The sequence below is a fragment of the Mesorhizobium sp. WSM4822 genome, assembly GCF_055811155.1.
On sequence record NZ_JBVVQM010000015.1, the window covers coordinates 114,677 to 216,438 of the forward strand.

General features: G+C 60.7%; 96 protein-coding genes and 5 pseudogenes (1 of these 101 cut by a window edge). 61 read left to right on the forward strand and 40 right to left on the reverse strand.

Annotated features, from left to right (window positions below; all coding sequences use genetic code 11):
• The 8 genes from AC0L3E_RS28860 to AC0L3E_RS28895 all read right to left on the reverse strand — a co-directional run.
• Nucleotides 1-679, reverse strand: partial view of a trimethylamine methyltransferase family protein gene (locus AC0L3E_RS28860; RefSeq protein WP_473606195.1) — the beginning only. It extends 863 nt beyond the left edge of the window; only the first 679 of its 1,542 coding nucleotides appear in the window; it begins with the start codon at nt 677-679; its stop codon lies beyond the left edge, outside the window.
• A gap of 73 nt (nt 680-752) precedes the next feature.
• Nucleotides 753-1,721 carry a D-2-hydroxyacid dehydrogenase gene (locus AC0L3E_RS28865; RefSeq protein ID WP_473606196.1) on the reverse strand — a complete coding sequence of 323 codons (969 nt, stop codon included), beginning with the start codon at nt 1,719-1,721 and terminating at the stop codon, nt 753-755.
• A 10-nt stretch (nt 1,722-1,731) separates the two neighbouring features.
• Nucleotides 1,732-2,640: a dihydrodipicolinate synthase family protein gene (locus tag AC0L3E_RS28870; protein WP_473606197.1), complete on the reverse strand. Its 909-nt coding sequence runs from the start codon at nt 2,638-2,640 to the stop codon at nt 1,732-1,734.
• 9 nt (nt 2,641-2,649) lie between these two features.
• Nucleotides 2,650-3,228: a hypothetical protein gene (locus tag AC0L3E_RS28875; protein WP_473606199.1), complete on the reverse strand. Its 579-nt coding sequence runs from the start codon at nt 3,226-3,228 to the stop codon at nt 2,650-2,652.
• A complete protein-coding gene (locus AC0L3E_RS28880; protein WP_473606200.1) occupies nt 3,229-6,081 on the reverse strand; it encodes a 2Fe-2S iron-sulfur cluster-binding protein in 2,853 nt (950 codons plus the stop codon).
• The gene (locus AC0L3E_RS28885) at nt 6,078-6,344 is read right to left on the reverse strand and encodes a sarcosine oxidase subunit delta (RefSeq protein ID WP_473606201.1); all 267 of its coding nucleotides are present in this window, start codon (nt 6,342-6,344) and stop codon (nt 6,078-6,080) included. The genes AC0L3E_RS28880 and AC0L3E_RS28885 overlap by 4 nt, the downstream gene beginning before the upstream one ends.
• A 2-nt stretch (nt 6,345-6,346) precedes the next feature.
• The gene (locus AC0L3E_RS28890; protein WP_473606202.1) at nt 6,347-7,588 is read right to left on the reverse strand and encodes an FAD-dependent oxidoreductase; all 1,242 of its coding nucleotides are present in this window, start codon (nt 7,586-7,588) and stop codon (nt 6,347-6,349) included.
• Between the two features lie 6 nt (nt 7,589-7,594).
• Nucleotides 7,595-8,959 carry an MmgE/PrpD family protein gene (locus tag AC0L3E_RS28895; protein ID WP_473606204.1) on the reverse strand — a complete coding sequence of 455 codons (1,365 nt, stop codon included), beginning with the start codon at nt 8,957-8,959 and terminating at the stop codon, nt 7,595-7,597.
• 222 nt (nt 8,960-9,181) lie between these two features.
• Between AC0L3E_RS28895 and AC0L3E_RS28900 the strand changes: the two genes are divergently transcribed.
• The 4 genes from AC0L3E_RS28900 (at nt 9,182) to AC0L3E_RS28915 (ending at nt 15,422) form a co-directional block, all read left to right on the forward strand.
• Entirely contained in the window at nt 9,182-10,069 is an 888-nt protein-coding gene (locus AC0L3E_RS28900) for a LysR substrate-binding domain-containing protein (RefSeq protein WP_473606205.1), read from the forward strand.
• Nucleotides 10,070-10,264: 195 nt separating this feature from the next.
• Nucleotides 10,265-11,923: an ABC transporter substrate-binding protein gene (locus AC0L3E_RS28905; RefSeq protein WP_473606206.1), complete on the forward strand. Its 1,659-nt coding sequence runs from the start codon at nt 10,265-10,267 to the stop codon at nt 11,921-11,923.
• 117 nt (nt 11,924-12,040) lie between these two features.
• Nucleotides 12,041-14,461, forward strand: coding sequence for a GcvT family protein (locus AC0L3E_RS28910; RefSeq protein ID WP_473606208.1), 2,421 nt, complete (start codon nt 12,041-12,043; stop codon nt 14,459-14,461).
• A 58-nt stretch (nt 14,462-14,519) separates the two neighbouring features.
• On the forward strand, nt 14,520-15,422 hold the full coding sequence (locus tag AC0L3E_RS28915; RefSeq protein WP_473606209.1) for an SMP-30/gluconolactonase/LRE family protein: 903 nt from the start codon (nt 14,520-14,522) through the stop codon (nt 15,420-15,422).
• A gap of 21 nt (nt 15,423-15,443) precedes the next feature.
• On the opposite strand, the gene AC0L3E_RS28920 is transcribed toward AC0L3E_RS28915, so the two are convergent.
• On the reverse strand, nt 15,444-16,349 hold the full coding sequence (locus AC0L3E_RS28920; RefSeq protein WP_473606211.1) for an allantoinase PuuE: 906 nt from the start codon (nt 16,347-16,349) through the stop codon (nt 15,444-15,446).
• A gap of 29 nt (nt 16,350-16,378) precedes the next feature.
• Complete coding sequence (locus AC0L3E_RS28925) at nt 16,379-17,446, reverse strand: pyridoxal phosphate-dependent aminotransferase (RefSeq protein ID WP_473606212.1); 1,068 nt, start codon at nt 17,444-17,446, stop codon at nt 16,379-16,381.
• A 441-nt stretch (nt 17,447-17,887) separates the two neighbouring features.
• Here AC0L3E_RS28925 and AC0L3E_RS28930 point away from each other — a divergent pair, with 441 nt between their 5' ends.
• The 9 genes and pseudogenes from AC0L3E_RS28930 (at nt 17,888) to AC0L3E_RS28970 (ending at nt 26,975) form a co-directional block, all read left to right on the forward strand.
• Complete coding sequence (locus AC0L3E_RS28930) at nt 17,888-18,034, forward strand: hypothetical protein (RefSeq protein ID WP_473606213.1); 147 nt, start codon at nt 17,888-17,890, stop codon at nt 18,032-18,034.
• Between the two features lie 164 nt (nt 18,035-18,198).
• A pseudogene (locus AC0L3E_RS28935) lies at nt 18,199-18,908 on the forward strand (HAD-IC family P-type ATPase); the annotation flags it as partial.
• On the forward strand, nt 18,905-19,327 hold the full coding sequence (locus AC0L3E_RS28940) for a hypothetical protein (protein ID WP_473606215.1): 423 nt from the start codon (nt 18,905-18,907) through the stop codon (nt 19,325-19,327). The pseudogene AC0L3E_RS28935 and the gene AC0L3E_RS28940, both read left to right, overlap by 4 nt.
• A 125-nt stretch (nt 19,328-19,452) precedes the next feature.
• On the forward strand, nt 19,453-19,854 hold the full coding sequence (locus AC0L3E_RS28945; RefSeq protein WP_473606216.1) for a FixH family protein: 402 nt from the start codon (nt 19,453-19,455) through the stop codon (nt 19,852-19,854).
• The gene (locus AC0L3E_RS28950) at nt 19,851-21,320 is read left to right on the forward strand and encodes an efflux RND transporter periplasmic adaptor subunit (protein WP_473606217.1); all 1,470 of its coding nucleotides are present in this window, start codon (nt 19,851-19,853) and stop codon (nt 21,318-21,320) included. Before AC0L3E_RS28945 ends, AC0L3E_RS28950 begins: the two co-directional genes overlap by 4 nt.
• Nucleotides 21,317-24,484: an efflux RND transporter permease subunit gene (locus AC0L3E_RS28955; RefSeq protein WP_473606218.1), complete on the forward strand. Its 3,168-nt coding sequence runs from the start codon at nt 21,317-21,319 to the stop codon at nt 24,482-24,484. The genes AC0L3E_RS28950 and AC0L3E_RS28955 overlap by 4 nt, the downstream gene beginning before the upstream one ends.
• A 614-nt stretch (nt 24,485-25,098) precedes the next feature.
• The gene (locus tag AC0L3E_RS28960) at nt 25,099-25,824 is read left to right on the forward strand and encodes a TerD family protein (RefSeq protein WP_473606219.1); all 726 of its coding nucleotides are present in this window, start codon (nt 25,099-25,101) and stop codon (nt 25,822-25,824) included.
• 41 nt (nt 25,825-25,865) lie between these two features.
• Entirely contained in the window at nt 25,866-26,612 is a 747-nt protein-coding gene (locus AC0L3E_RS28965; protein ID WP_473606220.1) for a VWA domain-containing protein, read from the forward strand.
• Between the two features lie 66 nt (nt 26,613-26,678).
• Nucleotides 26,679-26,975 carry a PRC-barrel domain containing protein gene (locus tag AC0L3E_RS28970; RefSeq protein ID WP_473606221.1) on the forward strand — a complete coding sequence of 99 codons (297 nt, stop codon included), beginning with the start codon at nt 26,679-26,681 and terminating at the stop codon, nt 26,973-26,975.
• Nucleotides 26,976-27,129: 154 nt separating this feature from the next.
• Here the strand turns inward: AC0L3E_RS28970 and AC0L3E_RS28975 are convergent, their stop codons facing one another.
• Entirely contained in the window at nt 27,130-27,303 is a 174-nt protein-coding gene (locus AC0L3E_RS28975; RefSeq protein WP_473606222.1) for a hypothetical protein, read from the reverse strand.
• 411 nt (nt 27,304-27,714) lie between these two features.
• Here AC0L3E_RS28975 and AC0L3E_RS28980 point away from each other — a divergent pair, with 411 nt between their 5' ends.
• From AC0L3E_RS28980 to AC0L3E_RS29000, 5 genes are all read left to right on the forward strand, one after another.
• Nucleotides 27,715-28,686 carry a cytochrome c oxidase assembly protein gene (locus AC0L3E_RS28980; RefSeq protein WP_473606223.1) on the forward strand — a complete coding sequence of 324 codons (972 nt, stop codon included), beginning with the start codon at nt 27,715-27,717 and terminating at the stop codon, nt 28,684-28,686.
• 269 nt (nt 28,687-28,955) lie between these two features.
• Complete coding sequence (locus AC0L3E_RS28985) at nt 28,956-29,177, forward strand: hypothetical protein (RefSeq protein ID WP_473606224.1); 222 nt, start codon at nt 28,956-28,958, stop codon at nt 29,175-29,177.
• 290 nt (nt 29,178-29,467) lie between these two features.
• A complete protein-coding gene (locus tag AC0L3E_RS28990) occupies nt 29,468-30,394 on the forward strand; it encodes a YihY/virulence factor BrkB family protein (RefSeq protein ID WP_473606225.1) in 927 nt (308 codons plus the stop codon).
• Nucleotides 30,395-30,530: 136 nt separating this feature from the next.
• On the forward strand, nt 30,531-31,862 hold the full coding sequence (locus tag AC0L3E_RS28995; RefSeq protein ID WP_473606226.1) for an NRAMP family divalent metal transporter: 1,332 nt from the start codon (nt 30,531-30,533) through the stop codon (nt 31,860-31,862).
• 241 nt (nt 31,863-32,103) lie between these two features.
• Nucleotides 32,104-32,463 carry a DUF922 domain-containing protein gene (locus AC0L3E_RS29000; protein ID WP_473606227.1) on the forward strand — a complete coding sequence of 120 codons (360 nt, stop codon included), beginning with the start codon at nt 32,104-32,106 and terminating at the stop codon, nt 32,461-32,463.
• Nucleotides 32,464-32,628: 165 nt separating this feature from the next.
• On the opposite strand, the gene AC0L3E_RS29005 is transcribed toward AC0L3E_RS29000, so the two are convergent.
• Entirely contained in the window at nt 32,629-33,429 is an 801-nt protein-coding gene (locus AC0L3E_RS29005) for a heparan-alpha-glucosaminide N-acetyltransferase (protein WP_473606228.1), read from the reverse strand.
• Nucleotides 33,419-33,739: pseudogene (locus AC0L3E_RS29010) on the reverse strand (hypothetical protein); the annotation flags it as partial. The pseudogene AC0L3E_RS29010 and the gene AC0L3E_RS29005, both read right to left, overlap by 11 nt.
• Before the next feature lie 1,049 nt (nt 33,740-34,788).
• Here AC0L3E_RS29010 and AC0L3E_RS29015 point away from each other — a divergent pair.
• The 3 genes from AC0L3E_RS29015 (at nt 34,789) to AC0L3E_RS29025 (ending at nt 37,914) form a co-directional block, all read left to right on the forward strand.
• Complete coding sequence (locus tag AC0L3E_RS29015) at nt 34,789-34,944, forward strand: hypothetical protein (protein WP_473606229.1); 156 nt, start codon at nt 34,789-34,791, stop codon at nt 34,942-34,944.
• A gap of 23 nt (nt 34,945-34,967) precedes the next feature.
• The gene (locus AC0L3E_RS29020; RefSeq protein ID WP_473606230.1) at nt 34,968-35,552 is read left to right on the forward strand and encodes a DUF922 domain-containing protein; all 585 of its coding nucleotides are present in this window, start codon (nt 34,968-34,970) and stop codon (nt 35,550-35,552) included.
• An 82-nt stretch (nt 35,553-35,634) separates the two neighbouring features.
• A complete protein-coding gene (locus tag AC0L3E_RS29025) occupies nt 35,635-37,914 on the forward strand; it encodes a heavy metal translocating P-type ATPase (RefSeq protein WP_473606231.1) in 2,280 nt (759 codons plus the stop codon).
• 36 nt (nt 37,915-37,950) lie between these two features.
• Here AC0L3E_RS29025 and AC0L3E_RS29030 read toward each other — a convergent pair whose 3' ends face one another.
• Complete coding sequence (locus AC0L3E_RS29030; RefSeq protein ID WP_473606232.1) at nt 37,951-38,859, reverse strand: LysR family transcriptional regulator; 909 nt, start codon at nt 38,857-38,859, stop codon at nt 37,951-37,953.
• Nucleotides 38,860-38,958: 99 nt separating this feature from the next.
• On the opposite strand from AC0L3E_RS29030, the gene AC0L3E_RS29035 reads away from it, so the two are divergent.
• Genes AC0L3E_RS29035 through AC0L3E_RS29050 form a run of 4 tightly spaced genes read left to right on the forward strand, consistent with a single transcriptional unit; the run spans nt 38,959 to nt 43,493 of the window.
• Nucleotides 38,959-40,194, forward strand: coding sequence for a trans-sulfuration enzyme family protein (locus tag AC0L3E_RS29035; RefSeq protein ID WP_473606233.1), 1,236 nt, complete (start codon nt 38,959-38,961; stop codon nt 40,192-40,194).
• Nucleotides 40,191-41,213, forward strand: a complete 1,023-nt coding sequence (locus AC0L3E_RS29040) for an amino acid ABC transporter substrate-binding protein (RefSeq protein WP_473606234.1) — start codon at nt 40,191-40,193, stop codon at nt 41,211-41,213. Before AC0L3E_RS29035 ends, AC0L3E_RS29040 begins: the two co-directional genes overlap by 4 nt.
• Before the next feature lie 25 nt (nt 41,214-41,238).
• A complete protein-coding gene (locus AC0L3E_RS29045; protein WP_473606235.1) occupies nt 41,239-42,384 on the forward strand; it encodes an amino acid ABC transporter permease in 1,146 nt (381 codons plus the stop codon).
• On the forward strand, nt 42,381-43,493 hold the full coding sequence (locus tag AC0L3E_RS29050) for an amino acid ABC transporter permease (protein ID WP_473606236.1): 1,113 nt from the start codon (nt 42,381-42,383) through the stop codon (nt 43,491-43,493). The genes AC0L3E_RS29045 and AC0L3E_RS29050 overlap by 4 nt, the downstream gene beginning before the upstream one ends.
• 142 nt (nt 43,494-43,635) lie before the next feature.
• Here AC0L3E_RS29050 and AC0L3E_RS29055 read toward each other — a convergent pair whose 3' ends face one another.
• From AC0L3E_RS29055 to AC0L3E_RS29065, 3 genes are all read right to left on the reverse strand, one after another.
• Nucleotides 43,636-44,568, reverse strand: a complete 933-nt coding sequence (locus AC0L3E_RS29055) for a transglutaminase-like cysteine peptidase (protein WP_473606237.1) — start codon at nt 44,566-44,568, stop codon at nt 43,636-43,638.
• Between the two features lie 328 nt (nt 44,569-44,896).
• Nucleotides 44,897-45,760: a CopD family protein gene (locus AC0L3E_RS29060; RefSeq protein ID WP_473606238.1), complete on the reverse strand. Its 864-nt coding sequence runs from the start codon at nt 45,758-45,760 to the stop codon at nt 44,897-44,899.
• A gap of 2 nt (nt 45,761-45,762) precedes the next feature.
• Complete coding sequence (locus tag AC0L3E_RS29065; protein ID WP_473606239.1) at nt 45,763-46,122, reverse strand: copper resistance CopC family protein; 360 nt, start codon at nt 46,120-46,122, stop codon at nt 45,763-45,765.
• A gap of 271 nt (nt 46,123-46,393) precedes the next feature.
• On the opposite strand from AC0L3E_RS29065, the gene AC0L3E_RS29070 reads away from it, so the two are divergent.
• The 3 genes from AC0L3E_RS29070 to AC0L3E_RS29080 all read left to right on the forward strand — a co-directional run bounded on the left by AC0L3E_RS29070 (nt 46,394) and on the right by AC0L3E_RS29080 (nt 49,766).
• Nucleotides 46,394-48,091 carry a peptidoglycan D,D-transpeptidase FtsI family protein gene (locus AC0L3E_RS29070; protein WP_473606240.1) on the forward strand — a complete coding sequence of 566 codons (1,698 nt, stop codon included), beginning with the start codon at nt 46,394-46,396 and terminating at the stop codon, nt 48,089-48,091.
• A 153-nt stretch (nt 48,092-48,244) separates the two neighbouring features.
• Nucleotides 48,245-48,976 (forward strand): cytochrome c biogenesis CcdA family protein, encoded by a 732-nt coding sequence (locus tag AC0L3E_RS29075; RefSeq protein ID WP_473606241.1) that lies wholly within the window; start codon nt 48,245-48,247, stop codon nt 48,974-48,976.
• A gap of 91 nt (nt 48,977-49,067) precedes the next feature.
• Nucleotides 49,068-49,766, forward strand: coding sequence for a ZIP family metal transporter (locus AC0L3E_RS29080; RefSeq protein WP_473606242.1), 699 nt, complete (start codon nt 49,068-49,070; stop codon nt 49,764-49,766).
• A gap of 237 nt (nt 49,767-50,003) precedes the next feature.
• Here the strand turns inward: AC0L3E_RS29080 and AC0L3E_RS29085 are convergent, their stop codons facing one another.
• The 5 genes from AC0L3E_RS29085 to AC0L3E_RS29105 all read right to left on the reverse strand — a co-directional run bounded on the left by AC0L3E_RS29085 (nt 50,004) and on the right by AC0L3E_RS29105 (nt 54,534).
• On the reverse strand, nt 50,004-50,207 hold the full coding sequence (locus tag AC0L3E_RS29085) for a hypothetical protein (RefSeq protein WP_473606243.1): 204 nt from the start codon (nt 50,205-50,207) through the stop codon (nt 50,004-50,006).
• A gap of 388 nt (nt 50,208-50,595) precedes the next feature.
• Nucleotides 50,596-51,159 carry a L,D-transpeptidase gene (locus tag AC0L3E_RS29090; RefSeq protein ID WP_473606244.1) on the reverse strand — a complete coding sequence of 188 codons (564 nt, stop codon included), beginning with the start codon at nt 51,157-51,159 and terminating at the stop codon, nt 50,596-50,598.
• 152 nt (nt 51,160-51,311) lie between these two features.
• On the reverse strand, nt 51,312-52,196 hold the full coding sequence (locus tag AC0L3E_RS29095) for a peptidylprolyl isomerase (protein ID WP_473606245.1): 885 nt from the start codon (nt 52,194-52,196) through the stop codon (nt 51,312-51,314).
• Between the two features lie 32 nt (nt 52,197-52,228).
• Nucleotides 52,229-52,861, reverse strand: a complete 633-nt coding sequence (locus AC0L3E_RS29100; protein ID WP_473606246.1) for a DsbA family protein — start codon at nt 52,859-52,861, stop codon at nt 52,229-52,231.
• A 692-nt stretch (nt 52,862-53,553) separates the two neighbouring features.
• Nucleotides 53,554-54,534, reverse strand: coding sequence for a L,D-transpeptidase family protein (locus tag AC0L3E_RS29105; protein ID WP_473606294.1), 981 nt, complete (start codon nt 54,532-54,534; stop codon nt 53,554-53,556).
• Nucleotides 54,535-54,761: 227 nt separating this feature from the next.
• On the opposite strand from AC0L3E_RS29105, the gene lspA (AC0L3E_RS29110) reads away from it, so the two are divergent.
• From lspA (AC0L3E_RS29110) to AC0L3E_RS29120, 3 genes are all read left to right on the forward strand, one after another.
• Nucleotides 54,762-55,268, forward strand: a complete 507-nt coding sequence (gene lspA, locus AC0L3E_RS29110) for a signal peptidase II (RefSeq protein WP_473606247.1) — start codon at nt 54,762-54,764, stop codon at nt 55,266-55,268.
• Nucleotides 55,269-55,297: 29 nt separating this feature from the next.
• Nucleotides 55,298-55,492 carry a hypothetical protein gene (locus AC0L3E_RS29115; protein ID WP_473606295.1) on the forward strand — a complete coding sequence of 65 codons (195 nt, stop codon included), beginning with the start codon at nt 55,298-55,300 and terminating at the stop codon, nt 55,490-55,492.
• Between the two features lie 63 nt (nt 55,493-55,555).
• On the forward strand, nt 55,556-55,765 hold the full coding sequence (locus AC0L3E_RS29120) for a hypothetical protein (protein ID WP_473606248.1): 210 nt from the start codon (nt 55,556-55,558) through the stop codon (nt 55,763-55,765).
• A 4-nt stretch (nt 55,766-55,769) separates the two neighbouring features.
• Here the strand turns inward: AC0L3E_RS29120 and AC0L3E_RS29125 are convergent, their stop codons facing one another.
• The 3 genes from AC0L3E_RS29125 to AC0L3E_RS29135 all read right to left on the reverse strand — a co-directional run bounded on the left by AC0L3E_RS29125 (nt 55,770) and on the right by AC0L3E_RS29135 (nt 57,728).
• Nucleotides 55,770-56,360, reverse strand: coding sequence for a transglutaminase-like cysteine peptidase (locus AC0L3E_RS29125; protein WP_473606249.1), 591 nt, complete (start codon nt 56,358-56,360; stop codon nt 55,770-55,772).
• Between the two features lie 231 nt (nt 56,361-56,591).
• Nucleotides 56,592-57,206, reverse strand: a complete 615-nt coding sequence (locus AC0L3E_RS29130) for an SCO family protein (RefSeq protein ID WP_473606250.1) — start codon at nt 57,204-57,206, stop codon at nt 56,592-56,594.
• A gap of 12 nt (nt 57,207-57,218) precedes the next feature.
• Nucleotides 57,219-57,728, reverse strand: coding sequence for a copper chaperone PCu(A)C (locus AC0L3E_RS29135; RefSeq protein ID WP_473606251.1), 510 nt, complete (start codon nt 57,726-57,728; stop codon nt 57,219-57,221).
• 229 nt (nt 57,729-57,957) lie between these two features.
• Between AC0L3E_RS29135 and AC0L3E_RS29140 the strand changes: the two genes are divergently transcribed.
• From AC0L3E_RS29140 to AC0L3E_RS29155, 4 genes are all read left to right on the forward strand, one after another.
• Nucleotides 57,958-58,371 carry a MerR family transcriptional regulator gene (locus AC0L3E_RS29140; protein WP_473606252.1) on the forward strand — a complete coding sequence of 138 codons (414 nt, stop codon included), beginning with the start codon at nt 57,958-57,960 and terminating at the stop codon, nt 58,369-58,371.
• Nucleotides 58,372-58,415: 44 nt separating this feature from the next.
• Nucleotides 58,416-58,919: a copper chaperone PCu(A)C gene (locus AC0L3E_RS29145; RefSeq protein WP_473606253.1), complete on the forward strand. Its 504-nt coding sequence runs from the start codon at nt 58,416-58,418 to the stop codon at nt 58,917-58,919.
• 116 nt (nt 58,920-59,035) lie between these two features.
• Nucleotides 59,036-60,100, forward strand: a complete 1,065-nt coding sequence (locus AC0L3E_RS29150) for a DMT family transporter (protein WP_473606254.1) — start codon at nt 59,036-59,038, stop codon at nt 60,098-60,100.
• Between the two features lie 335 nt (nt 60,101-60,435).
• A complete protein-coding gene (locus tag AC0L3E_RS29155) occupies nt 60,436-62,547 on the forward strand; it encodes a caspase family protein (RefSeq protein ID WP_473606255.1) in 2,112 nt (703 codons plus the stop codon).
• Nucleotides 62,548-62,656: 109 nt separating this feature from the next.
• Here the strand turns inward: AC0L3E_RS29155 and AC0L3E_RS29160 are convergent, their stop codons facing one another.
• Nucleotides 62,657-63,844: a ZIP family metal transporter gene (locus AC0L3E_RS29160; RefSeq protein WP_473606256.1), complete on the reverse strand. Its 1,188-nt coding sequence runs from the start codon at nt 63,842-63,844 to the stop codon at nt 62,657-62,659.
• Nucleotides 63,841-64,974, reverse strand: coding sequence for a multicopper oxidase domain-containing protein (locus tag AC0L3E_RS29165; protein WP_473606257.1), 1,134 nt, complete (start codon nt 64,972-64,974; stop codon nt 63,841-63,843). Before AC0L3E_RS29165 ends, AC0L3E_RS29160 begins: the two co-directional genes overlap by 4 nt.
• Before the next feature lie 664 nt (nt 64,975-65,638).
• On the opposite strand from AC0L3E_RS29165, the gene AC0L3E_RS29170 reads away from it, so the two are divergent.
• Entirely contained in the window at nt 65,639-66,166 is a 528-nt protein-coding gene (locus AC0L3E_RS29170) for a phosphatase PAP2 family protein (protein ID WP_473606258.1), read from the forward strand.
• Nucleotides 66,167-66,234: 68 nt separating this feature from the next.
• Here AC0L3E_RS29170 and AC0L3E_RS29175 read toward each other — a convergent pair whose 3' ends face one another.
• The 7 genes from AC0L3E_RS29175 to AC0L3E_RS29205 form a co-directional block, all read right to left on the reverse strand.
• Nucleotides 66,235-67,134, reverse strand: a complete 900-nt coding sequence (locus AC0L3E_RS29175; RefSeq protein ID WP_473606259.1) for a lipid kinase — start codon at nt 67,132-67,134, stop codon at nt 66,235-66,237.
• A gap of 135 nt (nt 67,135-67,269) precedes the next feature.
• Nucleotides 67,270-67,737 carry a hypothetical protein gene (locus tag AC0L3E_RS29180; RefSeq protein WP_473606260.1) on the reverse strand — a complete coding sequence of 156 codons (468 nt, stop codon included), beginning with the start codon at nt 67,735-67,737 and terminating at the stop codon, nt 67,270-67,272.
• 59 nt (nt 67,738-67,796) lie between these two features.
• The gene (locus tag AC0L3E_RS29185; protein ID WP_473606261.1) at nt 67,797-68,714 is read right to left on the reverse strand and encodes a cation diffusion facilitator family transporter; all 918 of its coding nucleotides are present in this window, start codon (nt 68,712-68,714) and stop codon (nt 67,797-67,799) included.
• Between the two features lie 74 nt (nt 68,715-68,788).
• A complete protein-coding gene (locus AC0L3E_RS29190) occupies nt 68,789-69,133 on the reverse strand; it encodes a TFIIB-type zinc ribbon-containing protein (protein WP_473606262.1) in 345 nt (114 codons plus the stop codon).
• Between the two features lie 191 nt (nt 69,134-69,324).
• The gene (locus tag AC0L3E_RS29195; RefSeq protein WP_473606263.1) at nt 69,325-71,313 is read right to left on the reverse strand and encodes a M23 family metallopeptidase; all 1,989 of its coding nucleotides are present in this window, start codon (nt 71,311-71,313) and stop codon (nt 69,325-69,327) included.
• Between the two features lie 318 nt (nt 71,314-71,631).
• Complete coding sequence (locus AC0L3E_RS29200; protein WP_473606264.1) at nt 71,632-71,937, reverse strand: hypothetical protein; 306 nt, start codon at nt 71,935-71,937, stop codon at nt 71,632-71,634.
• Nucleotides 71,898-72,779 carry an acyltransferase family protein gene (locus AC0L3E_RS29205; protein WP_473606265.1) on the reverse strand — a complete coding sequence of 294 codons (882 nt, stop codon included), beginning with the start codon at nt 72,777-72,779 and terminating at the stop codon, nt 71,898-71,900. The genes AC0L3E_RS29200 and AC0L3E_RS29205 overlap by 40 nt, the downstream gene beginning before the upstream one ends.
• A 278-nt stretch (nt 72,780-73,057) precedes the next feature.
• On the opposite strand from AC0L3E_RS29205, the gene motA reads away from it, so the two are divergent.
• Nucleotides 73,058-73,933, forward strand: coding sequence for a flagellar motor stator protein MotA (gene motA, locus AC0L3E_RS29210; protein WP_473606266.1), 876 nt, complete (start codon nt 73,058-73,060; stop codon nt 73,931-73,933).
• Nucleotides 73,934-74,092: 159 nt separating this feature from the next.
• Complete coding sequence (locus tag AC0L3E_RS29215) at nt 74,093-74,710, forward strand: transglutaminase-like cysteine peptidase (RefSeq protein ID WP_473606267.1); 618 nt, start codon at nt 74,093-74,095, stop codon at nt 74,708-74,710.
• A 380-nt stretch (nt 74,711-75,090) separates the two neighbouring features.
• On the opposite strand, the gene AC0L3E_RS29220 is transcribed toward AC0L3E_RS29215, so the two are convergent.
• Nucleotides 75,091-75,306 carry a hypothetical protein gene (locus AC0L3E_RS29220; protein WP_473606268.1) on the reverse strand — a complete coding sequence of 72 codons (216 nt, stop codon included), beginning with the start codon at nt 75,304-75,306 and terminating at the stop codon, nt 75,091-75,093.
• A 372-nt stretch (nt 75,307-75,678) separates the two neighbouring features.
• Between AC0L3E_RS29220 and AC0L3E_RS29225 the strand changes: the two genes are divergently transcribed.
• Complete coding sequence (locus AC0L3E_RS29225) at nt 75,679-76,467, forward strand: DsbA family protein (protein ID WP_473606269.1); 789 nt, start codon at nt 75,679-75,681, stop codon at nt 76,465-76,467.
• 111 nt (nt 76,468-76,578) lie between these two features.
• Nucleotides 76,579-76,701 (forward strand): annotated as a pseudogene (locus AC0L3E_RS29230) (NAD/NADP octopine/nopaline dehydrogenase); the annotation flags it as partial.
• 86 nt (nt 76,702-76,787) lie between these two features.
• Here the strand turns inward: AC0L3E_RS29230 and mepK are convergent.
• Both mepK and AC0L3E_RS29240 read right to left on the reverse strand, forming a co-directional pair.
• Nucleotides 76,788-78,485 (reverse strand): peptidoglycan L,D-endopeptidase MepK, encoded by a 1,698-nt coding sequence (gene mepK, locus AC0L3E_RS29235; protein WP_473606270.1) that lies wholly within the window; start codon nt 78,483-78,485, stop codon nt 76,788-76,790.
• Nucleotides 78,486-78,921: 436 nt separating this feature from the next.
• Nucleotides 78,922-79,365 (reverse strand): MerR family transcriptional regulator, encoded by a 444-nt coding sequence (locus tag AC0L3E_RS29240; RefSeq protein ID WP_473606271.1) that lies wholly within the window; start codon nt 79,363-79,365, stop codon nt 78,922-78,924.
• Between the two features lie 76 nt (nt 79,366-79,441).
• On the opposite strand from AC0L3E_RS29240, the gene AC0L3E_RS29245 reads away from it, so the two are divergent.
• The 9 genes from AC0L3E_RS29245 (at nt 79,442) to arsH (ending at nt 84,656) form a co-directional block, all read left to right on the forward strand.
• The gene (locus AC0L3E_RS29245) at nt 79,442-80,050 is read left to right on the forward strand and encodes a hypothetical protein (RefSeq protein WP_473606272.1); all 609 of its coding nucleotides are present in this window, start codon (nt 79,442-79,444) and stop codon (nt 80,048-80,050) included.
• A 1-nt stretch (nt 80,051) separates the two neighbouring features.
• Entirely contained in the window at nt 80,052-80,441 is a 390-nt protein-coding gene (locus AC0L3E_RS29250) for a thioredoxin family protein (RefSeq protein ID WP_473606274.1), read from the forward strand.
• 1 nt (nt 80,442) lies between these two features.
• Nucleotides 80,443-81,150, forward strand: coding sequence for a cytochrome c biogenesis CcdA family protein (locus AC0L3E_RS29255; RefSeq protein WP_473606275.1), 708 nt, complete (start codon nt 80,443-80,445; stop codon nt 81,148-81,150).
• Between the two features lie 15 nt (nt 81,151-81,165).
• Nucleotides 81,166-81,504 carry a YnfA family protein gene (locus AC0L3E_RS29260; protein WP_473606276.1) on the forward strand — a complete coding sequence of 113 codons (339 nt, stop codon included), beginning with the start codon at nt 81,166-81,168 and terminating at the stop codon, nt 81,502-81,504.
• 464 nt (nt 81,505-81,968) lie between these two features.
• On the forward strand, nt 81,969-82,301 hold the full coding sequence (locus AC0L3E_RS29265; RefSeq protein ID WP_473606277.1) for an ArsR/SmtB family transcription factor: 333 nt from the start codon (nt 81,969-81,971) through the stop codon (nt 82,299-82,301).
• A gap of 16 nt (nt 82,302-82,317) precedes the next feature.
• Nucleotides 82,318-82,824 carry an arsenate reductase ArsC gene (locus AC0L3E_RS29270; RefSeq protein WP_473606278.1) on the forward strand — a complete coding sequence of 169 codons (507 nt, stop codon included), beginning with the start codon at nt 82,318-82,320 and terminating at the stop codon, nt 82,822-82,824.
• Nucleotides 82,821-83,510: an aquaporin gene (locus AC0L3E_RS29275; RefSeq protein WP_473606296.1), complete on the forward strand. Its 690-nt coding sequence runs from the start codon at nt 82,821-82,823 to the stop codon at nt 83,508-83,510. Before AC0L3E_RS29270 ends, AC0L3E_RS29275 begins: the two co-directional genes overlap by 4 nt.
• The gene (arsC, locus tag AC0L3E_RS29280; protein ID WP_473606279.1) at nt 83,507-83,929 is read left to right on the forward strand and encodes an arsenate reductase (glutaredoxin); all 423 of its coding nucleotides are present in this window, start codon (nt 83,507-83,509) and stop codon (nt 83,927-83,929) included. Before AC0L3E_RS29275 ends, arsC begins: the two co-directional genes overlap by 4 nt.
• A gap of 10 nt (nt 83,930-83,939) precedes the next feature.
• A complete protein-coding gene (arsH, locus tag AC0L3E_RS29285) occupies nt 83,940-84,656 on the forward strand; it encodes an arsenical resistance protein ArsH (protein WP_473606298.1) in 717 nt (238 codons plus the stop codon).
• Nucleotides 84,657-84,679: 23 nt separating this feature from the next.
• Here arsH and AC0L3E_RS29290 read toward each other — a convergent pair.
• Nucleotides 84,680-85,189, reverse strand: a pseudogene (locus AC0L3E_RS29290) (ATP-binding cassette domain-containing protein); the annotation flags it as partial.
• Between the two features lie 73 nt (nt 85,190-85,262).
• On the opposite strand from AC0L3E_RS29290, the gene AC0L3E_RS29295 reads away from it, so the two are divergent.
• The 7 genes from AC0L3E_RS29295 to AC0L3E_RS29325 all read left to right on the forward strand — a co-directional run bounded on the left by AC0L3E_RS29295 (nt 85,263) and on the right by AC0L3E_RS29325 (nt 94,146).
• Nucleotides 85,263-85,577: a hypothetical protein gene (locus AC0L3E_RS29295; protein ID WP_473606280.1), complete on the forward strand. Its 315-nt coding sequence runs from the start codon at nt 85,263-85,265 to the stop codon at nt 85,575-85,577.
• Nucleotides 85,574-86,011, forward strand: coding sequence for a disulfide bond formation protein B (locus AC0L3E_RS29300; RefSeq protein ID WP_473606282.1), 438 nt, complete (start codon nt 85,574-85,576; stop codon nt 86,009-86,011). Before AC0L3E_RS29295 ends, AC0L3E_RS29300 begins: the two co-directional genes overlap by 4 nt.
• The gene (locus tag AC0L3E_RS29305; RefSeq protein ID WP_473606283.1) at nt 86,008-86,664 is read left to right on the forward strand and encodes a DsbA family protein; all 657 of its coding nucleotides are present in this window, start codon (nt 86,008-86,010) and stop codon (nt 86,662-86,664) included. Before AC0L3E_RS29300 ends, AC0L3E_RS29305 begins: the two co-directional genes overlap by 4 nt.
• 1,551 nt (nt 86,665-88,215) lie before the next feature.
• Complete coding sequence (locus tag AC0L3E_RS29310) at nt 88,216-89,463, forward strand: cytochrome P450 (RefSeq protein ID WP_473606284.1); 1,248 nt, start codon at nt 88,216-88,218, stop codon at nt 89,461-89,463.
• A 242-nt stretch (nt 89,464-89,705) separates the two neighbouring features.
• Entirely contained in the window at nt 89,706-92,738 is a 3,033-nt protein-coding gene (locus AC0L3E_RS29315) for a heavy metal translocating P-type ATPase (protein ID WP_473606285.1), read from the forward strand.
• Between the two features lie 63 nt (nt 92,739-92,801).
• Complete coding sequence (lspA, locus tag AC0L3E_RS29320; RefSeq protein ID WP_473606286.1) at nt 92,802-93,323, forward strand: signal peptidase II; 522 nt, start codon at nt 92,802-92,804, stop codon at nt 93,321-93,323.
• 181 nt (nt 93,324-93,504) lie between these two features.
• On the forward strand, nt 93,505-94,146 hold the full coding sequence (locus tag AC0L3E_RS29325) for a cation efflux transmembrane domain-containing protein (RefSeq protein ID WP_473606287.1): 642 nt from the start codon (nt 93,505-93,507) through the stop codon (nt 94,144-94,146).
• Between the two features lie 886 nt (nt 94,147-95,032).
• Here AC0L3E_RS29325 and AC0L3E_RS29330 read toward each other — a convergent pair.
• Nucleotides 95,033-95,338: a hypothetical protein gene (locus AC0L3E_RS29330; protein ID WP_473606264.1), complete on the reverse strand. Its 306-nt coding sequence runs from the start codon at nt 95,336-95,338 to the stop codon at nt 95,033-95,035.
• Complete coding sequence (locus AC0L3E_RS29335) at nt 95,299-96,180, reverse strand: acyltransferase family protein (RefSeq protein WP_473606265.1); 882 nt, start codon at nt 96,178-96,180, stop codon at nt 95,299-95,301. The genes AC0L3E_RS29330 and AC0L3E_RS29335 overlap by 40 nt, the downstream gene beginning before the upstream one ends.
• A 204-nt stretch (nt 96,181-96,384) precedes the next feature.
• On the opposite strand from AC0L3E_RS29335, the pseudogene AC0L3E_RS29340 reads away from it, so the two are divergent.
• The 5 genes and pseudogenes from AC0L3E_RS29340 to AC0L3E_RS29360 form a co-directional block, all read left to right on the forward strand.
• Nucleotides 96,385-96,596 (forward strand): annotated as a pseudogene (locus AC0L3E_RS29340) (flagellar motor stator protein MotA); the annotation flags it as partial.
• A 510-nt stretch (nt 96,597-97,106) separates the two neighbouring features.
• Nucleotides 97,107-97,460, forward strand: coding sequence for a hypothetical protein (locus tag AC0L3E_RS29345; protein WP_473606288.1), 354 nt, complete (start codon nt 97,107-97,109; stop codon nt 97,458-97,460).
• Nucleotides 97,461-98,257: 797 nt separating this feature from the next.
• Nucleotides 98,258-99,031: a DeoR/GlpR family DNA-binding transcription regulator gene (locus AC0L3E_RS29350; protein WP_473606300.1), complete on the forward strand. Its 774-nt coding sequence runs from the start codon at nt 98,258-98,260 to the stop codon at nt 99,029-99,031.
• A gap of 109 nt (nt 99,032-99,140) precedes the next feature.
• Nucleotides 99,141-100,667, forward strand: a complete 1,527-nt coding sequence (gene glpD / locus AC0L3E_RS29355; RefSeq protein ID WP_473606289.1) for a glycerol-3-phosphate dehydrogenase — start codon at nt 99,141-99,143, stop codon at nt 100,665-100,667.
• Nucleotides 100,668-100,709: 42 nt separating this feature from the next.
• The coding region (locus tag AC0L3E_RS29360) for an ABC transporter ATP-binding protein (RefSeq protein WP_473606290.1) at nt 100,710-101,762 on the forward strand (1,053 nt) is incomplete at its 3' end.

A 101,762-nucleotide genomic window follows, 5' to 3' on the forward strand; every position in this document is an offset into this window, starting at 1 on the left:
CGGGCGAGCCGCGCATCGCCTCGACGGTGATGCCGCGCGCGATCGCCATCATGTTGATGCCGTCCATCGCCCGCGCACGGCCGATCGCCGTGCAGTGGAAGGAGAGATCGCTCAGCGTCAGATTGGCGTAATAGGTGTCGAGATGCCGCTCGTTGGCCGGCAATTCCATCGGCGCCACCACCTGGTTGCCGATGATGTGGATAGCGTTGAAGTGATGCGCCAGCCGGATGAAGTTCTGGTAGTCGGGCAGATTGCCCTGGCGGCGGCCATTGATGCGGTCATGCACATTAGGCGGACCGGCGACCAGCCCGAACACCAGCGAATTGCCGCCGAGGTGGACCTGCCTTTGCGGGTTGCGGCTGGTCAGCGTGAAGGAGGACGGCACCGCGCGCAGCGCTTCGGTAACCAGGCTTTCGTCGATCCTGATGGTCTTTTCCTCGCGGTCGACGATGGCGCCGGCCGCCGCGAACAGATCCATCACCTTGTCGCTCATGACGCGGATGCCGAGTTCCGACAGGATGCGCATCGAGGTGTCGTGCAGACGCTGCATCCGCTCTTCGTCCAGCAGCTGCATCGGCGGATAGGGATTCTCCACATGCTGCCAAGGCAGCTGCGCGATGCCGCCGCCGCTGCGCCCGATCTTCGATCTGCGGCCCCCGCCGCGCCTGTCCTGCGTCATGTGTCTCTTCCCTTCGGGTCTCTTTTTTCGCAATTCCGGACGGAAAACCGCTTCGCACTTTTCATGGAATTGCTTAGTAGCCGCGCTCCGGATTGACTGTGTTTTCCAGCGTCTGGCCGCTGCGGTAGCGCTTCAGATTGTCGGCGAACATGCGCACCGATTTGATGTCCCAGCCCTCGTAGACCGCCGCGCAATGCGGCGTGATCGCGACGTTGTCGTAGCCCCAGAGCGGATGGTCGGCCGGCAGCGGCTCGGTGCTGAACACATCCAACGCCGCGCCCCTGATCCGCTTGCCGTCGAGGGCTTCGAGCAACGCTGCTTCCTCGGTCACGCCACCGCGCGAAATATCGATGAGCACGGCTGACGGTTTCATCGCCGCGAAGGCCGCCTTGCCGAGCAGGCCACGTGTGGCGGGCAGCAGCGGCACACAGCAGACAATGAAATCGGCGCGACCGAGCAAAGCAAGCAAGGCATCCGGGCCGTGCACCTCGTCGAGGCTGGGCATCGGCTTCGGCCGGGCGCGAATGCCAAGCGTTTCCATGCCCATCGCCTTGGCGCGCCTGGAGACGGCCGTACCGGTCTTGCCGAGGCCGATGACCAGAACTGTCTTGCCTTCGATTGGCTCGACGCGGCCACCGCCCCACTGGCGCGCCTGCTGGCGGCGGCCGAAACCGCGCAGGTCGAGCGAGAAGGACAGCATGGCACCCAGCGCATATTCCGCCAGCATACCGGCGGCGACGCCGGCGGAGTTCGTCACAGTGACGCGCGCCGGATCCCAGCGCCCGAGATGATCGGTTCCTGAACCGCCGACCGACACCCACTTCACCGTGGCGCTTTCGACAAGCGCCTGGCGCGGAAAGCGCGGCGTGCCGTCAAAGCGGACGGTGTAGACGACCTCCGCAGCAATCTGCTCGATCAGGCCGGGCAAGGCAGCATAGGTATCACAGGCGTGAACGGTGAGGTCAGCATGCGTCTCGCCGAGCACCGCCATCGCTGCCGCCGGCCGGTCGGTGTGCAGGATGACGGTGGGGTGAGCCGACATGTCTTGCGCCTCAGCCGCGGCCAATGTGACCGGCTGAAGCGCCGAGCGCCGCAATCAGCGTCTTGCCCTGTTCTAGCGTCGCATTCTCATGCGGCGCGCGCAGGTTCAGCCAGCGCTGGTCGCCGGAGCGAACCGCCAGCACCGCTTTCATCGCCGGGATCAGGCCGGCATCCTGGATGATTTTGCGGAACGCCTTCACCGCCGCGTCCGCTTCCGTGACGTCCTTGCCTGCAATGGTTGCGTCGTAAAGCGCCCGAATGGCCGCGGCATTGAGATTGACCGTCGCCGAGATGCAACCCGCGGCGCCATTGGCGAGGCCCTTGGTCAGCTGGGCCTCCGAGCTGGGGAACACCGCGACCCCAGGCGCTGCGGCAATCACCGCCGCCGTGTTGTTCCAGTCGCCGGCGCTGTCCTTGTAGGCGACGACCGTCTCGGGAAACGCCGCGCTCAGCCGTGCAGTCAAGGCCGGGCTCACCGGCACGCCGGAGTTCTGTGGGATGTGGTAGAGGATCATCTTCAGCGCCGGGTTCGCCACCCGCTCGATCAGCTCGCTGTAGTAACGCGCCTGGCCGTTGTCGCCGGCCGCGGTGTAGAAGAACGACGGCAACACCATCACACCGGCGCAGCCAAGCCCGACCGCGTGCTTGGACAATTCAACGGTTTCGGGCAGCGCGGTGACCCCGGTTCCAGGCATCATGCGCGCCGGCGAAATGCCCGCTTCGATCAGCCATTCCAGCGCCTGCATGCGCTCATCGAGCGAGAGCGACAGCGCCTCGCCCGTGGTGCCGAACGGCGACAGGAAATGCGCGCCCTGGTCCAGCACCCATCTCGCATGTGAGATCCACAGGTCGCGGGCGATGCGGCCATCGTTGTCGAACGGCGTCAGGATCGGGGCGATGGTTCCTTGCGGGCGGGTCATTGATATCCTCTATGCCTGATGTTGCGTACAGTGCCTGGCCACCGCCGAGACGGTCCGAGCGAAGTATGCCGACGCGGTGATGTCGAACAGTACATCGAAACCGGCCGGCGCGCGGACAGCAACCGCTTCGATATGGCCGACGCGTGTCTGCGCAATGTCTTCGGCGCTGAATCTGTCGGGGCGCAGATCGAGTGCGCAGAGCTCGCTCATCGCATCGGCAATTGCCGGACCGGAAAGCCGCATCCACGCCCATCCTTCCTCGCGCCAGGACGAATAGCCTTTCGGCCCGCTGTCGCTTTCCCAGGCGCTTTTCAGTTCGGCCAGAGTCTCGCCGGCATTTTCCGCCAGCAGCAGGATGTCCTCATTGCCGAGGCGCAGCACACGCAGGCCGCGATAGCTGCCGGTGCGATTGATCGCGGGCAGGGCAACGCCATGCGCGGTGAGCCACTCGACGCTGCCGCCGCCCTTCAGGCCGAAGCGTGGGCTGGCGGTGAGATCGGTCAGCGCAACGGCGCCGGAAGGCAGCGTGCCATTCGCCGCGCCGCCAGGCGCGAAGGGGAAGATGGGCATTGCGTCGAAGCCCGCCACCTACATCTCCTGCCGTTCATGGGTCGGATCGAAGAAGGCATGCCCGACAACCGGCACTTCGACCAGCGCGCCGTCGCGGCACTTCACTGTCACCCGGCTTCCTTCCGCTGCATCGTCGGCATGGACATAGGCGAGCGCGACGGAACAGCCGAGCGTCGGCGAAAAGCCGATCGAGGTGATCTGGCCGACGGGATCGTTGCCACGCAGCACCAGGCAACTCTCGCCCGGTACGTTTTTGGCGCCGGCCGGAAATTGCAACCCGACCAGCTTGCGCGATTGCCCGAGCCTCGCACGCATTTCGATGGAACGCTTGCCGACGAAGAACGGCTTCTTCTTCGATACGGCCCAGCCGAAGCCGAGTTCGTCCGGCGTGGTGATGGCATCCGTGTCCTGGCCGATCAGGATATGGCCTTTCTCCAGCCGCAGGATGCGCGACGCTTCCAGTCCGTAGGGTGTGAGGCCATGCGGCTTGCCGGCCTCCATCACCGCATCCCACAGCGCCGGGGCCAGGCTCGACGGGCAATGCAACTCGTAGCTGAGCTCGCCGGTGAAGCCGATCCGCATGACACGCACCGGCACACCGGCGACGACGCCCTCGCGGGCGCTGAGATAGGGGAAGGCCTCGCGGCTGAAGTCGATGTTGCTTTCGAGCTCCTCAAGCACCGACCGCGCCTTGGGACCGGTCACATTCAGGCCGGAGAACGCGCCGGTGAGGTTGAGCACGTCGACCTCGAGCCGCCACCGCGCGTTCCAGAACAGCATGTCGGCATAGACGCGCGCGACCGCACCTGTCGTGGCCGTCACATAGAACCGATCGTCAGCCATGCGGTAGGCAACGCCATCATCGACCACCGAGCCCATTTCGTTGAGCATCAGGCAATAGCGCACGCGCCCGACCGGCTGGTTGGCATGCGCCATGGTGTAGAGCCGGTCGAGGAACTCGCCGGAATCCGGCCCGCGCAGCTCCAGCTTGCCGAGTGTCGAGACGTCGAGCAGGCCGACGCCCTCGCGCACCGCCATGATCTCGTCGCGGATCGCCTCTTGCGCATTCGTCGGATCGCCATAGAAATACGGCCGCCACCAGGCACCGACCGGCTTCATCACGGCGTTGAGCGCGAGGTGCCTTGCGTGCAGCGCCGTGCGCCGCTCCAGCGGTTCGTAATGGCCGGCAAGCACGCCGAGCATCTCCGGCCCGACCGGCGGCCGCGCGGTCGTGATGCCGACTTCGGCGACAGTCCGGTCGGTCGCCCCGGCGACGATCCTTGCCGTCGGCAGCGCCGAATGGCGACCCTGGCTTGGACCCATGCCCACCGTGGTGAAGCGCTTGACCAGCTCGATCTCGCGATAGCCATCCTTGATGGCGTTGTGCAGATCCTTGACCTGGAGATCCTCGTCGAAGTCGACGAAGTCGCGGCCTTTCGCATTTCCCACGATCGGCTGCACATGGACCGGGCAGGATGGTATGACTTTGCCGAGGACCATGTCTTGCGCAACTGCATGGCCGAGCCGCTGCAATGCCAGCGCAGCCGCGCGACGACCGCCGGCAACAGAGCCCTCCAGACCATTGTCCCCGGCGACGGAGCCGGCAAGCTGAACAGGCCCCTTCGCCAGTGTTAGCGTCATCGATCCGCTGACGTCATCGTAGCCGACCTTGGCGCCTGCCTGGCAAGGCAGTTGCCAGGCGGGTACTCCGCCGACCGAAATCGTCAGCAGGTCGCATTCGACCCAGCGTCCGCCGACGCGAACGCGAGCAAGGTGTCCACTTTTGCCTTCGGCGGCTTCAACTGTCACGGCCTTCTGGATCGCCACGCCCTTGCCATGCAGTTCGGCTTCGAGCGGGCCTGGCAGGCCGCCGGTTCGCGGATCGGCGACCAACATGACCGACACGCCGACCTCGACCAGATCGAGCGCAACGGCATAGCCTTCGTCACTGCCGGTCAGCACCACGGCCCTTTGCCCGGGGCGCACGCCATAGTGACGGATCAGCCGCTGCGCAGCGCTGCCGAGCATGATTCCGGGCAGATCGTTGTTGCGGAAGATGGCCGGCTGCCCGATCGCGCCGGTGGCGAGGATCACCTCGCGCGCCCGTGTGCGATAGAGCCGGTCGCCCTGGATCAGCGGCAGCCAATTGTCCTCGTACCAGCCATTGCAGAGCGTGCCCGTCATTACGCGCAGATTGGGAAGCGTCTCGATCCTCGCTGTGAGACCCGCTAGCACCGCCGGGTCATGGCGGCCATAGGTCAGCGACCCGCCGATCTCGGGGTTTTCATCGCAAAGCACGACATCCGCACCCGCTTCGGCGGCAGCGATGGCCGCATTCAGTCCGGCCGGACCGGCGCCGACGACCAGCACGTCGCAGTGCAGATGCGACTTGTCGAAATGCCGGTGCGCGGCCTTGGTGTCGACGATGCCGAGCCCCGCCTTGCGGCGGATGATCGGTTCCCAGAATTTCAGCCAGCTGTCGCGGCGCGGTCCCATGAAGGTGCGGTAGTAGAAGCCGACCGGCAGGAAGCGCCCAAACCTATCGATGATCGCATCGCGGTCATGCGCGAGCGAGCCGTTGACGTTCTGCGCGCTGATCTGCAGGCCCTCGCTGACCGGCGTCCGGTCGGCGGCGACATTCGGCTCCGACGGCAGCTGCACCAGCGTGTTGGCCTCGGCGCCGTTCATGCTGAAGACACCGCGCGGGCGGTGGTATTTGAATGAGCGAGACAGCATCCATTGCCCGGAGGCGGCGAGCGCACTGGCGATGCAGTCGCCGGCATAGGCATCGAAGCTCTTGCCCTCGAAGCTGAAGCGCAGCGGGCGCGTCCGGTCGATGCGGGTGCCGAAAGGAGCAGGCAGGCGGTTCATGACTGGCCGCTGCGCTGCGAGGCGTCGAAGGTGCGGATGATCTCGTTGCTGACGAGATCGCGCTCGGCGAGGAAGAAATAATTGCTCGGCACATGCCGCCACCACTCGACGACGACGCCCCTGCGGTTTTCGGCACGGAACAGATGTCGCGACCAGTCGGCGTCGGCGGTCCGTTCAGGATCCAACTCGTCGCGCACCGGTCCGAAAGACTGGAACTCGTCTATGTTGCGCGGGCCGTTCATCGGGCAGGTCATGATCTTCATTGTCAGTGGCTCGCTGCCGTCGCGCCCATTTCATTGAGCAGCTGGAAGGTTTCGAAACGCTCCAGCGCGAACGGCTGCAATATGTCGGGCACGCGGCCGGTGGCGATGGTCTCGGCCATCCGCTTGCCGGCGACCGGCGTCGCCTTGAAGCCCCAGGTCCCCCAGCCGCAATCGAGCCAAAGATTGTTGAGCGGGCTGGCGCCCATGATCGGGCTGTAGTCCGGCGTCATGTCGGTAATCCCGGCCCATTGCCGCAGCAGCCTGACACCTTGCAGGAACGGGAACAGATGCACGGCGCCTTCGGCCAGATGCTCCTTCATGTCGAGAGTCGAGCGCGTCGAATAGAGCTGGTAGGGATCGGAGCCGCCGCCGATCACCACCTCGCCGCGCGACGATTGCACGAGATAGGTGTGCAGCGAAACGGAGGAGACCAGCGTGTTGAGCCACGGCTTCAGCGGCTGCGTCACCATCGCCTGCAGCGGATAGCAACGGATCGGCAGTTCGACGCCGGCCATCAGCGCAACGTCGTAATTCATGCCGCCGGTCGCGATCAGCATCTGGCCGCAGGCGATGCGGCCGCGGTTTGTCTTCACCGCCTGGACCCTGTCGCCGGTGACCTCGAACCCTTGCACCTCGGTGCGCTGGTGGATCTCGACGCCGCGCCGCGACGCCTGCGCGGCATAGCCCCACGCCACCGCGTCATGCCGCGCCGTGCCGCCATCGGCATGCCAGAGCCCGCCGAGGATTTCGAGCGCGCCGCCAAAGTCCATGTTGAGCGACGGTACCAGTTCCTGGACCGCCTTCTGGTCGACCACTTCGGTGCGGGTGCCCAGATGCTTGCCCATCTCGGCGCGCGAATGGAAGCTGCGCAGCGTCGCTTCCGTATGCGCAAGCGTCAGCTGGCCGCGCTGCGAGAACATGACGTTGAAGTCGAGTTCCTGCGACAGCGTCTCGAACAGCGCCACCCCTTCCTTGTAGAAGGCGATGCCTTGCGGCGTGATGTAGTTGGAGCGGATCGTCGTGGTGTTGCGCGCCGTGTTGCCGCCGGCGAGATAGCCCTTCTCGAGCACCGCGACGTCGGTGATGCCGTGGTACTTCGCCAGATGATGTGCGCAGGACAGGCCATGACCGCCGCCGCCTATGATGACGACATCGTAGGACGATTTGAGCGCCGGCGTGGCGGGAATGTCCTCGCTGACCGGATAGTCCCGGCTGAGACCGTATTTCAGCAGCCTGAGCGGCATGTCAGTCTACCACGCCGGTCGCTGGAGGATCTTGGTGATAACGGGAGGATCGTAGAGCAGGGCCGAGAGCTCGGAAAAGCGGCTGTCGGGGTCGGTCAGCGACAGGATGGCGTCGCGGATCGCCATGGCGCGGCCTTGTCCGAGCACGGGTGTCGCGAACTCCAGATATTTGGCTTCAATCTCATTTGGCGTCAGAGGCGCCTCCGGTCCACCTCGCGCATGGACATCGCCCGAGGTCAGCACCCGGCCATCGGTGGTGGTGATGGTGACATCGGCCCAGCGTCCCGCCGGGAAGCGGGCGCTGTGGCGTTCGTGTTCCGACACGCTGATGCGGGCGAGCATTTCCGCAACGGCACCGTCTTCAAGGCCGGCGCCGGAAATGTGCTCCAGCCCGATACGGCCATGCAGGATGAAGGTCGCAACCGCGAAGCGCAGGCTGTACTGCGCCTTCGACGTCGTGTCCGGCATGCCGTCGAACAGCGTCGCGGCATAGTGGAAGCTGTTGACCTGGACATGGCTGATATCGGCCGGCGTCAGATGATGCGAAAGCACCAGCCCGCGCGTCGCGTCGATCGCCGCATGCGCCCAGCGGCAGATCGGGTAGGGTTTCACATATTGATGCAGCGCCTGCCAGAAGCTGCCGAGATCTTGCCAATGCGCAGCCATTTCCGGCGCCTCGACGGTGATGGCCGGCGCGCCGGTGAAGCCGCGTTCGGCGAGCACCGCCGCCGACAGGCCGGTCAGTGCACCGATGCCCGAGCCGTCATGCAGCATCGTCGGTGTGGCGATCTCGCGCATCATCTGGCTGCGCGGGCCATGATATTCGGCAATGCCGAGCGCCTCGCGCAACTGTCCGTCGCTTAGGCGGCGCAGACGCGCCGCCACTGCAGCGACGCCCAGCGCATTCCAGGCGCCCGACGTGTGATAGTCCGACACGGTCGCATGCAGGGCGATGCCGGCGCGGCCGGCGACTTCGTAGCCGACGACCAGCGCTGCCAGCGCCTCCGGACCGCCAAGCGCCGGAAGCTGTTCGGCCAGCGCCGCCAGCGCCGGCACCACCACGACACCGATATGACCCTTGGTCGGGCTGTACCCGTCATGGCCGTCGAGATTGTCGATCTGCGTCGCGCAGGCATAGGCGGCACCCGCCAGGGAAGCGCGGCGGCCGTCGAAAAGCATGCGGGCGGAATGCCTTGGGTCGCTCGAATTGTAGAGCAGGGTCGCGGTATCCCTGGCGATCCGGCCGGCCTCCATCGGCCCTGCGGCAATCGCAATTCCAATCGTGTCGAGCAAGAGGTAGCGAGCCTGGTCCAGCACTGCCTGAGGGAAAACCGATGCCGGCCGGCGTAACACGAAATCTGCCAGGCGCACGGCAGTCTCAGCGCTTGCGTCAGGCCCTTCACGGCGATGGGGCGACACAGCCACTTGCTCCACTCCCTCTGTCGTCACGCCATCATTAATTTGGGTTCATCGTGCATTCACGCAATTAGTTCAGCGGCTTTGGCCAAAAATATCTATGCCATGTCGCTTGCGTGCAATTGAACGCCAACGGCTCCATGGTCTACCTATTCTGGCACAGCGCAGGAGCCGGAGATGAAGCCACCCCCGCCTTTGAACTATATCAGGTCGTTCGAAAGCTCGGCCCGGCATCTGAGTTTCACCATGGCCGCCAAGGAGCTTGGCTACACGCAGGCCGCGGTCAGCACGCATGTCCGCTCGCTCGAACATTACATCGGCCGGCAATTGTTCATCCGCTATCCGCGCAGCCTCAAGTTGACCGAGATGGGCGAGGCGTTCCTGCCGACCCTGCGCCAGGCGCTGGACCAGATCGACCAGGCGACGGAGGCGATCGTGACCTCGTCGCGCAACCGCACCGTGGTCGTCTCCTGCCCGATGAGCCTGGCGGAGAATTGGTTGGCCGGCTGCATGGCCGCCTTCCGCAAGAAGCACCCCGAAATCGAGATTGTGCTGCACGGCACGATCTGGGAGGACCTCAGCGAACAGATCGCCGACATCACCATCTCGACGCGGCGCTTCGACGATCGCCCGCCCGCCGCCATTCCGCTCTGGAATGACGAATTGGTGCTTTTGTGTGCGCCGTCGCTGCTGGAAGGGGAGCACGCCGTCAAAGTGCCGGGGGATATCCTCAAGGTGGACCGGATCTTCGTGCACGGCCGCCAGGAATACTGGCAGGTCGTTGCCACCGCGCTTGGCGTCGACATGCAGGATTTCGACAAGGGCCTGTCGACGAACGCGTCCAACATCGCGCTCGAGCTTGCCGCAATGGGCGCCGGCCTCGTCGCCACGCAGCGCTCGCTCGCCCACGCATATCTGCGGCGCGGACTCCTCGTCGAACCGTTTCCGGTTCGGCCGCCCAGCCCTTGGAATTACTACCTGACCGAGACCCATGTCTCCAAGGGCAACATCGCCCGCACAGTGCGCGAATGGATCGTGGCGAGGGCGCAGGAAGACAGCGCCTGAGGGGTGGTCGCCGACATCGGCACGGCGGCGCGCAAAAAAAATTGAGACGCCAATGGCATCGTTTTATTAGGCCTCGTAAGCCGGGTTTCAGCGGTTTTTGAGCCCTCAAGCCCTTCCGGGATTTTTGCATCGCCTCTAACATTCCTTGCGTAATGGGGAATGAACGGGCGGAAAGCCCAAACCGGAGAAGCAACAATGGCACTTTTCAGGAGCGACGGTGACCGCGTCCCCGCGGTGATCGAAAGCTACGCAGATGAAGTCAGAAACGGCAGGATGGACCGCCGGGAATTCCTGGCCATGGCGAGCGCGATGGGCGCCTCCACGGCGTTTGCCTACGGCCTGGCCGGCCTTCCCGCGCCGGCCGAAGCTGCAACGATCGAGCCTGGCAAGAAGGGCGGTATCCTGAAGATGCAGATGATCATCAAGGACATGAAGGACCCGCGCACATGGGACTGGTCGGAGATGGCCAATGTACTGCGCCAGTGCAACGACTACATGATCCGCTATACCCAGGACTTCACCTTCGAGGGCCATCTCATCGAAAGCTGGGAGGTCAGCGACGACGCCACCGAATACACGCTGCATGTGCGCAAGGGCGTGAAATGGTCGAACGGCGACGAACTCAACGCCGACGACATCGTCTTCAACATCGAGCGCTGGTGCGACAAGGAGGCCGAGGGCAATTCGATGGCGGGCCGCATGGCCACGTTGATCGATCCTGCCACCAAGAGGGCGATCGCTGGCGCTATCACCAAGGTCGACGACCACACGGTGAAGCTGAAGTGCGGCCAGTCCGATGTCACCATCATACCCGGCTTCGCCGACTATCCGGCCATCATCGTCCACCGCGACTTCGACAAGAACGGTGCCGACATGACCAAAACGCCCGGCACCGGCCCTTATGAGTTGATCTCCTACAAGGTCGGCGACTCGGCTTCAGTCCGGCGCCGCAAGGACTTCACGTGGTTTGGCGGAGAAACCTATCTCGATGGTGTCGACTGGACCGACTACGGCACGGACGCTTCCAACCCCGCCATCGCCAGCGCGTTCGAAGCCGGCGAGATCGACTGCAACTACCAGACCGTCGGCGGCACAGTAGATCTCTACGAGAGCATGGGCCTGGTCAAGGAATCCGTCGTCACCGCCGGAACGATCGTGCTGCGCACCAATATCAGCAGCAAACCCTATGACGACAAACGGGTGCGTAACGCCATCCAGCTCGCGGTCGACAACGAGACGGTGCTGAAGCTCGGCTATAGCGGCCTCGGCCAGGTCGCCGAAAACCACCATGTCTGTCCGATCCATCCCGAATATTACGAGCTGCCGAAAGTCTCGCGCGATCTCGTCAAGGCCAAGGCGCTGATGACCGAGGCCGGCCAGATGGATCATGAGTTCGAGTTGATCTCCTATGACTCGGACTATGTGAAGGACCCCGCCGACGTCGTTGCCGCGCAGATGCGCGAGGCCGGCTTCAAGGTGAAACGGACGATCATCCCGGGCACCTCGTTCTGGAACGACTGGACGAAATATCCGTGGTCGACCACCGAATGGGGCATGCGTCCGCTGGGCGTCCAGGTGCTGGCGCTCGCCTATCGCAGCGGCGAAGCCTGGAACGAAACGGCCTATGCCAATCCCGAGTTCGACAAGAAGCTCAATGCCGCACTCGCCATCGCCGATACGGCCAAGCGCAAGGAGCTGATGAAGGATGTCGAGTTCATCCTGCAGGATTCCGGCGTTCTGGTTCAGTCATTCTGGCGCTCGCTCTACCGTCATCACGCCACCTATGTGAAAAACCTCAAAATGCATCAGACATTCGAACTGCAGCTGGACAAGGTCTGGCTCGACAAGGCCTGATTTGTAAGCATCCAGGGGGCGGCCGGATCGCCCCCTGGAATTCGCCAAGGCGACGAGAGCGGATTCATTGAGCTGGAACACGACAAGTCGCCGAACACAAAGGGAAGAAATCTCGATATGCGTACCCATGCACAAGCCGTTGTCATCGGCGGCGGCTTGATCGGCTGCTCGATCCTTTATCATCTGGCCAAGCATGGCTGGTCCGATGTCGTCCTCCTGGAGCGCGACGAGCTGACCTCCGGCTCGACCTGGCACGCCGCCGCCAACATCCATGGCCTGCATGACTCGACCAACATCAGCCGCCTGCAGCACTACACCATGGCGCTCTACAAGGAGCTGGAGACCGAGACCGGCCAGGGCTGCGGCATCTTCCAGCCGGGCTCGCTCTATCTCGCCCAGACCGAGGCGCGCGAGCACCAGCTGCGGCTGCAGGAAGCCAAGGCGCGCCGCTACAAGATGAATTTCTATGAGGTCGCGCGCGACGAGGCGGAGCGGCTGCACCCGCTGGTCGATTTCGACGGCATACGCTGCATCATGTATGAGCCCGAAGGCGGCAATGTCGATCCGTCCGGCGTCACCGCGGCCTATGCCGCCGGCGCGCGCCAGCGCGGCGCCGAGATCCATCGCTTCACCCCGGTGACCGGCACGGAAGCGCAACCTGACGGCAGCTGGATCGTGCGCACGCCGAAAGGCGATATCAACACGCAATGGGTGGTCAATGCCGCCGGCCTCTGGGGCCGTGAGGTCGCCGCCATGGCCGGCCTGCAATTGCCGCTGATCCCGACCGAGCACCAGTATTTCGTCACCGAGACCATCCCCGAAATCGCCGCCATGGGCCGCCGGCTGCCTTCGGTCGCCGACCGCGACGGCGAATATTATCTGCGCCAGGAAGGCCTCGGCCTGCTGATCGGCGCCTATGAACGCAACATGAAATTCTGGGCCGAGGACGCCACACCGCTCGACTTCGGCCACGAACTGTTTCCCGACGATCTCGACCGCATCGAGGACAACATGATGCGCGCCATTGCGCGCGTCCCCGCAGTTGGCAAGGCAGGCGTCAAGCGCGTCATCAACGGGCCGATGATCTGGTCGCCCGATAGCGCTGTGCTGTTCGGCCCGGCGCCGGAATTGCAGAACTATTTCTGCTGCAACGGCATCATTCCCGGCTTCTCGCAATCGGGCGGCATGGGCAAGCTGGCGGCCGAGTGGATGATCGAAGGCGAGCCGTCGCTCGACATGTTCGCCTGGGACATGGCGCGCTTCGGCCACTGGGCCGGCAAGGCTTTCACCAAGGCCCGCGTGCAGGACCAGTATAGCCACCGTTTCAAGATCCATTTCCCCAATGAGGAGCGTGCCGCAGGGCGTCCGGTTCGCACCCGTCCCGCCTATGAGATGCAAAAGCAGATGGGCGCGGTCTTTGGCCTCAATTTCGGCTGGGAGCATCCGCTGTGGTTCGCCGCCGAGGGCGAGCCGCGCGAAGAAACCAACGGCTTCACCAGGCAGAACTGGTGGGGCCCGGTCGGGCGCGAAGCGCGCATGCTGCGCGAGCATGCAGGGATCATCGACGTTTCGAACTTCGCCAAATACGAGGTCATGGGGCCGGGCGCCGAGGCCTGGCTGGATTCGCTGTTCGCCAATCGCATGCCGGCCGAAATCGGCCGCTCCTGTCTGACGCCATTGATCGGCAAGCGCGGCGGCATCGCCGGCGACTTCACGGTGACGAAGCTTGGCCAAGACGAGTTCATGGTGTTCGGCTCCGGCATGGCCGAGCGCTTCCACCTGCGGTTCTTCAAGGCTGTTCCGCTGCCCGAAGGCACAACCTTCCGCTCACGCACCGAGGAGATGGGCGGCTTCAACGTCGCCGGCCCAAAATCGCGCGAATTGCTGCAGCGGCTGACCAATGCCGATCTGTCGACCGAAGCTTTTCCCTTCATGCGCTCGAAGCGGATCACGGTCGGCGGCGTCGATGTGGTGGCACTGCGTGTCTCCTTCACTGGCGATCTCGGCTGGGAGCTTTATTGCCCGGTCGCCGACCAGGTCGCGCTCTATGGCGCGCTGCTCAAGGCCGGCAGCGAGGTCGGCGCCGGTCCGGTCGGCTCGCGTGCGCTGATGTCGCTGCGTGTCGAGAAGGGTTACGGCAGCTGGAGCCGCGAATACTCGCCCGAATATTGGCCGCAGGAGGTCAAGTTCGACCGCCTGGTCAAGATGGACAAGGGCGATTTCCTCAACCGCGACGCCTATGCGGCCATCGCCGAAAAGCCGGCGCGCGACCAGCTGATCATGCTGTCGATCGCGGCAAACGATGCCGACGCCACCGGCGGCGAGCCGATCTTCCTGCCGGACGGCACGCCGATTGGCCAGGTCTCGTCAGGCGCCTACGGCTACTTCGTCGAGCAGTCGCTGGCGCTCGGCTATGTCAAGGCCGGCTCCGCCAAGGCAGGCGACAAGGTGTCGGTGGCGATCCTCGGCCGGCCGCACGATGCGGTGCTGTTGAGCGAGCCGCCCTTCGATCCCGAAGGCAAACGGCTGCGGGCGTAGGTCTCGCTCTCATCGACGCAAAGCAGATTTCAACGACCGGAAACAAAGGGGAAATCGCATGATCAAACGGCATCTGCTCAGCACCATGTTTGCCCTTGTCCTGACGTCCTCCGCGCACGCGGCGGACGTCAAAGTCATCAACGACGATGCCTGGTTCGCCGAAGGTCCGATCTGGTACCAGGACAAACTCTTCTACGTTGAATATGGCCGCGGCACCGTGGACGTGTGGGACGGCAAGAAGAACGAGATCTTCTGGAAGATGGATGGCTGCGGTCCTTCGGCGGTGGTGCCGACGACAGCCGGCGAGTTGCTCGTCACCTGCTATGACAGCAACTCGATCGGCCACATTTCGGCCGACGGCAAGACGCTGCCGGCCTATGACAAGGACACCGACGGCCAGCCATTCAGCGGGCCGAACGACTTCGCGCCCGACAAGGATGGCGGCATCTATTTCACCGGGTCGGGCAAGGGCGGTCCGCTGATCGACGCCTCGGCCTATTACATCGGCAAGGACGGCAGCGTGAGGAAGGTCGCCGGCGACCTGCACAATGCCAACGGTCTCGTCATGTCGAACGACGGCAAGATCCTCTATCTGGTCGAGACCGAGGACAACAGGATCATCGCGTTCGATGTCCAGGCCGATCACAGCCTGAGCAACCGGCGTGTCTTCCTGCGTCTCGACGATCTCTTCCCCAACCAGCCGCACATCTGGCCCGACGGCATCAAGATGGACAAGGCCGGCGAGATGTATATCGGCCAGAGCCCGCGCTCGCTGGATGCGCCAGGCAAGATCATCGTCGTCGACAAGGATGCCAAGCTGCTGCGCACGCTTTCGGTGCCGTCGCCGTCGATGCCGAACTTCGCCTTCGGACCGGACGAGAAGGCGCTCTATGTGATGGCGCTCGACCAGATCGACGCGGCGCCCTGGCACGGCAAGGTCTACGAAGTCCCGAACAAATAGGCGTTCGCGGCTTCCGCCGGCTCAGCCGCCGAACCGATCCAGCCAATGCTGGGCGAGATCGGAGCGGCGGCAGACCCAGATGTCCGGATTGGCTTTGATCTTGTCGAGGAAGCGGGCGAGTCCAACCATGCGGCCCGGCCGCGCCGCGAGCCGGCAGTGCAGCGAAACCGTCATCATGCGCGGTGTCGTCTGGCCTTCGGCCAGCAACCAGTCCACCCCGTCGCTGACATAGTCGAAGAACTGGCTGCCTGTCTCCAGGCCGGAGCCGCGCGAAAAACGGCTGTCATTGTTGTCGAAGGAATGCGGCACCACCAGATGCCGCTTGCCATCGACGTCGACGAAATAGGGCAGGTCGTCATTGTAGTCGTCGCAGTCGAACAGGAAGCCGCCATGCTCGGCCACCAGCCGCCTGGTGTTGAGGCTGGGCCGGCCGGTGTACCAGCCGAGCGGGCGAATGCCGGTGAGCCGCTGCACCGTATCGACGGTCATGGCGATGTGATTGCGCTCCTCCGCCTCGCTCAGCGGCGCGTAGTCGATCCAGCGCCAGCCATGGCAGACGATATCGCTACCGAGCTCGGCCATTGCCTTGCCGGCGGCCGGATTGAGTTCCAGCGCACGCCCGACGACGTAGAAGGTCGGCACGATACCTTTGTCTCGAAACAGCGAGGCGAGCCGCCAGACACCGACGCGCGAGCCGTATTCGTAGAGCGATTCCATGTTGCGGTTGCGCAGGCCGGGTACCGCCGGCGACACGGCTAGATCGGACAGGATCGCCTCGGAGACACCGTCGCCCTCGTCGATGCTATACTCAGCACCTTCCTCGTAGTTGACGACGATGTTGAGTGCGAGCTTGGCGCCGCCGGGCCACGGAGCGGCAGGCGGCTTTTCGCCATAGCCGATGAAGTCACGGGCCGGCACATAGGGCATCGCTCAATTCTCCCTCTGATATCGCATAGTCAGCCGCCGCGCAGATCGATCAGGATGCGCAGCGCTTGGTCCATCATCTCCTGCGGCCCGACCGTGGCGCGCAGGCAATCGGTGAGGCCATAGCCGCCGAGGCTGCGCACGATGATGTCGGCGCCGCGCAGGGCGGCATCGGCAGCCACGGCTGCGGCGGCGTCGGCGAAGCGGATTAGCACGAAATTCGTGTGGCTTTCGGGCACGTCGTAGCCCGCCGCTCTCAGAGCCTGCGCAAAGCTGTTGCGGATGGCCGCGGTGCGCGACACCGTCTCGCGCATATAGGCCTGGTCTTCCAGAGCGGCGACCGCCATGGCGAGGCTTGGTGTGGTGACCTGGTTGGAATTCTGCAGCTTGCGGATTTCGGCCGCGACCGCAGGCGGGAACAGTCCCCAGCCGACGCGCGCGCCGGCCAGCCCATAGGCTTTGGAAAAGCTGCGCAACACGACGGTGTCACCGCGAGCCACCAGTGCAAATACGGCTTGAGGATTCTGGTCGTCGAACTCGCCATAGGCCTGGTCGATCACCAGCAGCACGTCGCCGCGCAAGGCGGCGCGCAGGCGCAACAGTTCGGAATTGCGGATGCGGGTGCCGGTCGGGTTGCCGGGATTGCAGACGAAGACGATCCGCGTCGTCGGCGTGATGGCGGCGAGAATGTTGTCGACGGACACGACGAAGTTGCACTCTGGAGCCTTGACGTAGACGGCACCGACACGTGAGGCGGCGGAGGCCGCGAAATTATAGGTATAGGTGGTGGCGAGCACCTCATCGCCAGGACCGGCAAAGGCCGCGATGGCGCAGTTGATCAGGTCCATGGAACCCGCGCCGCACAGGATCAGCTCGCGTTCGACGCCATAGGCCTGCGCGATCGCATCGCGCAGCACCGTCCAGTCCGGATCGGGATAGAGATGACTTGGCGCGATCGCGTCCCTGCCTGCGGCGGTCGCTTTGGGGCTTGGCGGGAAGGCGCTCTCGTTCTGGGCAAGCGTCGGCCGGTCATGGCCGCCGAAATTCGCCAGCGCGAAGGCAGACATCGCCTCGATATGGGCTGCGGCTTTCAAAGGCATGCCGTATCCCTGACGGTTTTGCTGGCGCTCATTTCCCCAATGCTTCTCGTCGGACCCGGCTAGCGCATAAAGCTACAAGCGGCCGGGGCGTTCACAAGCAAAAACTCGCCGCACAATGGCCGCGAAATTCTGGCCCTTATGTCCGCCACAACCGCATGGCATTGCAAATCGAAGGCATCAACGAGCCCCCTGCGAAGTGCAAGCGAAAACCGGTTGCCGGCTTAGTGGGGCCTGGGCCACGGGCAAGCTCGATGTAGGCTCTCTTGCCCTCAGCCATTGAACTTTTCTGACTGCTAGGATCTCAATCTCAAGATGCGACACTGCGCCCTGCCTTTCGAACCGAAACTCCCTCAATCCGCAGCTCGTTTTTTACCCGCGAGAGCAGAGGGGTTCGATGACAAAAATGGCAGACGCTTTGACTCGCGGAGGTTAGAGCCAGCGTTGGCACTCAAAGCTCACCTCTCCACACTTGACCATGGCGATCTGCAAAACTTTGCTGACTCGGCTGCCGACGAACATCCGGGCGGGCAGCGCCAAAAATGGTTGTTCTCACGCACCTTTATCGCGCGTTGGGCGATCGACGAATAAGGGCGGAGCGGACATTCAATTTCCGAGCCGCTAACGAGACCGTGAGAGTAAACAGGAAAAGGCGCGTGCCGGGCGCGCGCCTTCCGCGGTGACACCGGCCAGAAGCCACCCGCATTGCTGTGGCGGCCGTGGACGGGACCGAGATCTATCTTGCCTCGCCGTAGGCTGCTGAGGACGCGGCAAAGTTCGCCGAAGACCAGAAGTCTCAAATTGCAGCGCTCAACGACGCCGGAAAAACCGTGTCGGTGGGCTGGTCAGCAACAAGGCGGCGGGAGCCATCGCCATGCGAGAGAACCGCGCCCGGATGCTTTGGCGGGTCTCAAGGCGCTGACGGATTCCGGGATCAACGGTGATGCTGACCGGCGATAACAAACGAACGGCATTGGCGATCGGGAAGCAGCTCGGCATCGATATCCGCGCCGAACTGCTGCCGGAAGACAAGCAGCGCATTGTTGGTGAGCTCAAAGGGCAAGGGCTTGTTGTCGCCAAGGTGGCGATGGCATCAACGATGGCGAGAGTGGCGGGCGGCGGGGGGGCGGCACCGCGAACGGCGATGCTGCCCATACGCCGGCGCTGGGAGCGGCCGATGTCGGCATCGCGATGGGTGGCGGCACCGACGTGGCCCTGGAAACCGCCGACGCGGCGGTTCTGCACAGCCGAGTCGGCGATGTCGCCGCGATCATTGAGCTTTCCAAAGCGGCCCATGTCCAACATCACGCAAAACATCACCATGGCGCTCGGGTTCAAGGTGCTGTTCCTCGTGACCACCATTATCGGGATCACGGGGCTCTGGCCCGCAATCCTCCCAGATGCCGGCGCGACGGTTTTGGTCACGGCCAATGCCATGCGGCTGTTACGCTGGAAAGGTGTATGAAGGAACGTGCATCACGCGGTAATCACGAAGGTATGAAGGTCTGTTCAAACGGCTGGACTTGTGGCAGGTTCAAACCAATGAAGCGCTTCGTGCTCGCAAGATGTCTGGTGATACTCGCCTTGGCCGGGCTCCTGCTTGCGCCGGTCAGCGCGGTCATGGCGGCGCCAGCCTTACAGACCGTGGTTACAGCCGAAATGGCTGCCGACATGGATTGCTGCCCCAAGGAACAAGCGCCACAGGGCGATTGCGGCAGGGCCTGTCCTTTCGTTGCACTCTGCCTGACGAGCCTCAGCGGGCTGACGGCGGACGAAGTCCTATTTACGCCACGAATGGTTGCCAACCAGTCTCTGCGGCCAGGCCAAGAGTTCCAGCTGGCCTCGCTAGCCAGCAAACCGCCGTCTCGACCTCCTCGCATCTGATCTGAGCGGGCGATCTTTCGCCGCTAACGACGCGGGTTCACCCCCGCGCCGCCAACTGCATGGCCTTTGCCCTGTGCAGGCATGCCGTGCGCAGGCACGGCCCGATCAGATTCAAGGAATCACACATGACGACGCATACCAGACTGAATGCCCTGGCGCTTGCCGCGCTGGGCTCCTTCCTCGCTGTGGCTCCGGCCTTTGCCGGCGCGGCGGACTACGAGTTCCAGCTCGTTGATACCCAAATCAAGCAGGGCGCCGGCGCTGTTGTCGCTGTGCGCCTGGTCGATAAACGCTCGGGCAAGCCCGTGCCAGACGCCGTCATTTTTACGACGCGCATGGACATGGCGCCCGATGGCATGGAGATGATGGCCACCACCATCGAGCCCGCCACGTCCGAAGAGCCTGGCGTCTACCGGTTTAGGACGAACCTCAGCATGGCCGGGGGCTGGCGTTTGTCGCTCGCCGCCAAGGTTCAGGGTGAAGCCGAGACCGTTCAGAGCCAACTGGTCCTCAAGGCCGTCCAATGAGTCGAACATCGGCTTTCTTCGTCCTCGCCGTGATTGCGGCGGGGACGGGGGCGGGCGGCTACTGGGCCGGGCAGCAAAGCCTTGGTGCGGGATCAGTGCCGCCGATCGTTCGAGCTTTTGCGGCGCTAGTGACGGGCCAGGACCAGCAGGCGTCGGCAGACCTTCCACGCGGCGCGGTGATTTACTATCGCGACCCGGACGGCAAGGCGTCCTACTCGGCGGTGCCAAAAACAACTTCGGACGGGCGTGCATACCGTGCGGTCCGCGCCAGTGAAGAAGTGAGTTTCGCAGCGGCTCCTGTCGGCACAGCCGAAACCAGCGCAGCGCCACCGCCGACGGCATCGGCATCTGCCGGTACTGAAACCGGCGGACGTAAAATTCTCTACTACCGCAACCCGATGGGACTGCCGGATACCTCCATCGCGCCGAAGAAGGATTCGATGGGCATGGACTACATCCCGGTCCTCGAAGGCGAGGCGGACGACGGCTCCACCGTCAAGGTCTCCACCGGCAAGCTCCAACGCACCGGCGTCAAAACGGTGCTCGCCGTCATGGGCAACGTGGTGCGACCGGTGCACGTACCGGGAACGGTGCTCCTGGACGAGCGGCGCATCAGCGTCATTTCGACCAGGACCGATGCATTCATCGAGAATGTTGCCGAGGTAACCACTGGCGAAGCTGTGGCCGAAGGCAAGCCGCTGGTGGGGATTTACGCCCGCGAGATCACCAGTGCCGGGGCGGAATATGCGGTCAATGTCAAGGACGGCGCCGCTGCCGCCGCCGGGGCTGTGCAGCGCCTCAAGAACCTGGGCGTGCCGGCCGCGACGATCGACTATATCAAGCAGACCGGCAAGGTGCCGTTGACCGTCACGCTCACCGCCCCGCGGAGCGGGGTTATCCTCGAGCGGATGGCGGTCAATGGCATGATGGCTTCGGCCGGCCAGACCCTGTTCCGCATCGCCGACGTGTCAAACCTGTGGGTGATGGCCGACGTACCGGAGTTCGACCTGAGCGCCATCCGCGTTGGCGCCGTGGCCACCATCCGGATCCGCAGCCTCCCGGGCCGCGAGTTCACCGGCCAGGTCGACCTGATCTATCCGGAAATCGCCATGCAAACGCGCACCGCGCGCGTACGCATTCAATTGCCCAACCCTGACCGGGTGTTGCTCGCCAATATGTACGCCGATGTCGATATCGCCACCGGCACCGGCGACGCGGTGGTGACGGTGCCTGATAGCGCCGTGATCGACACCGGTGACCGGCAGGTGGTGATCGTCGACAAGGGCGACGGCAAATTTGAGCCGCGCAATGTCAAAATCGGCATGCGCGGTGACGGGATGGCCGAAATCCGGGACGGCATCGCCGCAGGGGACCGCGTGGTGGTCTCGGCAAATTTCCTCATCGATGCTGAGAGCAATCTCAAGGCTGCGCTATCCGGCCTGACCCCGGCAGAGGTCAAGCCATGATCGCCAAGCTGATCGCCTGGTCTGCACGCAACCTGCTGCTTGTGTTCTTCGCTGCGGCGTTTGCCGTCGGGGGAGGCGTCTATGCGCTCAAGACGCTGCCGCTGGACGCAATCCCCGATCTCTCGGACGTGCAGGTCATCGTGTTTACGGATTATCCCGGCCAGGCGCCGCAGGTGGTCGAGGACCAGGTCACTTATCCCCTGACCACCGCGATGCTCACCGTGCCGAAATCCAAGGTGGTCCGGGGGTTCTCGTTTTTCGGCGTCTCTTTTGTCTATGTGATCTTCCAGGACGGCACCGATCCTTATTGGGCGCGCAGCCGAGTGCTCGAATACCTGAATGCGGCCGCAGGCCGCCTGCCGGCGGGGGTCGTGCCGACACTGGGTCCCGATGCGACCGGTGTCGGCTGGGTCTACCAATATGCGGTGGTCGCCAAGAACATGTCGCTGGCCGAGCTGCGCTCGCTGCAGGACTGGGTTGTGCGCTTCGGCGTTTCCCGCGCCGAAGGCGTCTCGGAAGTCGCCAGCGTCGGCGGGTTCGTCAAGCAATATTCCATCGTGGTCGATCCCGCGCGCCTGCGCGCCCTGGGCGTAAGCCTCGCCGAGGTCGGGGTCGCTGTACGCAGCAGCAATATGGACACCGGCGGCCGCAGCGTTGAGATCTCGGAATTCGAGTTCATGGTGCGCAGTCGTGGCTACCTGAAAAGCATCGGCGACATCGAGAACATCGTGCTGAAAACAGAGGGCGGCGTTCCGCTCAGGCTCGGTGACGTCGCACATGTGGAGATCGTGCCGGACGAGCGGCGCGGTATTGCCGAGCTGAATGGCGACGGAGAAGTGGCCAGCGGCATTGTCCTGCAGCGGGTCGGCGCAAACGCGCTCAGCGTCATCGACAATGCCAAGCAAAGCCTTGCCGACGTCCAGAAAAGCCTGCCCGGCGGCGCCGAGATCATCCCGGTGTATGACCGCTCCAAGCTGATCGACTCCGCTATCGAGACCCTCAAATCCACGCTCTTTGAGGAGAGCCTCGTCGTCGCCCTGGTGACGATCCTGTTCCTGCTGCACGTGCGCAGCGCCCTGGTGGCCATCATCATGCTGCCGGTCGGCATTCTCATGGCGTTCGGTGCCATGAAACTGCTCGGCCTCGGCTCCAACATCATGAGCCTGGGCGGCATCGCAATCGCAATAGGCGCCATGATTGACGCAGCGATCGTCATGATCGAGAACGCGCACAAGCATCTGGAACGAGCGCCGCTCGGCAAGCCCCGGATCGAGATCCTGATCGAGGCGGCGAGCGAGGTCGGCCCGGCGCTGTTTTTCAGCCTGCTGATCATCACCGTCTCGTTCCTGCCGATCTTCACGCTGGAAAGCCAGGAAGGGCGGATGTTCGGCCCGCTCGCCTTCACCAAGACGTTTTCGATGGCGGCGGCTGCACTGCTCTCGGTGACTCTGGTGCCGGCGCTGATGGTGGTGTTCGTGCGGGGCCGTATCATCCCGGAGCACAAGAATCCGCTCAACCGGGTGCTGATTGCGATCTATCGGCCGGTGATTTCCGGGGTCCTGCGCGCCAAGACCCTGACCATCCTGCTTGCGCTGATTGCACTGGTGGTCACGGTTTGGCCGGCACGCCAGCTGGGCAGCGAGTTCATGCCGGCGCTGGACGAGGGCACGCTCATGTACATGCCGACGACCCTGCCGGGGATTTCGATCACCAAGGCCGGCGAACTGCTGCAGATGCAGGACCGCATCATCAAGTCGTTCCCGGAGGTCGAGAGCGTGTTCGGCAAGTCCGGCCGGGCCCAGACCGCGACCGATCCGGCGCCGACCGAGATGTTCGAGACGATCATCAACCTCAAGCCCAAATCACAATGGCGGCCGGGGGTCACCGCCGACAGCCTCAAGACCGAGATGGACGCCGCGTTGCAGTTTCCGGGCGTCTCCAACGCGTGGACCATGCCGATCCGCGCCCGCATAGACATGCTGGCCACCGGCATCCGCACGCCCGTGGGCGTTAAGGTTTATGGCACCGACCTTGCCGAAATCGAGAAGGTTGCTCGCCAGATCGAGGGCGTTCTGAAAACCGTACCTGGAACGTCAAGCGCGTACGCCGAGCGCGTCATTGGCGGCTACTATCTCGACATCGTCCCGGATCGAGAGGCGCTCGGCCGCTACGGCCTGTCAATTGGCGACGTCCAGGATGTGATCGCCATGGCGCTGGGCTCGGAGGTTATCACATCGACGGTCGAGGGCCGCGAACGCTACGGGGTTGCGATCCGCTACCCGCGCGCCTTGCGCAGCGACCCGCAGTCTATTGCGCGAGAGGTGCAGATTGCACTCCCTGGCGGTGGCGCCGTACCCCTGGGCGAGGTCGCCAAGGTGGAACTCACCCGGGGCGCCACCTCCATTCGCACCGAGAACGGGCAGCTGGCTGTCTATATCTTCGTTGACATCACCGGCCGCGACCTCGGCGGCTATGTTGCTGCGGCGCAGGCCGCCGTGGCGAAGGGGATCACCTTGCCGGCGGGCTATTCGGTGGCGTGGAGCGGCCAGTTCGAATACCTCGAGCGCGCAGTAGAACGCCTGAAGATCGTCGTTCCCATGACCCTGGCGGTGATCTTCCTGCTGCTGTTCCTCAACTTCCGCCGCCTGACCGAAACGCTGATCGTGATGCTGTCACTGCCGTTCGCTCTGGTCGGCGGCGTTTGGCTGATGTGGTGGCTCGGGTTCAACACCTCGGTGGCTGTGGCAGTCGGGTTCATCGCGCTGGCCGGAGTGGCCGCGGAAACCGGGGTGATCATGCTGATCTACCTTGACCACGCGCTGGCCGAAGCGAAAGCGAATGCGGTTGCGGCGGGCAGGGTCTTGACGCGGGCCGACCTGCATGCGGCGATCATGGTTGGTGCGGTCGAGCGGGTGCGCCCCAAAATGATGACGGTGGTGGCGATCATGGCGGGCCTGCTGCCGATCCTGTGGAGCACCGGCACCGGTTCCGAGGTCATGCAGCGTATCGCCGTGCCGATGATTGGCGGCATGATCTCGTCAACCTTGTTGACGCTGGTGGTGATCCCGGCGGTCTACGGTCTGGTGAAAGGGTGGCGGTTGCCGCGCGCCAGCGCGCCTGAGGTGTTTGAGCAGATAGAGGGGTTGCCGCTTGCTGCTGAGTGATCACGACGCGGAGAACCTCTTGGCTTCTCCGCGTCCGAGAGAACGATGTCATACACCCCTGCTTAGTTTGGATGTCATTGGATTAGCGGACAAGAGGCCACGGATCCGCTCTGAACCTTACCGCCTTCTTTGTGCTCGTAGGCATCGCCATTCTGGCCGCGCTTGCTGGGCGAAAAGACAGCGCATTGAAGATTTTTATCTGCCGCTTGCTTAGTGGATTGCCGGACTTGCGTTCGTCAACGGTCAACTCACTTAGTCCGACAGACCCAGCAGGGAGGAGGAGAGGGCGCTGCTTGCCATCTGCGGCTACGCTGCGTGGCCCAAGCCCGATATCTTTTAGAGATCGAGCTCCCATCTGCGGCTCGAAAGCAGACACTGTCCGCAGAGTTGGAAAGGTGGCTGCTAGTGAGCGGCTATTCGCACAATATACTATCGCATGCAGTTTCCGTAAGGCAAATACCTAAGAAGCCGTTTTGCGATTGCTGGACAGATGTCGGTGGTCTTCACACGTCGGTTCTCACTGGCATCGGGGCAGCGCAAGCCTTGCCCCGCTCTTGTACTGGACATAGGGTTGACTAACGACAGAACGCTGTCCGGCTGCGAGGAGCATTGCGATGAAAATTCCAACCGACGGGGCATCGAACGACCTGCTTACCGGATGGCCGCCGAACAAAGCTGCAGTCCTGACACTCACCCTGGAAAAGCCCGGTACCGCGTCCCCCAAGCTCAGCTTGTCCCTGAACAAGGGCGCGCGCTTCACGGTCAAGGTCGAGTGGCAGTGCGATGCTGACCACGCCGATGACGTCGACGTCCATGCGCTCGAGGCACGACGGGTCGGCACGCAGGTGAAAGTCACCGAGCTGACCAGCGTGCTGTCGACCTACAACACGACGCGCATGAACCCCAAGGGAGGCGCGCTGCCATCGCAACCGGATGGCTCATTCGAGACGCCCGGCGGTGGTCTTCGCCACAGCGGAGACAAGCGCGTCCAAAACAACTTCGAGACGATAGTCATTGACGGCTCAAAGCTGCCGCAAGGCGTGACCGACATCCCCATTTTTGTCACGGTGCACGAGGCTGACCATGGCAGCGGGCACGAAGGTGGCAGCGAGGATGAAGATGAGGAAGAAGCCGCGTTCGGCGATATCGACGTATGCACCATCACCCTGTCCGATCAGGACGGGCGCGAATTGGGCGCGTACCGCCTGTCAGACGAGTTCAGGGAGTTCAACGTGGTGCAGCTGGGTAGCGTGGCCCTTGGTCCGGACGGCTGGGAATACGTCGCGGCCGGGCGCGGGTTCAATGGCACATTCAACGACGTGCTGGCGCAGTTCTCCTAGTCGCTTTAACACACCTCGAGCAATCAACCGGGACCGTCACCATGTCGCTGCAACTCAATCTCAACAAATCCGCCGAAACCCTTCGTCTCTCCCTGGACAAGGCGGGTATCGCCTCAGGTATCAAGGCCGAGCTCATTTTCGACATGGATGTTTCCGGGTCGTTTGAGCACGAGCATGAGGAAGGCACGACTAGCAAGTTGATCGCGCGCCTGGTCCCTTACGGCATGGTTCTTGACCCGGACGGCCGGATGGATGTGTTCACCTTCAGTCATGGTGAGCGCAGCGTCCATCATGTCGGCACAGTCACGCCTGACGACTGTGAGGACTACATCGTCCGCAACGTCATCGATAAAGTCCCCGGTTGGAAGGGTGGCACATCCTACAGCTACGCGCTCGAGCGTAACCTGCAGCATTTCGGGTGGCTGCCGAGTCCGCCGACCGGCGGATTTTTCAGCCGCTTTTTCGGCCTGGGCAGAGAGGCTCCTACCGTCGACAAGAAGCGCTCCATCGTGATTTTCGTCACGGATGGTGAGAACGAAGAGGCCGACGAGGAACGCACCATCCGCGTTCTGGAAGCATCGGAACAGCGCGGCGACCAAGTCTATTTCCTGTTCATGGGTGCCTGCGAACACAGCGTGGATTTCAAGTTCCTGAAACATATCGCAAGACGCTTCAAAAACACGGGCGTAGTGATCGTGCGGGATCTCGACTCCTTCGTCGAACTGTCAGACGAGGAGTTGAATGCGCAGTTGCTCGGGCCGGAGCTGATCGAATGGCTCCGTTCCTGAGGGCCTGGCTCCAGGAACTAAGCACCGCAGGTGGGAGTTATGGTGTGATCACCAAGGAGAACTCCCATGGACCACACGAACCACGTTCGCCTCACCTCTGCGGAACTGACTCCTGACGTTCTCGAGGGGGCCACCATCTATGGCCCTGATGACAGCGACATCGGTACTGTCAACCATGTTCACGGCTCGGGCGCGGGCGCGCGAGTTATCATCGATGTCGGCGGCTTTCTCGGCATTGGCGCCAAGCCGGTCGCGGTGGCCGCGAGTGAGCTCGATTTCATGCGGGATGAGGACGGTGACGCTCACGCGTCGACCAGCTGGACCAAGGATCAGCTCGACGCAATGCCTGAGCATAAGGATTGATTCGGGGTCCGCGACCACATCATCCGGTCAGCACGCCGCCCCCATGTAGGGACGAGACCCATTCGCCGAAGGCGAGGCGATGACCGATTTAGAGGCACCGCAGGAACCAAGAAGGATGTGGGGCATTGCCTTTGACTGCTTGTAGTTAAAAGCGTCAATCAAGGAAGAAACGATGCCGCAAGAAAAACCCGGACCACATCACGATCATCCTGGCCACAAGCCCGGCGATCTCGATCAGCATGGTCACCGTGACAAGGCTGGGCAAAAAGAGGTGCCCGGCAAACATCACGATCATCCCGGCCACACTCCCGGGGATCTCGATCAGCATGGGCACCGCGACAAGAGTGGCGCAGCCAAGAAGTAGCTGACTTCACAATTCGATGCGGTTTCTCCTCGGCGTCGTGGGAAGCCGCATCGTCAGCAGTGCGGGAGTGCAGTCCCGCTTAACGCCCGCTAGGGCGCAGCGGGTCTTCGCGGCGGCCGGTGAATCCTGACGTGGTGCACGGTGGATCGCCGTGGCTGACGCTGATCGGCGGGTGATCCGGTGCGTCGCTGCTGGGCAAGGAACTGGAGGCGCGTCTTAAGGGGCCCGGCCGGACAAGTCAGCAAGCAACTATCGAGACGGAGTTGGCCGGCAAGTTTTCGGCTCAACCAGTTAGTTTGACAAAAGATGAGGGTCACTGAGGGACTACCTGCAAATTCTCCGCTGACGCTGATGCCGGCGGCCGGGAACCTCGCAATGCCAAGGCCCCACCTCACATGCTTCCAGCGACTTTCAAGACAGTTTTGCCGCAGAAGTGCACAGGCTTGCGGTTTCGTGATCTCACTAGGGCTGTTTTCTCTTCCTGCACGTGCGCATGTGGACAACCCGCCTGCCGGGCCAAACGACCTTTGGACGAGCTGGAGCCTCGACCCGATCGGCCTGATAATCTTGTCGGCGGCGATAGCCTATGCTCTTGGCGTAAGGCGGCTCTGGAGGCGTGCCGGAGTTGGGCGAGGTGTAACTATCTGGCAGGTCAGCAGCTTCGCCGCCGGAATTGGCGCTTTGATCATGGCGCTGGTATCTCCTCTCGACGGGCTGGGAGAAAGCCTGTTCTCTGCCCATATGGCGCAGCATATCGTGCTCACGGCTGTCGCTCCACCATTTCTAATGCTCGGTAAACCGCTGGCGCTGATCTGGAGCCTTCCGCCGCAAGCCAGAATGACTGTCGGACGTTGGGTGCGGAACGCTCTATTGCCCAGAATTTGGCTCTGGCTGGCTCGGCCGATTTCCGCTTTTCTCATCGAGGCGGCGGTGCTGTGGGGATGGCATGCCCCAAGAGCCATTTATGCGGCTTTAGAAAGCGACGTCGTGCACGCGACCATGCATATCAGTTTTCTAGCGGGCGGAATTCTGTTTTGGAAGAGTCTTGCCCAGGCGGCAACCCGGCGCAATGGAGACTACCTCATCGCAGCTGCAGCGTCCTTCCTCACGATGCTGCACACAGGTATGTTGGGGGTGCTGCTGACTTTCGCACCGCGCTCTTATTATCCGTTCTATGATGATCGACCGCTAGCATGGGGGCTTACCCTCTTGGAGGACCAGCAACTCGCCGGTCTTTTGATGTGGGTCGTCTGCGGCATTATCTACACCGTTTTCGCCCTGCTATGCATCGGTGCGTTTCTTCACGATCTCGAAAGGCGGTCTGCCGGCAGCGCAAGCAGATCCTGACCAGACAGAGATCCAAGGCGGCGCATCGAACTCTGCCAGAGATCGCCGCGAGTCATTGCGCGCCCAGTCCGCTGACCTCGGTGCTGTGCTGGGCGGCGTTTGACTGCCTCGAACGCGATCGGGAGATCGGCGCGGCATCCTCGTTCACGCCCAATAACGACCGCGTCCTTTTCGAAAGAGCGGCGTTGTTCACAGTTGACTCTTGAATTAACGAGAGCATGATTCCGCAAAGCTACGAGGGTAGAGCCGAGCGGTTGAAGGGATGCGCCGTGACGACGTTTCAAAAAGCAACACTGATATTTGGCACTGTGCTGGCAATTTGTCTCGCCAGCACAGTATTTGTGCTGATCCTGGACCGGTTGTTCCCAGGCGCCCGATATGTGACCATCGGCGGACCCTTTATCTTTGTCGGGGCGGTGATTGTTTTCAATAAAATATGCCGCGACAGGAGGGCCGACCGAATGCGGGGCAAGGAACGAATGTTCTGGTAGAAAGGGTCAGAGCGGCGGTTGGGGATCCTCATCGCCGCTGATGGTGATCTCACAGGACGCCCGCTATTCGCGGGCAGGCCACCGGCGGTGCGCCACCGACTGTCAGCCGTTTTTTTCGCCCTTTCCAAGCCTTTCGCCGCTGGACCGGCTCGCCGGGGGACGGGAGACGTTGCCGCTTGGAACAGGACTTTTCACGTCAAACATTCTTCCCAGCAGCCCGTCGCGAGGCGGACCGTGGGAGATCGACATGATATGCGTCGGTGACTGCCAGCCCTCAGACGAGAGATGCCATGCCTGACCGTTCAGCCGAGCACAAGCGTTCCGGTATACTCAGTGATCAGCCGTCTAACCTGATCGCGGGGCAAGGTTGGGTGGCCGTATTGGCCGTGCTTCAAGAGGCCCTCCTGCGGCTATGGGATGACGAGGCGTTGCCGCTAGCGGGTAATATTGCCTTCCGGGCCGTGCTCGCGATGTTTCCGTTTCTCATTTTCGTCAGCTCACTAACGGCGTTCATAGGCGATCCGAGCCTGGCCAACCGTCTCGTGGATTTTCTGTTCGGGATTGTCCCAACTCCCCTGGTGGACACATTGATCAAAGAGGTTCGCGCCGTCTTGACCGAAAGACGGGGCGGAATGGCAAGTGTTGGAGTCCTGCTAACCATCTGGTTCGCCGTTGGTGGCGTCGACAGCGTCCGTGTAGGATTGAACCGCGCCTATGACATCAAGGAGCATCGACCGGCCTGGGCGATCTTTCTGCTTCAAGTGGTGGTGGTAATTGGCGGCGCGCTGGTCTTTGTGATCGTTGCATATCTCCTGGTGATGGGCTCCGTTGTCGGCTCCGCTGTGCATCAGCTGTTGCCGGGCCCCCAGCCCGCCTTGCTGATAGACAATATGGTGCGATTCCCATCCGCGGCGGCAATTCTAACAACTGCCTTGTTTGCGGCTCATGTCTTCCTGCCTGCACGTCGCACAAAATTCTCCAGCCTTTGGCCCGGGGTAGCCTTTACGGTCTCGGTATGGATGGGACTGGCTGGCGCGTTCTCCCTGTACCTGGCCCATTTTGCCAATTATGCGAGTTACTATGCAGGTCTGGCTGGCGTGATTGCCGCATTGTATTTCCTTTATCTGTCTGCTCTGGTTCTGATCTTCGGCGGCGAAATCAATCGGGCGATCAGGCTCAGGCGGATGGCACGTGTGTTCGCTGCCAAATCAAAGTAGCTGAACACACTCTCGAGGCCCGCTACGGCATCGTGACGTCGTCGGTTTATTGTTTGCGAATCCCCCGCCAGATATTCTGCAGATGCTCCCATGCCCGGCTGTACCGTTTGGAGCCTTTTTCACGTCACCGCGTTAGATGACTGAATTAGTAGTCATTTTTGGGGCTGGGGAGCGTCAGTTGAGTGTGAAAGCGGTGACTCCAGTCGTCGGCCCCTCAAAGCCTCGACTGCTTCGCGTCCTTGGTCCCGGGCTGATAACAGGCGCTTCTGATGACGATCCGAGCGGTATCGCCACATACTCCCAAACCGGAGCACAATTCGGATTCAGTCTCACCTGGACCATGCTGTTCAGCTACCCGCTGATGTCGGTTGTGCAGGAAATCAGCGCCCGCATCGGCCGCACCACTGGGCACGGCATCGCCGGCAACATGCGAAAATACTATCCAAACTGGCTGCTGCAGTCGGTGGTGGCCCTCTTGCTGATCGCCAACATCATCAACATCGGCGCCGATCTGGGTGCCATGGCTGACGCCCTGAAGCTTATCATTGGCGGGCCGGCGCTGCTCTACGTGGTGCTCTTCGGTGCTGTATCGGTGATGCTCCAGGTCTTCCTCAAATACAGCCGCTACGTATCAGTCCTGAAGTGGCTCACCCTGTCCCTATTCGCTTATTTCGGCACGGTCCTTTTTGTCCACGTGCCTTGGGACGAGGTGGCGAAAGGCTTGTTTATTCCAAAATTCACGCCCGAGGCTTCGTTCTGGACGGCCGTGGTGGCTGTTTTCGGCACCACGATCAGCCCTTACCTGTTCTTCTGGCAGGCCTCGCAAGAGGTCGAGGATCAGAAGTCCAAGCCCAAGCGCGAACCGTTGAAAAAGGCGCCCGAGCAGGCTCAGAACGCCATCGAACGCATCCGCCTCGACACCTATGTCGGCATGGCGTTTTCCAACATTGTTGCGCTTGCCATCATGATCACGGCCGGTGCCACGCTCCACTCCAAGGGCATCACGGACATCCAGTCTACCAGTCAGGCTGCCGAGGCCCTGCGGCCGGTCGCCGGCGTCTTCGCATTCGGCATTTTTGCCCTCGGCGTCATCGGAACAGGTCTCCTGGCCATCCCGGTCCTTGCCGGCTCAGCCGGATACGCGCTTGGAGAAGCCCGCAATTGGCCTGTCGGTCTTGAACGGAAGCCGCTTGCGGCAAAGGCATTCTACGCGACGATCGCGTTGGCGACGCTCATTGGCGCGTGCCTCAACTTTACCCCTATCAACCCCATCAAGGCTCTTTACTGGAGCGCGGTGGTCAACGGTGTTGTCTCGGTGCCGGTGATGGCGGTGATGATGCTTATGACTGCACGCAAAGACGTTATGGGCGATTTAACCGTCCCGTTGGCCATGCGTTTGGTCGGCTGGCTCGCAACTGCCGTGATGGCCGCGGCAGCGGTGTTGATGATCGTCCAGCTGTTCTGGTAGAAAATATGCAAAGGAGAGCGATATTGATGACTCAAATCTCAAAAAGCATTCCGATGAGATAACGCAGCCATGGCAGCCGGTATTGCTGCCTTGTCTATGCCGTGCCTGCTTCGGCAGAGGTGAAAGTGGAAGTTGCCCAGTCGACTTATGAATTGCGCGGCCTGAGCCGTGAAGCAATTCACGACGACTTGCGCGTCGGCAAGAAAGATGGTGACGGCGTGATTGAGGGCGGTGTGGGTTGATGAAGCGCGTGTCGGACGAAGCCGTGCGCACGGTCTGGAAGACCTACTACCGTGACCTCAAGGACCATGAGGATGGCCACAAGGCCATCGCGGTCGACGCGGCCGAACGGATCGACAAGATCACCCATCAAGCCACTGCGCCTGGACCCTGCAACGCCCTCAACCAATCACTGGACACCACCGCCCTCCGTTCGGACTGTGCTCGGAAAGCGGACGATCACGCGCCAAGATCATCGGGCATCACGGCAGCCTTGGTTCTTCTGCTGCCAATCGGTGCCTTGCTGGCGACGCCCGTTTCCGTACTGCCCGGCCCAGTCGTGACCGATCTCTTCGTCTCCGGCCTGATCGCGCTGCTTTGATTGGTGACGGAGGAGCTTCTGGTCGAAGCGAAACCGCCGGATCGCCACTGGGTAAGGGCGACGTCCTTCGCGGCGTTCCGGCGCTGCTTGTGCTGGAGGAACTGGCCCGATGATCGCGACCGTGCGACGCTGCCTCATTGTCGACAGATGTCCCCACTCCTCGGTTCAATCCTGCAACACCTGCGCCAGGGTGACGATGACTACCAGCAGCAATGGCTGGTGCAGAAGGTAGATCGCCAGGCTGTGTCGGCCGAGCCATGTCAGCGCAACCGCTGTCGGCCCCTGGGGCGGATAGGTAGGCAAGCGCCGGTCGATGCCGCGCGCGAGCGCCCATTTCGTCGCGGCGACGCCGATGAGCGTGAGTCCCGCCCACGGGAAGATCGGGACGTAGTCGTTGCTGGGTGGGGGGTAGGTCGAGAATCCTACCCATGCCAGCCATATGCTGTCGAAGGCCGTCGAATGCAGGAAGAACGGCAATGCGACGCTCACAACTCCCACCGCAAGGCTTGCCGCGGCGGGAACGCGGAGGAAGACCACGCCGATCAATGTCGCAACCGCAATTGCGTGCAAGATGCCGAAGTAGATGAAGGCGCCGGGAAAGGCCAGGAGCGTCGCGACCGTGATCGCCACCGCCGAAGCGACAATGACGGCGATCCTGCGCACGAAGGCTCGCCATCCAACCCTCTCGCGGTGCGCCAGGACCAGGCTGACCCCGACGAGAACCATGAAGCTGCCAGCGAGAAAGTGCCCGAAAAGCAGCCATGCGGGATGTCGCGCGATCCCGGAGACGAAGCCGGTGAATTCGAGGTCCCAGACAAGATGGAAAAGAACGACTCCCGCGATGGCAATGCCACGTGCTACATCGACGGCAATCAGACGCCGCGAGGCACGCACAGCGCCGACCGCCGCACCGGCGTCACTTTTCATGTGGCCGACCTTGGCCGTGGGTGCGCTTTTAGTGGCCATGCGACAGCATACCTGCCATCCCCTTGCCCGAAGAAGATAGGACATCAACGGGGGACGGCGACGCCCCAGGCAGCTGCAACGCATTGGCCGTGACCAGAACCGTCGCGCCGGTTTCGGCGAGGATGGCGGGCCACAGGTCGGTAATGCCGGCGACGGTGGTCACCGGGAAGACAGCCTTCAGACCCAGCGCGGTGATAATATTCTGACGGATATTCGTCTTCGTCGTCAATGCGATCATCTCGGCGACGTCGACGATGCTGCCGTGCAGGCTTGCGGCGCCGCCTGTCCCAAGCACCATGTCGGTCCCACCCTGTAACGGCTCTGGATCACTTGTCTCAGCATGGCGTGATGCTTCCTCGGTCTTCGAAATTTGCGGTCTCTGGGGAGGAACCCTACATGCTTTTGCCGCTATAGAAGCAAATGGTTTCGTGTAGCGAGGTCTCCACCGGGGAATCTCGGCCATCTGCTGCCTCGCTGAGCATCCGTATGTGCGGGCCAGCCGGGGTGCACACCACCTCTAGCTGCTTCAGGATCAAGCAGTCTTATGTAGCGCCGCGCCCACCCACCAAGATCACGGCGAGGCGGGTGGCTGAGCGTTCCGGTTTGGACGTGGCGCTGAAGAGGAACTGGCGCTGGCACCCATCGCCGCGAGCACGATGGGGGTGTGATCGATATACTACTGACCGGACAAGTGCCCCTTCATGAGTGCATTGAATGGTCGCTGGTGCACGCTAGTAGGTATGTAAAGCTTGCCAACGTTCCCGGTGAAGGCAAAGCGACCGCCTTGGAGATCGGTGCGCGAGGGGAACCGTTTCGCATCAACCCATGCGGCGAGATGTCGGGGTGAGGTGGCGAAGCGGGGCCGCTAACGTCGCGCCTTCGAAAGCGGACTTTCCCGGAGCCTGTGATGTCGCGGTTCGAGAGAAAGGCGTAGCCTTTCCGCTTCGTTTGCCAAAGCCAGTTAACTCGATTTTTTGTAGATGCTCACAGGACACTCTGTTTCCTTTGGAGCTTTTCTTGAGCCACCGCGTTGGCGCACTGGTTTAAATGCGGTTTTAGGGCCAGGGAGCGTTCATTGAGCGTGAAAGCTGCGAATCCAGTCGTCGGACCTTCAAAGCCACGACTGCTTCGCGTCCTTGGTCCCGGGCTGATAACAGGCGCTTCTGATGACGATTCGAGCGGTATCGCCACATACCATGCTCCCAAACCGGAGCACAATTCGGGTGCGGACTCATCTGGACATGCTGTTCAGCTACCCGCTGATGTCGGTTGTGCAGGAAATAAGCGCGCATCGGTCGCACCCTGGGCGCCGCCGCCAACATCAGCAACATTGGCACCGATCTGGGAGTCATATCGTCTGTGCCGGTGATTTCGGTGGTGATGCTGCTGATGACTGCACGCAAAGACGTTATGAGCGATGTAACCGTCCCGTTGGCCATGCGCTTGGTCGGCTGGCTCGCAACTGCCGTGATGGCCGCGGCAGCGGTGTTGATGATCGTCCAGCTGTTCTGGTAGAAGACATGCAAAGGAGAGCGACCTTGAAGACCCAAATCTCAAAAAGCATTCCGATCAGATACGCAGCCATGGCAGCCGGCATTGCTGCCCTTGTCTATGCCGCGCCTGCTTCGGCAGAGGTGAAAGTTGAAGTTAGCCAGTCGACTTATGAATTGCGCGGCCTGAGCCGTGAAGCAATTCACGACGACTTGCATCGCGTCGGCAAGAAAGATGGTGATGGCGTGATTGAGGGTGAGGTTGGCGATGAGATGTCGTGGAAGTTTACGTTTGTGGCCGAAGGCAATTCCTGCCGCGTCACTTCCGATGTGATCACGCTCAAGTTGAGTGTCACGATGCCGGTGTGGATCGATGAAGCACGTGCGGACGAAGCCGTGCGCACGGTCTGGAAGACCTACTACCGTGACCTCAAGGACCATGAGGATGGCCACAAGGCCATCGCGGTCGACGCGGCCGAACGGATCGACAAGATCACCCATCAAGCCACTGCGCCTGGACCCTGCAACGCCCTCAAGCAATCACTGGACACCACCGCCAAGCAGATCTCCGAGACGGCCGAGGAGGCCCAGGATAAGCATGACGCCAGCGCGAAGCCATTCGCGCTGGAATAATCGCTCGAGACGTGCATTTTGTCCTTGTTCCTCTAGCTACTAGAGAGTGTAGCTTCCTCCGAGATTGTAGGAGCTTGAGATCATGGCCGCATCGGCAGCACAAACCCGTTATCGCGTCGAAGGCATGGACTGTGCCGCATGCGCCACCAAAATCGATACGGCGGTTCGTCGGATACCTGGCGTGGAAGATGTCAGTGTGTCGGTCACTGCCGGGACCATGACTGTCGATCACAAGCCTGACAGCGATCTCGCGGCCATCGAAAAGAAGGTCACAGGGCTCGGCTACACGGTGGCACAACTCAAGGGCAAGGCGAAGGCGAAGGCCGAGCCGGCTGCTGCGGACCATGACCATGATCATCACGACCATGACCATGCCGGCCACGATCACGCGGACCATGATCATGATCACGCCGGTCACGATCACGGCAGCGAAGATCACCATGACCACGAGGAGGAGGTCGCGGGCCTTCATGGTCACGACCACGCTCCCAGCTCGGGTCCGTGGTGGAAGAGCCCGAAGGGCCGGCTGACCATTGCCTCCGGCGCGGCGCTGGTGGCCGCGTTTGCTATTCACTATGCGTGGCCGCCGTCCGGCGTCTGGATCTTCATCGCGGCCATGCTGGTCGGCCTCGTGCCGATCGCCAGGCGCGCCGTCATGGCAGCGCTCGCCGGCATTCCCTTCACCATCGAAATGCTGATGACCATTGCGGCGGTCGGCGCCGTTATCATTGGCGCCGGCGAGGAAGCCGCCACCGTGGTGTTCCTGTTCCTGGTCGGTGAACTCCTGGAGGGCGTTGCCGCCGGAAAGGCGCGCTCGAGCATTCAGGCTCTCACGAAGCTTGTCCCTAAAACCGCCTTCGTCGAGGAGGACGGACAGACCCGCGAGGTGCCAGCCGAAAGCCTTGAAGTCGGTTCGATGATCCTGGTGCGGCCGGGTGACCGGATACCGGCCGATGGCGACATCACCGATGGCGAGAGCGCGATCGACGAATCCCCCGTGTCGGGCGAGAGCGTGCCGGTGCGCAAAGGCGTCGGTGACAAAGTTTTCGCCGGCACCATCAATGGCGACGCTGTGCTGCGCATCAAGGTCACCGCCGCATCCGCCGACAACACCATCGCGCGCGTCGTCAAACTGGTCGAGGAGGCCCAGGAAAGCAAGGCGCCGACCGAACGGTTTATTGATCGTTTCTCACGCTGGTACACGCCTGGCGTACTTGTGGTCGGGGCCCTGGTCGCGGTCGTGCCGCCCCTGGTGTTTGGCGGCGCCTGGAACGAGTGGGTCTATAAAGGCTTGGCTCTGCTGCTCATCGGATGCCCCTGCGCCCTGGTTATTTCCGTACCGGCGGCAATCGCCGCGTCCCTCTCGTCCGGCGCCAGGCGCGGACTGCTGATGAAGGGCGGGGCGGTCCTTGAGGGGCTGGGCAAGATTACCGCCGTGGCGCTCGACAAGACCGGAACGCTTACGCTCGGCAAGCCGCAGGTGACCGACGTGATTTCCTTTGGCAGACCGCAGGCGGATGTGCTGCGTCTGGCCGCCGCGCTCGAAACCGGATCAAGCCATCCGCTCGCCATTGCCATTCTGGCGAAGGCCGCGGCCGACCAGGTGAAGGTCCCGGCCGCGTCCAAGGCGCAGGCTCTTGGGGGCAAGGGGGTCAAGGGGACCGTGGAAGGCGCCGAGATTTTCCTGGCATCGCCGCAGGCGGCAGACGATGCGGCGAAACTCACCAGCGAGCAAAAGTCTCAAATCGCGGCGCTCAATGACGAAGGCAAAACCGTTTCGGTCGTTCTTGTCGACAACAAGGCTGCGGGCGCCATAGCCATGCGCGATGAACCACGTCCTGACGCACTGGCTGGCCTGAAGGCGCTCACGGATTCCGGCATCAAGACCGTCATGCTGACCGGCGACAACAAGCGCACGGCTGCCGCGATAGGCAAGCAACTCGGCATCGAGGTCCGCGCCGAACTGCTGCCAGAGGATAAGCAGCGTATCGTTGGCGAGTTGAAAGGGCAGGGGCTCATCGTCGCCAAGGTCGGCGACGGCATCAATGACGCGCCAGCACTGGCTGCCGCCGACGTCGGCATAGCAATGGGCGGTGGTACCGACGTCGCGCTGGAGACCGCGGATGCTGCCGTTCTGCATGGCCGCGTGGGCGACATTGCCGGGATGATTGCGCTGTCGAAAGCAACCATGGCCAATATCAAGCAGAACATCACCATTGCCCTCGGGCTCAAGGCGGTCTTCCTGGTGACGACGGTGGTGGGCATCACGGGCCTTTGGCCGGCCATTCTTGCCGACACGGGCGCGACCGTATTGGTGACCGCCAACGCCATGCGGCTGCTAAGATGGAAGGGAACTGTGTAGGCCGCAGCGACCGGTGCTCCGCTGGCGAACGGCATGCTAGGCTGATTTCGGTGAAGCCAGCCGAAATGCGTTTCTCTCATCGTAAAGCTGGGCCGTAAATTCGTTGACGAGGCGCGATGGAGACGCGCCTGGTGGTCGAAGGATCAGCGCGCGGAAATTGAGCTGCGGCTCGAATGACACAAACGCCAGTTGGCTCCTGAGCGCGGGATCGATGGAGAATGGATTGGCAATTCCAATGCCGGCTCCCTCGGCCACCAAGGCGATGACTGTGGCGGAGAATGGCGTATCGATAACGATTTTTGGTTCTACCCCGTCGGCGACAAACATCCGGTCCAAGGATTGCCGAACGGTATCTTCCGGCGAAAGCGCAATAAACCGTTCCTGGTGAAGGTCTGAAACACGCACCGAGGAATGGCTCGCAAGGCGGTGGCTTTTGGGAAGCACGCATACCGCGCGCGGCGTTGCAAAAATGCTCGAATGCAAGCCAGTGGTGTCGATCTCGTCGGCGGCCAAACCGATATCCACTTGTCCCGACAGCACCAGATCGCGAACGACGGACGAGGTTCTGATCTGCAGCGACAGATGAACGTTTGGATGATGTTTCAGGAATTGTGCGACTGCACGGGGAACCAGCCCCATGCCAAGGGCCGCCAGAGAGGCGACGCGCACGCTACCCGCACCGACTTCGCGAATTCTCAGGGCCGCTTGGCGCAGCGTGTCCAGGCCAATGAAGTTTCTCGTGACCTCGGCATGGAACAGCCGCCCTTCCCGTGTGGGGGTGAGTTTGCCCTTCACGCGCTCAAAAAGCGGAAAGCCGACGGTGCGCTCCAACTGTGCCAATGATCGGCTCACGGAGGGTTGCGATATCCCCATCAGGTCGGCCGCGCTGCTCGCGCCACCGCCGATCATTATGGCATGGAAAACCTCGACATCTCTCAAATTCATCGAAGAACCCTATAGCAAATCTGAATAGCGTTCCAACAAACTCGTCATGGCGTGAATTGATCAAGCATGGTTTCCTGAACGTACAAAGCAGGAAGCAGCATGCAAAACGAGACCCTACATATTCATCCCCCTTCGGTCGACGAAGCTGAATTCGGCGGGTTGACGCTTCCGATCCATCGGGCTTCGACAATCGTATTTGAAACCGCCGAGGCCTTTGAATCCCGTCATGAACGCATCTATGACGGCTACTCCTACGGCCTCTACGGCACGCCAACATCGAGAGCGCTGGAGGTTCAGATCGCTGCGCTCGAAGGCGCTACGCGCGCTTTGCTGACGCCGTCGGGTCTGTCGGCGATCGCTCTTGTCTGTCTGGCTCTGGCAAAGAGCGGGGATCGGGTTGCGATGCCCTTTTCCATGTATGGTCCGGCACGATCCCTGGCGGCGAGATTGCTCACGTCTCTCGGCATCGAAGCCGTCGGCTACGACCCGGCGATCGGCGCCGGCATTGCCGACCATATCGATGAAAGGACCAAGGTCGTTTGGGTCGAATCGCCGGGATCGGTGACCTTCGAGGTTCAAGATGTCCCAGCAATCGCCGTCGCCGCACGCCGCGTTGGCGCCGTGGTGGCCGCTGACAACACATGGGCGACGCCTATCCTGTTCAACGCGCTTGCCCACGGTGCCGATATTTCGATGCAATCGCTTTCGAAGTATGCCAGCGGCCACTCTGATCTGCTTATGGGGTCCCTTGCGGTGCGTGACGAGGCCTTGTTCCGGAAGCTGAAGGACACAGCGCGGCTACTTGGGTTGGGCGTGAATTCGGACGATTGTTTTTTGTGCGCACGCGGGTTGAAGACGCTCCCGCTTCGTCTGCGCCAATCGGAGCGCTCGGCGCTGCAACTGATTGAGGCGTTTCGACACCATGCGGCGGTGACGCAGATTTTGCATCCCTCACTCCCTGGTCATCCGGGCCACGCAATCTGGAAGAGAGACTTCGACGGTTCGAATGGCGTGTTCGCGCTGGTCCTTGCCAAAGCGACGGCGGCGACACTGCAGCGCGCATTCGCGTCGCTGCGATTTTTCAAGATCGGCGCCAGCTGGGGCGGGGCGACCAGTCTGATCGCTCCCAGCGATCCTCGCGACAACAGGCCCGACCTGGATTGGCTGGCTTCAGGCCAAGTCGTTCGATTATCGGTAGGGCTCGAGAGCGTCGTCGACCTTGTTGAGGATCTCGATGGGTTTTTTTCGGTGATTGCCGGCGCAGAGCCGGCGCAAACGGAACGAAACACCGGCTTCAAGCACAACAACACGTCCAATCCAGAGGTGACAAAATGAACCGCAGGCTATCCGCAATAATAGCCTTCCTCGCCGCGTCGGTCCTGGCACCCGCGAGTGCATTTGCCCAGCAGACTGTCGATCAGATCAAGAAGCGCGACTATGTCTTGTGCGGAGCAAGCCAGGGCAACAGCGGCTTCTCAGCGCCCGACGAGAAGGGCGTATGGCAGGGTCTCGACGTGGATACATGCCGGGCAATAGCGGTTGCAATTCTTGGCGATAAGGAAAAAGCGCGCTTCGTTCCGCTCAATGGAGCCCAGCGTCTGATCGCGCTGCAGACCGGGGAAATCGACGTTCTTCCGCGGACGACCACATGGACGTTGCGGCGCGACGGGAACGGGTTGAATTTCACCTTCCCCAACTACTACGAGTACGATGCGTTTATTCTGCCGAAGAGCCTGGGCATTACCGAGTCGAAACAGATGAAGGGAGCCTCGGTCTGCCTGCAATCGGGCTCGACAACGGAGGTGACGCTCGCCGATCTCGACCGGAAATACAGTTTAGGATTGAAGCCGGTGTTGTTCGACAACGTTCCGGCGACCCGTCAGGCTTTCTTCAGCGGGCGCTGCGATGCCTTGATTTCTGATGCATCGGCGCTGGCTTCGGCCCGCGCTACCCAGGCCAAAAATCCGGACGACTATGCGATCATTGCGGCAAGTGGCCACTACGAGGCGCTGGCACCTGCTGTCCGGCATGGCGACGACCAGTTCTTCGACATCGTAAAATGGTCCTTTCAGGCGCTGATCGCCGCCGAGGAACTGGGCATCACCCAGGCAAACGTGGATGAAATGCTGAAGTCGGACGATCCGAAGATCCAGCGCTTTCTCGGTGTCGAGCCGGGCAATGGCAAGGCGCTCGGACTGGACGAAAAATGGGCTTACAACATCGTCAAGCAGATAGGCAACTATGGGGAAATTTTCGACCGCTATGTCGGCAAGAACAGTCCAATCAAGCTTGACCGCGGCTACAACCGGCTGGCCCGTGACGGTGGCCTGATGTTCCCGTTGGTCTTCAACTGAAAAAGCGAAACGCAAGAGCAATCCGATGGGCCGGGTCTGGAACGATGCTCGTGTTCGTGTCTGGCTTCTCCAGGGCGTCATCCTGGCGGGTTTCGGCGGCATGGTTCTCTGGCTGACACTGAACACGGTCGAAAACCTGGCCCTGCGGGGGATCAACACCGGTTTTGATTTCCTGACCAGCGCGGCACGCTTTCCTCTCGCCGAGTCATTGATCGCCTACGACCCGACATCGTCGTATTTGAAAGCCTTTTTGGCAGGCCTTCTCAACACTCTGTATGTCTCGGTCGTGGCGATCACTATTGCTACGATGGTGGGCGCTTTCATTGGCATCGGCCGGCGCTCGGCAAACCCCATCGTAGCGGGCTTGGCGGGAGCCTATGTCGAGACCTTCCGCAACACCCCGCTCGTTGTGCAACTTCTGTTCTGGTACGGACTTCTTACCTTGGCAATGCCTGCACCGCGTGCCGCCATCGAGCCGGCTCCCGGCGTATTCTTGTCCTTGCGCGGCCTGTTCTTCCCTTGGCCGGTCTGGAGCCAAAGCCTCCTGGCCCTGCTGGCCATTGGGGCAGTGGGACTGCTGGCGTGCATTCTCAACGCGGTGCTCTCGAGGTCGAGCGATCGCCTGTTCGCGCACCGATCACGGAGACTGTTCGTGATCCTGCTGGCAACGGCGGCAGCGGCCGCTGTCTCGATAGCGACTGGCGACCTCCAATTCGACAGACCTGCGCTCGCAGGCTTCAATTTCCAGGGTGGCGCAACACTGACGCCGGAGTTCACGGCGCTGATGATCGGTCTGGTGCTCTATACGGCTGCTTTTGTTGCCGAGATCGTCCGTGGCGCCATCGGCGCCGTTGCCAACGGGCAATGGGAAGCGGGACGAGCGGTTGGCCTGCGCGAGCGGCAGATCGTGCGACTGGTGATCCTGCCGCAAGCTTTGCGGATCATGGTGCCGCCGATGACAAGCCAGTTCCTCAATGTGGTCAAGAACACCACTTTGGCGTTGGCCGTCGGCTACCCGGATTTTGCCGCCGTCGTGGCGACGACAATCAATCAAACCAGTCAGGCGATCGAGGGAGTGGCGATCCTGATGGTGGTCTATCTCTCCATCAGCATCTCCATATCGCTGTTCATGAACTGGTATAACGCTCGTGTCGCGCTGGTGCAGCGATGACTGCGACGAGTGAACGGTTCGCCACGGATTTGGTCCCGAGAGAGGATTTGACGGTGCGCCCGCCTCAGGCGAGGAAGCCGGCGTGGCAGGTGCTCTTCGGCGATGCCGCGAGTGCGATCCTCACCCTGGCAGCTGTGGCCTTCCTCGTTCTGGCCCTGCCGAAGTTGATCCGATGGGGCATCGCTGATGCGGTGTGGGCTGCCCCGGACGGATCTGCATGTCGGGAAGCCAATGGCGCATGCTGGGCATTCTTGCGGGTCAAGTATCGCCAGATTTTGTTCGGAATCTATCCGCTCGACCAGCAGTGGCGTCCGCTGCTGGGATCGGTCCTGGTCATGACACTGGTGGCGCTCAGCCTTCATCCCGCCAATTGGCGGTGGTGGCTCGTTGCAGCATGGATTGCGGGCACGGCCATGTTCATCCTGCTCATGGCCGGGGGCGCCTTCGGGCTCGTTGCGGTCCCCACATCCGCATGGGGTGGACTCCCAGTGACTCTGCTGCTCGCAGTATCGTCACTTGGCGTCGGGTTTCCTTTCGGAATTGTGCTGGCACTCGGTCGCCGCGCTACATTGCCCGTGCCCCGGATTTTGTCGATTGGCTTGATCGAAGTCATTCGTGGGCTGCCTCTCGTCAGCCTTCTGTTCATGGCGTCGATCATGCTCCCGATCATGCTTCCTGATGGAATGACCCTGGATAAGCTGGCGCGTGCATGTGTCGCTCTGACCGTGTTCTCGGCAGCCTATATCGCCGAGGTCGTGCGCGGTGGCTTGCAGGCGGTCCATCCGGGCCAACAGGAGGCGGCGCGCGCTCTCGGGCTGTCATGGCTTCAAACGACCAGGCTGATCGTTCTTCCGCAAGCCCTGCGCAGTGTCATTCCACCGCTCACAAACACGATCATCGTCATGGTCAAGAATACCGCTCTCGTGCTGGTCGTCGGGCTCTTCGACCTTCTGAGCGCGGGGAAGGCATCTCTTGCCGATCCTGCCTGGCCGAGCCCCTTTGCCGAAACCTATCTGTTCATCGCAGCGATCTATTTTCTCATCTGTTTCAGCATCTCCAAATACAGTATTTTCCTTGAAACACGTTTTGGCAATCTGACGCGCTCATGACAGTCCAAGGCAGCGCAGCGCCACGGCTGTGTTCTGCAGCGCCGGCCGCTCCGTTGCTCCTGGCGCCGCCGCCGTTCGACAGGTGTAGTGCCTACACGGGTGGACTGCCTCGCTCACCTCATTCGGCAACGTGTCCTTCATCTCAGGGGTACTGCGAACCTTCGCCAGGAGCGACTGTCGCGAAGCCGCCCTCGATGGTTGCTGTCTGTGCCCCGCCTGATTTCGAGCCATGGATCCAGGCGCGATCGGTACTGAAGGAATACAGGGGCAGGTAATCGGGAAGATCTCTGTCCTGCGAGACGGTGTTGCTCAGGTTGTCGAGAATGAATGTGCCGGTGGCGGTGTTTACCGACAGCACTGCGTGAAAGAATTTTCTGCGGCGATCTTGAAGAACAACGACGGCCATGCTCTGCGCTGGAATGCCGGCCCGAAGCAGGGCCGTCATCTTGAGGATGGCGAAATCCTCACAGTCGCCGGCACGCTGCTGGAGGATTTCTGACGGCTTGGCCCAATAGTCGAATGAGGCGTAGACGACGCTGTCCTTCCGGTATGCAATCGCCCGATTTATGCTGCTGTTGACGAACGATAGCTTCTCGCTGAATCTCTTGCCTTGGGCCGTCTCGACTATTTTGGCAAAAACGGTGCTCGTGCGCTCGCAGGCGCTGTCCGCCGAGCAGTCGACGATGGCGCGATAGACGGGCGCCCAGCGCGCCGACGCAGGAAAGTTGCGCATCGCTAATGCGACCGACCCGAATACGCCCGGCATGATCGTTGCCGTCTGAATGGGGTCTGTTTCGAGATCGTCTGGCGCCGTTGAAAGGCCAGCCCGGCTGTCCGCGGTGGCAACACCATAGTCGCTCTTGTAGACGGCGGCAGGCTGCCAGGCCAGAAACCTTTCCAGCGAAACGCCGCCAAGATGAGATGGTGCTTCGACTTTTTCCGACAATGCACCAGTGGCGGCGCCATCCCCGGAAATCGCATTTGCCATTGTTGGCTGTGATATGCCGGTAAGGCCGATTGCCAGCAAAAGCACCCTGAGCCCGGTGGATCCTAGGACAGTTCCTTGTTTTTTCATCGCGCCCTCCTTTGACGGGGGACGCTACCAATCCTGTCTCAAATTACTGGAAAGGAACGTGGATAACGTTATGGCAAATAGCTCTGTGTATTTTATGATCCAGATTTACACTTTCATTTACCAAGCAACGGTCGTTGGTCGGGCACATGCGTTGTCTGGCGAGACAATGGTCATGCTGCGAAACCCTCGGGCCATTCCATAAGGAAGGCCCTGGCCAAATGCCGACCCCAACCAGAGACGACGAGCATTTATTGGGAGCTATTTGAGAACCAAGTTTGCATCGACATGCGGTCGCGAAACGTTATCACGCGGTCGCTTTGTCAGCGCCTCACGCATAGGGATCCATAAGCCCCAACGTGCTTACGTCCAGCAGCACGCAAAACCCGATGATTTGCTCCAACGCTATATTGCGAGACAGCGTTAGCAGGCCTTTGGCCGGAGCAGACCTCATGCGTCTGACCAAGGCAAGTCTGTTGTAGATCGCCAAGCTGACCATCGCGGCGAATAGGCAAATCTTGAACAGGAGAACCCGGCCGTAGCTGTTGCTCGGATCGGGCAACCCTTCGAGCATCCGCCAAGTGGCGAAAGCCCCCGTCACAGCAATAATCGCAACGATCACCATCCCAAAGCGGGAGAAGCGGCGCAACACAGTCTCCACGCCCGCGACTTCGGACGGGTGCCGCAGCGCTGCCGCGATAAGGCGACCCAGGGGCAGAAGTCCACCTACCCACGCTCCGGCAATCACAACGTGCAGAGCTTGAGACAATGAGCCGAGCAGTCCCCCAGCCGCCGCGTGGCCCTGCCAACCCTCGCAGATCAGCAGCAGGAAAGCTGGCCCGACGACCAATTGTGGCCGCCCCGGGAAACCAATGACCATCAGCACGAGCGCGAGCGAGAGCGACAGCCGGACAAGCCATACAGTCCCGAAGTCGCTTTCGAGCAAGACGCCCCGCAAGGTCTCGATCATTCCCTCTCGATCGGCGAGTTCGGCTGTAAATGACAGGAGCCAGATTGACGCGGATATGACAGCGGCAAATGCGAGGACGACATTGACACTGCGCGGCAGGGCTACGCGCTCGGGAGCGGCGGACGTGCCTGCTGCATAAATCGGGAAGAGCGCTGATCCAAACAGGATCATCACTGAAATGAAGTACACCCAACGAGCGAAAACAAGCGCGCCGTCGACGTCCATTCCTACGGTCTGACTTCGAATTTGAAACTGCCCTTAAGCTTGTGGCCGTCGGCAGACAGCACGTTCCAATCAACCTGATAAACACCCGGCGCGAGGGAAACCGACACAGGTGCCACCATCCCCTGGTCCTGCACCGCAATCTCGCCTATGGTGATCTTGGCACCATCCGGCCCCGTGAGATCGATGCTTGAGAACCGAGCATCGATGCGCTCGTTAAAGCGCAGGCTGATATCAGTCGGCGGAGCGGCAATGATGCTACCGGCCTCCGGTGCGGCCTGAATCAGGCGAGCATGCGCAAGCGCATGGCCGGGATACGCTATCAACATCGCGAGAGCGCAGAACAGTCGGATTGGCCGGTTCAATGCAAGTTCCTCCCATGAATTTGCCCTATCAGACCTATACACGTTCCGATTGGCGCGGATAAATGGGATTGTGTCGCAGGGATGATGCCATGTAGCTCGAGCGTTGTATTGGGCTCCGCCAATCCAGCGGTCGGTACGCGCTATTGAAGAAATCCCAGCTTGAATCTCTAGCTACTTGAGATGTTAGCCTCGTGAGTGGATGTGACGTCGATTCGTTTTGGGGCCGATCTCCAACCTGTTTTGGCCGTCGAACCGCAGTGCGATTGAAGCTATGAGCCTAGATGGTTACAGCCGATTCAGCGTCGACCGGGGCAGATCGCGGCTGGCCGCGGTCATGGTGATGTTCGGGGTATTGTTCGGCCTTATTGCAGCAAAGCTTGCCTATCTGGGCTTTGTGCCTGCGAAGAATTCTCAAGGCGCTCGCTACGCCATAACGACATCACGCCCTGATTTGACCGACCGAAACGGTCAGCTCCTGGCGACAGATATCAAGACCGTTTCCCTGTTTGCCGAGCCCCGTCGAATTATCGACGCAGACGAGGCTGGCGAGCGTTTGCGCACAGTGCTGCCGGAGTTGGACGCCCAGACGCTGCACGCTCAGCTGTCCAGCGATGTCGGTTTTGTGTGGCTGCAGCGCAAGTTGTCGCCCGACCAGCAGCAACGCATCTTCAACCTCGGACTGCCGGGCATCGGCTTCATGCCCGAAATCCGGCGGTTTTACCCAGCCAGCGCCACGGCATCTCATGTCGTCGGTTTCGTTGACGTCGACAACCGAGGCATTGCCGGGATGGAGAAATATGTCGACGACCAAGGCTATCGGGATTTGCAGGTGCAGGGCATTGCCGCAAGCGGCAATCTCAACCCGGTTAGATTGTCGCTGGACATCAGAATACAGAACATCGTGCGGGATGAACTTGTCACCGCGATGACGCGATACAAAGCCATCGCCGCAGGCGGCGTCGTTCTTGACGTCGACACAGGCGAGGTTCGGGCGATGGTCTCGCTTCCTGACTATGATCCGAACGACCCAAAGGATGCACTTCTCAAGGATCGATTGAATCGAATGTCGGCGGGCACCTTTGAGATGGGGTCCACCTTCAAGAGCTTTACAACGGCAATGGCGCTGGACTCCGGGCTTGTGAAGATCACAGACAGCTTTGACGCGTCGCGGCCCCTCAACATCGGCGGCTTCACCATCAATGACTTCCACGGGAAAGGCCGCCGATTGACCGTTCCAGAGATATTTGAGTACTCATCGAACATCGGCACGGCCAAAGAGGCAGACGTCGTCGGCATCGAGGGGCATAGAGCGTTTCTGACCAAAATGGGGTTGCTAACGCGCTTGCAAACCGAGTTGCCGGAAACAGCGCTGCCGACGCAGCCAAAGATCTGGAAAAAGCTCAATTCGGTCACGATTTCATTCGGCCACGGGGTCTCGACGACGCCGCTTCAAACGGCCTCAGCCGCTGCCGCGCTTATGAATGGCGGGGACCTCATTCCTCCCACATTCCTACCACGCTCGCGCGCGGAGGCGGATAAACTGAAGGTAGCCGTCGTCAGCAAAAAAACGAGTGACCTGATGCGCTATCTGTACCAGCTGAATGGCCAGAAGGGTTCCGGTCGAAGCGCGCAAGTGGCAGGCTATCGGGTAGGGGGGAAAACCGGGACGGCGGAGAAGGTCGTCAATGGGCGCTATTCGGCGAACAAGCGCTTCAACTCCTACGTTGCGGCCTTCCCGATCGATGCGCCTCGATATGTCGTGCTTGTCATTCTCGACGAGCCGCAAGTTGAGGACGGGAAAGCTGGAGCGACGGCTGGATCAAACGCAGCACCGACCGTTGGCGCCATCATCCGAAGGTCTGCGGCCTTGCTGGAGGTACAGCCTGACTTCGAATTGGAGGGTAAGATCGTATCAACGCAGGAGTGTCGATCCCTCCTGCCGAATTCGGGATCGACGCTGGAGTGCTGAAGTGCCGCTGTGATTCTTGCCGATCTTGGAGCGAAAGCCATTGTCACGGCGAACGCAATGGGGCTCTTAGGCTGGCGCGGGCTGTGATCGCATCGAGCATCCGCAGCGCGGGGATAGCCCGCGCAGCGAGTACGAATTGGCCGGAGCTGGGAAGTGATAGCGATTGAAGTCTCGGCCATTGGATTGCTGACGGCTATGCTGGCGGGCGCGATCTCGTTCGTCTCGCCATGTGTCCTGCCCCTTGTCCCTGGCTATCTGTCCTTCGTATCGAACGGGGTTGACCCGTCATCCACACGCATGATCGACCGCCTTCGCGTGGCATGGCCGGCGCTGTGGTTCGTTGCTGGCTTCACAACAGTCTTCGTGCTTCTCGGGCTTGGCGCGCAGGCCTTGGGCGGTCTGTTCATCCGCTACAGCGCCGAAGCGAATCTCGTCGGCGGGGCGTTGGTCATCACCTTTGGATTGCTGATGACGGGCCTGATCAGAATCCCGGTCCTGATGCAGGAATTTCGGTCGCTGGGACCGAATTCGGTCTCGGGCCCAAGCGGTGCCTACCTGCTCGGTCTTGCCTTTGCCTTTGGCTGGACGCCCTGCATAGGCCCCGTTCTGGGTTCGATCCTCACCGTCTCGGCGCTCTCGGCGGGCAGCGGCGCCGTCCTCCTCGCTGCTTACGGTCTAGGGTTGGGGGTGCCGTTTCTGCTGGCCGCAATAATGTTCGCCAACATGGCGGCGGCTTTGAAGCGCCTTCGGTATGCCGGCCATATCCTCAACGTGACAGCTGGCGGCGTGATGATTGTCATGGGCCTGCTGATGATGACCGGCCGGCTGCAACTGATCGCATACTGGTTGCTCGAGCGGTTTCCTGGTCTTGGCTCAATCGGGTGAGAGGGGCTTCAGCCCGTCGCCACACGTTGCGAAGGCCTGATGCTTGAGTCAGTCATAGCTGAAAAGATCAAGCAGGGGAGATGGGCTTGCCATGCAATCGCTGGGAATGACCACCCTGATCTATACGCTCATTCCCGTGAGCGCCGCGATCATAGGCGCGGCGATCGCTGCGTATCGCCGACCGGGACCGCTCGTCGTCAGCGCGATCCAGCATTTCGCGGCAGGCGTGGTCTTTGCCGCGGCGGCAGGCGAGATATTGCCTGACCTCAAGCATGCCGGGGCGGTGGTGCCAGTTGCTATCGGAGGCACGATCGGTGTGATCGTGATGCTCCTGCTCAAGAGCTTCGAAGAACGCATGCAGGGGCCGCTCGGTCTCACCACGATCATAGGCGTCGACATCCTGATCGACGGCCTCGTGCTTGGGCTCGGATTTGCCACCGGCGAGAAGGTCGGCCTGCTGCTGACGATCGCACTGACGATCGAAGTGCTCTTTCTCGGTCTGACTGTCGCGGCCGAACTCGGCGAGTCGATGAAGCCGGGCCGGGTGGTTGGTCTTACCGCCGGCCTCGTGCTGCTGCTGCCGGTTGGGGCTCTGGTCGCCACGCCGATTGCATCTCTGCCAGGTCCTTATCTCACTGGCTTCTTCGCCTTCGGACTGATCGCATTGCTTTATCTCGTGACGGAGGAGCTGCTGGTCGAGGCGCATGAGACCCCGGACCGACCTTGGGTCGCGGCCATGTTCTTCGTCGGTTTCCTGCTGCTGCTTTTGCTTGAAAGCGCCATGGGATAGTTCGGGTCATGGACTCCTGACTGCACAGCCACGAGGCAGTCTTGAATAATCCGCAACCGTTGCAAATGTACCAACGCGAGTGACAACAACCTCTGCGCGTCCTGGCCCGTGTCCATGATCAAGAAGCCTCGGTTCCACTGCCAAGAGCGGCCAACGAGAAGAGCCGAAGTGCCGCGTACCCATGCTGAAGAAATGTTCAGTCCGGAGCCTTGGCGGAGGAATATCGATCCAGGCTGTCTAATTCGCTGAACCATCGTTCGTGAAAAGCGAGGCGCTCGGAACGCATTGCAGCGACCAGCCAGGGGTCGCAGGCTGCTTCTGATATTCGGTGATGGCGGCGATGCATTGCTCGCGCTTGTCGAAGGTATTGGGCAGCATCGCCATTCCGCCCCCTGGACCGGCGACTACCAGATACCAGGCTAACGTCACAGTGGTAGCCATGAGAAATTCCCTTTTTTCGCCCGTCTGGACATTGCGTCGTAAGTGCATCCAAAGGCCGATAAACCTTGGCCGAGTGGCAAAACCGTGGCCGCTGCCGAAGACATATGATCCTCGAACATCTCGGGTCAGGTCGAGGGCGCGGCGCAGGTTGCGCTTAGCCGGATAGGACTGGTTGCGATGGATCTTTCATCAGGGGATAGGAAATGTGTTCGCTCAACAGTTCGTCGCCGGTCCTCCCCGGCAAACTCGCGGCCTTGTTTGACGAGGACCCTTGGCCGAGCGACTGCCATAGAGGGCGAATTCTAGGATCCGCTCGACGTATAAAGCACGATGATATGGCGCCACGCGTTCGGTCTCACCTGCGGCAACAAGGCCGACGCCATGCTTCTCAAAGGACCACGACCGTAGCGCCAACCGGCACCCTTTCGTAGAGATCCGCAACGTGATCGTTCAGCATCCGGATACATCCATTCGAGACGGCGCGTCCGATCGTCCACGGTTGGGTGGTGCCATGAATGCGATAATAGGTATCCATGCCGTTCCGATACAGGTACAGCGCGCGCGATCCGAGTGGATTGCCTCGCCCGCCGGGCATGCCCTCAACATACTTGCCGTATTTGCCAGGATCGCGCCGGATCATGTTCGTGGTTGGTTTCCATCTCGGCCATTTGGCCTTGCGGGCAACGGTTGCCGTTCCCGACCAGGCTAGACCTGCCCGCCCGACGCCAACCCCATAACGCCGGGCGACGCCCAAGCTTTCCATGAGGTAGAGAAACCTGTTTTTCGGATCGACGACAACAGTACCCGGCGCGAAGCCGGAGGCAAAGTTGACGGACTGGGGCTGGTACTTCGGATCGAGAACGAAGGGCTGCGCGGCCTTGCGTGCCAACGCGGCACCCGGCGTTGCCATTGCGGCGGCGAGCCCGAGGATGAGTGAACGACGTGTGATCATGTTTCACCTAAGAGAGAAGTTGATTGAGTCGCGGGTCGCTCGGCTTTGGACCGGTTTGCCTTCGCTTCGCGCAGTACAACATTGCCACCGGTTGATGGATGCTCCGGTTGCTGTGGCGTGCAACGCCAAGGACACCGCTGCCAGACGCGACATCATTCGGCTTGGTGGTTGTGGCCGTCATTGCCCGGCGGCGGGGTGACGTCCGGTATGAATTTTTCGATCTTTGCCTTACTGCGCAAATCAGTCAGCAGTTGCTGCGAGGCTGTGGCTTCGAGCGAAGCGCGAATCTGCCCCGAGATAGTTTCGAAAGCTGGAGCCGGCCGTTCACGTCTCTCCTCAAGTTTGATGACATGGAATCCAAACGCGCTTTTGATCGGGCTGTTTGTGAACTCTCCCGGCTTCAGCAACGCTGCTGCCGCGTCGATCGCGTCAATCATCTGGCCGGAACTCATGAACCCGAGATCGCCGCCCTTGTCCTTGGACGCCTCGTCTTTCGAGCGTTCCTTCGCCAGTTCTGCAAAGTCCTTGCCACTTTTCAAAGCCGCGATGGCATCGTTGCCGTCCTGCAAGGTTGCCAGCAAGATGTGGCTCGCTCTGTATTCCTGGACCGGCTGGACTTTAGCGGCTTCGTCGTCATACGCCTTTCGCACGGCCGCATCGGTAACCTGCGCCGCAACTTTGCCTTCCATGTATATCGTGCGCAGCGTGTGCGCCTCGAAGAATGCCATTTGTCGCTTGTAGGCTTCGGTTTCTGCGACGTTTTCTGCTTTCGCCGCTTCGGCTACGAGCCGCAACTCGATCAACGCATCGACCAGCATGGACCGCTTTGCGTCCTCTGGCATCTGGCCGAGTTGCGCTGCGTACATCTCGGACGCGGTTGCAAGATCGGCGCTCGTGATGTCGGTGCCATTCACGCGAGCCAGAACGCCATCCTCCTGCGGAGCCGCCACGGTAGACGCCATGCAGGCGATGGAGATGACAGCAGCTCGGACCGCCAGGCGGAACGGTGCGCAAGACTTCGAAAAGGCCGGTTTCATGATCATATTCCTCACCCTCTGTGCGCGCTGCATCATTGTTTCGGTGCTGCCGCGACGAGCGGATCGACAATCTCGCTGAATTTCGCGATCGTCAGCGCCCCTTTGTACATCTTGCCGTTGATGAAAAAGCTCGGCGTGGAATTGACGCCGTATCGTTTCCCCGCGTCGGCGACCGCTGTGATTTTGTCGAGGAGGGGCTGGTCCTGGAGGCACGCCTCGACCGCTTCGCCTTTCATGCCCGCAATGCCCATCAAAGACTTCAACGCAGCAGTGGGATCGCTGACACCTGCCCAGCGGTCCTGCGAATGATAGAGAAGGTCGATGGTTGCGTACCATTTCTCGTCACCCGCACAACGCGCCAGCATGAAGCCGGCTGAAGCGCGCGGATCGAACGGAAACTCACGCATGATGAAGCGCACCTTTCCGGTGTCGACATATTTTTCCTTGACCGCAGGCCAGGTGTCGACGTGAAAAGACCTGCAATGGGGACAGGTCAACGATGCATACTCGATGACAGTGACTGGTGCGTCGAGATTGCCGAAAGACTTCTCGGGAAGCGGGCCAGGCGCGAGCAGATCCGGAATTGTTGTCTGTGCGGACACCGGCTGCAGGGTCTGCAGCAAAGTCAGTGCCGAGGCACCGACAAGGAATTGGCGACGTTTCATAGATTACTCCGTTGTTTACAGGATTGGTTTGTCGAAAATCCGTCGCGGCCGAGCGCGAACGGCTTGTGACTTTGAATGCCTTGGAGGCAGGCCCGCAAACGCCCGATCGTCGGGCGGCTCCGGGGCAGACTTCTCGGACCTGACGGCAACCGGCGTGTCAGTACGCGACCCCATTCATGCAACTGCCAGGCCAGTCGGCGAGCCGTCGCGTGGCCTGTCTATGGGGGTGCCTAACGAGGGGGTGGAACGGAGACGGACGCCATGGTGGAAGCCGCAGCAGTCGGCGCAGGCGAAGTCTGCACATTGGCGGCTCGACGAAACTGTCGAACAGTGCTGTCGGCTACCCAAGCGCAGTGGTCATGACACGGTGAAAAGTGCTGTGCAAAACCAACGCCGGAGACGTCTCGATCATCTCGGTCGCCCAGTGGATCGTTGACCCGACTTCCATCAGCCTGCACGTCGATGGAAACAACAGGCGAACCGGCAGGGACTTGCGCGGCCGCTATGGAAAAGCCTGCTGCGTGAAAGAGCAGCATAACTCCCAGGAAGATCATAACAATCTGTCGCGCCATCAGCGGTCAGTAGACCATAAAGAGGGGTAGAAGCATAGGGCGGCGGCTTGTCGCAAGGCCTGTTCTGGCAGCAAAACCGAATGGTATCCCACATCGCCTTGCATATGAATATGATGAGCGCTATTCGCTCTCGACATGGGGATCTGCCAATGCCGCATCCGGGCGGCTGATGGGAACGGAGTTGGTCGAAGTCGTTTCCGCCAGTTTCTTCGGCCCCAGCCGATCAAGCAATTTTCGGAACGATGGGTGCATCCCGCCGTCGGAGTAGGCGTGGACCGGCAGTTCAACACCCGCCGACGCGAGCTTGTTCATGGCAAGCAGATCGGTCTCGTCTCTGGACACTACAGCGGGAGGGATTGAACTGGTGGAAGCAGGGCATGCGGCAAGCGGCTCGGTGGGCTCCCCGCCTTCAAACTGGGAATTAAAAACGTAGCGCTTGTCGCAGTAGGACACACTTGGCTGTTGGCGTGTGACTTCGAAGAAATCATATCCTTGCTTAAGGTTGAGCCAGAAGCCGAAATTCGGATCGCCCCGATTCTTGGCCATGTTTTCAGGCGTCATCCGAAACGGGAAAGCTTCAACTTGGAACGACGCCTGGCCGCCTTTCAGCGCGTCCCTTGCGACAGCATAGATTTCGGCCACACCCTCATCCGTCATCGCGAAACATCCGGACGACGAGCAGGCGCCGTGCACCATCAACGCTTCGCCGCTGTAGCCGAGCGCATTCTCCAGCTTGTTCGGATAGCCAAGATTGAACGAGAGATAATAGAGCGAGGCTGGGTTCAGCATTCCCGCCGTCACGTGATAGAAACCCTCGGGCGCCTGACGGTCACCGTTCTTTGTCTTTGGGCCGAGCTTCCCGGACCAGCGACACATGGGATAGGTCTTCAACAGCGCGAAGCGTCCCGACCGATCGCGCTTCCAGATTTCCAGTTCGCTTTCTTCCTTGAATATGCGGACGAGAACAGGCGATGCGGGCGACATGCCCTTCTTGCGCATCTCGGCAACAAGCTTTGCCGGAATGGGTTGGGCGGCCTTGTTATCGAGTTCGAGAACACTGGAAGCCGACGTAACGCACGCCGTCAGGAAGACCGAAAGCATAAGCAGCGCGGCAAATCCGCGGAATCTTTGAAGCACGTGGCACCGCCTGTCCGCCCGATCACGAATACGGAGCTTATGCGCCCAATCCATGATTCGCAGCCGCTATAGCAATCCTGCCATTCTTCGTCAGCATGTTTAATGGAAAATTGACGGCGCTCTCTTGCATCTCACCCTGCTAGAGACCGCATAGCATGTGGCCACTCCGGGGATAGAAATGGTGATCGTTCATGGCTGCATTCAAAATTCAACCGGCAAGCCTCTTGCTTGCGACACTTTTCCTGCTCGCTGCGTTGTCTATCGACCTGTTCACCAAGACGGTCATGGTCGACTTGGTGATGCAGCCGCCTCGGGTCATTCCGGTCACCGGTTTCTTTAACCTCGTGCTCAGCTATAACGAAGGCGTCAGTTTCGGGCTGTTTGCAGACCTCTTCGGCGGCCGACCCGGCGTTCTCACAGCCGCCACCTCCATCATCGCATTGATCATTTTTGGCTGTGCGGCGGCGGCAAAGAACCGCATCGACGCGGCTGCCCTGGGCGTCATCTCCGGCGGAGCCGTTGGAAATATCGTTGACCGAGCCAAAAATGGCGCGGTGACCGACTTCCTTGATTTTTATATCGCCGAGTGGCATTGGCCCGCATTCAACCTGGCCGACGTTGCCATCGTTGGCGGAGCGGCCTTTCTATTTGGTGCATCGCTTCTGTCAGCGGTACCGTCGGGCATGCGCAGTGATTGAACTCGGCTGAACGCCGTCAAACTGGAGGAATGGTGTTGGAGATCAGCCTGCAAAAGCTTTCCGAAGCTGACATCCGCAACCGGAAACGGCGCAACATGATTTTGATGTTCGCGCTCGTGCTGTTTGTAGCCGCCGTGTTCGCGTCAAGTTTCGTCCACCTGCGCCAGGAGAGCCGCGGGCCGGCTCCTTCGCCTGTCCTGCGTCCAGCAGTCACAAACCAGTGAATGGCGAACCGATGAGAATGGTTCCATAGTTCCAGGCGAGGGAATGGACTGAATGGGTACGACATGGCGCTTCTGAGAAGATTGGGTATCTTTACGGTTGTGGGTTCAACGACCTATGTCATCCTGTCAGCGGTGTTCGGGCTCTATTGCATTGTCGGCGGCCACGATCTTCTCGAAATGTTTTATGGCGGGACGGCCACGATTGTCCTTGCATTGGCAGCCGGCGTCGAATTCGCCTGGCTCGCGCCCTCTCCAGCCCGAATTCGAAACTGATTGCTCAGCCGTTCACGAGGCTTACCCAAGTGTTCGGGTCGGTTTGCGCCTGCCTCTTCAGGAAATAGATCTCGGCATCGCGCCACAACAGGATTTTCTGCTCGACATTGTCCAGCACGAAGTCGCCCTTGTCGGTGACAATCGTCAGAACCGCGTGTCCGCCGCCCTTTGCATCCCGGCCGACGGTCATCAAAAGCGATCCAAGGGGAAATCCGCTCTGATTGAGAAGCTCGCGCTTCATCAACGCATAGTCTTCGCAATCACCCACAGCCTTTGGAAATGCCCAACGTTCTTCGACGCCGAAATTCTCTAGATCCGTCATCGGCTTCACCGCAGCGTTCACCTGGCTGTTGACCTTCAACATCTGGCTCCAGCGCTCCCGGGTAAGCTCGACCGAGTCGCTGACGGACGGCCGCGAACATTCCCTCGCAAGGCGCCGGCACAACTCGTAGTAGCCGACCGGTATCGTCGTTTGTCCGAACGTCTGCATATTCGGCGCCTTGTCCGGTTGGGCAGGATTGAGATGGAGCGCATTTGCACTCGCTGACGCGCAGGACAAAACCAGCGCAAGTGCGCTCAGAACCAAGCTTTTCATGTTGACACTCTCCCCAGAGCTTTATGGGAAGAGGCTATCAAACAGGCGTCAAAACTGGCCAAAAACAGGCGCTTGGATTTTAGGAAAGATTGTCTCTAAATCGAATGATCGGATTTACAATATGGTGGTCTCTTCGACTCTAGCGGCGGGCGACCCGCCACGACGGATCCTGGCGTCGGCACGTTGGCTCGAGCATCGCCGCGACGGCAAGGCTCTCCCTTGGGCACGGCTTCAGCGTCCTGCAGTCGCAAGCAGGCGTCGAATTTTCTTCAAGGCCATATCGCGTGACTCTTCGCGATCGATGGTTCCGGAAAACTTGCCTTGGCGATCGAAGAGAAGGACTCCGGCCGTATGATCCATCGTATAGTTGCCGTCCTGTGTTGGAGCCTTGGCATAGTAAATCCTGTATGCCTCAGCAAAACGCATGAGTTCCGCAGGCTCCGGCCTCAAAGCGACGATCCTGCGGTCAAACGATGACATGTACTGCTTCAGTGTCGCCACTGTATCGCGCTCTGGGTCGACGGATATGAGAAAGCCGCGGAGGTCGTCGGCCTCGGCGCCAAGCGCGTCGAACCAGGATGACATTTCGGCGAGCGTCGTGGGGCAGATATCGGGACAGTTCGTGAAACCCACGAACATGAGCCAGGCCTTGCCCGCATAGGTCTTTTCAGTGACGGTTTCGCCCGTTTGCGAAACCATCGAAAAGGGCCCTCCGAGCGGCTTGCCGACACCTTCTGCTTCGCCGTGACTTGGTGCGACCCAAGGCACGACAACCACATAGACGTACACAGCCAGAATTGCCGCAATCGCGCCCCAGGTCAATTTGCGGAAGGTCGAGATCGTCATTGGGGCCGCCTCTCAATCAACTGAACCGTGGTGGTGGTCGGTCGGCTTGGTGCCGATCGGCCGAATGATCGCCGTCGTCGCGGTCGATGTGCCGTCCTCAAAGGTGAGCAGCAAACCAACCGTGTCACCTGCTTTAAGACCGGTTTTCGGCTCCATGAGCATCATGTGCAGGCCACCGGACTTCATCACAAGCTCAGCATGTCCGGGGATGAGCACGCCCTCTGTTATCGGACGCATCTTGGCTACCCCATCAATGACTTCTGTCCGATGAAGCGAGACCGACGAAAAATCGTCGCTCTGAACGGAGACAAGATCTGCCTGTTGCTTCGAACCGTTCCACACTGTGAGGTATCCAGCCAGCATCATAGAACCGGAGGGCGCCAGAATGACCTCTGCATGTTCTACAACAAGCTTGCTCTCGGCATCGGCGTGCTTCGGGAGTTCCAGCGCCGAGGCGCCTTGCAGGCAAAGGATTAGCGCGGTTGCCATTAGTGTGACAATTGCGAAACGGTTTTTGATCATCCAAATCCTCGTAGGGGGCTGCGCCAAACTCGGCTTAACGCTTCAAGTGCGCGCAAACCCTGGATGCAGTCAACGTGACAAACGGCGCCGCCCCTGGCGCCTTGATCATCCAGATTGCGAGGACGGTTTGCGTGCGACTGCGACAAATCCTCTCGTTGGGGTCCGTGCGGTTGACGTAAAGGGCGCCGACCACCAATCTCTAGTCTCTATAGAAACTGGAGTGCTGCCCATGCTTACAATCGGTGATCTCTCCCGCAAGACCGGCGTGAAGATACCTACCATCCGCTACTACGAGCAGATGGGCCTTCTGGATGCTGCGGAGCGTTCCGAGGGCAACCAAAGGCGATACGCCGCTCCGGAAAGAGACAGGTTGTCCTTTATCAAGCATGCCCGGGAACTCGGTCTGACGATTGAGGCGATTCGCGAACTCATCGATCTCAGTGCACACCCGGAGCGCCCATGTGAAGGAGCTGATCGGATTGCTGCCGAGCAGCTGACCGCCGTCAGGGAGAAGATTGAGAAACTCCGGCGTTTGGAAAAGGAGCTCAAGCGCATCGCTACGCACTGCGCCGGAGACCAGATCAAGGACTGCTATGTCATCCGGGCGTTGGCACATCACGAGATGTGCGAAAGCGACCACTGATCGCGCCGCTTCCTGCCTCCAAAGGTAATCGCAAGGTTGGGCCAATGAAGTTTGCTGTCATCACATCGGCCCTGACCTGCTTGCCAGTCCTCATCGCGGCGCCCGCCCAAGCCCATGAATATCCTGCAGGAACCATAGCCGTCAGCCATCCATGGGCGCGTGCAACCCAGCCGGTTGAGACGGATGCCGGTGGCTACCTGACCATTACCAACATCGGCAACAAAACCGACCGTTTGGTCAGCGTACAATCGAGTTGGGCGGCCAAAGTGGAAATTCACCAACGAGATGACGCGGCGGGCACAGGCGAGACGCCACCCCTTGCCGGCGGCCTTGATCTTGTGCCTGGGCAAAGCGTCGCCTTGCGGCCAGGTGGCCCGCACTTAATGTTCATCAAGCCTGGCAGGGCGCTTGTCGAAGGTAACCGAATTCCCGCGCGCCTGACCTTTGAACAGGCCGGAGTGATCGAAGTGGGATTCCTTATTCAAGGCGCGGACCGCAAAGCTCCCGTTGACAAGCCGCGCGTTACGCCCCAGTCGTCTGGAAATTGAGCCTCTAGAAACACGCTCGCCCTGTTCTTTCGATGTCACAGGCAGGCCAAACTCCAGCGGGTGTGGCCGGCAGGGAATCGCCGAGTTAAGAACCAGAGGACACGGTAGACGACCATATGGCTGATCCGCGCTCCCATTCACACCTGTGGCCCGGCGTGCCGCTCGCGCTGGGCGCAGCCGCACTGTTCGGGGCGGTGTCGCCGCTCTCCAAACTGCTGCTCGATGAGGTGAGCCCTTTGATGCTCGCGGGGGTGCTTTACCTTGGCGCCGGCCTTGGTCTGGCTCTGTTCTGGTTCTACCGCAATTCGCTCGGCGAAAGCGCGAACGAAGCCTCGCTGCAGAGAGCCGATGTTCCATGGTTGGCTGCCGCCATTGTCATGGGCGGGATCATCGGGCCAGTCCTGCTCGTCTTTGGTCTTGTGCTCACGACCGCCTCCAGTGCTGCACTGCTCCTCAACGTCGAGGGCCTCGCCACCATGGCGATTGCCTGGTTGGTGTTCCATGAAAACGTCGACCGCCGGATCTTGCTCGGCGCTGGAGCGATCCTCGCTGGCACCGTCGTCCTGTCGTGGGAAGGGCAGGGCGTTGCGCTTAATGGCGGTGCCCTTCTGGTTGTTGGCGCATGCATCGCTTGGGGCGTCGACAACAATTTGACGCGCAAGATATCCGCGGCTGACCCAGTTACAACAGCGATGCTCAAGGGACTGGCGGCTGGAACTGCCAACATAACCCTGGCGCTGCTTTTGGGGGCCGAACTTCCCCATCCCGCGCCGTTCTGGGCGGCAGCCTTCGTCGGGTTTCTTGGTGTTGGTGTCAGTTTGGTGATGTTTATCCTGGCGCTTCGACACCTCGGGACGGCCCGCACCGGAGCCTACTACGCCTTGGCCCCGTTTATCGGTGCCTTTTCGGCAATAGTGCTGCTCGGCGAACCGGTGACCGTTCAGTTGGTGCTCGCAGGCATTTTGATGGGTGCCGGCCTCTGGCTTCACCTGGCCGAACGCCACAGCCATGTGCACGAGCACGAAGCGCTCGATCATGAGCACAGCCACGTTCATGACGCGCACCATCAGCACACGCATGATGGGCCCGTGACCGAACCGCATTCGCACTGGCATAGCCACACGCCGATGAGGCATTCGCATATTCATTACCCCGACCTGCATCATCAACACCGACACTGACGGCGCCTGACGTGGGTCTTAGCTGACGGACCAGGAGTGCCACACCACCTATCGTTGGTTGCGTTGGGTGCGCGGCCCAGAATGAGGGGCTCGCTCCAGCAGCGATGTCTTGGCAACCGGCGGGTCGCCGGCATCCTGCGAGCCTCACTGTTGCAGGGCTATCCAGATTGGGCAACAACATTCAAAATGCCGACAAATTGAGCGCGGATTGTCTCGTGTGTTGAGAATTTAATCGGGCTTGGGGGGATTTTGAATTGGTTTTGAAGCTTACGCGCAGAAGCGTGCTTGTTGGCGCCACCGCCTTGACAGTCTCCAGCATGCGGCCGCTGACACTCATGGCCCAGGAAGCCCGCGTCTATCATGCGCTGCTGATCGGATGCACTGCCTATCCTAACCTGCCGTCAAAGGCCACGTTGATCGGGCCGAACCACGACGCCGCCTTGGTGAGGGACTACCTTACGCAGAATTCCCCGATAAAATTTCTTTCCGAGAACGTGACGGTCCTGGCCGACGGTCTTGCCGGTGCGGCGGGCTCCCCGACGCGCGAAGCGATCCTATCGAATCTCGGCGCAATTGCCGCCAAAGCACAGCGCAACGACTTCATCTACATCCACTATTCCGGCCATGGCTCAAATCAGCCGGAACTCACGACTGGTGATGAGAGCGACGGCCTGGACGAGATTATCCTGCCCTCAGACACCGGCAAGTGGACCGACAGGACAAAGGGCGTCCCCAACGCGCTGGTGGACAACGACATCGGGACGGCGCTGGAGGCGATCCGCGCCAAGGGCGCTTTCGTCTGGATCATCTTCGATTGCTGCAACTCCGGCACCGCAACACGCGCCGCGTCGATCGGAGATGATGACGTTCAAGAGCGCAAGGTGGACCCGTCCGATCTGGGAATCCCGGATGCCGTGATGCAAACTGCCGTCAACGCCCAAGCTTCGCGCGGCGCCAGCGACGTCGAGGCGCCACGTGCGGCGGCCTTTAGCTTGGTGAGCGAACCGACAGGGGCTGCAACCATAGCCCGAGGCGACATCGTTGCCTTCTATGCGGCCCAGACGATCGAGACGACCCCGGAAATGCCGCTGCCGAAAGGGGACCCAGAAGCGGCGCGTTTTGGGCTCTTCACCTATACGATCTTCTCGAAATTGGCAGAGAACTCGAACGTCACCTACCGCCAGCTCGGCCACGCGGTGCTTCAGCAGTATGCCGCGGACGGACGTACCCGTCCGACGCCGTTGTTTGAAGGCACTCTCGATGCGCGCGTTTTCGGCAGCGAAACCGTCGACACCCCAATGCAGTGGCAGATCGAGATAGAGGAGGGGAAGGCGACGCTGGCCGCCGGCGCGATGCACCGCCTGACGCCGGGTTCCAAGCTCGCCATCTTGCCGAGCCCGCTCTCGGAGCTCTCGGACACCGTCGGCTATATGGAAGTGGTTTCGGCGACTAACCTGACCAGCGTTGTTGCCTCGGTCGAACATGACGGCAAGCCGGCCCTGAAACTCGCGGACATCCCGCCAAAGGCCTATGCGCGGGTGGCGCGGTTGGAAATCGACTTCAAACTTGTTGTCGCGCGTCCCAGTGCGAGCGAGGGCTTGGATGAGCAGGTTGCATTGGTCAATCAGACACTCGACGACCTTGCCGCCGCCGCCGATCGAAAATTCAAGGTCAAACTGGTCGAGCCAGGTTCGGAGGCCGATGTCCGGCTCGCCGTCCTGCGCGAGAACGCCATCCCTGGTGCGGCCAACGACGCGACCGACTCACCGGCGCTGTGGTTCCTGCCGCCGTCGGGCGACGTGACGCTCAAGGCGGGCTCGAGACCGCCGCTGGTTGCTGCCGTCGATCCGAAGCGGCTGGAGAGCGGCATCGACGAGGTGCTGACCAAGATATTCCGCGCGACCAGCCTGTCACGTCTGGCCGCCAGCTCGGACTACAGGCCGGATCAGGTGAGCGTCGAGTTCCGTATCAAGCGGCAAAGGAAGGATGGTATGGAGCCCTTGAAGCAGGCGGAGGTGCCCCGCGTCAATCCCGGCGACGAGGTCCATATCCTGGCGAAAAACCTCTCGGGCGGGCTGGTCGACATCAACATCCTTTATGTCGGCTCGGACTTTTCGATCACCCACATCGACGCACAGCGGCTTGTTCCCAATGCAACTGTTGAAGAAGGCCTGCTCGCCTTCACCGATACGAGCTATGGGATGGAGCACATGATTGCGGTGCTGACGGAAGCGCCCCCGTTGTCCGAACTCGAGGATTTGAGCTTCCTGGCGCAAGGCGGCGTGCCTCCGGCAACGCGTTCTGCCTCTGGCCCGTCTGGCTTCTCGGACATGCTGCGCGACATCGGTATGGCTCCTGCGACGCGCTCAGTGATGAAACTTGGCGACAAGAGCACTCCAAAGGGCGCGGTGATGATCTTCCCGCTCGAAACTGTTCCGGTGGCCTGACTACTCCAGGCTTAACGGCAGATAGCCAGCTCGCCGGAGTGCGTCAAACGTCGCAACAGACAGCCCGCAGTTCGCCGAACAGATGCCAGGCGACGCCTCAGTTGGTGTGTCAAACCTTAACCAAGGCGGCCGTCGCGTACATAAACGCGACTCCGGCCGCCAGGCCACCCATCACCGGCGGCGTGAAGAAGGCATCGAGACTTTTTTGGTTGCTCCTCATCAGATAGGCGCCGACCTCGACGATGACCTGGAGGATCGCGCCTGCGCCAATGGCAAGTGCCAGCGCCGACCATTGCGGCGCATAGGCCAGGCTGCCGAGCCACATGCCGACAACAGCAGGTCCCCCGGCGAGCAGGGTCAGGCCGACGAAGGCCCACAGCGGCGGCCGCTGCTTCAAGATAGGCGCGGCGATGCCGATGCCTTCAGTGACGTTGTGCAATGTGAAGCCGAGCACCAGGAAGGTTCCGAGGCTTGCAGAGCCGGCGGCAAACGCGGCACCGATGGCAAGACCTTCGCCGAGATTGTGAAGGCCAATGCCGAGCGCGATATAGGTGGCCAACGCCAGCCCAGTCGGCGTGCCGTGCCGCCGGCCTACCGCCATCAGCACCAGGAAGCTCGCCATGCCCGCCAGCACCACCATCACCGGCCCCTGGAATACGGCGGCCGCGGTTCCGACAAGGTCGAAGGATTCTCCGATTGTGTCGACCAGCAGAAATGCGAGCAGCCCGATGGTCAGCGCCAGCAGGAAGTTCATGCCATTTCGCCCGACGCCGCGCAGCGCGGGGTAGAACAACAGACCAATGGCGACAGGTAGTACACCGACAATAACGCCTACCAACCCTTGCAGCTTGAGTTGCCCAGCCGTCACGGTCGGCGTCGGAACGGCTATCGCGATCTCATGTTCAAAGGTCACGCCGGTGTTGGTTACGACGTTGACGCGGTGTGTCTCGCCCAGGATCCATGGGAAAGGCAGGTTGATCCACGCAGTGGAGGCGCGCGCGATATCGCCAGGTGGGTCCTGTGTGAATTGCCAGTAGGCGCCGTCGACTTGGACCTGGGCGATCCTCATTGGCTCGGAGCCGCCGGCCCGCACAAGCAGGTGAAGGCCTGATGTATCGAGCACGGTACGCTCGAACGTCAGTTTCTCGACAGGGGGCGCGCCGTTTGAAAATCCTTGCAGCGGATTCACAGCGAGGATCCATGCGGCCGCGATTGCGAGCACGGCGAGAGGCAGGCCAATCCATAAGAGTTGGATGCGCGAGCGTGCGGGCAAACTGGCTGTGTCGACCTTGCTCATGTCAGCGCCTCGACCACATCGAACATGCCCATCCAGCCGAGTTCGGTGAACTCGCTTTGATGTGCGTGGAACATATAGAGCCCCGTTTCGTGCTCGGCGAAGGTGAATTCGAGAATGCCGCGCTGCGCCTGGCACTGCATGATCAGGTCGACTGTTTTCAAAGTTGGGGTCAACGTCGTGCCCTGGTCGAAATAGTCGAAGAAGTTTCCGTGCAGGTGGAACGAGTTGATGAGGTCGAATTCCAGCACATTGATGAGATAGATCCGCACCGGCCTGCTGCGGTCGATCCGAATTGGCGTCTTCGCATAGGCATGGGCAATGGTGTTGGCGGCGTAGAACTCGTTGCCATCGTCGAAATTGGTGTCGAAGCCGTTCATCACCATCATCAGTTCCTGCCAGCCGGCATTCTGAGGCGTGCCGAGCAGTCGCGAACGCGCAACATCCGCATGCTCAGGGTGGCGGTCGGGGTCCGGATCGATCACGAACGCCCCGTACATGCCTTTGTGGATGTGTCTTTTCAGCGGAAGAGCATGGCAGTGATAGAGGTGGCAGCCAAACGGCTTGGCGTCGAACTCGTAGACAAACTCGTCGCCTGGATCGATCAGCCCGGCGCCGACGATTCCATCCATGCGGGCGGCGTGGATGCCATGGAAATGCATGGAATGCGGATGCGAGCCGTTGTTCTGGAAGATGACACGAATACGCTCGCCTTCCTTGGCGCGAAGAGAAGGGCCGGGCACGCTGCCGTTGTAGGTCCAAGCTGGGAAGAACACGCCGGGCGCGATCTCGATCGTCTTGTCTTCGGCCGTTACCTCAAATGTGCGCAACGTGCGTCCGTCGGGCAGGATCGATAGGGTTCCTCTCTCCCAGTCGGTCAGCATCAACGCCGGGTCGAAGCCATTGGCGGCGTTGTCAACCTCACCGACAGTGACCATCGCGCCATGCGCATTCATGTGCTGAGGCACTGCAGGTGTGGGAGCCATTGCCGCCATGTCATGACCGGCATTTGCGTTGGATTGGCCAAGCGCAGTGCGCGCGGCGATCGCCGTGCCGCCAGCCGCCGCGAGACCCCCGGCCAAAATGGATCGCCGGCTTACCCGATCGCGCAGCCAGAACCCGACATCGACCATCCTGGATTGTCCCGCTGATACCATTTCTTTCCGCGAAGGATAGCGTCTGCTGATAAATATAGCAATGGCTTAATTCGTCGCCTTGGCCGTGTACTCCACGATTCCAGCGAGTCTACCGGTTCAATTGCGATTCCTCGCGATGTCGGCCTTCGAGCTCAGGGATCGCACGCAGATGTGTTCGGCGGGCGCCGGTCGTCGATGCTATTCATTGCCGTCGCATGCGTTTCCTCCACTGTACGGTTCACGTGCGATCTGGAGCGGTCGCCGGCACGCTGCCGCTCCAACAGTTTCCCTCTGGTGCAGGGAGTATCGCCGGTCGGCGATGGATCCACCTGAACTTTGACCACTGTGGAAGGATCCCGCCGAAACACCCTCCCGGCTGGAGCGCGACTGAGCAAGCAGACAGCAGAAAGGGCTTGCTTCTCTAGTCCCTAGAGAGCCTACAGCGATCAATCAGATCAAAAGATGAGGCTGAGCGCACGATCGCATGCATCCAGGTAAAGCAGCCGTTTCAAACGACAAGCAATTGGCAAGCCGTCGACTTTTCGGCCGCGCGACACTGCTCACTGTCGCGCTTCTTGCCAGTTCGGCACTCACCTTTCTGGCTCTCGCAAGTCTCGTCACACGGAGCTCGACGGCGGATTTCGACAGCGCCGTTCTCTTGATGATGCGCAATCCGGCGGATCTTGCCGACCCGGTCGGTCCGATCTGGTTTGAAGAACTGATGCGCGACGTGACAGGTCTCGGCGGCGTCGGGCTGCTCACATTCATCACGCTTGCCGTTGCTGGATTTCTCGCCCTTGGCGGATCACTTCGCAATTCCATCGCGCTCATCCTGGCTGTCGGCAGCGGGGTGATGCTGAGCTCCCTGCTGAAATACGGCTTTGATCGCCCACGCCCGGATTTGGTTGCTTATGGCACGCGAATATACACATCCAGCTTTCCGAGCGGCCACGCCTTCATGGCGGCCACGGTCTACCTGACCGTGGGCATCATGCTGGCACGAAAATTCGAGCCGCGGCGTCTGCGCATATTCATCTTGGCCATGTCGATCCTCGTCACCCTCGCGGTGGGGGCAAGCCGAATCTACCTTGGTGTCCATTGGCCGACCGACGTGATCGCGGGCTGGTCGATTGGTGCCGGCTGGGCCCTTTTGTGCGCGACCCTGATGGCAAGGATAAAGGCGGACTGAGAAGAGCAGGGCAGGGGTTCGGCTAGGCTGGATGTAGTGCGATCGGCGGCGACTTCAGAAGCCTCTTATCACCGCGCTGCCGCCGGCGGCGCGTAGACATTGATCGCGCTTTCAAGGATCTTGAAGTATGCCGGAGTCCAAGTCGTGAGTTCGCCGTCGGTGTTCACGGGCCTGGGGCGACTCGTCTTCACCACAAGTTCGGTCGTCGCAAAGGCGCGCACGTCATCCCATTTGCCTTGCGTGCCTTTGCGTAGGCTAGGCAACAGGGTCAACAGCCTCCACCAATGATCGACCTCAAGGCTGTAGAAATCGAGTTGTCCATCGTCGGCGGTCGCCGTCTCCTCCACGCTCATACCGCCACCGTAGTATTTGCCATTGCCTACGGAGACCTGAAGCGTTCGGATTTTTTCGGTCGAACCGTCGTGCTCGAGATAAGCAGTGAAAAGCCGCGAGCGGGCCAGGAGACGTGCCGCCACCAAGGCATAGCCGAGTTTCCCGAAACGTTTCTTGGCCTTCTCGCTAAGCTCGGCCGCGAGTTCCGCGCTGAACCCAATGCTGGCGACGTTGAAGAAAAGCTGCCCATTCACGTCGCCGAGATCCATCGGCCTCGGTTTCGCCGAAACGATCAGCGCTGCCGCCTTGCCCGGATCAGTCGGGATTCCCACAGTTTTGGCGAAGTCGTTGGCTGTGCCCAAAGGCAGTATGCCGAGCGGCAGACCGGTTTTCACAAGTCCCTTGGCTGATGAGTTCAATGTTCCATCTCCGCCGCCCAGGACGACCAGATCGCACTCGCTGCGGCGCCGAATGATGACGTCGGAAACGGTCTCCTCCTTCCCTGGCTGATCTTCCAAAAGGATGAGACCTCCGCCTTCCAGCGTTTTTCGAACATCATCTGCCAGCTTGAGCCCGTTACGGGCCCTTGGGTTGACGACGAAGAGCGCTCGCCTGTCCGGTTTCGTCCTCATCATGTCCTGCTTCTGTTTGCTTCCGGGCCGCCGCGAAGATTGCAATGATGCGAAAGCCGGCTCTCCCCGGCCTTCGCCTGCTGTCCGCTTGTTTCTCAGGATCCGAGCCGCACAAATGCGCGGCCTTGGTGACCCTGATCAATGCCGGCGAAGCGTGAAAAGCCGGCCTACTTTTGACAGGATCAAAGGCGCTGCCAACAGGGCGATGACACCGATCCCCCACAGGATAACAATCGCCGGCTTCGCGATCATTTTCAGCAAAATGATGGCCTGGACCAGAACGCCGCTGACATTGAGAGCTTCGACCGCGCCCATCTGTTCCTTGCCGACACCCACTGCGGTGGCGATGTCTTTGCCGCTGTCAACCACATTGCCCGCAATCGCAGCAGCCCAGTCGAGCAGACTGTCTATCGATACATAGCCAACCATGGCGACCGCCGACCAAACGATGAGGCCGACCAGCACCACGATCCAGCCAATCGGCTTCAGCTTTCTTTGCGCAGGTCGGTCCGCGGACTCAACGCCAGCGTATCTGCGCTCCGCCACTCTCTCGCCATGCTGATCGTCCTTCGCGCGTGAACGATAGTCCCGCTTGTATCCGCTCATGCGATCTCCTCTGATCATTCAGGCAACCCATCGAAATCGGCAATTGCCGGCCGTGGCCCTTACAGCCTCTTTGCGCCCTCGGCGTCACGCTGCCGCTGGTCCTCGATCTGAATTGTGGTGTGCGTCAGTCCGAAATCGGCCTTCATCGCCTCCTGGGCTCTGTCCAGCGTTGCGCGCCCTTGAGCAATGTCGGTGACCACAAGATGACAGGTCATGGCGTCGATGCCGGAGGTGATCGTCCAGACGTGCAGATCGTGGACGGCGGTTACGCCGGGAATGTCCAGCAGCTTTCGCTCCAACAATGCGGTGTCGACTTCCGGCGGTGTGCCCTCCATCAGGATGTGGATCGCCTGCCTCAAAAGGATCCAGGTGCGTGGAACGATGAACAGCCCAATGCCGGCGCCAATGATCGGATCGGCCAATCTCCAGCCGGTGAGCATGACGATCGCCGCGGCGACGATGACGCCAAGCGAGCCCAACATGTCGCTTAGAACCTCGAAATAGGCTCCCTTCACATTGAGGCTTTCCGACGACCCGGCGGATAGCAGCTTCATGCTGATCAGGTTGACTGCAAGGCCGACGACGGCAACCGCCAGCATCGGCCCGCCCAGGATTTCCGGCGGGTTCAGGAACCGCTGGTAGGCCTCGTAGAATATGTAAATCGTCAGCAACAGGAGAACGACGGCATTGGTCAGCGCCGACAACACTTCCATGCGGACATAGCCGTAGGTCTTTTGCGGTGTTGCGGGACGTTCGGCAAAACGAATGGCGATCAGCGCCAGCGCCAGACCACCGGCGTCGGTGAGCATGTGCGCAGCGTCCGCCAGAAGCGCGAGGCTCCCCGTCCACAGACCGCCGATGACCTCGACGGCCATGAAGGTCGTGGTCAAAGCCAGCGCCCCTGCGAGCCGGCTCTTGTGCTGTCCAGCAGCTGTTCCGGGAGGCATTGCCGCCGCGTGTGAGTGACCCGCGCCCATGATTAATCCCTCATTGGTATCGGACGGGCACGGCGTTGCGTGAGCCGTGTCCTGTAGCCATGCAGTCGACCTGGTCAGTCAAAAAGCCGGCCGAGGAACGATCCGTGCCTGCGACTTTGACCATGTTCCCCGCCATGCCCTCCGCCGTGTCCGCCGAAGCCATGTCCGCCATCGTGGCGATCATGCGATGGATAAGACTGGCCAGGCGCCGGCTGTCTCGGGCTCGCCCGGACGTCTTCGCCAACGCTCCTTTCGATGATCTTGTCGAGTTCGCCTCGATCCAGCCAGACGCCACGGCACTTGGGGCAATAATCGATCTCGATGCCTTGGCGGTCGCTCATGACGAGGTCGACCCTGCAGGCGGGGCAAAGCAGACCGAGGCCTGTGTTTTCCGCGGGGCTGTTTGCGACGTTTTGCATGTTCTCACTCCTCTGTATCAATGAACACCGTTGGCCGGCCTCACACAGTACATGGGGTCTCTAGCAACTGGAGGTTCAAGGGGTCGTCAGACTTTATTTGTCACCTGACGGGGGCAGGTTCGGGAATCCCCGAAGGTCAACTGTCACAAGGCTGTCGGCCTGCGGTCATTTATGAAGGATAGACATCGAACCTAGCAAATCGGCGTAACGCACCCTTCGAGCTTTGTGCTGGCGACTTCAAGCTGACCCGTGTCTTGCTGTTTCAGCAGGGCGTCTATTCGCTCGCGCTCACGCTGGAACGCGACCAGATCGTCGGCCTTGAGAACCCTGTCGACCGGGAGCCGGACACGCAGTGGGTCGACCTTCGTGTTGTTGACCGTCAGTTCATAATGAAGATGCGGTCCAGTCGAGAGGCCCGTTAAGCCGACATAGCCGATGATCTGTCCCTGCCTTACCGTAGCCCCTGGAACGATGCCTTTGGCGAAAGCTTTTTGGTGGTTGTAAGACGTCTGATAGCCATTGGCGTGCCGTATGATTGTCTGGTTGCCGAAGCCCCCGGCGCGCTCAGCCTTCTCGATCACGCCGTTGCCAGCGGCAATGATCGGTGTGCCGGTTGGAGCGGCCCAGTCTGTTCCAGTATGCATACGGACGTAGCCGAGGACAGGATGGCGCCGGCTGCCGAAGCCTGAGGTAAACCGGCCGTTTGGTGCCGGTTTGCGAAGCAGGAACTGCCTGGGGTTGATGCCTCTATCGTCGAAATAATCAGTGCTGCCGTCCTGCGTTCGAAAGCGGTAGAAGTTACGCGTCGTCCCGTTCAAGGTCGCCGAGACATACAGCAGATCGGACTCCTCGGAAGGCTGATCGGCGTCGTTCGGCTGTGAGAACAGCACCTCAAGCCTGTCGGTGGGGCTGACCCGCGACTGGAAATCAGCGTTCGGGGTGAGTATCTTGACCAACTGCTGCGTCATCTTGTCGGACAATCCGTAGGAATAGGCGGCGCGGTAAATGCCGTCATAGACGTTTGGTTGCGCGCCGCTCGGCGCGACCGGCGCGGCATTGTCGAAAGCAGTCAGCAGCTCGGGGTTAGCCTGCGGCTCCTGCGCCAGCACATATTGTCCACGATCGTCGAGGGCGATTGTGAGAACATGCTCTGTTTTGTGGTACACGCCGGTCCGCACCACCTTGGCTACGTCGCCTCGCACTTCAAGCCCGACGCGAAGCACCGTTCCTGCCTTCAGCGTCGGTGCATTCAGCAGTTTGGCGATCGCCTCAGCCATCCCCGTCGCGTCCTGGCCCACGTAACCCGAATCGGCAAACGTCTCGGCGATGTCGCGAGCCTTGGTGAGGGGGATGATCTCTTCGGCAAAGGTTGGCGTCCGATTGTCTCCATTGGCATCCGTACGAGGCGACACAGAAAGATTTTGGGGCACGATCCTGACGTCGTAAAAGCCGGCTACTGTCTGACCCGGCTGGCCGCCGAAGCGTTGCGGATCGAGATAGTGCACTGCTGTCGCCTTGGCCGCGCCGTCTCGCAGACCTGGACCGACTTGGTTCATCGTCTGCGCGATCTCGTCGACGGAGAGGTCGCTCCCTGCATCGAAGGACGCGGTCTCGATCGGGAAATCGACGATTTTGAGGCTCAATTCGCCTTCGACCTTGGCGCCATAAATTTCACCGACACTGGCATTGGGCGGCGCCTGAATTCCGTCTCCGCCGCCGCTGTCGACAAAGACTTTCATAGGGTCGAACGGAGGGTAATCACGATTGGTGGCATAGCCCGCGGCCAGCGCCATCTTTACCTGGACGAAAGGAATGGTCTTGACGATGTTTCTGTCGCCGACCGTCGTGACCATGGGGACTTCCATTCGCTGACGGTCCTTGGCTTTGGCGATGTGGCGTGGTGCCACAAGTCGGGTCGTTTTGGCGAGATCGCCCGAAGCGTCCTCACCGGATAGACCACTCAGTCCCGCAACCTCGGGCGGAGTCGCGAGCTGCTGGCGCCGATCAAGGGCCGCAAACAGCGCCACGCCCATCAAGACACTTGACGTCAACCCGGTGAGAAAGGTTCCCGACAGCCAACGAGCCGATACTTCCCGGCGGTCGGGCGGGCCGCTGCTGCCGTCAGTGACCAACGGCGGCTCGTTACCCAGCCTGGCGATGACATCTTCCGTATCTGGCATCCAGACTGGCTGCTTCTTCCTCGGGGAAACAGGCCGAGACTTTCAATGTCGCCGAGGCCCTTGGCTATTGCAGTATGCATTCGAGCGGTTGTCGGCGGTTCGACAACCCGTTGAGTGCGTCGGTTTCCAACCGGATTGAGGCGGAGTTAGGTTCAATCATGGCGAACCCAGTTTTGTCGGACAATCTCATATCTCGGGGGGCACAGCCCGATCGTTGCCAGATGCGGGGTGGTTCACAATAATGGGCATTCCCGTTGCGGCGACCAGAACCTGGTGGGGAAGGGAACGGAGATCAACTGCAGGCGGCCGGCGCCGGGTTCACTCAGCCGATTCCAGCTTGGCGCGTGGTTGCACCGTCCGGTTGGAAACCGCCAGATCGTGCGACCGGCCGATGCGCGCCCAGTTTGGCCGTTCAAACAAGAAAGTGCCAATACCGGTGCGTTTAACAAAGGCGTAAAGGAGGGCTGGGCTGGCCAGCGAGACCAACAGAACTGCGAAGCTGAGCGACCCTGTCCCGGTGATCAGGCCGCTGTTCAAGGCAATCCCGCGAAAGATCGACATGGGCAGCGTAAAGGAGACATAGATCACCAGCGAATGCTCGCCGAGCCAACGCAGCCAATCCATGAATGGGAGTCTTGCAAGCAGCCCACCGACCACACAAATCGCCAGGCCACCGGTAACCGCGAGCCCAAGGCGGAGGGGCGGAATGGCTGCCAGACCCATATCTGTTGTCGTCGGTTGAACAGAGAATCCTGACGAAAAAACCAGAAGGCCGTTTCCAAGCGCCCACACCAGCAATGCCGCAATGGAAAGGGCGGAATGTTGTTGCGCCCAATCAACCATGCGAAAATCACCGGCCCCAGAGCGGATCCGGCGTAGAAGAACACGAAATAAGCAGCGAATTCGTTTGCAATTGTACTGGCGGTGCTGATGTTCGCCAACTGCAACGCAGCCGCGGAGGTGATTGCGACAAGATGGGGAGTTCGCGTTTGCCAAATGAGCTTTGCGACCAATCCGAAGATCGCCAACATATAGATGAACCACAAAACGCCATATGGCTCTACAATCGCGAGGGCGGCGTCTCGGAGCATACCGTTGAGGTCGTGGCCATACAGCCCGACTTTCAGCCCGATCATAATGGCCGCCCATAGGACGTAGAAGTACGCGTAGTGCACTATTCGCCGATCGGCATAACTCAGCCACGGCCGGTCGATCACCTTCGCAAGGAAGAGGCCCGAAATGAGGAAAAATTCGGGCATTCGGAAAGGCGTCGCGAACGCAATTGCATAGTGCAGAAATCCAACCGCCCCGGTGTATTCGCCGGTGTTATAAGCCGAATACATCATGACGACCAGAATGATCGACAAACCCTTTGCGGTGTCCACCCATGGCATTCGTTCACCGGTCGTCAATGGGAGCTCCAGCGGACTTGGCGGCGTTTCAATCGGCGATCGTTCGCTCGCCAATGGATTTCCTCCCTTTTTTGGGCCTTTTTGATTAACGCAATCCTCATGTCTTACCGCACATTCGCAAAACCATTCCATGGGAGACGAGATTTCTCTCCTTCGGAAGGAGAACCATGGCGCTGACAGGAGGGATTGCTCTGCTCATCTGCGCCCTGAGGCTCAACCCGATGGTGCGAATACGCTTTCGAAAAGCACAGACCCCGATCAAGCCAACAAGCCTCACACAAGGCAGGCGGCCTATTGCATTGTTCCTGAAGTGACATGCGAAAGGATCGTTCATGGGCATTCTGGTTGGACTGGTGGTTACGCTCGGCTGCGTGCTTGGCGGCTTCATGGCCATGGGCGGTCACCTTTACGTGCTGATGCAGCCCTGGGAAGCAGTGATTATCTGCGGCGCGGCGCTTGGCACCTTCCTCGTCGCCAATCCGATGAAGACGGTCAAGGACACCGGCAAAGGCATACTCGAAGCCTTCAAGCAGGCGGTGCCGAAGGAGCAAGACTATCTTGAAACGCTCGGCGTGCTGCACAGCCTAATGCGCGAGCTGCGCTCGAAATCCCGCAGCGAGGTCGAGGCGCATATCGACAATCCGGAAGAGTCGGCGATTTTCCAGGCGTTCCCGACCGTGCTCAAGAACCATGATTTGACAAATTTCATCTGCGATTATTGCCGCATCATCATCATCGGCAATGCCCGCTCGCACGAGATCGAGGCGCTGATGGACGAGGAAATCCAGACCATCAAATCCGACAAGATGAAGGCCTATCACGCACTGGTGGCGGTGGGCGACGGCTTGCCGGCGCTCGGCATCGTCGCCGCCGTGCTCGGCGTGGTCAAGGCGATGGGCGCGCTCGACCAATCGCCGGAAATCCTCGGCGGTCTGATCGGTGCCGCCCTTGTCGGAACGTTCCTCGGCATCTTCCTGTCCTACTCGGTGGTCGGGCCGGTCGCCACCAAGATCAAGACGGTGCGCGAGAAGAAGAACCGCCTCTACATCATCGTCAAGCAGACGCTGCTGGCCTATATGAACGGCGCGCTGCCGCAGGTGGCGATCGAGTTCGGCCGCAAGACGATCTCATCCTATGAACGGCCGACGATCGACGCCGTCGAGCAGAGCACGATGAACACCGGTACCGCCGAAAAAAGAGCCGCCTAAAACCAACGTCGCATCTCAGGACGCTATCTCCGATCTGTTGCACAATAGCCGCTTTTTCGGCGGAGCGGACAGCTGTGCCGCCGAACTGCCCGTCTCCTCGATTGACTCCGACGGAAAACGCCCCTTAACCTCTCGTTAACAACGGGGCGAATGGGGACAATGATTTTCTCACCGACGGCAAGGGCGCTACGTTTACTCGCAATCGCGGGGCTGGCCTCTTCCGGCTGTTGGGGCTTTCCGGCATTAGCTGGTGAAGCCATGGTGACCGGCGGCCTGACATCGCAGCCGATCGGACACTACGATTTCTGCAAGGCCAACCCGGCCGAGTGCTCGATCCGACCAAGCAAGCTCGCGCCCGCAACCATGTCCGACGCACTGATGCGTAAGCTGAGCAGCGTCACCTCCAAGGTCAATGCCGCAGTCAAGCCGATGAGCGACGAGGACATTTACGGCAAGGACGAGGTCTGGGCATACCCGGACAAGGCCGTCGGCGATTGCGAAGATTATGTCTTGGAAAAGCGCCGCACACTGAGCCGCCAAGGGATGTCGCTGGCCAACCTGTTGATAACGGTGCTGCGCAAGCCAGATGGCGAGGGCCATGCCGTGTTGACGGTTCGGACCGACAAAGGCGACTACATCGTCGACAATCTGACTGACAAAGTGCGACGGTGGGATGAGACCGACTATACCTTCTTGAAGAGACAGGCGATCGACAACACAGGGCGCTGGGTTTCAATCCGCGCTGGCCAACAGGCCGTTGTCAGTTCAGTACAATAGACCAAGCACTCGCGGGGCGCATGCGAACAGAGCGGTTCGCGACCAACGCTGGGGCTGGTCCAGGTCAAAATGGCCCTGTGTGAAGAGCAGCCGCGCAAACGATGCGCCGGTTGTTTGCGTGCGATGTCTGGACTTTCCGACTCGGCACCTTACCGTTCCGCAAACGATTGGTTCGGGAAGCTATTTTTGCGAATGTCGAAAGTGTGAAGCGACGCCGCAGCATAAATGTCCACCTCATTCCCCAGTTCAGGAGCCTTGCCATCTCGTGCTTCTGCTCGGCGCGCGTGCCGCAGCAATGAGGCGGTTACGCCAGCTCAGAATTCCTGAACCGGAGCGGCCGCGTTGCCGTCTTGCTAAAGGCGTGTGTCAGCGAAGGACAATTAGACATCGGACCTCGTTACCGTGCCCGTGGCGCCATACTCGTAGATGGCGCCGTCTTCCTCATCCACCACCCTGAACCAATGCGCCTGAAGGGCGATATGCGAAATTGAGACTCCAGCGATTGATTTTGCAGCCTCCAGTGCGGTCTCGGCGGAAGCGACGTGTGAGGTTACAAGGCGCTTGCCGACCATCTCGTCTATACGAAAGCGACGCATCCATTAATCTTCCGTAGATGTACATGACCTCGATCAGAGCTTAGGCGGATCGACCTTAATCTAGCTTTCCGTGCGTTGGCAGGACGTCGAGAAACCGAGTGTATAGATGCAGAACGGGGTCGCAAGGCCAAGGCCGTGCACGGGAATTCAACATCGACACAGTTGGCATCGCATTGTTTTGAGGCGATCGCTCCAAGGCTCATCTTGTGCCGAAAGGGGCTTGATTTCGACAGGCGATATTGCCGATCATGCAGCAACCCCGCCGATCCCTCGTCTCCAAGGGCCGAAAACCGGATGCGACCCTCCACCCCACGGGGTTTCGTATGGTCTAATGCGATTGTAGGCTGACCCCGGGCAACAGGGAGAGAACTGATGAACACCCACCCAAAAAAGGTTAATCGTTCCTGCGATTGGCTGGTTCGTGCCTTTTTACGCATCGGGTTGACGGGATGGCTGCTGCTGGGATTTCAGGGCGCACAGCATCAAGCGTTCGCCCAGGTCGGTATGTCGCAAGAGCAATTCGACCAGCGCGTACGCGATTACATTCTGGCGAATCCCGAGGTCATCATGGAGGCGCTGCAAAGCCTGGACAAGCGTCAGCGGGACGCGGAGGCCGCAGAGGGCAAGCGCGTGCTGGCATCGCGCGCCGATGAGGTCTTTCGCGATCCACAAAGCCCCGTCGGCGGCAATGCGGCGGGCAACGTTACCTTGGTTGAGTTCTTTGACTACAACTGTCCCTACTGTCGCCAGGTGGCCCCGATTATGAGGCAAGTCACTGCCGACGATGCGCAGGTCAAAATCGTTTACAAGGAATTGCCTATTCTGGGTCCTGAGTCGGTGTTCGCGGCTAAAGCCGCTCTTGCCGCCGAACGGCAAGGAAAATATGCCGTCTTTCACAAGGCGCTGTTTGAGGCCAAGACGAGGGTGACCGAAAAAGTCATCCTCAAGGTTGCCGCCGAAGTTGGCTTGGACGTCCGGCAATTGACAATCGACTTGCAGCGACCCGAGATCCAGGCGTCGATAAACCGGAACCTGGAACTCGCGCAGGCGCTGAAGATCACTGGAACACCCGGCTTCGTTGTCGGCGACCAGATCTTTCCCGGCGCGACCGACCTTTCGACATTGAAGACGCTGATCGAACAGGCGAGGGCAAGCGAGTGACTGAGCGGGTGGGCGAAGATTCGTCACTGGCTGTCGACGTCTGAACTTTCACGTTCCTGAGCGAGCCACGCTGCTTTCTTCGGACGGAACTTTGGTCGAAGCTATTGTGACCAGGGGTTCGAGCTTTGTACGGCCTTGTTCGGCGATCGTTTCGTCAAGCGGGACGGTCTGCTCGCAATCGCGCTCAGCAACCTCAATCCAGAACCAGCTTGGGGACTGATCGTGTTTGCGCTGAAGCCGAAATTCCTGCCGACGAGGGAAGGCGACCGCCACTGTTCTAGACCCAGAAAAACCGACAATTGCCCTAGGCAGGAAGTGATCTAGTCTGTCTGGAAACGGGCAATCGCCAGAAATTTGACGGCCTTGCCAGTGAATCGGTTTGCGTCGGCCGTCTGATTGTCCAACTGAAAGCCGGCCGTGTAGACCTCGCTCGGAGAAGTGTGCACGATATTGTAGGCATAGTTTGGCGCCGTCGTCTCGCTCGAAACGGTGGCGATATTTTCTCCGCTGTTCAGCGCCCAACGCGCGTTTCGCGGCACGGTAGTGACCACTAGTGGTTTGGGATTGTGTTTCGAGTCCCTTGGTGTCGCTCTGGCCTCTTTGGGCGCCGTCTTGACGCCTGCGCCGACCGCCTGCGCCGGATCGGAACCAGCCGGGAGGGGGATGGCGTCGAGCGGCGACGCGGGAATTACAGACAAGTCCTCCCCTAAAACCGAGCGACGCTCTGACAGCGAGGCTACCTGATATTCATCCAGCTGCGCACCAGCCTTGCTGAGTAGCGGCTTGAACTCATTAATTCCAGCACTGTCGAGGGTGGCAGTCTGATCGTGCACGGGGCTATCCGTCAGCGCCAGCAGCATGTCCTTGTCCTGAGGCGCAAGGCCAACCGGCAGCGAAGGATCGGGGCGCCCCTGCGCCGGACCAACAATGTTAGACGGATCGGCCATGCCGATGGGAACACTGACCGGCGCCTGCGCCAGTGTCTGCTGGGTGCTGGCGCCAGCCGTTTCAAACGGGCGCGGCGCGAAATCGGGCAACGGAATCTCGCGCGCCGGCAACGCTGCGATGATTGTTTCCGGCGTGTCCTGTTGCGGTTTTGCGACGTCCGCGCTGTCGTCGGCGATCTGGGGATTGGCGCGCTTGGCATCCTGCGGCGACAAGATCGCGATACCCGGAAGATTGCTGGTCTTGGCGGCAGCAGCCGGCTTCACATTCTTAGGCTTCGGAGCTGGCGAGGCCGACGCTGTCTCTACATCTGCGCTGTCGTCGGCTTCATCGCCGCCGCCGAAGAAAGCGGAAAGGAAGCCGCCGGATTTCTTGGTGTTGCCGCCAGCGCTGGCCATCATGATTGCCGGAGAACCGGCGCCCCTGCGCGCCTTGTACGAGGCGAGCGCCCGATCATAGCCCGGCAACGGCTTGCCGTCGCTCGGTACGTGTAGCGTCTTGCCGTTCGGGAAGAGGCTGGCGAGTTCCTGGCGGCTGATGCCCGGCCAGTGACGCACATTGCCGACATCCAAATGCACGAAGGGGGAGCCAGACGACGGATAGTAGCCTACGCCACCGCCCTGCATCTTCAAGCCGATGTTGCGCAGCTTCTTCAACGGCACGCCGGGGATGTAGAAGTCCATGGCCTTGCCGCGCATGTGCTGGCTTTTCTCGGCAACACCGCGGCTGCGGCTACGCAGCATCGAGTTGGTCGCCGGCGAGCGATAGCCGCAGACGACCTGAATGTAGTCGTTGGCACCGCTCTGCCGGTAAGCTTCCCACACCTCGTCGAGAAGGCGCGGATCCATCTTGGTCGGCTCATTGCGACGCCAGTCGCGCAGAATAATGTTGATCTTCCTCAGACCCTCGGGATCGTAACGACCATTGCGCTTGTAGACGATCTCGGCCTTTTCATGCGTATGGAGGTGATAGAGCTTGAGCGAGCGCGTTTCAGCGCTGGCGCCGGTCGGGGCCGCTGCAAGGAACCCGAGCGCAACATTCGCTGCTACCAGCCATCTCGGCCAGACGCTCATGTGATAGCGTGGCCCGTTCTCGCGTCGTTCGACTTGGTTCAAATCAAAAAGGCCTTGCAGGCTGCGGTTTGTCCCCGGATTCGCCCAACGTATGCGCGATATTCACATCCGATTATCGATATGAATGGTTAACCCTCGCTTATTAACCATCACTTATAGAAAGCCGAATTGCGGTAAAAACGTGGCCGAATCTGCCGGCAAGAAAACGAGAGAAGGTACGGACGAGGGCCCGTCATGCTTGGCCGTGGTTCGTCTGCGAGCTTCGTGGCAATGTCGCTTGCCGATGACATCCCGATGCTTCCACCTGACATTGTCATGATCGAGCGCGGCTTGTCACTGCGCTACGAAGTGCTTTCTCAGGCAGAATAGAAACACAAAATCTGAATAAGAACAGCTTACGAATACCGCACAGCGGGGCAGGGACTGCTGCAGTCCACTACCGGCAGCAGCCGCCCTTTCCTGGCGAAACCATTTCCTTGAAGATCACACAATCCTGCCCCGGACCTCCGGCACACGCGACATTGCAGCGAGTGACAAAGCTCTCCAGCCGCCGTTCAAGCAAGCGCAATTCCGCGAGCTTCTGGCGAACCTCGTCAAGATGGGATTGCGCGATGTCGCGCGTCTCGATGCAATCGCGGTTGGTGCTGATCGATAGCTCCAGCAGCACACGCACCTGATCGATGCCGAAGCCGAAGTCCCGGCATTGCTTGATGAAAGTCAACCGTCCCAAATCGTCATCATCGTAGGTGCGCTGGCCTCCGGCCGTCCGCGGTGCGGGAGGCAGCAATCCAATGTCCTCATAATAGCGGATTGTAGGCGTTGTAACGCCCGCGGACTTGGCCAGCGCCCCGATGGTGAACACGCGGATGTGAAGGTTCATCGAAAATACTCCTTGAACTTCAAGTTACTTGAAGGAGTACACCATTGCAAAGGTAGAAATTCGAGAGGCAGTGCTGATGAAGAACACCCTGAAATGGGCCGGAGCCGCCACTGCGGCTTGCGCGGCCTGCTGCGCCGTAGCCGTGGTGCCGGTTGCTCTGGTGGGTACAAGCCTGGCAGCTATCGCTGGTGCCGCATGCACTTGGGGCCTTGGCCTGCTCGCGCTCGCCGTTCCCGTCGGTGGGATTTATCTCCTCTCTCGACGCAAGGCCGCGCCTGCCGCCACATTTCAGTCTTTGATGGCACAAGACGAGTGCGGCTGCGGTCCATCCTGCGCCCCGGCGGCCGACAAAGATGCATTGTCCATCGCCTGCACGCTTGGCGCCTCTGATTTCAAGGAGCGAGTTGCCGGCATTCGCGCATTGGCCCGCCGGTCACTTCATCAGGCCGAGCGCACGCCGCTATCGCTCAAACTCACCTATGGGCGCGAAGCACTGGAGGAGGTCAACGACTTGATGCGCAAGGAGCAGACCTGCTGCGCGTTCCTGACCTTTGACCTGACGAGCAATTCTCGCGAAGTGGTCCTCACCGTCACCGCGCCACGGGCAGCGGAGGAGGCGGCCGACCTGCTGTTCGACCACTTCGCACCCGAACTCGCTGCATCCAGCCTCAAGGAGACCGCATAACATGCAACGTCGTCACTTTATGATCCTCTCGGCTGTTGCCGGTGTCGCTGCCGCTATCGTCCCGGCGTTCGCCCACAATGGCGACGAAACCATTCCCGGCTTTGACGACGCGCTCAAGGCGGGTGGCCCTGTCATGATCCATGTCACGGCACCGTGGTGCGAAGTCTGTCAGGCTCAAAAGCCTATCGTGGCTTCGCTGTTGGCGTCACCAGACTTCAAGAACATGAAGAAGTTCGATGTCGATTTCGACACGCAAAAGGAAATCCTGGCTCGTTTTCGTGTCCAGACGCAAAGCACGATGATTGTCTACAAGGGCGGCAAGGAGGTCGACAGACAGGCCGGCCAGACCGATGCGGCAGTCATCGAAGCGCTTTTGCGCGAGGCGCTGTGACATGCTGCTTGCCCTCCTTGCTGGCATTCTTTCGATCCTATCGCCCTGTGTGCTGCCGCTGCTGCCGGTCGTCCTGACCGGAGCGGTGGCCGAACATCGGCTGGCACCGTTGGCGCTCGCGGCAGGTGTCGCCGTCTCTTTCACGACCATTGGGGTCTTCGTTGCTACGATCGGCTTTTCGATCGGCCTCGACATGACGGTGTTTCGAACGGCTGCTGCTGTACTGCTGATATTGGTTGGCTCTGTGCTGCTCGTCCCTCGGTTCCAGACGCAGTTTGCGACGGTTGCTGGTCCGGTGAGCAACTGGACCCAGAGCCGCTTCGGCGGGTTCTCGACCTCTGGCATCTCAGGTCAATTCGGCGTCGGGCTGCTGCTCGGCGCGGTATGGACGCCCTGCGTCGGACCGACGCTCGGCGCCGCTTCCATCATGGCCGCGCGAGGTGAGAATCTCGGCATGGTGGTGCTGACGATGCTCGCATTCGGCATTGGCACAACGTTGCCGCTACTGGCTTTGGCTTTGATGTCCCGCGAAGCGTTGCTCCGCTGGCGGGGTCGAATGCTGAGTGTGTCCAGCGGCATGAAAATGGCCTTGGGCGCGCTGCTCATTGTCGCCGGCCTCATGACCCTGTCCGGATTCGACCGCACGATCCAGGTCGGCCTGGAACGCGCTCTGCCGGACTGGCTTGTAGCCATCACCACGCGAATCTGAGACGCTTCATCCTGCATGCCGATCCTTCTGAGCACCTTCCTTACCTTCGCAGCAGCCGCCCTGGCTGAAATCGCCGGCTGCTTCGCCTTCTGGGCGTGGCTGCGGCAGGGCAAATCCATCCTCTGGCTGGCGCCGGGTGTCGTCTCGCTGGTGCTCTTCGCCTACCTGCTGACCCTGATCCCCAGCGACCATGCCGGCCGCGCCTACGCCGCCTATGGCGGCATCTACATCATCGCGTCGCTGCTCTGGCTCTGGCTAGCAGAAGGGCGTCGGCCGGATACCTGGGACCTGACGGGGGGCCTGATCGCATTGCTCGCTGCTGCTGTCATATTGTTCGCACCTCGCAGCGTCTGAAACGAAGGTTGGGAAGATCGGGAACACAAGTCCCTTGCCGGACTTCCAGGCAATCCCAACGCCGCGCTCGTGACTTTTCGCCAGTTTCCTGCAATCCGGGCTGTCGCTGGCCTCCTTATGTGGGGCCAGACTGGTCAGCGGCGGTAGCAGGCTTCACGTACGAAAAAGGCCGGGCGGACCGAGTTGGTTCCGGTCAGGGTCACTGGACGAGACGTACGCCCCGTTCTGGACATGTTTGGCCGGGGTTCGTCGGCGAGCTTGATGGCAATGGGTTTGCCGACGTGATTGCCATGTTGCCACCGGATGGCGGCTCGATCGAGCGCGGCCTGCCGCTTCGTTTTGAGCCGTTATCCGGCAATTGATCTCAGAGGTAGCCGTTGCAGCGAGAACTCGTAAGTTGAGTTTGCGCTTTACGAACAAGGCGGCCGATGTTATCCAACTTACAAATCGAGATGTGACGATATATGGATAAAAAGCTCGCTCTTGCCGCTCTTTCCGCTCTCGGTCAGGACACCCGGCTTGAAGTCTTCAGGCTGTTGGTGCGCGTCGGGGAAGCAGGCCTGCCGGCGGGGGAGATAGGCGCTAAGCTCGGCGCCATGCAAAATACAATGTCGGCGCATCTGAAAGTGCTTGATCACGCTGGATTGGTCCGGGCCGAGCGGTCCGGTCGCACCATCCGCTACGTTGCCGACATGACCGGTTTCCGTGATCTGCTGGCGTACCTCATGGAAGATTGCTGCAACGGCGCACCGGAGCTTTGCCAGCCCGTGATCCAAGCTGTGACTTGTAAATGCTAGAAGAGAGGCCTGCGCGATGAGCGAGCCGTACAACGTACTTTTTCTCTGCACCGGCAATTCGGCGCGATCGATCCTGGCCGAAGCGATCCTCAATCGAATCGGCGCCGGCAAGTTCAAGGCCTTTTCCGCGGGATCGCACCCCAGGGGCCAGGTTCATCCATATGCCTTGCAGCTTTTGAAGACCCTCAACTACGATACGTCGTTTGCCCGTTCGAAGGACTGGCAAGAGTTCGCCGAACCCGGCGCCCCCTCAATGAACTTCGTGTTCACCGTCTGCGACAACGCGGCCAACGAATCCTGCCCTGTCTGGCCAGGCCAGCCCATGACGGCGCATTGGGGCGTACCCGATCCAGCCGCTGTGGAAGGCACAGATGCTGAAAAGCACCTGGCTTTTGCGGAGGCCTACCGCATGCTCAACAACCGCATTTCGATCTTCATCAGTCTGCCGATGAATATGGTGGACAAGCTCGCCCTGCAGAAGCGGCTGGATGAGATCGGCCGCAATCTTCCGAAAGTCGGCTGACGATGGATTTGTCTCGACGCCTCGTCTCTGAAGCCCTGGGCACTGCCATGCTTGTCGCGACTGTAGTCGGGTCGGGCATTATGGCCGACAAGCTGTCCAACGACGTGGCGGTCTCCCTGCTCGGCAACACGTTGCCTACTGGCGCGATCCTCGTCGTGCTGGTCACGATACTCGGGCCGATCTCGGGTGCGCATTTCAACCCGGCGGTGACGTTGGTATTTGCGTTGAGGCGGGAGATCGAGACAAGCGCGGCATTGGCGTACGTGGTCGCTCAAATTGTCGGTGGAATCGCGGGAACGTTTGTGGCGCACGCCATGTTCGAAATGCCTATTCTCCAGGTCTCCGAGACCGTACGGACCGGAAGCGGCCAGTGGATCGCGGAATTGGTGGCGGCCTTCGGATTGGTCTTCGCCATCCTCGCGGGGCTTCGTTTCCGTTCGGACGCAATTCCATGGCTGGTCGGCCTCTACATTACCGCGGCCTATTGGTTCACGGCATCGACGTCCTTCGCGAATCCGGCAGTCGCCATTGCCCGGGCGCTATCCAACACGTTTGCGGGTATCCGACCCGTTGACCTGCCTGGCTTCATAGTCGCCGAACTTTTGGGAGCTCTGCTCGCGATGGCTTTGGCGGGATGGCTGCTTGCCGAGCCGAAACCAATCAGACAGATGAAAGCTGCAGAATGACCATCACCATCTACCATAACCCTGACTGCGGCACGTCGCGCAATACGCTCGCGATCATCAAACAGTCCGGCGAGGAGCCGCAGGTGATCGAGTATCTGAAGAACCCGCCGTCGCGGGAAAAGCTCGTGGGTTTGATCCAGGCAATGGGGATGACGCCCCGGCAACTGCTTCGCGAAAAGGGCACTCCCTATGCCGAACTGAAGCTCGATGATCCCAAGTGGACCGACGATGAAATTCTGGATTTCATGCTGGCCCATCCGATCTTGATCAACCGGCCGATTGTGGTGACACCGCTCGGCACCGTGCTTGCCCGGCCGTCCGAGGCCGTTTTCGACGTCCTTCCAAACAAGAACATCGGACCGTTCACCAAGGAGGACGGCGAGGTTGTCATCGACGCCCAAGGCAAGCGCGTTGCCTGATCAAGACGACATGCCCGAAGACGCTTTGCCGAACGTCGACGAGGAACAGTTCCAGCCGATCGACATGCAGGCTTTGCTGGACGCGCCGCGATCGATCCACAAGCCCCGCGTGCTGATGCTCTACGGATCGCTTCGCGAGAGGTCTTACTCCCGGCTCGCGACGGAGGAGGCCACTCGTATTTTGCGCCGCCTGGGCGCCGAGGTGCGGATCTATAACCCTTCAGGCTTGCCGCTGCCGGATTCGACAGCTGCAGACCACCCCAAAGTGAAGGAACTGCGGGATCTGTCCATCTGGTCGGAAGCACAGGTCTGGTGCTCGCCGGAGCGCCATGGCTCCATGACCGCAGTTATGAAGGCGCAGATCGACTGGCTTCCCTTGTCATTGGGTGGCGTGCGGCCGACCCAGGGACGGACGCTTGCTGTCATGCAAGTGTCAGGCGGATCGCAGAGCTTCAACGCGGTCAATCAGCTCCGCATCCTCGGCCGATGGATGCGCATGTTCACGATCCCAAACCAATCTTCCGTGGCCAAGGCGTTTAACGAATTCGACGCGGCCGGACGCATGAAACCGTCGCCCTACTACAATCGGATTGTCGACGTGATGGAAGAGCTGGTGAAATTCACGCTGCTCCTGCGGGATCGCTCGGCCTATCTGACGAACCGCTATTCCGAGCGGGTTGAAAGCGCGGAAGAAGTCGCCAAGCGGGTAATCCAGCGGTCGATTTGAAGCGGGCGGTTGGCGCAAACCCCTCAGAGCCTAGGGAAAGCGGGCTCAAGGGAACCGGCCAATTCAAATCTGCGGATTTTCGGCGCCTTGACGCTAGTCGAGGGAGGTGATCGCTTCGGAAATCTACTGCCCATCCCAATCGGTGCCATAGACCGCGCGAATAGCCGTCTTGGACAACGCGATCGGCGGTCGATCGAACACCACCTTGCCGGCGGCCATGCCAATAATGATTGCAATACGCCCGGGCGGTGTCGAGCGTGTGCAGATTGGTGATGATTCTAACGCCTTCTCGCACATTGATGTCGCCGAGCGCGTCCATCACGACCTTGGCGTCGAGTGGGTCAAGCGAAGCGATCGGCTCGTCGGCCAGCATCACCTTGGGCTGTTGCATGAGAACCCTTGCGATCGCCACACGCTGCTGCTGGCCGCCCGACAGAGTTCCGGCGCTCTGCATAGCGGTCTGGACGATGCCGAGTCGCTCCAGTGCCGAGATCGCCGGCGCGCTCTTCGCGCGAGAAGATGCTGAGGATGCTGGGGCGGGTGGTAGCCGCCATCCCTTGGCCAGGCCATAGACCGCGGGGATGACTACCAGCGTCAGCAAGCTCGATGAGATCATGTGGCCTGCTGCCGATCCTGTGGAGCACCGGCACCGGTTCAGAGGTTATGCAGCGGATTGCCGTGCCGATGATCGGTGGCTATGTTTGTCGTGAAATTGGACTCGGCATCCCGTTTCTCCTGGCAGCGATCTTCACACAGACGCTGATTGGAAGCCTGCCACGCATGCGCCGTACGGGCCGCATTCTGCACATGGCAGCGGGAGGGATCATGGTCCTGATGGGAGTTGCGATGGTCACTGGTCAGATGACGTGGTTCGCTTTCTGGCTGCTCGAACGGTTTCCAGCTTTCGGGAGCATCGGATGATCGGCACGTCTCCCAACAGCGAATCCTGGACGTTTCTGTTTCTCGCCTTTGCGGTGGTGCTCGCCTCAAGCCTCGGCGTGCTGTTCGTCGGCGAGGTGATGGGCCAAGCGCCGTGCAACCTCTGCTGGTACCAGCGGGCGTTCATGTTCCCGCTGGCGATCGTGCTTGCGATTGCGGCGTTCCGGTCAGATGCCGCAGTATGGATTTACGCAGTGCCGCTCGCCGCCGCTGGCTGGCTCATCGCGGGCTTCCACACGCTACTTTATGCACGGGTCATCCCCGAGACGATCCAGCCTTGCACAGCATCGGGGCCATCCTGCTCCGGTGCCGATATGACCGTTATCGGCGGCCTGCCGCTCCCTGCGCTGTCGCTAGTTGCATTCACCGCCATCATCATTTTCTTGCTCCTCGCACGACGGAGATCGACATCATGAACCGCCGCGCACTCGTCTTCGGCACCGCTGCCGTCGCTGCCGTCGCGTTCGCCGCGGCCGCCGCCTATTATCGGGGAAATACGAATGGGGCCGCTCCGCTGGAGGAGAGCAATCTCGTCCGTGCTCACTCGCCGGTAATCGGCCCGTCAGAAGCACCGGTCACAATCGTGGAGTTCCTCGATCCCTCCTGCGAGGCATGCCGGGCGTTCTATCCGATCGTGAAGCAGATCATGGGCGCCTTTCCCGACAAGACGAGGCTCGTGGTCCGCTACGCCGCGCTCCACGAAGGCTCGGACGAGGTCGTTCGTATCCTCGAAGCCGCACGGCTGCAGGAAAAGTTCGTACCGGTGCTGGAGAAGCTGTTCTTCGAGCAGCCGCAATGGGCGATTCATGGTGCGCCCGATCTGGAGAAGGCGTGGAGCTTCGCTGGTGAAGCCGGGCTCGACGTTGCCAAGGCGCGCAAGGACGCGAAATCGCCGGCTATCGCCGCCGTGCTCGAGCAGGATATTGCAGACATGAAGGCCGTCAATCTGCAGGGCACGCCGACCTTCTTCGTCAACGGCAAGCCGCTGCCGTCCTTCGGCCCGCAGCAACTCCACGACCTCGTGGCAGCGGAAGTCGCAGCCGCGTCCAGCACCGCGCCCAGCCAATAGCGATCAGCTCGACCTTGCTGAGGCCATGCGACGCACGATCCCTCTGCATCGCCGCCAGCGCCCATGACGAGCGCCGAGGCGCGGTTGCTCTGCCATGGCCGGCCGACGTAGTAGAGATCCGACACAGGCGAGACGCCTTCCGTGTGCAGGATCTTGCCCTGTGCACTCCGTCGCCTCGGCGATGCGGAGCCAGCCGAAGTCGTCGCGGTAACCCATCGCCCAGACGACCGCATCAAGCTCGGTGTCACTCCATCGGCGAAGGAAGCGGTTCGCCGCGCGGCCGCCACGAACCGAGGCATGATACGAACGCCCGCTGCCTGGCCGGCTAACACTACGCGCGGCAATGCCGGGCCGACAGGCTCCGCCCCCGGTCTGGGAAAGGGTCTGAACGGCGCATGAGCCGGCCCACAAAACGATCGGGCCGTGCCCGCATCAAGCCCAGTGTCTTCAGCCACCACCACCAGAGACACTTCGACCGAGAATGCGTTTGGGAAACAGCCGGCGCGGCTTTGCCAATGCTAAGAGGGTTTCTTGGCGAGCAGCGAGCTCAACGGCAAATCGCGGCCCGAAGCGCCGTCGCCGACGACAAGGACGCGTCCCGGCGGAACGCCCTGGGGGTTCGGGTAGGTCTCAGGGTCAAGCTGGACGACAGAAGTGTCGAACCGGGCCGCGTCGACGGCCGCACTGGCTCCTGGAAGCCGCTGGTAGGCACTAAGACCGAGCAGGATCGCGCTACGCTTCCGTCGGAGCGCGTTGCGAGGAAGTAAGCGCCATCCCTGATCAATTCGACCACGCCAACCGGTGGGCTGACCGGAAGCCGCCATCGAGCTGCATAGCCTTCGAAATAGTCGGCGAACTCGTCGCGGGAGGGATAGCCGTTAGGATCGCCGACGAGGGGAAGCGCGCTGAGCGCGCGCGGGGTGAACAGCGTCAGACCTGGACGTGAGGCCTCCGACAGACTGCCGCTGTCAAATCGACCAGACACTTTTCCGGGGCGGGTATTTCAAGGAGTTCATCTACTTTCACCAGACTTCAAAGACATCGACCCATACGATCAACATCGAACTGGACAAGTTCGGCGAGCCCCGGCGGACATTCACATGGCTCACCGGCATGTATCACCGCGCGGCCAGCTGTTCCTCGGAATGCGGCTCTCGCTCCTTTTCCCGGGCGAGAGGCAAAGTCGCTCTTGAAAAGATTAACTCATGGCGGCCGCAGCCCATTCTGCTTAGCCATGGCCAATGCTTCATCACCGACGCTGATCGCGTTCTCAGGAGGATCTTCGGCGACGACGGAACGGAATGACCGTGGAAGCCGACGGAAGCATTTTGAGGTCTGTGTCCGAGATTCCGAGCGCGCACCCGAGCGCCGTCAGCGACAAGCGGGGGAACAGTCCAGCGGTAATCCAAGTTATAGAATGATCCGGCGAGGCGCATTCTGCTTGTTTATTGCGCGTGAAAACGAACGACCGCGATAATCTGTCCTGCCGGCGCTCGGCACGTGGAAGCGACCCGAAACTGTAAAGAGCGGATCGAAATGGAGTCAGCGAAGATGCCCAAGATTCCGCGAGACCGGAGCTTCGACAGCACCTTCGCGCTGATCAAAGATCCATACAGATTTGTTTCAAGACGTTGCCAGAGCAATGGATTCGACCTGTTCGAGACGCGGCTGTTGCTCCAGAAGACCATCTGTATGACGGGACCGGAGGCCGCGCGGCTGTTCTACGACCCCAACCGCTTCGTTCGCCGCGGCGCGATGCTCAAGTCGATTCAGAAGACGTTGCTGGGCGAAGGCGGCGTGCAGGGTCTCGACGATGCGGAACACCGCCACCGCAAGCAGATGTTCATGTCGCTGATGACACCCGAGCGGATCGAGGAACTGGTTCGATACGCATCTGCAGAGTGGCAAAGCTGTATTCAAAAATGGGCATCGATGCATGAGGTCGTACTTTACGACGAGCTTCACGCGCTTCTTACACGCGCAGCTTGCGCCTGGGCCGGTGTCCCATTGGCTGAGTCGGAAGTCAGCACGCGAACGCGCGAGATTGCTGCGCTGTTCGACCATGCCGGGTCGATCGGGTTCAGACATTTGTGGTCGCGGTGGGCTCGGAAACGGACCGACCGGTGGATGGAGGATATCGTTGTGAAGATCCGCAGCGGCCATATCCGTCCGCGCGAAGACTCGGCCGCCCATGTCATAGCCTGGCATCGCGACCTGGAGGGTAAACTGCTGTCTCCGCACGTTGCAGCTGTCGAATTGATCAATGTCGTAAGACCGACCGTCGCTGTATCGGTCTATATCATGTTCGTTGCGCACGCTCTCCAGGCGCGTCCCGATTTACGGGAGAAGCTTGCAACTGGCGACGAGGATTTCGCGGAGGCCTTCGTCCAGGAGGTTCGCAGGTATTACCCCTTCTTCCCGGCCGTGGCTGCGCGGGTGCGGCAAACATTCGAGTGGAATGGATACCGATTTCCACAAGGCCAGCGTGTGATCCTGGACCTCTATGGGACCAACCACGATCGGCGGACGTGGGAAAGACCGGAGGGATTGGAGCCCGACCGTTTTCATCGGTGGGACGGAAGCCCGTTCAACTTCATTCCGCAAGGCGGCGGGGATCACCACGCCGGCCATCGGTGCCCCGGCGAGTGGATCGCGCTCGCACTCATGAAGCAGGCTGTGGATTTCCTCGTCAGACACATGCGCTACGACGTCCCGAAGCGGGATCTGCCGCTCGATTGGACGCGGCTGCCCCCAGTGCCGCCAAGCCGATTTGTGATCAACAACGTCAGGGAACTGTAGGATGCGGAAAACCAAGCTATAGAGAGAACCAGAACTGGTTACCGGTGCGTCGGTGAGAATCCGCAAGCGTCAAGGCCACCGAGCATTTTTTCGTGAGCGCCCGTCGGCCAAGGCTTCGATGTGGCATTTGCTCTTGATTCTGTAGTGACTACAGCATGTATGTCTTCCCAGGAAAGTCCCAATTGGGCCAGGCCGGCGCTCGGCGCCTACAATGAGGAGATAAAAGAGCGGATGCGGCAACCATGAGCGCTCCCCGCCCGCTGCGCTTCAAGGTCGATGGTCTTGATTGCCAGAATGAGGTCCGCGCGCTTCGTGCGGCGGTCGGTCTCATTGTGGGCGGGGATGACTACCTGTCGTTTGACACGAAAACCGGTGTCATGGAGGTGCTATCCGCGAACGCTGCGATCGTTGACGACATTCGGCGCGCGGTCGCGACGACCGGAATGCAGGCCCATGTCCTGGAAAATTCAGCGCAACAGCCTGCACCGGCAATGCTGTTCCGGGTCGAAGGTCTCGATTGCAAGAACGAGGTCGCAGCTCTCAAGCGCGAGGTCGGCCCGTTGGTCGGCGGAGAGGACTGGCTGACGTTCGACACCGCGAAGGGGCTGATGACGGTTGCGCCCCAACAGGTGGCAACGGCTGACGAGATTATCCAGCGCGTCGTTCCAACTGGAATGCGTGCGTCCCTGGTTGCGGACGGCACGTCCGAGGCATCGCTTTACCGGGTCCACGGGCTCGACTGCAAAAATGAGGTGGCGGCTCTCACGCGGGAATTGAGCCCGCTGGTCGGCGAGGACAAGCTCGCCTTCGATCCCGCGCAAGGTATGATGACGGTCGCACCTCAAAACCGGGCGGGAGCCGGCGCGATTGAGGACGCCGTTGCCCGAACGGGCATGCGCGCCGAGCGGTGGTCGCCGCCGGCAGCGTCATCGAGCGCGGCGGAGTCTCCAGGCGTATCGGATGAAGCCGCGTGCGGCTGCGGAGCGGAGGCCCTCAGCCCGCCGATCCCCACCCACATGCCCGGTCAAATCGTGTTTCGCATTCACGGCATGGACTGCGCCGACGAGATTGCGGCCTTGAAGCGTGAGGTCGGCCCGCTGGTTGGCGAAGACAAGCTCGCCTTCGATCTCCTCAACGGCCGCATGTCGATCGACGCGATGTCGGATGCTGCGCTTGAGGCCCGTATCGAGAAGGCGGTGGCTCGCTCCGGTATGCGAGCCGAGCCGTGGAGCGAGGGCAGCGACAGCGCGGCCGCGCGGGACGAAGAGCGCCGCAAGCGGGTGCAGTCGTGGCTGACAATTGCAAGCGGCGTCTTCGCGGCGGTAGGTTTTGCGGTGCACGCCTGGCTTGCCGGCGGCGTCCTTGCAGCCTTCGAGGCAGGTGAACAGGGTTTGGGATCGACGCCCTTGCCGAGCATGATCCTGTACACGTTCGCCGTGTTATGCGCGATCCGTTATGTCGCCCCTAAGGCTTGGCTCGCCGCCAGGCGGCTGCGGCCCGACATGAACTTGCTGATGACAGTTGCGGTTGCGGGCGCGATAGGCATCGGCGCCTGGTTCGAGGCTGCTACCGTTTCGTTCTTTTTCGCGCTGGCGCTCGCGCTCGAGACCTGGAGCCTGGGTCGAGCGCGGCGAGCAGTTGCGGCCCTCATGGAACTCGCGCCGCCGACGGCTCGCGTCAGGTTCGAAGACGGCTCGGAGCGCGATGTGCCAGCAGCTGAGGTGCGGGTCGGTTCGCACATCGTCATCCGGCCGGGGGACAAAATCCCGCTCGACGGCAAGGTTGCCGCCGGCGAGAGCGAGATCAACCAAGCGCCGATTACGGGTGAAAGTGTCCCGGTGTTCAAGGAGGCGGGGGACGAGGTCTTCGCCGGCACGATCAACGGCGAGGGAGCGCTTGACGTCCTCACTACGAAGGCAGCGAGCGACACGACGCTTGCCCAGATCATTCGTATGGTCGGTTCGGCGCAGAGCCGGCGCGCGCCCAGTGAGCAATGGGTGGAGAAGTTCGCGCGCGTCTACACCCCGGTCGTGATGATCCTCGCCGTTGCGGTTTTTCTGGTTCCGCCCTTGCTCCTGGGCGGCGCCTGGGACGTGTGGTTCTATCGGGCTCTTGTGCTCCTGGTCATCGCTTGTCCTTGCGCGCTCGTGATCTCGACGCCGGTTACGATCGTGGCGGCGCTTGCCGGAGCGGCGAAACAAGGCGTACTGGTGAAGGGCGGCATTCACCTCGAAACGCCAGCCAGGCTCACCGCAATCGCCATGGACAAGACGGGCACGCTCACCGAAGGGCGGCCGCAGGTCGTCGAGATCATCCCGCTCGGCGGTCGCGGCGAAGCCGAGGTTGTGCGTTCCGCAGCGGCCCTGGAGGCGCGCAGCGAGCATCCAATTGCCCGCGCGATCTTGGCAAAAGCGGCCGAGCTGAAGATCGTGGCAGAACCTGCCGAGGCCGTCCAGGCCATCACCGGCCGAGGCGTCATCGGCCGCTTCGCCGGCCGCGAAATGTGGCTCGGTTCGCGTCGCTACGTCGAGGAGCGGGGCGTCAGCTCAGCTGACGTTCTGCAGCGGGCTGATGCACTTTCGAGCGCGGGCCGCACGATGGTGGCGGTGGGCGACGATCAAGAGGTCTGGGGGCTTGTCGCTGTTGCCGATGCTGTCAGGCCGGAAGCCAAGGACATCGTCACAGCGCTCCATCGTGCCGGCATCAAACATGTTGTAATGCTCACGGGCGACAATCGGGCAACCGCCGAGGCGATTGCGAAGCAGACCGGTATCGATGAGGTCCGGGCGGAACTGCTGCCCGGCGACAAGGTCGCGGCCGTTGAAGATCTGGTGCGGCGCTACGGCTCGGTTGCCATGGTCGGTGATGGGGTCAACGATGCTCCCGCGATGGGAAGGGCCAATCTTGGTATTGCCATGGGTGCAATGGGCACCGACGCCGCCATCGAAACCGCCGATGTGGCGCTTATGTCGGACGATCTGTCGAGGCTACCGTGGCTGATCCGCCATTCGCGCGCGACGATGGCAGTGATCAGACAAAATGTCGCCTTCTCGATTGCCGTAAAACTCCTGTTCACGGCGCTTACGGTATTCGGTCTGGCGTCTCTCTGGGGCGCCATCGCAGCCGACGTAGGAGCCTCGCTGTTGGTCGTTCTTAACGGTCTTCGCCTGCTCAACCGTGGTCAGGCCATCCAGCAAGGAGGTCCGCCTGGCGGCGTCGGAGCGCGGGCGCCGCGATATCGCGCGGCCGTGACGATCGAGACGACTCCAGCATAGTCCAATTTCCAACTCGCCAGGCGCCTCATGCAGCGCGCGAGGTCATGTCCAAGGAGGATTTGTTTGCCATATTTGAACTTGACCGGACGAGCAGCGCTCGCTGGAAGCGCATGGGCGGCTGCGCTCGCAGCTGATTTCGTTACGAAATGGCTGATCCTCAATGTCGTGATGGTGCCGCCGCGCACGATCGAGATAGCGCCGTTTTTCAACCTGACGCTTGGGTTCAATTCGGGCGTCAGCTTCGGAATGTTCCAGGAGATGTTTCTCGAACACCCGTTTTTGCTCGCCGGAATCAGTATGGCGATCTCAGCCGGATTTCTCGTATGGGCCATGAGATCGCCAAGGCGGTCGGAGACGATTGGTCTGGGCTTGATTGCCGGCGGTGCCATGGGCAATGTGTTGGACCGGATGCGCCAAGGCGCGGTGACCGATTTCCTCGATTTTCACGTGGGCGGCTGGCATTTTCCATCCTTCAATATGGCGGACACGACGATAACGATTGGCGCTCTCCTGCTAATCGCAGGATCCCTTTGGTCGCCGGGCTCGACGGCTCCTGCGGAAAAGCGGCCTGGCCGCACAGCGTAGTGAGGCTGGCATTCCTCAAGTGTCTACATGCTTGATGGAACGGTCCGCAGCTTCGGTCGCTAGCAGCACACTAGGTGCTGACTGGGTCTGATTCATAGGGCTGGCTTTGGTGGACTGTCGCCTCCAAGTCCTTGTTATTGCGGCCCCGTAGTGAGTTATTAGCGTAACTGGAAAACCTCGTATGAACGCGAAATCACACGACGATGAAGACGAGATCCAACTGGACGCGAGCAACGCCGCCGAACGCAGGACCTTGCTGTGGGTGCTCGGTATCAATCTCTTGCAGGTGGTTGCCGCCGGGTTCGTAGGAATTGTCGCAGATTCAACTGGTCTCCTCGGCGCCGCCCTCGACAACTTGGGGGATGCGGGCGTGTATGCGATCAGCATCTATGCCGTTGGAAGAACGATCATCGCCAAAGCGCGTGTCGCACGCCTGTCCGGCATCCTTCTGACCATTTTGGGTCTGGCGTTGCTCGTGGAGGTCGTCCGACGCTTTTTCGTAGGCGCAGAACCCATCGGCCTGGCCATGATCGCGGCAGCCATCGCCAACGCGGCGACAAATTTGCTCTGCCTGCGGCTACTGCGGGCGCATCGCCAGCATGGCGTGCACATGAAGGCGTCATGGATATTTACGACCAATGACATGGTGGCCAATGCTGGCATCGCTGTATCGGGCGCCGCGGTCATGCTCCTGGAATCTCCGCTCCCAGATCTGATTATCGGCTTGATGGTCGGCGGAATCGTCCTCAAGGGCGGCTGGGACATACTGAGAGAGGCTCGCGAGGCCACATTGAAGAGTTCAGTCAGGGAGGAACAACGGTAACACCTTGTCACTGCCGTCGTCAGCTTCTTCTCTCCCTATCGGCACGACTTTGCGTGTCTTGCGGCGTGCGTGCCGCGCATCGATGCTGCCAATCCCGGCTTCAATCTCGATTGTACGGGCGAGCTTTTGCTGGGAGGGACATTGGGAGCGTGTCGCGCTTATGCTCTTTCCCCGACTTGGTATCTCGGCCTATGCGATCGATGCCATTGGGAGCCTATCGTCCAAGGTCCAGCTCTGCAGCTTTCACTGTCACCAGCAAGCATCGGGACCAGCGTGCGACGAATATCGCTTCTCTGTATGGAACCGAATTCGCACCGCGCTGCACGACCAACCTTATGACTGCCATTCTGACCGTCCTCGCGGTCGTCGCCATCCGCAAGGGGCGCGGGCCTGCGAAAGATCGACGGCGATGACTGCCATGTGGTCTCGATTGCCCGTGTAGACGACGGGCGGGCTGAACACATCTGCTTGCTATCCCTGAGTTCGAACGCAGACATCGCGAGGCCGTCGTGCTATACATTGGCGTCGCATGCGTTTCCTCCACTGTATGGTTCACGTGCGATCTGGGGCGGTCGCCGGCACGCGGCCGCTCCACCCGTTCCCCCTTGTCTGTTATGTGATTCGAAGCAGTTGACAGGCGCGGCTCAGCGGTTCGGCAATCCATCGAATGCCCCGGTTTCCAACCGGAATCAGACGGCAGTTAGGTTGATAGTGGCAAACCCAGCTTTGGCTTTTGGACACGCCTCACACTTCAGGAGGGACATAGCCCGACCGTTGCCAGGTGAGGGGGGGTGGTTCAACGACAGTGAGCAGTCTCGTTCCGGCGACCAGAACCCGGTGGGGAAGAGGAAAAACAAAAATCAACTGCAGATGGCCGGTGCCGGGTTCACTCAGCCGATTCCAGCTTGGCGCGTGGTTGCACCGTCCGGTTGGAAACCGCCAGATCGTGCGACCGGCCGATGCGCGCCCAGTTTGGCCGTTCAAACAAGAAAGTGCCAATACCGGTGCGTTTAACAAAGGCGTAAAGGAGGGCTGGGCTGGCCAGCGAGACCAACAGAACTGCGAAGCTGAGCGACCCTGTCCCGGTGATCAGGCCGCTGTTCAAGGCAATCCCGCGAAAGATCGACATGGGCAGCGTAAAGGAGACATAGATCACCAGCGAATGCTCGCCGAGCCAACGCAGCCAATCCATGAATGGGAGTCTTGCAAGCAGCCCACCGACCACACAAATCGCCAGGCCACCGGTAACCGCGAGCCCAAGGCGGAGGGGCGGAATGGCTGCCAGACCCATATCTGTTGTCGTCGGTTGAACAGAGAATCCTGACGAAAAAACCAGAAGGCCGTTTCCAAGCGCCCACACCAGCAATGCCGCAATGGAAAGGGCGGAATGTTGTTGCGCCCAATCAACCATGCGAAAATCACCGGCCCCAGAGCGGATCCGGCGTAGAAGAACACGAAATAAGCAGCGAATTCGTTTGCAATTGTACTGGCGGTGCTGATGTTCGCCAACTGCAACGCAGCCGCGGAGGTGATTGCGACAAGATGGGGAGTTCGCGTTTGCCAAATGAGCTTTGCGACCAATCCGAAGATCGCCAACATATAGATGAACCACAAAACGCCATATGGCTCTACAATCGCGAGGGCGGCGTCTCGGAGCATACCGTTGAGGTCGTGGCCATACAGCCCGACTTTCAGCCCGATCATAATGGCCGCCCATAGGACGTAGAAGTACGCGTAGTGCACTATTCGCCGATCGGCATAACTCAGCCACGGCCGGTCGATCACCTTCGCAAGGAAGAGGCCCGAAATGAGGAAAAATTCGGGCATTCGGAAAGGCGTCGCGAACGCAATTGCATAGTGCAGAAATCCAACCGCCCCGGTGTATTCGCCGGTGTTATAAGCCGAATACATCATGACGACCAGAATGATCGACAAACCCTTTGCGGTGTCCACCCATGGCATTCGTTCACCGGTCGTCAATGGGAGCTCCAGCGGACTTGGCGGCGTTTCAATCGGCGATCGTTCGCTCGCCAATGGATTTCCTCCCTTTTTGGGCCTTTTTGATTAACGCAATCCCAAAGCCGTGGATGGGAGACGAGATTCATCTCCTTTTGGAAGGACGTAGGGTTGCTCTGCTCAACAGCGCGCTGAGGCTCGATCCAGCGATAGTGCGAATGCGCTTTTGAGAAGAGCCGAGCCGATCAAGCCAACAAGCCTCACACAGGGCAGGCGGCCCACAACCATGACCTGATGCATTTCATCTGCGACTACTGCCGGATCATCATCATCGGCCATGCCCGTTCGCACGAGATCGAGCCGCTGATGGGCGAAGAAATCCAAACCATCAGGACCGACAAGCGTATCATGCGCTGGTGGCCATGGGCGACGGCCTGCCGGCGCTCAGCATCGCCGCTGCGCTCGGCGTCGTCAAGGCGATGGGTACGATGTCTACGATCCTGAAAACAGTCCATGCAGCGAGCATACGCGAGTTCGGGCAACAATCGATCTCTGGGGTTCAATGGTGATGACGCCCGCACAGCAAGCAAGCGCCGTCGGTGACGCCGCAAAGTCCTTGAAAGTCATGCAGTCCTGGCCGGTCTGCCGACACCTGCGATGTTGCAGCCGGTCACCAAGCCCTCCAACCGTCGTCGACCAAGCGCAGCTCAACGACATCATAGTCTCGGCAGTGCTTTAAACCGCCCCAAGTGTAAGAGCCGAAATCAAGCTCAAGCTTGATCTGCTTCTCGCTACCGACCTGGTCAGTGATTTTCTCCCAGGCCGCTGCGATATTGTCGGCCGTTTAGCATAGACGGTGCGGCCAATATGCTGAACTGGCCGCTTCAATCGGGATCGACTCTCATTTCTCCTTTGGTCCCATATAGTGCGGACCGACACCGCCACGGGTTGCCAATCAGGGGGCAATACTGTGAACTCGCTGAGGGTCGACAGAAGGACTCAAGATGATCAGATCAAATGGATCCGTGTGTCTGCTATTATGGCTGGGGGCGGCCCTGTCTGCTACATATCCCGCCAACGCGGCCGGCGACTATCCGACCGCCGTCGTTGTCGATTACGTGCTTGGTTGTATGAGGTCGAACGGGCAGACGCGAAACATGCTAGAACGCTGTTCCTGCTCGATGGATGTCATCGCCTCGATCCTTCCCTATGAGCGGTATGAAAGCGCCGAGGCCTTTAAGCGGATGTCTCAAACGACCGGTGAGGCCAGCGGGCTGTTTCGCGAGAGCGCACCGGCAAAAGCGGCGGGCGCGGAACTGAGGCGTGCGCAGGCCGAGGCCGACATACGGTGCTTCTGAGCGGTCGGTGCGCTGCTCAATGTGCCGGTTCACGGGTGGTCGGGGTCCACATGATAATGTCCAGGAATCCCGCAACTCCTTGGAACCATCCGAACCCCGCCCACTCAACCCTTTCGAAACGGCTCTAAAGTCTTGTTCACGGTCTCTCACCCACGTCAAATTCGCTACCGCTTTACGTGATAGATTCTAGCGGGAGGCACCTCAGCCAATGTACCGCGAACATGTGGGGACCACCAAAAAAATTTCCAGTGCGTCGGACTTTGAATGCCCTCTCACCAAGTGTGCTTCCAAATCTGCTTGGGAGCCGCCGGCGCCAGCAGCCGCTCGAAGCGCCTCCCAATTGAATTATGAATGAGGGACGTTTGGAGTCAACGCGCGTGTGGACACGTTCACGGCAGGCACTCCAATCACTTGCTGTGCGAGCAAAAGCACCAGCAAGTGAAAATCACGCCGGTTCGCTATGTGTAGTGGTTTCCTCGATGAAGTTCGGACGCTGCTCGGCGAGTCGCCGAGGCTTCAAGGCCCATGTCCGCGTTATCACATATACCGTGCTGATCGAGCCGACCAGTGCGATCGCAACCGACGTGGCGGGGTGTGCGGGGCGTGCAGCCGCCGTCTCTGCGGCGGTTGTTGCCAGGCTACAGGTGATTGGGCTGTCGTTGTGCATCTCAATCGATCCACGCCTACGAGATTGCGAGCGCCACTGCCGTACTGCGCGTGCCGCTTTTTGCATTATGTCTTTCCCGGGCTTTCGTTTTGGGATAATGCTGGAAAAACGAAACACAAGGTCTCCATCCATGTACTTAACGCCTCGTCATGCCGAGATCGTCCAAATAGCACAAGAGAATGGTCGTGTGCTTGTTGAGGAGCTAGTGGCGCGGTTCGGTGTGACGCCACAGACGATTCGCAAGAATCTCAATGACTTGTGTGATCAACGGCTGTTGACCAGGATTCATGGTGGAGCACTCCATCCTTCCAGCAATCAGAATATGGAGTATGAGGCCCGGCGAAAGATTGCTGCCAGCCAAAAGGAAGCAATCGGACGAGCGGCGGCCCGTCTAATCCCCGACAAAGCATCTCTATTTATCAATATCGGAACGACCACTGAGGCGGTTGGCAAGGCTTTGCTAGACCATACCGGCCTTATGGTCATCACCAACAACATCAACGTTGCCAATACCATGCGCTCATACGGAAATATTGAAGTCGTGATTGCCGGCGGTGTCGTTCGGGGCTCCGACGGCGGCGTTGTGGGCGAAGCAGCGGCCGATTTTATCAGGCAGTTCAAGGTCGATTATGCGGTGATTGGCGCTTCCGCGATCGATCATGATGGCGCTCTTCTCGATTTCGATTTTCGTGAAGTGAAAGTTGCCCAGGCAATCATCGCCAATGCACGGCGCGTAATTCTGGTCGCTGATTCAACCAAATTCGAGAGAACCGCACCCGTTCGCATCGGCCATCTCTCTCAGGTCAGCACTTTTATCACCGATCGGTGCGAGGTGGACGCCATTCATCGTATCTGCGAGGGAGCTGAGGTCGATCTTATCGAAACCTCACATCAGGAACCCTAGACGCAAACTTTCCCGCAATTTCGTTTGACATTCGATCGGTTTTCGAAATAGCTTTCCATTGGCTTCGGGAGGAGCTGAAGCATTCTGTAATGCGAAAGCTGGAGGCCCTGTGGGTCAACACTCGATCCATGACATCTTCGTCATCGGTGGCGGCATCAATGGCTGCGGCATTGCCCGCGACGCTGTTGGGCGTGGCTTTTCCGTCTTTCTCGCCGAGATGAACGATCTCGCCAGCGGAACCTCCTCCGGTTCGACCAAGCTGATCCATGGTGGCCTGCGCTATCTCGAATTCTACGAGTTCCGGCTTGTGCGCGAAGCGCTGATGGAGCGCGAGGTTCTGTGGAAGAACGCGCCGCACATCATCTGGCCGATGCGCTTCGTGCTGCCCTATGCCAGGGGCCTGCGCCCGGCCTGGCTGATCCGGCTCGGCCTGTTCCTCTACGACCATATTGGTGGCCGCAAATTGCTGCCGGCGACGCGGACACTGGACATGTCCAAGGATCCGGCCGGCAAGCCGTTGAAGCCGCTGTTTCACAAGGCCTTCGAGTACTCGGATGGCTGGGTTAACGATGCTCGGCTGGTGGCGTTGAACGCGCGTGATGCCGCCGACCGTGGCGCCACCATCCGCACCCGCACGAAAGTGGTCGGCGCGCGCCGCGAAGGCGATCTGTGGGCGATCCGCGTGGAAGACGTGCAAACGGGAGAGGCCGAGGAAGTCAAGGCCCGGCTGCTGGTCAATGCCGCCGGTCCGTGGGTCGACCACGTCCTGTCGACCACTGTGGGCCAGAACGACGTGCACAATGTGCGCCTGGTGCAGGGCAGTCATATCGTCATCAAAAAGAAGTTCGATGATCCGCGCGCCTACTTCTTCCAGAACAAGGACGGGCGCATCATCTTCGCCATCCCTTACGAGGAAGAATTCACGCTGATCGGCACCACCGATCGCGACTATCCCGGCGATCCGCATGACGTGAAGATCAGCGACACCGAGATCGATTACCTCTGCGCCGCGGCAAGCGAATATTTTGCGCAGCCGGTGAAGCGCTCGGACATCGTCTGGACCTATTCGGCCGTCCGTCCGCTCTATGATGACGGCGCCTCCAAGGCGCAGGAAGCGACGCGCGACTACGTGCTCAAGGCCGATGGCGGCGAGGGCGCTGCCCCGATCGTCAATGCCTTTGGCGGCAAGATCACCACCTATCGCCGGCTGGCGGAATCGATGCTGGAAAAGATCGAGGGTTTTCTTGGCAAACGCGGCAAGCCATGGACGGCAAACGCGCCCTTGCCGGGCGGCGATTTCCCGGCCACCGGTTTCGATGCCGAAGTGGCGAAACTGAAGACCGCCTATCCATTCCTCGACGCGCGCCTGGCTCGCCGGCTGACCCGGCTCTATGGCACCCGCGCAAGGATGCTGTTGGGGTTGGCCAAATCGAACGTTGATCTCGGCCGCAACTTCGGCGCCGATCTCTATGAGGCCGAGGTGCGCTATCTCGTTCAAAACGAATGGGCCGTCACATCGGAAGATGTATTGTGGCGCCGGACCAAGCGCGGTCTGCATCTCAGTCGCGAGCAGGTGGCGGCGCTCGATGAATTCATGCGCGGCATAAGCCGGCGCCATGTCGCGGCTGCCGAATGAAGAGGGGTTTGAGCTGATGCGGAAGGCCTGGGAGGAGGCGTCATGCTGGAACTGAGAAACGTCACCAAGGCGGTCGGCGCGGTCGAGCATATAAGCGACGTGTCGCTGACGCTCCAGCACGGCTCGCTCAACGTCCTGCTCGGACCGACGCTTTCCGGCAAGACAAGCCTGATGCGGCTGATGGCCGGCCTGGACGTGCCGACCTCCGGTTCGATCTGGTTCGACGGCCAGAATGTCACCGGCGTGCCGGTGCAAAAACGCAAGATCGCCATGGTCTACCAGCAGTTCATCAACTATCCGGCGATGACCGTTTATGAGAACATTGCCTCGCCGCTACGCGTGGCCGGCACCGATCAGGCAAAGATCGACAAGGAGGTGCGCAATGCCGCCGCCTTGCTCAAGCTGACGCCCTATCTCGACCGCACGCCGCTCAGCCTGTCCGGTGGCCAGCAGCAGCGCACCGCGCTCGCCCGCGCCATCGTCAAGAACGCCAGCCTGGTGCTGCTCGACGAGCCGCTCGCTAATCTCGACTACAAGCTGCGCGAGGAACTGCGCGCCGAATTGCCGAAGATTTTTGCGGCGGCCGGCACCATCTTCGTCTACGCAACGACCGAGCCGCACGAAGCCTTGCTGCTCGGCGGCAACACGGCGACGCTTTCGCAAGGCAAGATCACCCAGTTCGGACCGACAATCGAGGTGTTCCGCAAGCCGGTAGATCTGGTGACAGCCAGGACGTTTTCCGATCCGCCGCTCAATACTATAGTGCTTGCCAAAAAGGGCCGGGATTTCCTGCTCGAGGGCGGCGTCAACCTGCCGGTACCGGCAGAGCTCTCCGGCGTCGCCGATGCCAACTATACGATCGGCTTTCAGCCGCACCATCTGTCGCTCGAGCGGCTTAACGACGCCGCTGTGCCGGTGCGCGCAAAGGTCACGATCACCGAGATCACGGGCTCGGAAAGCTTCATCCATCTCGATTTCGCCGATGCGCGCTGGGTGATGCTGACCCACGGCATCCGCAATTTCGAGCCGGACGAGGTGGTCGAGGTGTTCATCGATCCGCGCCACATCATGGTTTTCGACGAGCACGGCAGCGCC

Bases quoted from the DNA above. Each gene is read 5' to 3' on its own strand.
- AC0L3E_RS29025 (WP_473606231.1), top strand. From the start codon at position 35,635: ATGGCCGCATCGGCAGCACAAACCCGTTATCGCGTCGAAGGCATGGAC.
- AC0L3E_RS29350 (WP_473606300.1), top strand. From the start codon at position 98,258: ATGTACTTAACGCCTCGTCATGCCGAGATCGTCCAAATAGCACAAGAG.
- AC0L3E_RS29085 (WP_473606243.1), bottom strand. From the start codon at position 50,207: ATGGCTACCACTGTGACGTTAGCCTGGTATCTGGTAGTCGCCGGTCCA.
- AC0L3E_RS29240 (WP_473606271.1), bottom strand. From the start codon at position 79,365: ATGAACCTTCACATCCGCGTGTTCACCATCGGGGCGCTGGCCAAGTCC.
- AC0L3E_RS29165 (WP_473606257.1), bottom strand. From the start codon at position 64,974: ATGGTCGATGTCGGGTTCTGGCTGCGCGATCGGGTAAGCCGGCGATCC.
- AC0L3E_RS29245 (WP_473606272.1), top strand. From the start codon at position 79,442: ATGAAGAACACCCTGAAATGGGCCGGAGCCGCCACTGCGGCTTGCGCG.
- AC0L3E_RS29330 (WP_473606264.1), bottom strand. From the start codon at position 95,338: ATGGATTGGCTGCGTTGGCTCGGCGAGCATTCGCTGGTGATCTATGTC.
- AC0L3E_RS29160 (WP_473606256.1), bottom strand. From the start codon at position 63,844: ATGAGCAAGGTCGACACAGCCAGTTTGCCCGCACGCTCGCGCATCCAA.
- AC0L3E_RS29035 (WP_473606233.1), top strand. From the start codon at position 38,959: ATGCAAAACGAGACCCTACATATTCATCCCCCTTCGGTCGACGAAGCT.
- AC0L3E_RS28980 (WP_473606223.1), top strand. From the start codon at position 27,715: ATGCCAAGGCCCCACCTCACATGCTTCCAGCGACTTTCAAGACAGTTT.
- mepK (WP_473606270.1), bottom strand. From the start codon at position 78,485: ATGAGCGTCTGGCCGAGATGGCTGGTAGCAGCGAATGTTGCGCTCGGG.
- AC0L3E_RS29215 (WP_473606267.1), top strand. From the start codon at position 74,093: ATGATTTTCTCACCGACGGCAAGGGCGCTACGTTTACTCGCAATCGCG.
- AC0L3E_RS28940 (WP_473606215.1), top strand. From the start codon at position 18,905: ATGAAGGAACGTGCATCACGCGGTAATCACGAAGGTATGAAGGTCTGT.
- AC0L3E_RS29005 (WP_473606228.1), bottom strand. From the start codon at position 33,429: ATGGCCACTAAAAGCGCACCCACGGCCAAGGTCGGCCACATGAAAAGT.
- AC0L3E_RS29200 (WP_473606264.1), bottom strand. From the start codon at position 71,937: ATGGATTGGCTGCGTTGGCTCGGCGAGCATTCGCTGGTGATCTATGTC.
- AC0L3E_RS29345 (WP_473606288.1), top strand. From the start codon at position 97,107: ATGATCAGATCAAATGGATCCGTGTGTCTGCTATTATGGCTGGGGGCG.
- AC0L3E_RS29260 (WP_473606276.1), top strand. From the start codon at position 81,166: ATGCCGATCCTTCTGAGCACCTTCCTTACCTTCGCAGCAGCCGCCCTG.
- AC0L3E_RS29090 (WP_473606244.1), bottom strand. From the start codon at position 51,159: ATGATCACACGTCGTTCACTCATCCTCGGGCTCGCCGCCGCAATGGCA.
- AC0L3E_RS29115 (WP_473606295.1), top strand. From the start codon at position 55,298: ATGGTGTTGGAGATCAGCCTGCAAAAGCTTTCCGAAGCTGACATCCGC.
- AC0L3E_RS29140 (WP_473606252.1), top strand. From the start codon at position 57,958: ATGCTTACAATCGGTGATCTCTCCCGCAAGACCGGCGTGAAGATACCT.
- arsC (WP_473606279.1), top strand. From the start codon at position 83,507: ATGACCATCACCATCTACCATAACCCTGACTGCGGCACGTCGCGCAAT.
- AC0L3E_RS29265 (WP_473606277.1), top strand. From the start codon at position 81,969: ATGGATAAAAAGCTCGCTCTTGCCGCTCTTTCCGCTCTCGGTCAGGAC.
- AC0L3E_RS29120 (WP_473606248.1), top strand. From the start codon at position 55,556: ATGGCGCTTCTGAGAAGATTGGGTATCTTTACGGTTGTGGGTTCAACG.
- AC0L3E_RS29055 (WP_473606237.1), bottom strand. From the start codon at position 44,568: ATGAAAAAACAAGGAACTGTCCTAGGATCCACCGGGCTCAGGGTGCTT.
- AC0L3E_RS28970 (WP_473606221.1), top strand. From the start codon at position 26,679: ATGGACCACACGAACCACGTTCGCCTCACCTCTGCGGAACTGACTCCT.
- AC0L3E_RS29050 (WP_473606236.1), top strand. From the start codon at position 42,381: ATGACTGCGACGAGTGAACGGTTCGCCACGGATTTGGTCCCGAGAGAG.
- AC0L3E_RS29225 (WP_473606269.1), top strand. From the start codon at position 75,679: ATGAACACCCACCCAAAAAAGGTTAATCGTTCCTGCGATTGGCTGGTT.
- AC0L3E_RS29100 (WP_473606246.1), bottom strand. From the start codon at position 52,861: ATGAAACGTCGCCAATTCCTTGTCGGTGCCTCGGCACTGACTTTGCTG.
- AC0L3E_RS28885 (WP_473606201.1), bottom strand. From the start codon at position 6,344: ATGAAGATCATGACCTGCCCGATGAACGGCCCGCGCAACATAGACGAG.
- AC0L3E_RS29185 (WP_473606261.1), bottom strand. From the start codon at position 68,714: ATGGGCGCGGGTCACTCACACGCGGCGGCAATGCCTCCCGGAACAGCT.
- AC0L3E_RS29190 (WP_473606262.1), bottom strand. From the start codon at position 69,133: ATGCAAAACGTCGCAAACAGCCCCGCGGAAAACACAGGCCTCGGTCTG.
- AC0L3E_RS29175 (WP_473606259.1), bottom strand. From the start codon at position 67,134: ATGATGAGGACGAAACCGGACAGGCGAGCGCTCTTCGTCGTCAACCCA.
- AC0L3E_RS28975 (WP_473606222.1), bottom strand. From the start codon at position 27,303: ATGCTGATCGAGATCCCCGGGAGTGTGGCCGGGATGATCGTGATGTTT.
- AC0L3E_RS28870 (WP_473606197.1), bottom strand. From the start codon at position 2,640: ATGACCCGCCCGCAAGGAACCATCGCCCCGATCCTGACGCCGTTCGAC.
- AC0L3E_RS29135 (WP_473606251.1), bottom strand. From the start codon at position 57,728: ATGATCAAAAACCGTTTCGCAATTGTCACACTAATGGCAACCGCGCTA.
- AC0L3E_RS28915 (WP_473606209.1), top strand. From the start codon at position 14,520: ATGATCAAACGGCATCTGCTCAGCACCATGTTTGCCCTTGTCCTGACG.
- AC0L3E_RS28995 (WP_473606226.1), top strand. From the start codon at position 30,531: ATGACTGAATTAGTAGTCATTTTTGGGGCTGGGGAGCGTCAGTTGAGT.
- AC0L3E_RS29045 (WP_473606235.1), top strand. From the start codon at position 41,239: ATGGGCCGGGTCTGGAACGATGCTCGTGTTCGTGTCTGGCTTCTCCAG.
- AC0L3E_RS28955 (WP_473606218.1), top strand. From the start codon at position 21,317: ATGATCGCCAAGCTGATCGCCTGGTCTGCACGCAACCTGCTGCTTGTG.
- AC0L3E_RS29180 (WP_473606260.1), bottom strand. From the start codon at position 67,737: ATGAGCGGATACAAGCGGGACTATCGTTCACGCGCGAAGGACGATCAG.
- AC0L3E_RS29000 (WP_473606227.1), top strand. From the start codon at position 32,104: ATGAAGCGCGTGTCGGACGAAGCCGTGCGCACGGTCTGGAAGACCTAC.
- AC0L3E_RS29150 (WP_473606254.1), top strand. From the start codon at position 59,036: ATGGCTGATCCGCGCTCCCATTCACACCTGTGGCCCGGCGTGCCGCTC.
- AC0L3E_RS29310 (WP_473606284.1), top strand. From the start codon at position 88,216: ATGCCCAAGATTCCGCGAGACCGGAGCTTCGACAGCACCTTCGCGCTG.
- AC0L3E_RS29325 (WP_473606287.1), top strand. From the start codon at position 93,505: ATGAACGCGAAATCACACGACGATGAAGACGAGATCCAACTGGACGCG.
- AC0L3E_RS28880 (WP_473606200.1), bottom strand. From the start codon at position 6,081: ATGAACCGCCTGCCTGCTCCTTTCGGCACCCGCATCGACCGGACGCGC.
- AC0L3E_RS28920 (WP_473606211.1), bottom strand. From the start codon at position 16,349: ATGCCCTATGTGCCGGCCCGTGACTTCATCGGCTATGGCGAAAAGCCG.
- AC0L3E_RS29170 (WP_473606258.1), top strand. From the start codon at position 65,639: ATGATGCGCAATCCGGCGGATCTTGCCGACCCGGTCGGTCCGATCTGG.
- AC0L3E_RS29270 (WP_473606278.1), top strand. From the start codon at position 82,318: ATGAGCGAGCCGTACAACGTACTTTTTCTCTGCACCGGCAATTCGGCG.
- AC0L3E_RS29195 (WP_473606263.1), bottom strand. From the start codon at position 71,313: ATGCCAGATACGGAAGATGTCATCGCCAGGCTGGGTAACGAGCCGCCG.
- AC0L3E_RS29255 (WP_473606275.1), top strand. From the start codon at position 80,443: ATGCTGCTTGCCCTCCTTGCTGGCATTCTTTCGATCCTATCGCCCTGT.
- AC0L3E_RS28990 (WP_473606225.1), top strand. From the start codon at position 29,468: ATGCCTGACCGTTCAGCCGAGCACAAGCGTTCCGGTATACTCAGTGAT.
- AC0L3E_RS29105 (WP_473606294.1), bottom strand. From the start codon at position 54,534: ATGCTTTCGGTCTTCCTGACGGCGTGCGTTACGTCGGCTTCCAGTGTT.
- AC0L3E_RS28905 (WP_473606206.1), top strand. From the start codon at position 10,265: ATGGCACTTTTCAGGAGCGACGGTGACCGCGTCCCCGCGGTGATCGAA.
- AC0L3E_RS29040 (WP_473606234.1), top strand. From the start codon at position 40,191: ATGAACCGCAGGCTATCCGCAATAATAGCCTTCCTCGCCGCGTCGGTC.
- AC0L3E_RS28865 (WP_473606196.1), bottom strand. From the start codon at position 1,721: ATGTCGGCTCACCCCACCGTCATCCTGCACACCGACCGGCCGGCGGCA.
- AC0L3E_RS29030 (WP_473606232.1), bottom strand. From the start codon at position 38,859: ATGAATTTGAGAGATGTCGAGGTTTTCCATGCCATAATGATCGGCGGT.
- AC0L3E_RS28945 (WP_473606216.1), top strand. From the start codon at position 19,453: ATGACGACGCATACCAGACTGAATGCCCTGGCGCTTGCCGCGCTGGGC.
- AC0L3E_RS29080 (WP_473606242.1), top strand. From the start codon at position 49,068: ATGCAATCGCTGGGAATGACCACCCTGATCTATACGCTCATTCCCGTG.
- arsH (WP_473606298.1), top strand. From the start codon at position 83,940: ATGCCCGAAGACGCTTTGCCGAACGTCGACGAGGAACAGTTCCAGCCG.
- AC0L3E_RS28960 (WP_473606219.1), top strand. From the start codon at position 25,099: ATGAAAATTCCAACCGACGGGGCATCGAACGACCTGCTTACCGGATGG.
- AC0L3E_RS29130 (WP_473606250.1), bottom strand. From the start codon at position 57,206: ATGACGATCTCGACCTTCCGCAAATTGACCTGGGGCGCGATTGCGGCA.
- AC0L3E_RS29095 (WP_473606245.1), bottom strand. From the start codon at position 52,196: ATGAAACCGGCCTTTTCGAAGTCTTGCGCACCGTTCCGCCTGGCGGTC.
- AC0L3E_RS29315 (WP_473606285.1), top strand. From the start codon at position 89,706: ATGAGCGCTCCCCGCCCGCTGCGCTTCAAGGTCGATGGTCTTGATTGC.
- AC0L3E_RS29070 (WP_473606240.1), top strand. From the start codon at position 46,394: ATGAGCCTAGATGGTTACAGCCGATTCAGCGTCGACCGGGGCAGATCG.
- motA (WP_473606266.1), top strand. From the start codon at position 73,058: ATGGGCATTCTGGTTGGACTGGTGGTTACGCTCGGCTGCGTGCTTGGC.
- AC0L3E_RS28890 (WP_473606202.1), bottom strand. From the start codon at position 7,588: ATGCCGCTCAGGCTGCTGAAATACGGTCTCAGCCGGGACTATCCGGTC.
- AC0L3E_RS28950 (WP_473606217.1), top strand. From the start codon at position 19,851: ATGAGTCGAACATCGGCTTTCTTCGTCCTCGCCGTGATTGCGGCGGGG.
- AC0L3E_RS29125 (WP_473606249.1), bottom strand. From the start codon at position 56,360: ATGAAAAGCTTGGTTCTGAGCGCACTTGCGCTGGTTTTGTCCTGCGCG.
- AC0L3E_RS29220 (WP_473606268.1), bottom strand. From the start codon at position 75,306: ATGCGTCGCTTTCGTATAGACGAGATGGTCGGCAAGCGCCTTGTAACC.
- AC0L3E_RS29305 (WP_473606283.1), top strand. From the start codon at position 86,008: ATGAACCGCCGCGCACTCGTCTTCGGCACCGCTGCCGTCGCTGCCGTC.
- lspA (WP_473606247.1), top strand. From the start codon at position 54,762: ATGGCTGCATTCAAAATTCAACCGGCAAGCCTCTTGCTTGCGACACTT.
- AC0L3E_RS29145 (WP_473606253.1), top strand. From the start codon at position 58,416: ATGAAGTTTGCTGTCATCACATCGGCCCTGACCTGCTTGCCAGTCCTC.
- AC0L3E_RS29295 (WP_473606280.1), top strand. From the start codon at position 85,263: ATGAGATCATGTGGCCTGCTGCCGATCCTGTGGAGCACCGGCACCGGT.
- AC0L3E_RS28910 (WP_473606208.1), top strand. From the start codon at position 12,041: ATGCGTACCCATGCACAAGCCGTTGTCATCGGCGGCGGCTTGATCGGC.
- AC0L3E_RS28965 (WP_473606220.1), top strand. From the start codon at position 25,866: ATGTCGCTGCAACTCAATCTCAACAAATCCGCCGAAACCCTTCGTCTC.
- AC0L3E_RS29300 (WP_473606282.1), top strand. From the start codon at position 85,574: ATGATCGGCACGTCTCCCAACAGCGAATCCTGGACGTTTCTGTTTCTC.
- AC0L3E_RS29155 (WP_473606255.1), top strand. From the start codon at position 60,436: ATGGCCCAGGAAGCCCGCGTCTATCATGCGCTGCTGATCGGATGCACT.
- AC0L3E_RS28900 (WP_473606205.1), top strand. From the start codon at position 9,182: ATGAAGCCACCCCCGCCTTTGAACTATATCAGGTCGTTCGAAAGCTCG.
- AC0L3E_RS29060 (WP_473606238.1), bottom strand. From the start codon at position 45,760: ATGGACGTCGACGGCGCGCTTGTTTTCGCTCGTTGGGTGTACTTCATT.
- AC0L3E_RS29250 (WP_473606274.1), top strand. From the start codon at position 80,052: ATGCAACGTCGTCACTTTATGATCCTCTCGGCTGTTGCCGGTGTCGCT.
- AC0L3E_RS28925 (WP_473606212.1), bottom strand. From the start codon at position 17,446: ATGCCTTTGAAAGCCGCAGCCCATATCGAGGCGATGTCTGCCTTCGCG.